General features: G+C 59.0%; 105 protein-coding genes (1 of these 105 cut by a window edge). 59 read left to right on the forward strand and 46 right to left on the reverse strand.

Annotation, left to right across the window (positions count from 1 at the left end; genetic code table 11):
- Positions 1-186: 186 nt before the first annotated feature.
- Entirely contained in the window at positions 187-396 is a 210-nt protein-coding gene (locus tag CJU81_RS09070; protein WP_095036317.1) for a hypothetical protein, read from the forward strand.
- Positions 397-911: 515 nt separating this feature from the next.
- On the opposite strand, the gene CJU81_RS09075 is transcribed toward CJU81_RS09070, so the two are convergent.
- The 4 genes from CJU81_RS09075 to CJU81_RS09090 all read right to left on the reverse strand — a co-directional run bounded on the left by CJU81_RS09075 (position 912) and on the right by CJU81_RS09090 (position 5,244).
- Positions 912-2,486 carry a sensor domain-containing diguanylate cyclase gene (locus CJU81_RS09075; protein ID WP_095036318.1) on the reverse strand — a complete coding sequence of 525 codons (1,575 nt, stop codon included), beginning with the start codon at positions 2,484-2,486 and terminating at the stop codon, positions 912-914.
- A gap of 171 nt (positions 2,487-2,657) precedes the next feature.
- Positions 2,658-3,332 carry an NAD-dependent epimerase/dehydratase family protein gene (locus CJU81_RS09080; protein ID WP_095036319.1) on the reverse strand — a complete coding sequence of 225 codons (675 nt, stop codon included), beginning with the start codon at positions 3,330-3,332 and terminating at the stop codon, positions 2,658-2,660.
- 21 nt (positions 3,333-3,353) lie between these two features.
- Positions 3,354-4,391, reverse strand: a complete 1,038-nt coding sequence (locus tag CJU81_RS09085; protein ID WP_095036320.1) for an AraC family transcriptional regulator — start codon at positions 4,389-4,391, stop codon at positions 3,354-3,356.
- Positions 4,392-4,422: 31 nt separating this feature from the next.
- Entirely contained in the window at positions 4,423-5,244 is an 822-nt protein-coding gene (locus CJU81_RS09090) for an SDR family NAD(P)-dependent oxidoreductase (protein ID WP_095036321.1), read from the reverse strand.
- 240 nt (positions 5,245-5,484) lie between these two features.
- Here CJU81_RS09090 and CJU81_RS09095 point away from each other — a divergent pair, with 240 nt between their 5' ends.
- Together CJU81_RS09095 and ycaC are read left to right on the forward strand one after the other, a co-directional pair.
- The gene (locus CJU81_RS09095; protein ID WP_095036322.1) at positions 5,485-7,323 is read left to right on the forward strand and encodes an amidohydrolase; all 1,839 of its coding nucleotides are present in this window, start codon (positions 5,485-5,487) and stop codon (positions 7,321-7,323) included.
- Between the two features lie 32 nt (positions 7,324-7,355).
- On the forward strand, positions 7,356-7,982 hold the full coding sequence (gene ycaC / locus CJU81_RS09100; RefSeq protein ID WP_095036323.1) for an isochorismate family cysteine hydrolase YcaC: 627 nt from the start codon (positions 7,356-7,358) through the stop codon (positions 7,980-7,982).
- Positions 7,983-8,119: 137 nt separating this feature from the next.
- On the opposite strand, the gene CJU81_RS09105 is transcribed toward ycaC, so the two are convergent.
- Entirely contained in the window at positions 8,120-9,547 is a 1,428-nt protein-coding gene (locus tag CJU81_RS09105; protein ID WP_095036324.1) for a mechanosensitive ion channel family protein, read from the reverse strand.
- A gap of 228 nt (positions 9,548-9,775) precedes the next feature.
- Between CJU81_RS09105 and CJU81_RS09110 the strand changes: the two genes are divergently transcribed.
- Genes CJU81_RS09110 through CJU81_RS09120 form a run of 3 tightly spaced genes read left to right on the forward strand, consistent with a single transcriptional unit; the run spans position 9,776 to position 12,092 of the window.
- Positions 9,776-10,825 carry an alpha/beta hydrolase gene (locus tag CJU81_RS09110; RefSeq protein WP_095028472.1) on the forward strand — a complete coding sequence of 350 codons (1,050 nt, stop codon included), beginning with the start codon at positions 9,776-9,778 and terminating at the stop codon, positions 10,823-10,825.
- Positions 10,826-10,840: 15 nt separating this feature from the next.
- Positions 10,841-11,332: a (R)-mandelonitrile lyase gene (locus CJU81_RS09115; RefSeq protein ID WP_095036325.1), complete on the forward strand. Its 492-nt coding sequence runs from the start codon at positions 10,841-10,843 to the stop codon at positions 11,330-11,332.
- Positions 11,310-12,092 carry a carboxymuconolactone decarboxylase family protein gene (locus CJU81_RS09120; protein WP_254924831.1) on the forward strand — a complete coding sequence of 261 codons (783 nt, stop codon included), beginning with the start codon at positions 11,310-11,312 and terminating at the stop codon, positions 12,090-12,092. The genes CJU81_RS09115 and CJU81_RS09120 overlap by 23 nt, the downstream gene beginning before the upstream one ends.
- On the opposite strand, the gene CJU81_RS09125 is transcribed toward CJU81_RS09120, so the two are convergent.
- From CJU81_RS09125 to poxB, 4 genes are all read right to left on the reverse strand, one after another.
- Positions 12,080-12,973, reverse strand: coding sequence for a LysR family transcriptional regulator (locus tag CJU81_RS09125; RefSeq protein WP_095036326.1), 894 nt, complete (start codon positions 12,971-12,973; stop codon positions 12,080-12,082). The two genes, CJU81_RS09120 and CJU81_RS09125, sit on opposite strands and share 13 nt — an antisense overlap.
- A 24-nt stretch (positions 12,974-12,997) precedes the next feature.
- Positions 12,998-13,789 (reverse strand): type I methionyl aminopeptidase, encoded by a 792-nt coding sequence (gene map, locus CJU81_RS09130; RefSeq protein WP_095036327.1) that lies wholly within the window; start codon positions 13,787-13,789, stop codon positions 12,998-13,000.
- Positions 13,786-14,028 carry a ParD-like family protein gene (locus CJU81_RS09135; RefSeq protein WP_095036328.1) on the reverse strand — a complete coding sequence of 81 codons (243 nt, stop codon included), beginning with the start codon at positions 14,026-14,028 and terminating at the stop codon, positions 13,786-13,788. The genes map and CJU81_RS09135 overlap by 4 nt, the downstream gene beginning before the upstream one ends.
- Before the next feature lie 226 nt (positions 14,029-14,254).
- Complete coding sequence (gene poxB, locus CJU81_RS09140) at positions 14,255-15,976, reverse strand: ubiquinone-dependent pyruvate dehydrogenase (RefSeq protein WP_095036329.1); 1,722 nt, start codon at positions 15,974-15,976, stop codon at positions 14,255-14,257.
- A 351-nt stretch (positions 15,977-16,327) separates the two neighbouring features.
- Here poxB and CJU81_RS09145 point away from each other — a divergent pair, with 351 nt between their 5' ends.
- A complete protein-coding gene (locus CJU81_RS09145; RefSeq protein WP_095036330.1) occupies positions 16,328-17,707 on the forward strand; it encodes a glutamine synthetase family protein in 1,380 nt (459 codons plus the stop codon).
- 227 nt (positions 17,708-17,934) lie between these two features.
- On the forward strand, positions 17,935-18,585 hold the full coding sequence (locus tag CJU81_RS09150) for a class I SAM-dependent methyltransferase (RefSeq protein ID WP_095036331.1): 651 nt from the start codon (positions 17,935-17,937) through the stop codon (positions 18,583-18,585).
- Here CJU81_RS09150 and ampC read toward each other — a convergent pair.
- Positions 18,582-19,736, reverse strand: coding sequence for a class C beta-lactamase (gene ampC / locus CJU81_RS09155; RefSeq protein ID WP_095036332.1), 1,155 nt, complete (start codon positions 19,734-19,736; stop codon positions 18,582-18,584). The two genes, CJU81_RS09150 and ampC, sit on opposite strands and share 4 nt — an antisense overlap.
- A gap of 254 nt (positions 19,737-19,990) precedes the next feature.
- On the opposite strand from ampC, the gene rnd reads away from it, so the two are divergent.
- The 3 genes from rnd to CJU81_RS09170 all read left to right on the forward strand — a co-directional run bounded on the left by rnd (position 19,991) and on the right by CJU81_RS09170 (position 22,473).
- Entirely contained in the window at positions 19,991-21,124 is a 1,134-nt protein-coding gene (rnd, locus tag CJU81_RS09160; protein WP_095036333.1) for a ribonuclease D, read from the forward strand.
- Positions 21,121-21,414 carry a YcgL domain-containing protein gene (locus CJU81_RS09165; protein ID WP_016780093.1) on the forward strand — a complete coding sequence of 98 codons (294 nt, stop codon included), beginning with the start codon at positions 21,121-21,123 and terminating at the stop codon, positions 21,412-21,414. Before rnd ends, CJU81_RS09165 begins: the two co-directional genes overlap by 4 nt.
- A gap of 126 nt (positions 21,415-21,540) precedes the next feature.
- Positions 21,541-22,473 carry a D-2-hydroxyacid dehydrogenase gene (locus CJU81_RS09170; RefSeq protein WP_095036334.1) on the forward strand — a complete coding sequence of 311 codons (933 nt, stop codon included), beginning with the start codon at positions 21,541-21,543 and terminating at the stop codon, positions 22,471-22,473.
- A gap of 92 nt (positions 22,474-22,565) precedes the next feature.
- On the opposite strand, the gene CJU81_RS09175 is transcribed toward CJU81_RS09170, so the two are convergent.
- Positions 22,566-23,159, reverse strand: a complete 594-nt coding sequence (locus CJU81_RS09175) for a nitroreductase family protein (protein ID WP_095036335.1) — start codon at positions 23,157-23,159, stop codon at positions 22,566-22,568.
- A gap of 155 nt (positions 23,160-23,314) precedes the next feature.
- Here CJU81_RS09175 and CJU81_RS09180 point away from each other — a divergent pair, with 155 nt between their 5' ends.
- The 8 genes from CJU81_RS09180 (at position 23,315) to CJU81_RS09215 (ending at position 33,290) form a co-directional block, all read left to right on the forward strand.
- Positions 23,315-23,764: a YcgN family cysteine cluster protein gene (locus tag CJU81_RS09180; RefSeq protein ID WP_095028460.1), complete on the forward strand. Its 450-nt coding sequence runs from the start codon at positions 23,315-23,317 to the stop codon at positions 23,762-23,764.
- A 28-nt stretch (positions 23,765-23,792) separates the two neighbouring features.
- A complete protein-coding gene (locus tag CJU81_RS09185) occupies positions 23,793-25,025 on the forward strand; it encodes a hypothetical protein (RefSeq protein WP_095036336.1) in 1,233 nt (410 codons plus the stop codon).
- A 292-nt stretch (positions 25,026-25,317) separates the two neighbouring features.
- Positions 25,318-25,407, forward strand: a complete 90-nt coding sequence (kdpF, locus tag CJU81_RS09190; RefSeq protein WP_016780098.1) for a K(+)-transporting ATPase subunit F — start codon at positions 25,318-25,320, stop codon at positions 25,405-25,407.
- Between the two features lie 8 nt (positions 25,408-25,415).
- Positions 25,416-27,110 carry a potassium-transporting ATPase subunit KdpA gene (kdpA, locus tag CJU81_RS09195; RefSeq protein ID WP_095036337.1) on the forward strand — a complete coding sequence of 565 codons (1,695 nt, stop codon included), beginning with the start codon at positions 25,416-25,418 and terminating at the stop codon, positions 27,108-27,110.
- Between the two features lie 10 nt (positions 27,111-27,120).
- Positions 27,121-29,193: a potassium-transporting ATPase subunit KdpB gene (gene kdpB / locus CJU81_RS09200; RefSeq protein WP_095036338.1), complete on the forward strand. Its 2,073-nt coding sequence runs from the start codon at positions 27,121-27,123 to the stop codon at positions 29,191-29,193.
- A gap of 18 nt (positions 29,194-29,211) precedes the next feature.
- The gene (kdpC, locus tag CJU81_RS09205; RefSeq protein WP_095036339.1) at positions 29,212-29,763 is read left to right on the forward strand and encodes a potassium-transporting ATPase subunit KdpC; all 552 of its coding nucleotides are present in this window, start codon (positions 29,212-29,214) and stop codon (positions 29,761-29,763) included.
- Positions 29,764-29,885: 122 nt separating this feature from the next.
- A complete protein-coding gene (locus CJU81_RS09210) occupies positions 29,886-32,552 on the forward strand; it encodes a sensor histidine kinase (protein ID WP_095036340.1) in 2,667 nt (888 codons plus the stop codon).
- A 36-nt stretch (positions 32,553-32,588) separates the two neighbouring features.
- On the forward strand, positions 32,589-33,290 hold the full coding sequence (locus tag CJU81_RS09215; protein ID WP_095036341.1) for a response regulator: 702 nt from the start codon (positions 32,589-32,591) through the stop codon (positions 33,288-33,290).
- On the opposite strand, the gene CJU81_RS09220 is transcribed toward CJU81_RS09215, so the two are convergent.
- Positions 33,257-34,306, reverse strand: a complete 1,050-nt coding sequence (locus CJU81_RS09220) for a patatin-like phospholipase family protein (RefSeq protein WP_095036342.1) — start codon at positions 34,304-34,306, stop codon at positions 33,257-33,259. The two genes, CJU81_RS09215 and CJU81_RS09220, sit on opposite strands and share 34 nt — an antisense overlap.
- Positions 34,307-34,502: 196 nt before the next feature.
- On the opposite strand from CJU81_RS09220, the gene CJU81_RS09225 reads away from it, so the two are divergent.
- The 3 genes from CJU81_RS09225 to CJU81_RS09235 all read left to right on the forward strand — a co-directional run bounded on the left by CJU81_RS09225 (position 34,503) and on the right by CJU81_RS09235 (position 36,452).
- Positions 34,503-34,781 carry a hypothetical protein gene (locus tag CJU81_RS09225; RefSeq protein ID WP_095028452.1) on the forward strand — a complete coding sequence of 93 codons (279 nt, stop codon included), beginning with the start codon at positions 34,503-34,505 and terminating at the stop codon, positions 34,779-34,781.
- 28 nt (positions 34,782-34,809) lie between these two features.
- On the forward strand, positions 34,810-35,577 hold the full coding sequence (locus tag CJU81_RS09230; protein ID WP_095036343.1) for a CHAD domain-containing protein: 768 nt from the start codon (positions 34,810-34,812) through the stop codon (positions 35,575-35,577).
- Positions 35,578-35,654: 77 nt separating this feature from the next.
- On the forward strand, positions 35,655-36,452 hold the full coding sequence (locus CJU81_RS09235) for an acyl-CoA thioesterase (RefSeq protein ID WP_095036344.1): 798 nt from the start codon (positions 35,655-35,657) through the stop codon (positions 36,450-36,452).
- Here CJU81_RS09235 and CJU81_RS09240 read toward each other — a convergent pair whose 3' ends face one another.
- From CJU81_RS09240 to CJU81_RS09250, 3 genes are all read right to left on the reverse strand, one after another.
- Positions 36,453-36,710: a terminase gene (locus CJU81_RS09240; RefSeq protein ID WP_095036345.1), complete on the reverse strand. Its 258-nt coding sequence runs from the start codon at positions 36,708-36,710 to the stop codon at positions 36,453-36,455.
- 99 nt (positions 36,711-36,809) lie between these two features.
- The gene (locus CJU81_RS09245; protein ID WP_095036346.1) at positions 36,810-38,291 is read right to left on the reverse strand and encodes a methyl-accepting chemotaxis protein; all 1,482 of its coding nucleotides are present in this window, start codon (positions 38,289-38,291) and stop codon (positions 36,810-36,812) included.
- Positions 38,292-38,547: 256 nt separating this feature from the next.
- Positions 38,548-39,354 (reverse strand): TatD family hydrolase, encoded by an 807-nt coding sequence (locus tag CJU81_RS09250; RefSeq protein WP_095036347.1) that lies wholly within the window; start codon positions 39,352-39,354, stop codon positions 38,548-38,550.
- 237 nt (positions 39,355-39,591) lie between these two features.
- On the opposite strand from CJU81_RS09250, the gene CJU81_RS09255 reads away from it, so the two are divergent.
- The 3 genes from CJU81_RS09255 to CJU81_RS09265 all read left to right on the forward strand — a co-directional run bounded on the left by CJU81_RS09255 (position 39,592) and on the right by CJU81_RS09265 (position 42,099).
- Positions 39,592-41,010 carry a transglycosylase SLT domain-containing protein gene (locus tag CJU81_RS09255; protein ID WP_095028446.1) on the forward strand — a complete coding sequence of 473 codons (1,419 nt, stop codon included), beginning with the start codon at positions 39,592-39,594 and terminating at the stop codon, positions 41,008-41,010.
- 103 nt (positions 41,011-41,113) lie between these two features.
- Positions 41,114-41,548 carry a DoxX family protein gene (locus CJU81_RS09260; RefSeq protein ID WP_095036348.1) on the forward strand — a complete coding sequence of 145 codons (435 nt, stop codon included), beginning with the start codon at positions 41,114-41,116 and terminating at the stop codon, positions 41,546-41,548.
- A gap of 242 nt (positions 41,549-41,790) precedes the next feature.
- Positions 41,791-42,099: a hypothetical protein gene (locus tag CJU81_RS09265; RefSeq protein ID WP_095036349.1), complete on the forward strand. Its 309-nt coding sequence runs from the start codon at positions 41,791-41,793 to the stop codon at positions 42,097-42,099.
- A 99-nt stretch (positions 42,100-42,198) separates the two neighbouring features.
- Here CJU81_RS09265 and CJU81_RS09270 read toward each other — a convergent pair whose 3' ends face one another.
- The 5 genes from CJU81_RS09270 to CJU81_RS09290 all read right to left on the reverse strand — a co-directional run bounded on the left by CJU81_RS09270 (position 42,199) and on the right by CJU81_RS09290 (position 48,753).
- Positions 42,199-43,464, reverse strand: a complete 1,266-nt coding sequence (locus CJU81_RS09270; protein ID WP_095036350.1) for an NAD(P)/FAD-dependent oxidoreductase — start codon at positions 43,462-43,464, stop codon at positions 42,199-42,201.
- The gene (locus CJU81_RS09275; RefSeq protein ID WP_095036351.1) at positions 43,457-45,046 is read right to left on the reverse strand and encodes an aldehyde dehydrogenase (NADP(+)); all 1,590 of its coding nucleotides are present in this window, start codon (positions 45,044-45,046) and stop codon (positions 43,457-43,459) included. The genes CJU81_RS09270 and CJU81_RS09275 overlap by 8 nt, the downstream gene beginning before the upstream one ends.
- Positions 45,047-45,131: 85 nt before the next feature.
- Positions 45,132-46,079, reverse strand: coding sequence for a dihydrodipicolinate synthase family protein (locus tag CJU81_RS09280; RefSeq protein WP_095028441.1), 948 nt, complete (start codon positions 46,077-46,079; stop codon positions 45,132-45,134).
- 49 nt (positions 46,080-46,128) lie between these two features.
- Positions 46,129-47,055, reverse strand: coding sequence for a 4-hydroxyproline epimerase (locus tag CJU81_RS09285; RefSeq protein ID WP_095036352.1), 927 nt, complete (start codon positions 47,053-47,055; stop codon positions 46,129-46,131).
- 54 nt (positions 47,056-47,109) lie between these two features.
- Complete coding sequence (locus CJU81_RS09290) at positions 47,110-48,753, reverse strand: APC family permease (protein ID WP_095036353.1); 1,644 nt, start codon at positions 48,751-48,753, stop codon at positions 47,110-47,112.
- Positions 48,754-48,955: 202 nt separating this feature from the next.
- Between CJU81_RS09290 and CJU81_RS09295 the strand changes: the two genes are divergently transcribed.
- Together CJU81_RS09295 and greB are read left to right on the forward strand one after the other, a co-directional pair.
- Positions 48,956-49,729, forward strand: a complete 774-nt coding sequence (locus CJU81_RS09295) for an AraC family transcriptional regulator (RefSeq protein ID WP_095036354.1) — start codon at positions 48,956-48,958, stop codon at positions 49,727-49,729.
- 108 nt (positions 49,730-49,837) lie between these two features.
- Complete coding sequence (gene greB / locus CJU81_RS09300) at positions 49,838-50,314, forward strand: transcription elongation factor GreB (RefSeq protein ID WP_095004182.1); 477 nt, start codon at positions 49,838-49,840, stop codon at positions 50,312-50,314.
- Between the two features lie 697 nt (positions 50,315-51,011).
- On the opposite strand, the gene CJU81_RS09310 is transcribed toward greB, so the two are convergent.
- The gene (locus CJU81_RS09310; protein ID WP_095036355.1) at positions 51,012-53,516 is read right to left on the reverse strand and encodes an ABC transporter permease; all 2,505 of its coding nucleotides are present in this window, start codon (positions 53,514-53,516) and stop codon (positions 51,012-51,014) included.
- The gene (locus CJU81_RS09315) at positions 53,516-54,199 is read right to left on the reverse strand and encodes an ABC transporter ATP-binding protein (protein WP_095028436.1); all 684 of its coding nucleotides are present in this window, start codon (positions 54,197-54,199) and stop codon (positions 53,516-53,518) included. Before CJU81_RS09315 ends, CJU81_RS09310 begins: the two co-directional genes overlap by 1 nt.
- Before the next feature lie 10 nt (positions 54,200-54,209).
- On the opposite strand from CJU81_RS09315, the gene CJU81_RS09320 reads away from it, so the two are divergent.
- From CJU81_RS09320 to CJU81_RS09330, 3 genes are all read left to right on the forward strand, one after another.
- The gene (locus tag CJU81_RS09320) at positions 54,210-54,815 is read left to right on the forward strand and encodes an arylesterase (protein ID WP_095036356.1); all 606 of its coding nucleotides are present in this window, start codon (positions 54,210-54,212) and stop codon (positions 54,813-54,815) included.
- 58 nt (positions 54,816-54,873) lie between these two features.
- Complete coding sequence (locus tag CJU81_RS09325) at positions 54,874-55,167, forward strand: hypothetical protein (RefSeq protein WP_003446817.1); 294 nt, start codon at positions 54,874-54,876, stop codon at positions 55,165-55,167.
- A 97-nt stretch (positions 55,168-55,264) separates the two neighbouring features.
- Positions 55,265-56,293 carry a L,D-transpeptidase family protein gene (locus CJU81_RS09330; protein WP_095036357.1) on the forward strand — a complete coding sequence of 343 codons (1,029 nt, stop codon included), beginning with the start codon at positions 55,265-55,267 and terminating at the stop codon, positions 56,291-56,293.
- A gap of 137 nt (positions 56,294-56,430) precedes the next feature.
- Here CJU81_RS09330 and oprI read toward each other — a convergent pair whose 3' ends face one another.
- Positions 56,431-56,682 carry an outer membrane lipoprotei OprI gene (gene oprI / locus CJU81_RS09335; RefSeq protein WP_003172710.1) on the reverse strand — a complete coding sequence of 84 codons (252 nt, stop codon included), beginning with the start codon at positions 56,680-56,682 and terminating at the stop codon, positions 56,431-56,433.
- 497 nt (positions 56,683-57,179) lie between these two features.
- On the opposite strand from oprI, the gene CJU81_RS09340 reads away from it, so the two are divergent.
- Positions 57,180-57,461: a GNAT family N-acetyltransferase gene (locus CJU81_RS09340; protein ID WP_019827604.1), complete on the forward strand. Its 282-nt coding sequence runs from the start codon at positions 57,180-57,182 to the stop codon at positions 57,459-57,461.
- 108 nt (positions 57,462-57,569) lie between these two features.
- Here CJU81_RS09340 and CJU81_RS09345 read toward each other — a convergent pair whose 3' ends face one another.
- Both CJU81_RS09345 and CJU81_RS09350 read right to left on the reverse strand, forming a co-directional pair.
- Positions 57,570-58,646 carry a 3-deoxy-7-phosphoheptulonate synthase gene (locus tag CJU81_RS09345; RefSeq protein WP_095036431.1) on the reverse strand — a complete coding sequence of 359 codons (1,077 nt, stop codon included), beginning with the start codon at positions 58,644-58,646 and terminating at the stop codon, positions 57,570-57,572.
- A 131-nt stretch (positions 58,647-58,777) separates the two neighbouring features.
- Positions 58,778-59,224 carry a PilZ domain-containing protein gene (locus CJU81_RS09350; protein WP_095036359.1) on the reverse strand — a complete coding sequence of 149 codons (447 nt, stop codon included), beginning with the start codon at positions 59,222-59,224 and terminating at the stop codon, positions 58,778-58,780.
- Between the two features lie 57 nt (positions 59,225-59,281).
- Between CJU81_RS09350 and CJU81_RS09355 the strand changes: the two genes are divergently transcribed.
- The 4 genes from CJU81_RS09355 (at position 59,282) to cysB (ending at position 62,247) form a co-directional block, all read left to right on the forward strand.
- The gene (locus CJU81_RS09355) at positions 59,282-59,608 is read left to right on the forward strand and encodes a thioredoxin family protein (protein ID WP_095036360.1); all 327 of its coding nucleotides are present in this window, start codon (positions 59,282-59,284) and stop codon (positions 59,606-59,608) included.
- 38 nt (positions 59,609-59,646) lie between these two features.
- Positions 59,647-60,564, forward strand: a complete 918-nt coding sequence (locus CJU81_RS09360; RefSeq protein ID WP_095036361.1) for a 5'-nucleotidase — start codon at positions 59,647-59,649, stop codon at positions 60,562-60,564.
- A 94-nt stretch (positions 60,565-60,658) separates the two neighbouring features.
- Positions 60,659-61,159 (forward strand): universal stress protein, encoded by a 501-nt coding sequence (locus CJU81_RS09365; protein ID WP_095036362.1) that lies wholly within the window; start codon positions 60,659-60,661, stop codon positions 61,157-61,159.
- Positions 61,160-61,272: 113 nt separating this feature from the next.
- A complete protein-coding gene (gene cysB / locus CJU81_RS09370; protein WP_016780131.1) occupies positions 61,273-62,247 on the forward strand; it encodes an HTH-type transcriptional regulator CysB in 975 nt (324 codons plus the stop codon).
- Positions 62,248-62,370: 123 nt separating this feature from the next.
- Here the strand turns inward: cysB and CJU81_RS09375 are convergent, their stop codons facing one another.
- On the reverse strand, positions 62,371-63,507 hold the full coding sequence (locus tag CJU81_RS09375) for a catalase family protein (protein ID WP_095036363.1): 1,137 nt from the start codon (positions 63,505-63,507) through the stop codon (positions 62,371-62,373).
- 43 nt (positions 63,508-63,550) lie between these two features.
- Positions 63,551-65,365 (reverse strand): di-heme-cytochrome C peroxidase, encoded by a 1,815-nt coding sequence (locus tag CJU81_RS09380; RefSeq protein WP_095036364.1) that lies wholly within the window; start codon positions 65,363-65,365, stop codon positions 63,551-63,553.
- A 246-nt stretch (positions 65,366-65,611) separates the two neighbouring features.
- Here CJU81_RS09380 and CJU81_RS09385 point away from each other — a divergent pair, with 246 nt between their 5' ends.
- The 4 genes from CJU81_RS09385 (at position 65,612) to CJU81_RS09400 (ending at position 67,897) form a co-directional block, all read left to right on the forward strand.
- Positions 65,612-66,331: an FKBP-type peptidyl-prolyl cis-trans isomerase gene (locus CJU81_RS09385; protein ID WP_016780136.1), complete on the forward strand. Its 720-nt coding sequence runs from the start codon at positions 65,612-65,614 to the stop codon at positions 66,329-66,331.
- 415 nt (positions 66,332-66,746) lie between these two features.
- Complete coding sequence (locus tag CJU81_RS09390; RefSeq protein ID WP_095036365.1) at positions 66,747-67,088, forward strand: helix-turn-helix domain-containing protein; 342 nt, start codon at positions 66,747-66,749, stop codon at positions 67,086-67,088.
- A complete protein-coding gene (locus tag CJU81_RS09395) occupies positions 67,085-67,453 on the forward strand; it encodes a hypothetical protein (protein ID WP_095028424.1) in 369 nt (122 codons plus the stop codon). Before CJU81_RS09390 ends, CJU81_RS09395 begins: the two co-directional genes overlap by 4 nt.
- Positions 67,454-67,897, forward strand: a complete 444-nt coding sequence (locus CJU81_RS09400) for a tetratricopeptide repeat protein (protein WP_095036366.1) — start codon at positions 67,454-67,456, stop codon at positions 67,895-67,897. It abuts the gene before it with no gap.
- A 56-nt stretch (positions 67,898-67,953) separates the two neighbouring features.
- On the opposite strand, the gene CJU81_RS09405 is transcribed toward CJU81_RS09400, so the two are convergent.
- Positions 67,954-70,035 carry a carboxy terminal-processing peptidase gene (locus tag CJU81_RS09405; protein ID WP_176464817.1) on the reverse strand — a complete coding sequence of 694 codons (2,082 nt, stop codon included), beginning with the start codon at positions 70,033-70,035 and terminating at the stop codon, positions 67,954-67,956.
- Positions 70,036-70,174: 139 nt separating this feature from the next.
- Here CJU81_RS09405 and CJU81_RS09410 point away from each other — a divergent pair, with 139 nt between their 5' ends.
- Positions 70,175-71,137: an NAD(P)H-quinone oxidoreductase gene (locus CJU81_RS09410; RefSeq protein ID WP_095036368.1), complete on the forward strand. Its 963-nt coding sequence runs from the start codon at positions 70,175-70,177 to the stop codon at positions 71,135-71,137.
- A 129-nt stretch (positions 71,138-71,266) separates the two neighbouring features.
- On the opposite strand, the gene CJU81_RS09415 is transcribed toward CJU81_RS09410, so the two are convergent.
- From CJU81_RS09415 to CJU81_RS09440, 6 genes are all read right to left on the reverse strand, one after another.
- Entirely contained in the window at positions 71,267-71,920 is a 654-nt protein-coding gene (locus tag CJU81_RS09415; RefSeq protein ID WP_095036369.1) for an HAD family hydrolase, read from the reverse strand.
- 34 nt (positions 71,921-71,954) lie between these two features.
- A complete protein-coding gene (locus CJU81_RS09420) occupies positions 71,955-72,944 on the reverse strand; it encodes an ABC transporter ATP-binding protein (protein ID WP_095036370.1) in 990 nt (329 codons plus the stop codon).
- Positions 72,941-73,741: an ABC transporter permease gene (locus CJU81_RS09425; protein ID WP_095028418.1), complete on the reverse strand. Its 801-nt coding sequence runs from the start codon at positions 73,739-73,741 to the stop codon at positions 72,941-72,943. Before CJU81_RS09425 ends, CJU81_RS09420 begins: the two co-directional genes overlap by 4 nt.
- Positions 73,728-74,564, reverse strand: a complete 837-nt coding sequence (locus CJU81_RS09430) for an ABC transporter permease (RefSeq protein ID WP_095036371.1) — start codon at positions 74,562-74,564, stop codon at positions 73,728-73,730. The genes CJU81_RS09425 and CJU81_RS09430 overlap by 14 nt, the downstream gene beginning before the upstream one ends.
- Positions 74,561-75,376: an alkaline phosphatase family protein gene (locus CJU81_RS09435; RefSeq protein WP_095036432.1), complete on the reverse strand. Its 816-nt coding sequence runs from the start codon at positions 75,374-75,376 to the stop codon at positions 74,561-74,563. The genes CJU81_RS09430 and CJU81_RS09435 overlap by 4 nt, the downstream gene beginning before the upstream one ends.
- A 135-nt stretch (positions 75,377-75,511) precedes the next feature.
- Positions 75,512-76,579 carry an ABC transporter substrate-binding protein gene (locus CJU81_RS09440; RefSeq protein ID WP_095036372.1) on the reverse strand — a complete coding sequence of 356 codons (1,068 nt, stop codon included), beginning with the start codon at positions 76,577-76,579 and terminating at the stop codon, positions 75,512-75,514.
- A 346-nt stretch (positions 76,580-76,925) separates the two neighbouring features.
- On the opposite strand from CJU81_RS09440, the gene CJU81_RS09445 reads away from it, so the two are divergent.
- Positions 76,926-77,645, forward strand: coding sequence for a UTRA domain-containing protein (locus CJU81_RS09445; protein WP_095036373.1), 720 nt, complete (start codon positions 76,926-76,928; stop codon positions 77,643-77,645).
- Between the two features lie 51 nt (positions 77,646-77,696).
- Here CJU81_RS09445 and CJU81_RS09450 read toward each other — a convergent pair whose 3' ends face one another.
- From CJU81_RS09450 to minC, 7 genes are all read right to left on the reverse strand, one after another.
- Positions 77,697-79,856 (reverse strand): mechanosensitive ion channel family protein, encoded by a 2,160-nt coding sequence (locus CJU81_RS09450; RefSeq protein ID WP_095028414.1) that lies wholly within the window; start codon positions 79,854-79,856, stop codon positions 77,697-77,699.
- Between the two features lie 115 nt (positions 79,857-79,971).
- The gene (locus CJU81_RS09455; protein ID WP_095002128.1) at positions 79,972-80,154 is read right to left on the reverse strand and encodes a hypothetical protein; all 183 of its coding nucleotides are present in this window, start codon (positions 80,152-80,154) and stop codon (positions 79,972-79,974) included.
- 212 nt (positions 80,155-80,366) lie between these two features.
- On the reverse strand, positions 80,367-81,656 hold the full coding sequence (locus CJU81_RS09460; RefSeq protein WP_095036374.1) for a M18 family aminopeptidase: 1,290 nt from the start codon (positions 81,654-81,656) through the stop codon (positions 80,367-80,369).
- 175 nt (positions 81,657-81,831) lie between these two features.
- Complete coding sequence (locus tag CJU81_RS09465; protein WP_016780153.1) at positions 81,832-82,467, reverse strand: RluA family pseudouridine synthase; 636 nt, start codon at positions 82,465-82,467, stop codon at positions 81,832-81,834.
- Between the two features lie 90 nt (positions 82,468-82,557).
- Positions 82,558-82,812, reverse strand: coding sequence for a cell division topological specificity factor MinE (minE, locus tag CJU81_RS09470; RefSeq protein ID WP_016780154.1), 255 nt, complete (start codon positions 82,810-82,812; stop codon positions 82,558-82,560).
- Positions 82,813-82,815: 3 nt separating this feature from the next.
- Positions 82,816-83,628, reverse strand: coding sequence for a septum site-determining protein MinD (gene minD, locus CJU81_RS09475; protein ID WP_029611321.1), 813 nt, complete (start codon positions 83,626-83,628; stop codon positions 82,816-82,818).
- A gap of 199 nt (positions 83,629-83,827) precedes the next feature.
- Entirely contained in the window at positions 83,828-84,565 is a 738-nt protein-coding gene (gene minC, locus CJU81_RS09480) for a septum site-determining protein MinC (RefSeq protein WP_095036375.1), read from the reverse strand.
- A gap of 119 nt (positions 84,566-84,684) precedes the next feature.
- Here minC and CJU81_RS09485 point away from each other — a divergent pair, with 119 nt between their 5' ends.
- Both CJU81_RS09485 and CJU81_RS09490 read left to right on the forward strand, forming a co-directional pair.
- Complete coding sequence (locus CJU81_RS09485; protein ID WP_095036376.1) at positions 84,685-85,617, forward strand: lipid A biosynthesis lauroyl acyltransferase; 933 nt, start codon at positions 84,685-84,687, stop codon at positions 85,615-85,617.
- Between the two features lie 15 nt (positions 85,618-85,632).
- A complete protein-coding gene (locus CJU81_RS09490; RefSeq protein ID WP_095036377.1) occupies positions 85,633-86,778 on the forward strand; it encodes a patatin-like phospholipase family protein in 1,146 nt (381 codons plus the stop codon).
- A gap of 133 nt (positions 86,779-86,911) precedes the next feature.
- Here CJU81_RS09490 and CJU81_RS09495 read toward each other — a convergent pair whose 3' ends face one another.
- Together CJU81_RS09495 and CJU81_RS09500 are read right to left on the reverse strand one after the other, a co-directional pair.
- Positions 86,912-87,700, reverse strand: coding sequence for an MlaA family lipoprotein (locus CJU81_RS09495; protein WP_095036378.1), 789 nt, complete (start codon positions 87,698-87,700; stop codon positions 86,912-86,914).
- Positions 87,693-88,991 (reverse strand): serine/threonine protein kinase, encoded by a 1,299-nt coding sequence (locus CJU81_RS09500; protein ID WP_095036379.1) that lies wholly within the window; start codon positions 88,989-88,991, stop codon positions 87,693-87,695. Before CJU81_RS09500 ends, CJU81_RS09495 begins: the two co-directional genes overlap by 8 nt.
- A gap of 230 nt (positions 88,992-89,221) precedes the next feature.
- On the opposite strand from CJU81_RS09500, the gene CJU81_RS09505 reads away from it, so the two are divergent.
- Positions 89,222-89,584 carry a hypothetical protein gene (locus CJU81_RS09505; protein WP_095036380.1) on the forward strand — a complete coding sequence of 121 codons (363 nt, stop codon included), beginning with the start codon at positions 89,222-89,224 and terminating at the stop codon, positions 89,582-89,584.
- Between the two features lie 98 nt (positions 89,585-89,682).
- Here CJU81_RS09505 and CJU81_RS09510 read toward each other — a convergent pair whose 3' ends face one another.
- On the reverse strand, positions 89,683-91,233 hold the full coding sequence (locus CJU81_RS09510) for a glycoside hydrolase family 17 protein (RefSeq protein WP_095036381.1): 1,551 nt from the start codon (positions 91,231-91,233) through the stop codon (positions 89,683-89,685).
- A 291-nt stretch (positions 91,234-91,524) separates the two neighbouring features.
- Between CJU81_RS09510 and CJU81_RS09515 the strand changes: the two genes are divergently transcribed.
- From CJU81_RS09515 to CJU81_RS09525, 3 genes are all read left to right on the forward strand, one after another.
- A complete protein-coding gene (locus CJU81_RS09515; RefSeq protein ID WP_095036382.1) occupies positions 91,525-92,382 on the forward strand; it encodes a glycine betaine ABC transporter substrate-binding protein in 858 nt (285 codons plus the stop codon).
- A gap of 222 nt (positions 92,383-92,604) precedes the next feature.
- Positions 92,605-92,916, forward strand: coding sequence for a DUF485 domain-containing protein (locus CJU81_RS09520; RefSeq protein ID WP_095036433.1), 312 nt, complete (start codon positions 92,605-92,607; stop codon positions 92,914-92,916).
- Positions 92,913-94,571, forward strand: coding sequence for a cation acetate symporter (locus tag CJU81_RS09525; protein WP_095036383.1), 1,659 nt, complete (start codon positions 92,913-92,915; stop codon positions 94,569-94,571). The genes CJU81_RS09520 and CJU81_RS09525 overlap by 4 nt, the downstream gene beginning before the upstream one ends.
- 216 nt (positions 94,572-94,787) lie before the next feature.
- Here the strand turns inward: CJU81_RS09525 and gltA are convergent, their stop codons facing one another.
- Positions 94,788-96,077, reverse strand: a complete 1,290-nt coding sequence (gene gltA / locus CJU81_RS09530) for a citrate synthase (RefSeq protein ID WP_016780166.1) — start codon at positions 96,075-96,077, stop codon at positions 94,788-94,790.
- Between the two features lie 351 nt (positions 96,078-96,428).
- On the opposite strand from gltA, the gene sdhC reads away from it, so the two are divergent.
- From sdhC to brnQ, 11 genes are all read left to right on the forward strand, one after another.
- A complete protein-coding gene (sdhC, locus tag CJU81_RS09535) occupies positions 96,429-96,815 on the forward strand; it encodes a succinate dehydrogenase, cytochrome b556 subunit (protein WP_019828563.1) in 387 nt (128 codons plus the stop codon).
- On the forward strand, positions 96,809-97,177 hold the full coding sequence (sdhD, locus tag CJU81_RS09540) for a succinate dehydrogenase, hydrophobic membrane anchor protein (RefSeq protein WP_003446906.1): 369 nt from the start codon (positions 96,809-96,811) through the stop codon (positions 97,175-97,177). Before sdhC ends, sdhD begins: the two co-directional genes overlap by 7 nt.
- A 3-nt stretch (positions 97,178-97,180) precedes the next feature.
- Positions 97,181-98,956: a succinate dehydrogenase flavoprotein subunit gene (gene sdhA / locus CJU81_RS09545; RefSeq protein ID WP_095036384.1), complete on the forward strand. Its 1,776-nt coding sequence runs from the start codon at positions 97,181-97,183 to the stop codon at positions 98,954-98,956.
- Positions 98,957-98,967: 11 nt separating this feature from the next.
- Positions 98,968-99,672 carry a succinate dehydrogenase iron-sulfur subunit gene (locus CJU81_RS09550; RefSeq protein WP_095036385.1) on the forward strand — a complete coding sequence of 235 codons (705 nt, stop codon included), beginning with the start codon at positions 98,968-98,970 and terminating at the stop codon, positions 99,670-99,672.
- A 259-nt stretch (positions 99,673-99,931) separates the two neighbouring features.
- A complete protein-coding gene (locus CJU81_RS09555; protein ID WP_095036386.1) occupies positions 99,932-102,763 on the forward strand; it encodes a 2-oxoglutarate dehydrogenase E1 component in 2,832 nt (943 codons plus the stop codon).
- A gap of 41 nt (positions 102,764-102,804) precedes the next feature.
- Positions 102,805-104,025, forward strand: a complete 1,221-nt coding sequence (gene odhB / locus CJU81_RS09560; protein WP_095036387.1) for a 2-oxoglutarate dehydrogenase complex dihydrolipoyllysine-residue succinyltransferase — start codon at positions 102,805-102,807, stop codon at positions 104,023-104,025.
- A gap of 105 nt (positions 104,026-104,130) precedes the next feature.
- Positions 104,131-105,567: a dihydrolipoyl dehydrogenase gene (lpdA, locus tag CJU81_RS09565; protein WP_016780172.1), complete on the forward strand. Its 1,437-nt coding sequence runs from the start codon at positions 104,131-104,133 to the stop codon at positions 105,565-105,567.
- Between the two features lie 226 nt (positions 105,568-105,793).
- On the forward strand, positions 105,794-106,960 hold the full coding sequence (gene sucC / locus CJU81_RS09570; RefSeq protein WP_019828555.1) for an ADP-forming succinate--CoA ligase subunit beta: 1,167 nt from the start codon (positions 105,794-105,796) through the stop codon (positions 106,958-106,960).
- A complete protein-coding gene (gene sucD / locus CJU81_RS09575; RefSeq protein ID WP_019408932.1) occupies positions 106,960-107,841 on the forward strand; it encodes a succinate--CoA ligase subunit alpha in 882 nt (293 codons plus the stop codon). The genes sucC and sucD overlap by 1 nt, the downstream gene beginning before the upstream one ends.
- A 283-nt stretch (positions 107,842-108,124) precedes the next feature.
- Positions 108,125-109,027 (forward strand): zeta toxin family protein, encoded by a 903-nt coding sequence (locus tag CJU81_RS09580; RefSeq protein ID WP_095036388.1) that lies wholly within the window; start codon positions 108,125-108,127, stop codon positions 109,025-109,027.
- A 471-nt stretch (positions 109,028-109,498) separates the two neighbouring features.
- Positions 109,499-110,812, forward strand: coding sequence for a branched-chain amino acid transport system II carrier protein (gene brnQ / locus CJU81_RS09585; protein ID WP_095036389.1), 1,314 nt, complete (start codon positions 109,499-109,501; stop codon positions 110,810-110,812).
- Positions 110,813-110,982: 170 nt separating this feature from the next.
- Here brnQ and CJU81_RS09590 read toward each other — a convergent pair whose 3' ends face one another.
- Positions 110,983-111,243, reverse strand: a complete 261-nt coding sequence (locus CJU81_RS09590; RefSeq protein ID WP_095036390.1) for a hypothetical protein — start codon at positions 111,241-111,243, stop codon at positions 110,983-110,985.
- A gap of 232 nt (positions 111,244-111,475) precedes the next feature.
- On the opposite strand from CJU81_RS09590, the gene htpG reads away from it, so the two are divergent.
- Positions 111,476-113,353, forward strand: partial view of a molecular chaperone HtpG gene (gene htpG / locus CJU81_RS09595; protein ID WP_016780177.1) — the 5' portion only. Its footprint extends 27 nt past the window's final position; only the first 1,878 of its 1,905 coding nucleotides appear in the window; the start codon lies at positions 111,476-111,478; its stop codon lies off the right edge, out of view.

The raw sequence follows: 113,353 nt of genomic DNA on the forward strand, positions 1-113,353 counted from the left end.
TCGGTACTCAAGTGTTTGTATTGGGTAGACATGGCAACACCTTACATCAGGTGTTGCACTTGTTCCTTGAGACCGCCCCCCCTTTGAAGCCAAATGAACAATTCATTTCAGGCGCTTTATCCAAGAGCTTATTGCTAACGGGGTGAATGTTTTCACTGCTGCTAATGTCTTGGGTATTGAAGGGCAATGAATGCATCATTAATTGGTTTGAATGGGTTGGACAGTGAGCAGTTGAAAGCTCAGCTGACGATGCAGGCTGCAATTCAGAAAAACTTACTGAAAGATCGTGCGAGTCGGGGGGCGCAAGAATCAGTAGTTATTACAGCGCAGGAGCGTACTGAGATAGCTTACGCGAGCGCAACCTGGGCTCATAACACTGCTACGGTAGAATTTTGAAAGGGAGCAAATAAATTGGCTAGATCAGGGGTGTGCGCAATGGTATGCGCTGCAGTTGCGATGATGGGGTTATTTCTGCAAGGATGTAATGGAGGCGCTGAAGCTTCATGTCCCAAGGAAGATCGTGCTTTTTTTGAACATTCCATTCGAAGCCATTTAGAGCGTAATTCAGGGGTAAATGGAATTGCGGACTTTCACTCGGACGGTAGCGCGACATATGACAGCCATAATAATTGGTGGGCTGTACCTTTTGTCTCGAACGGAAGAAAAATGCTTGCTATCTTAAGTTGTGATGGGCGTGTTGAACTTTCTGAGCGTCTCTAATATTAGTACTCGTAATTGTATGTTTTACACCAAATATAAATATCAAAAAACTAAACGGGTAGCTGGATTATAGAGAAGGGTAGGTGTGCCGCAGGAGAGTGCAGCACGGATGGTTATTTAGAATAGTTGCTTTACCTTGAGTCCCGTATGGCTCCTAAGTGGGCGTCGATAAATTCGCCGCCAACCTACCCTCAGGCCGACACCACCCGGTTGCGCCCGTCTTTCTTGGCGCGGTAAAGGCGTTCGTCGGCCAGTTTAAGTACCTGTTGTGAGGTCATTGGCTCGTTCGCCTTCCTGGCCACCCCTATGGAAATAGTCAGGTTGCCGACTTGCGGTATTCGCGCGTCGGCGATGCTTTGGCGTATGCGTTCGGCAATGGCTCCGGCTGTTTCTTGTGTCGTGTCCGGTAGCAGCAGCGAAAATTCCTCGCCACCGCTGCGACATGCCAGGTCGTTTGCCCGGGAGTTCTGCTTGAGGATTTCGGCAACCTGCTTGAGTGCCACGTCGCCAGCGTCGTGCCCGAAGGTGTCATTGATCTTTTTGAAGTGATCGATATCCAGTGCCAATACGGAGTACGGTCGCTCAGTCTGCTCCAGTACATTGAGCAACTCATCCATGGCCCGGCGATTGGCCAGGCCGGTCAGAGGGTCGCTTTGTGCCTCGTGGCTGAGCCGGCCAAGCTTCTGCTGCAGCAGTTGTACGCTCGCCAGCATGGCCTGGCGGATAGCCGATGCATCGTGGTACCAGGCGTTGATGCGTTGCAGTTGCTGCGGGGTTTGCGTTGCCGATAATTGTTGAGCGGCTGCGGACAGCTGGCGCAGCGGTCGGGCGATCAGGGTGGTGCCGGCAAACACCAGGCCCAGGCCCAAAATACCGGCCGGCACCATGCCCATAAGCATGTCATGCATCAGTTGCCTTAAGGTCGCCAGGCTCAGCGCCCTGGGCCGTTGCACTACCACCGCCCAGTTCGAGTCCGGCACTTGGGCGTAACCGGCCAGCATGTCGACGTTCCGCGAGTTGGCCACTTCCATTGAGCCGCGTTCGCCGCGCAATGCGGCATCGATCGCCGGGCTCCAGCTCAGTACTTCGCTAATACGCGTGGGATCGGGGTGGTAGAGCAGCCGGCGATTGCTGTCGGCAACAAAGGCAAAAGTGCCTTCGTGATGAAAGTGGCTGCTGATGACGGTGTGCAAGGCGCTTTGATCAAGCAGGTAAACAGAGCCCACCACCACGCCGAGGAATTCATCGCCTTTGCCGAATACCGGTTGTGAAACGAACACGACCAGATTGCCCTGCCTGGATATATGGGTCGAGCTGACCAGCGGGCGACGTTCCTTGAGGGCCTGCTGGATGCCGTCTGCGCTGAAACCGGAGTCGCCAACTTGCGAGGCCGGCGGGTTCGATGCAAGGACGTTGCCGTTGGCATCGATGATTTCAATGGCATTGAAGTACAGGTCCTGTGCCTTCAGGCGCAAGGCCTCTTCATGCAGTACCTGCGGATCGTCCCAGTGCGTACCGAGAATTTTGGCGCTGTAGTTCAGGTTGCTGTGCGCCGCCCGCAAAAACTCACCGATACTGGAGGCAACCTTTGCGGCATAGGCTGCATTGGACTCCAGGGTTGAATGGATCAGGGCGTCGCGCTGCACGCGATAGGCCACCACCAGGCTGTTGCACAGCGTCGCCAGGACTGACATCAGAACAATGCAAAGGATCAGGCCGCGCAGGTTTACGGGCAATGGTCGTGATGGTTTAAAGCTGTCGGTCATGGGCAGGTTCGATAAGCGCAATAAGCTGCAATGGAGGATCGGATTCCGGAACCTGGCGGGGCGCAGGTCATTTGCAGAATAGGTACGGGCGAGCGCTCTGTCACACCCGTGAACCAGATTAATTGCTCACCTGCTGTTCCCCAGAGGTCATGCGCAAGGGTGTGTGCCCGCTCAAGGGCGGTGCTTGCCCGGGGTCAACAACTTGCGGATATCGCCTGTTTCGAGCACCGCCTTGGGTGCTCCGTGACGAACCACCTCAAGCATTGCCACGCCAAGCTCCTCGGTGCTCAGCACATGTCTTGGCAGCAGTCGGCGCGCCAGCGACAGCAAGGGCCCGGTGAGCGTGTAAAAAATGTTGTATGCGGGTGTTTTTGAGCGCACGCCGTGCAACGGCTGAATCACCCCCGGGCGGAACATGTACGCCGCCTTGAAGGGCAGAGCCAGCAGGTCCTGCTCGGTACGTCGCTTGACCCGCGCCCACATCGCCGACTGGCTGCCGGTGCCCGCACCCGAGACGTAGGTGAAGGTCAGTTGCGGGTTGAGTGACGACAGGGCGTGTGCCGCAGCCAGCGGGATGTCGTGATTGATCCGCGTGTAGCCGGCTTCGTCCAGCCCCATGGCGGACGCACCCAGGCAGAAAAAGCAGGCATCGAAGCCCCTCAGCGAGTCTTGCACCGGGCTGTAGTCGAGCAAGTTGCTCAGTACCAGCACGTCAAGTTTTGGATGGTTGATGGCCAGCGGTGTGCGGCCAACGGCCAGCACCTGGCTGACGTCATCAGCATTGAGCGCCTCGCGCAGTACGCCCTGGCCGACCATGCCGGTGGCACCAAAAATGATGACTTTCATGTAAATACTCCCTGGACCCGTTCAATGGGCAGGCAAGGGCGCCTGCAATGCCCGCCAGCGCGCCGGTGTAGTGCCTTCCCAGGAGCGGAAGGCGCGATAAAACGAATTGGTGTCTTCGTAGCCGAGCAGGCAGGCAATTTCGTCAATTTCGATCGACGGTTCCGCCAGCAAATGGCGCACGATCTCCTGGCGTGTTTCCAGCATCAGTTGGCGAAAACTGGTGCCTTCTTCGGTAATGCGCCGTTGCAAGGTGCGCTCGCTCATGCCGAGTTCTCGTGCCACGTCGAGCATGTCCGGGCGGCCGCTGGCGAGGATGCGCTTGAGGGCACTCTTTACTTGCCGGGCCATGCTGGCAGGTGCCGTGGCCTCGGCCAGCGCTGCAACAAGTGCCGGGTTAAGCATTTCCAGCAGTTGCGGGTTATGGCCCGGGAAGGGTCGATCCAGGTCGGCAGTGTCGAGCACCAGGGCATTGCGCCCGGCAGCAAAATGGACCGGGCAACCGAAAAAGTCGGTCAGTGCGCTGCTGCCATCATCAGGTCGGGCCAGCTCCACCCGCTGTGCAACGATGTGTACCCGCGAGCCCCGGCGACCCAATTCGATAAATGTGGCAAACGCCGCATCGACCAACAGCGCGGGCGGTTGTTGCGCGGTGTGCAGCCAGTCGAGGGAGATCGTGCAGTGGCGTTCCGCTTCGCTGACGCGCAGGCGTTCGGGGGTACACAGTTGCTTGAACCTGGCGAGGCGGTGCAGCCCGTCGCGGTAATCGCGGGCAATAAATGCGGCAAAACTGGACGGCGGCAATATGGCGATATCCAGCCGCGTTACCAGCAGGATGCCGGCGGCCGGATCAGGGTTGAGCACGTGCACGGCCTCCCACAAACGGAAGAATTCCTGTGTGCTGACCTGGCGCCGATCACGCAGCTCACGAATGCCCAGGGTAACGGGCAGCCGTGCCTGACGCAGGACCGTTGCCGGCTCCAGGCCGATCAGGGTCAGGCCATGCCAGAACGCATCGGGTACATTGAAACGCGAAGCGATGGGGCGGTTGGCGTCAGACATGGGGCTCCTTTGCCTGCTGTTTTGAGTGGGTTCAGTCCGATGCGGACACGCTGAGGTCGTGCCATTGTTGATCCGCCGCGGCAAGTTCGGCTGCCGCCCGGGCTGCGTATTGCACCGCGTCGCTACCGATCAGCAAGCGTAGTGGAGCATCCTCGGTCATTGCCAGTTCAAGCACGATTTGCGCCACTCGGTCCGGCCGGGTGGGCAGGATGCCGGGTGAGCCGAGCAACTCGATCAGTGCACCGACTGTTTGCCGGTAGGGCTCACTGACCGGCGGGATGGTCATGGAAGCCCCGGCCCAGTCAGTCTGCATACCGCCTGGCTCCAGCACGGTGACCTTGATCCCCAGTGGCGCCACTTCTTGTGCAAGCACCGTGGAAAACCCGCCCACCGCCCATTTTGCGCTTTGGTAAGCCGCCAGGCCCGGCATGCCGATTCGACCACCCAGCGACGAGACCTGGAAGATATGTCCGCTGCCCTGGGCACGTAAAAACGGCAACACCGCCTTGCTCACATACACCACGCCATAGAAGTTGGTATCGATCTGGGCCTTGAAGTCCTCAAGGGTGACATCCTCGACGGCGGCTATATCGCCATAACCCGCGTTGTTGACCACCACGTCCAGACGGCCGAAATGCTCCACTGCTGCCGCGACCGCGCTGACCACCCGGGCGTTGTCGGTGACGTCCAGCGCCAGCGGGTAGACCGCATCGCCGTACGCGGCCACCAGGTCATCGAGCTGGCGCGGGTTGCGTGCCGTGGCAACCACGCGCTCGCCGGCGCGCAGGGCGGCCAGCGCAATGGCGCGGCCGAGGCCACGGGAACTGCCGGTGATAAACCATACTCTGGACATTCGAACACCTCGTTATGTGAGACCGCACAAACAATCTGTGAACCCATGATGGTCCAGACCACGAGGCTGATCACTAGCAGCAGCACGCCAGACGACTTGCAAACAACGCCATTTGCTGTGCGAGCAAGCCAGCACCGGCACAGAAGCTCCCGCCCGATGGCGGCATCGGATTTGCTTAAAGGATCTACGCTGAAACTCGATCCCGCAGCTCCCCAGCCCTTTGTGCGCCAAGGAAACGTGATGAATGCCGATCTGATCCTGTTCAATGGTCAATTCAATACCGTCGACCGCGACAATCCCCAAGCCAGTGCCGTGGCCATCCGCGAAGGCCGTTTTGTCACGGTCGGCACCGATGCCCAGGCAATGGCCCTGCGCGGTACGGGCACGCAAGTCATCGATCTCAAGGGCCGCTGCGTCATCCCCGGGCTTAATGACTCGCACCTGCATCTGATCCGCGGTGGCCTGAACTACAACCTCGAACTGCGCTGGGAAGGCGTGCCGTCGCTGGCCGATGCGTTGCGCATGCTCAAGGCGCAGGCCGCGCGCACGCCCACGCCGCAGTGGGTGCGCGTGGTGGGTGGCTGGAACGAATTCCAGTTCGCCGAGAAGCGCATGCCGACCCTGGACGAACTCAATCAGGCGGCCCCAGACACCCCGGTGTTTGTGCTGCATTTGTATGACCGCGCCTTGCTCAACCGGGCCGCGCTGCGAGTGGCCGGCTATACCCGTGACACGCCGAATCCGCCAGGTGGCGAGATCGTGCGTGATGCCAACGGCAACCCCACCGGCATGCTGGTGGCGCGACCCAATGCGATGATCCTCTATTCGACCCTGGCCAAGGGGCCAGCGCTGCCACTGGAGTATCAGGTCAATTCGACCCGCCAGTTCATGCGCGAACTTAATCGCCTCGGGCTCACCAGCGCGATTGATGCCGGTGGTGGCTTCCAGAACTACCCCGACGACTACCGGGTCATCGAGCAACTGGCCAAAGACCGGCAACTGACCATTCGCATCGCTTACAACCTGTTCACGCAAAAACCCAAAGAAGAACTCAGCGATTTCAAAAACTGGACGGGCAGCGTCAAGCTGCATCAGGGCGATGATTTTTTGCGCCATAACGGTGCCGGGGAAATGCTGGTGTTCTCGGCGGCGGACTTCGAAGACTTCCTCGAACCGCGCCCCGATCTGGCGCAGACCATGGAGGACGAGCTGGAACCGGTGGTGCGCCATCTGGTGGAGCAGCGTTGGCCGTTCCGTCTGCATGCTACCTATAACGAATCCATCAGCCGCATGCTCGACGTGTTCGAGAAGGTCAATCGGGATATTCCGTTCAATGGCCTGCCATGGTTTTTCGATCATGCCGAAACCATTACCCCTCAGAACATCGAACGGGTCAGGGCGCTGGGCGGCGGTATCGCGATTCAGGATCGCATGGCGTTCCAGGGCGAGTATTTCGTCGAACGTTACGGCGCCAAAGCCGCCGAAGCCACGCCACCGATCAAACGCATGCTGGCCGAAGGCGTACCGGTGGGCGCGGGTACCGATGCCACCCGGGTGTCCAGTTACAACCCGTGGACATCGCTGTACTGGATGGTCAGCGGCCGCACCGTGGGCGGGCTTGAGCTGCATGCCGAAGGCCTGCCGCGGCTGACCGCGCTGGAACTGTTTACCCACGGCAGTGCCTGGTTCTCCAGCGAGCAGGGGAAAAAGGGCCAGATCAAGGTGGGACAACTGGCAGATGTTGCCGTCTTGAGCGAGGATTTTTTCAGCGTCGACGAAGAAGCCATCAAGTGGATCGAATCGGTGCTGACGGTGGTCGGCGGCACAGTGGTGTATGCCGCTGATGATTTCGAACCGCTCGGGCCGCCCGGCGTGCCGGTCTTGCCCGACTGGTCACCCGTGGTGCAGGTCCCCGGTCACTGGCGCCCGGGTGCGCCGTTGCAGGCACAGGCTCACCGCTGCAGCGGGCCGTGTGCGGTGCATGCCCATGGCCATGAAAAAGCCCGTTTGTCGAATGCGCCGGTCAGCGACTTTGCCGGTTTTTGGGGCGCCTTCGGCTGCTCGTGTTTTGCGTTTTGATCCCGTTACACCCCTCTATCAAGGAGTTCCATATGAGCCACGTTCCATACAAACGCCTGAACAAAGATAATGCTGTGGTGCTGCTGGTTGATCACCAGACCGGTTTGATTTCGCTGGTGCAGGATTTCTCGCCGAACGAATTCAAGAACAACGTGCTGGCGCTCGCTGATGTGGCCAAGTTCTTCAAGCTGCCGACCATCCTCACCACCAGTTTTGAAACAGGCCCCAACGGCCCGCTGGTGCCCGAACTCAAGGAGCTGTTCCCTGATGCGCCCTACATCCCGCGCCCTGGCCAGATCAATGCCTGGGACAACGAAGATTTCGTCAGGGCGGTCAAGGCCACCGGGCGCAAGCAACTGATCATCGCGGGCGTGGTGACGGATGTGTGCGTAACCTTTCCGACGCTGTCGGCGCTGGCTGAGGGTTTCGAGGTGTTTGTCGTCACCGATGCTTCGGGCACCTTCAACGAAACCGTGCAACAGGCGGCCTGGGCGCGAATGACAGCAGCGGGTGCGCAGTTGGTGAACTGGTTTTCGGTGGCGTGCGAGCTGCAGGTTGACTGGCGCAACGACATGGAAGGCCTGGCCAACTTGCTGTCACCTCGCATCCCCAACTACCGCAACCTGATGAACAGCTACTCGGCCTTTACCTCGAAGTAAGCATTGCTCGTGTAGTCGCTGCCGAGGAACGAAGGCTGCGATAAGGGCCGAAGGACCTTCGTTTTCGCCCGGAATCGAGGGTCGCTTCGCAACCCATCGCAGCCTGCGGCAGCGACTACAGATGTCACGCTCACTGATTAGCGCCGGTGCAACCAACTCAAAAACCCGCCTTTGCTGACCGGCGCCGGTGCTGTCATCAGCGCCATGCGGCTGCTTTGCTGGCGCACTGCCTGCAATTTGCTCAAGGCCTGCCCAACCTCGACCCGCTGCACCATACAGTCGCGGGTCAGGGCCTTGTCGATCTGATAGATGATGCTTGAGGTCAGGGTGGTAAAGGTCGCCCCGGACGGCGCGTCGGTGAGGATGCTCTCTTCGCCCATGATCTCCCCCGGCCCCATGCGCCCGGCTTCTACCGGACCTTTGGTATCTGGCAGGGTGACGCTGACTACGCCGGTGGCGATCACCATCAGGCTGTCCGGCACCTGGTTTTGCGCCAGTACCACTTCACCGGCAGCATATTGCCGGGCCGTCATGGCGCGGGCGATCTGGTCGCGTTCTTCTGCACTCAGTGAACGGAAGACTTTTACCTCGTCGAGCAGTGCCCGCGCCCGGCTTGCCGGTTCAATCACAGCGTCAGGCTGGCGCGAAATACCTGCCGCCTCCAGATGCCGGTGGGCCAGGTCGAACAGTTGGTTGCGCACCTCAGATTTTTTCCCCAGGTCGGCAATAAAACCGCTGGCCACGTATTCGGACATGCTCTCGCCGGTTTCCTTGAGCAGCACTTTGGGGGCCGGATTCAACAGCAGGCTGCTGCTGCCCTGCAATGTGCGCTCCAGTGCATCGAGGACACGGCGCGGGCGAATGTGGTTGGGCAACTGAATGCTGATCGACACCCCATGCAGGTTGGTGGGCCGGCTCAGGTTGACGATCCTGGCCTTGGCCGCCACCGAGTTGGGCACCACCGCCGTACTGCCCGCGCTGGTCAGCAGATGGGTGGCGCGCCAGTCAATGTCCAGCACCTTGCCCTCGATGCCGTCGATCACCACCCAGTCATCCACCTGATAGGGCTTGGTGGTGTTGAGCACGATGCCCGAGAACACGTCACTCAGGGTGCTCTGCAGTGCCAGACCCACCACAATCGCCACCACCCCGGATGTTGCCAGCAACCCCTTGACCGGCAGTTCCAGTACATAGCCGGCGGCAGCAACGATGGCGGCCAAAAATACCAGTGCGCCGATCACGTCCTGCAGCAGGCGGCCGCTGTGGCCGATTCGGCGCATCAGCGCCAGGCCGAGCATTTCGGTGAACACCCGCGCTGCGTACAGCCACCACACAATTCCCAGCGCGGTGGCCCCGAGCTGGGTGACCCGCTCATCGGTAAACAGCGGTGCCTGCAACGGGCTGACCCCGGCATTGAAAATGATCACGCTGAACAGCACAAACAGCGCCAGGCGCACCGCGACCCGGGTAATGCGCTGCCTGTAGGGCGCCAGATGCCACAACGCAGCGTCGATCACCAACAGCAGGGCACTCCAGGACAACGGATGATCGAGAAAAATGGGCATGGGCAAATTCCGGTGAGCAAACAGGCGGGAATGAACACAGATTAGCCGGATGTTGGCAGGGGGTTACACGGATGCAGGGGGTATATTTATGCGTACAAGGTATAAGTGCTATCCGGTAAGCGCCATTTATTAATGAGTCCCCAGTCGCTAAGTTACTTCTATATTGAATACGCGCTCGCCACCGCTGGCCGTTTCCTGCAGAAGTTCAACTTTGAGAAGGAGATTTTCATGACGTTTACAGTGCTTAAAGCCACGCTTATGGCTGCAATGGTCGGTATGTCAGCCGCCGAGGCGGGGGACTACAAAGCGAATCCGTTTACCCTGACCTACGCTGGCGCGATTACCCGCAACGAGCCGGGCAAGGTCAATATCCACCCGGTTGCCTACAAGCTCAATGGCCTGGACATTGCGGCCAATGTGTACACCCCGGCGAACTATGACGCTGGCAAAAAATACCCCGCCATAGTGGTTGCGCACCCCAACGGCGGTGTCAAAGAGCAGGTGGCGGGGCTGTATGCCCAGCGTCTGGCGGAAAAGGGCTACATCACCATTACCGCCGATGCGGCCTATCAGGGCGCCAGTGGCGGCCAGCCGCGCAATGTCGACAAACCTGCCAACCGTGTTGAAGACATCCACGGTATGGCCGATTTTATTGCCAGCTACCCCGGTGTTGACCCCCAACGTCTGGGCTTGCTGGGTATCTGCGGCGGCGGTGGTTATGCCTTGAAAGCCGGGCAAAGCGACAAGCGTTTCCAGTCGATTGCCACCGTGAGCATGTTCAACTCCGGCCTGGTGCGCCGTAATGGCTTTATGGATTCGCAGCTCGACACCATTCAGGAGCGCCTGCAGCAGGCATCCGCTGCCCGTGCCCAGGAAGCGGCAGGTGGCGAAGTGGTGTACACCGGTGATGTCAAACTCACCGACGAACAAATCGCCAAACTGCCTTTTGACCTGTATCGCGAAGGTTTCGAGTACTACGGCAAGACCCACGCCCACCCCAACTCGACCTTCAAGTACACCCTGAGCAGCCTGATGGACCTGATGAGCTTCGATGCCACCAACCAGCTCGAACTGCTCAACAAGCCGCTGTTGATGATTGCCGGCAGCAAGGCCGACACCCTGTACATGACCGAGCAGGCGTTCGCCAAGGCTACGGGGACCGAAGACAAGACCCTGTTCAAGATCGATGGTGCGACCCATATCCAGACTTACTGGGTGCCTGAGTACGTCGACGCAGCCATCAGCCAGCTGGCCGCTTTTTACGCCAGAACACTCTGACCGCGGGAGGCCGAAATGCACAGGACACTGTGGACCCTTGCAATGTGTGTAGCGGCGCCCCTGGCGGGCGCCGCCGGATCGACAGCCGCTGATGACAAGGCCCGTGCGCAGCAGATTACCCGCAGCGCCGACCAGGTCTCGACTGTCGGTCCCGAGGATTACTTTACCGGGCAGGTGCGAGTCGACCCGTTGTTTGCCGCCAGCGATGAAATCAAGGCGTCGGCGGCCTATGTCACCTTCGAACCGGGCGCACGCTCGGCCTGGCACACCCACCCGGCCGGGCAGCGGCTGGTGGTGGTGTCCGGGGTGGGCCTGACGCAGGAGTGGGGCAAACCGGTGCAGCAAATCCACCCCGGCGACGTGGTGGTCTGCCCGCCGGGCGTCAAGCACTGGCATGGTGCCGCACCCGGCGGTGTGATGACCCATCTGGCCGTCACCGGCACCGTGGACGGTAAAAACGTGACCTGGATGGAGAAAGTGACGGATGAGCAATATCAGGCCCGTTAAATTCCAGAGCCCGGCCATGCTGGCAGCGGCCTTCGCCCTGAGCCTGGGGCTGACCGTCGACTCGGTGCAGGCTGCGCCGCCCGCTGATGGCCCGCAGGCCGTCAGCGGGGTGGTGGGGCAGGGCCTGACACCACGTCAGCGGGCAATCCCGCTGATCGCCGCCGCCATGGCCAGCAGCAATATGCCGGCGCTGGATCGCGCCTTGAACCAGGGCCTCGATGCCGGGCTGATGGTCAGCGAGGCCAAGGAAATCCTGGTGCAGTTGTATGCCTACACGGGCTTTCCGCGCAGCCTCAACGCCCTCGGCGAGTTGATGAAGGTGCTCGATGCTCGCCGGCAACGGGGCATTGAAGACGCGCCGGGGCGTGAGCCCGAGGCGCCTGTCCCTACCGGCGAAGAACTGCTGGCGCTGGGCAAGGCCAATCAGACGCGGATTTCCGGGGCGCCGGTGCAGGGCCCACTGTTTGATTTTGCGCCGGTGATCAACCAGTACCTGCAGGCGCATTTGTTCGGCGATATTTTTGCCCGGGACAATCTGGACTGGCAAAGCCGCGAGCTGGCCACCGTCGGTGCCTTGGCTGCCACCCCCGGGGTTGAGCCGCAACTGCGTTCACATATGGGCGCCAGCCTGCGTGTTGGCCTCAGCGAGGCGCAACTGCGTGAGGTGATCCAGGTGCTCGATGAGAGCGGTGATGGAGATGCCGCCCGCCGCGCGGCCGAGGCACTGGACGCCCAGCTGGCAGCTCGTCAGTCGCGGTAGCGCAAGGCCTCTCGTAACAGGGTGAAGGCCGGGGAGGACTGGCGTCGGCTCGGGTAGTAGAGGTGGTAGCCGGAGTACGGTTCGCACCAGTCCTCCAGTACACGGATCAGGCGGCCCTGCTCGACATCGGCTTGCACCACGTTTTCCGGCATATACGCCAGGCCCAGCCCCTGGCGCGCGGACTCCAGACGCATGGCGATGGTGTTGAACACCAGTTGGCCTTCGATCCGCACTTTCAGGGCCTGGCCGTTCTTCTCGAACTCCCACATAAACAGACCGCCGTGGGTTGGCATGCGCAGGGTGATGCAATTGTGAGCCACCAGATCGCTGGGGTTGACGGGCTTGGGGTGGCGACTGAAATACGCCGGCGAACCGACCACCGCCATGCGCATGTCGGGGCCGATGCGCATGGCAATCATGTCCTTGGCCACCTGTTCGCCCAGGCGCACGCCAGCATCGAAGCCCTCGGCGACGATATCGGTCAGGCCGTAGTCGACGATAATCTCGATGCTCAAGTCCGGATGGTCGGGCAGCAGCTGCGCCAGGACCGGTTGCAGGACCGCGATCGCCGCATGTTCCCCTGCGGTGATGCGCAATTTACCTGCCGGTCGGTCGCGAAACTTGCTGAGCAGCGCCAGCTCGCTGTTGATCTCGTCGAAGCGAGGTGCGATCACCTGCAGCAGGTGCTCACCCGCTTGCGTGGGGGCCACGCTGCGGGTAGTGCGCGCCAGCAACCTGACCCCCAGGCGCTCCTCGAGCTGGCGCATGGCCCGGCTCAGGGCCGGTTGCGACATGCCCAGGCGGGCGGCGGCGCGGGTAAAGCTGCGCTCCTGGGCAACCACTGCGAAGATCGCCAGTTGGTCGTAGCTTTCAACCGTCATATCGCCGTCCCTGTGCAGTGCCCGTCAAACAATGGCGGGGTAGTCGACCATGGTGTCCGGCCACGGGCTCAGCACCTCGAAGCCGTTGTCAGTCACGGCCACCATATGCTCCCACTGGGCTGATAGCGAGCCGTCTTTGGTGACCACAGTCCAGTGATCGGGCAGGGTTTTGACATGGCGCTTGCCGGCATTGAGCATCGGTTCGATGGTGAAAATCATGCCGGTCTTGAGCTTCATGCCCTGGCCCGGATAGCCGTAGTGCAGCACCTGCGGTTCGTCATGGTAGACCTTGCCGATGCCGTGGCCGCAGTACTCGCGCACCACGCTGAAACCTTCCTTTTCAGCCAGGGTCTGGATGGCGTGGCCGATGTCGCCCAAGGTTGCGCCCGGGCGCACCATGCGGATCCCGGCGCACATGGCGTCATAGGTGGTTTTCACCAGATGCCGCGCCGCGGGGCTTGGTTCGCCGACGAAGTACATGCGGCTGGTATCGCCGAACCAGCCATCCTTGACCACCGCGATATCGATATTGACGATGTCGCCGTCCTGCAGCACCCGGTTTGACGGAATACCATGGCACACCACTTCATTGACCGAAGCACACACGGTTTTCGGAAAGCCGTGGTAGCCCACGTTGCCGGGGATGGCCTTTTGCACGTTGACAATATAGTCGTGGCAGAATTGGTCGAGCTGGTCAGTGGTGACCCCGGCCTTGACGTGCTCGGCGATCATGGCCAGCACCTCGGCGGCCAGTTTGCCCGCGACCTTGGACTGGGCGATCTGTGCCGGGGTGTTGATAACGACGCTGGCCTTCATGAATGTGCTCCGGTTGCGAGGGGGATGTCTTGCAGTGCCACATTCAGGTCGAGGCCGCCAACCTGCTCGGCCCGCACCAGCAGGCGGCAGATCTGGTTGTGATCAAGGTTGGGGTGCAGTTCGGACAGCATGCCAATACGCATCCAGTGTTCGGCTTGCGCATTGATCGAGCGGCTCAGCGCGTTGCTGGCGACCCGCAGGTTTTCGTGCATTTGCTCGGATATCTTGACGATGCCCATTAGCGTTCCAATATGAAATGTATATGGAACGTATATTAGGCGAGAGCTGGCTGGGATCGCAAGCCAAAGCGTTTTTCAATTTTGTAGAGACTCTGTTGTCGATCAAGTCCTTCCTGTGGGAGCGGGCTTGCTCGCGATGCATGCGGCGCGGTCTGTCAGGTAAACCGCGTCGATTTCATCGCGAGCAAGCCCGCTCCCACAAAGTACTGCGGCTACGGGGAGTTGCTTAACGCCACAAATTGACTTTGGCCAGGTCGATCAGCTCCCGTGCGCGGCCGTCCATCACGGTCTTGAGCATAAACAGGCTGAAACCCTTGGCCTGTTCGAAGGTCTTGGTCGGCGGCATGACCAGCTCCTGACGGGCGCTGACCACATCCACCAGCACCGGGCCATCATGGCTGAAAGCTTCGCGCAGTGCGCCTTCAAGCTCGGCCGGGTGTTCGACCCGAATACCTTTCACGCCCATGGCCTGGGCCATTGCCGCAAAGTTCGGGTTTTTCAGGTCGCAGCCCACATCCGGGAACCCCGCCGCCTTCATTTCCATTTCGACAAAACCCAGGGTGCCGTTGTTGAGCACGATGACCTTGATCGGCAAACCCACCTGGTTGAGGGTCAGGAAGTCGCCCATCATCATGGTGAAACCGCCATCACCCGACATGGAAATAACCTGGCGCTCAGGGAATGTTGCCTGGGCGCCAATGGCCTGGAGCATGGCATTGGCCATTGAGCCGTGGTTGAACGAGCCGATCAGGCGCCGCTTGCCGTTCATCTTCAAGTAACGTGCAGCCCACGCGGTGGGCGTGCCGACATCGCAGGTGAAAATCGCATCCTCTGCCGCCAGCTCGCTGACCAGGCGATTGAGGTACTGCGGGTGGATGATCGAACTGTCGGGGCCGCTTTCGGCCAGGGCGTCGAGGTCTTCGCGGGCTTTTTTGTAGTCGTCGCGGGCAGCATCGAGGTGTTCGCGGTTGGGGTTTTGCAGCACTTTGGGCAACACTGCCTGCAGCGTCAGCTTCACATCACCGAGCAGCCCCAGTTGCAGCGGGCAGCGATTGCCCAGCGCTTCAGGGCGCAAGTCGATTTGCGCAATATAGCTGTGCTGCGGATAAAACTGGCGATACGGGAAATTGGTGCCAAGCATCAGCAAGGTGTCGCAGTTCATCATCGCCTTGTAACCCGAGGCGAAGCCGATCAGGCCGGTCATGCCGACGTCATAGGGGTTGTCGTATTCGACATGCTCCTTGCCGCGCAGGGCATGCACGATGGGCGCGTTCAGCCGCTCGGCCAGCGCCAGGATTTCGCTATGGGCACCGGCGCAGCCTGCGCCACATAGCAGCGTGACTTTCTTGCCATCATTGAGAAACGACGCCAGCCGGTCAATCTCGGCCGGGGCCGGGCAAATTAGCGGTTGGGCCGGCTTGAGCCATGGCGCCACCTTGGCCTCGGTGGCTTGCAGAGCTACATCGCCGGGAATCACCACCACCGCCACCCCACGTCTGGCGATGGCTGTGCGCATGGCTCGATGCAAAATCTGCGGCAACTGCCCGGCATCGGACACCAGTTCGACGTAGTGGCTGCACTCCTTGAACAGGCTTTCGGGGTGAGTGGCCTGGAAATAATCAATACCGATTTCGCTGCCGGGGATATGCGCAGCCAGTGCCAGCACCGGTACTCCACTGCGATGGGCGTCGAACAGGCCATTGATCAAATGCAGGTTACCCGGCCCGCAACTGCCGGCGCATACAGCCAGTTCGCCGGTCAGATGGGCTTCGGCTCCGGCGGCAAACGCGGCGGACTCTTCGTTGCGCATATGGATCCACTCGATCTGTTCCTGGCGGCGCAGGGCATCGGTAAACCCGTTAAGGGAATCGCCCACGACGCCGAATACGCGCTTTACGCCGGCTTGCTGCAGGGTTTCGGTGATGAAATCGGCAACGGTTCTGGTCATGGTGCGGGCTCCTCGAAGCAGTAGGGTGGATCAAGCAGGATAGACACTGCATGCGACCCTGGCGGTTTTGAAAACGTTCACGGCTTGTTGTGGGAGCGGGGGATCGTATGTTTAGCGCCGATGTAACTAAAGGTATAAAACCCTGCATTTAAACAACCCGGCCGGGCGTGTGAGGCTGGGTTCCCTTTTTGGCAACGGTTGCAGGTATGAGCAGCATTCAGTGCCACTGGCAGGCCTTCTGGGCCCTGTTTCACTGCCGTCATGCCCGCCCGCCGGATCTTCATCGTGCCGTCAAATCCTGAATGTGTGCGCCCTCCGGCGCCTGTCTGATACGAACCGATGAGTATTGCCATGAGTGCTGCAACCGCCTTTGCCCCGCTGCAACAAGCCCTGGATTTTCTGGAATTACATCCGCACATCGAGATGTTCGAACTGTTCATCATCGACAATAACGGCGTGCCTCGCGGCAAGCTGCTGCACCGCGACGAGTTGCTGGCGGTCTATGAGAGCGGCCGGCCGCTGCCAAGCACGATTCTGGGCTTGAGCATCAATGGCGACGATGTGGAAAACACGGGCCTGGTCTGGGATGTGGGCGATATCGACTGCCGCGCTTACCCCGTCAGCGGTAGTTTACAACCCATGCCGTGGCGCCTGATCCCCACGGCGGCAGTGCAGGTCAGCATGCATCCGCAGCAGGGCATGCCCGCCACGGTGGCCGACCCCAGGCACCTGCTGGCCAAGGTCATCGACGGCCTCAAGGCCGACGGCTATTACCCGGTGATGGCGGCGGAGCTGGAGTTTTACCTGCTCGACCAGCAGCGCGACAGCAACGGTCGCCCGCAACCGGCCCGCGATGCCGACGGGCAGCGTCCACGGGCGACCCAGGTTTATGGCTTGCGTGAACTGGAACAAATCGAGCCGTTTCTGGCCGATCTGTACAGCGCCTGCAAGCTCCAGGGGATACCTGCGCGCACGGCGATTTCCGAATATGCGCCGGGGCAGGTGGAAATTACCCTGGAACATCGCAGTGACGCGCTGCAGGCAATGGATGAAGCGGTGCGCTACAAACGTCTGGTCAAAGGCGTGGCGCACAAGCACGGGATGGTCGCGTGCTTTATGGCCAAGCCTTTCGATGACCTGGCCGGCACCGGCATGCACATGCACGTGAGCCTGGCCGACAAGGACGGCAATAATCTGTTCGCCAGCGAAGCGCCGGACGGTACGCCGTTGCTCAGGCAGGCGGTGGGCGGCATGCTCAGCACCTTGCTCGATTCGCTGTTGATGTTTTGCCCCAATGCCAACTCTTATCGCCGTTTCCAGAGCAACAGTTATGCGCCGCTGGCGGCGACCTGGGGCGTGGACAATCGTACGGTGAGCCTGCGAGTGCCAGGTGGTCCGGCGTTTTCACGGCACATTGAGCACCGCATTTGCGGCGCCGATGCCAACCCCTATCTGGCCGCAGCAGCCATTCTGGCCGGGATCCACCGTGGTATCCGTGAGCAACTCGACCCGGGTGCGCCGGTCGAAGGCAATGGCTATGCCCAGGCCAGCGAGCGGTTGCCGACCGACTGGCTGACCACCTTGCGTGCGCTGCAGGCTTCGCCGTGGGCAATAGAAGCGTTCGGTGCGGAGTTTCTCAAGGTCTACCTGGCAGTCAAAAACGCCGAATACCGCCAGTTTATGGGGGAAGTGGGTGAGCAGGACTGGCGTTGGTATTTGCAGCAGGCGTAATGCGTAGCAGTTGCCGAGGCCTGAAGAACACTTCAACTGTGGGAGCGAGCCTGCTCGCGAACGACCTTCGCGAGCAGGCTCGCTCCCACAGAGAGGGTTGACCGGCAACAGAGTATCTACAGGGATTGGCGTGATCCCTTGGTTTTCATACTTTTCTGACATTTTTTTCACTGGCGCCCCGTTAATCTCTGAGTCGATCATCATCAAACACAAGAGTTCGCGGGCCCATGTCATCGCAGCCACCTTCCACCCCTATAGAGCATGAGCTCGCCGAGCGGTATGACCGCGAGCATGCGAAGGTTTGCCTGCAAGTACAGCCGCAAGGTCTGGTACGCAGGTTGGCGTTGTGGCGCGAGCGGCGCCTGGTGCGCCGGGCGCTCAAGGTCGCGGGCGAGCCGGGCCTGATCCTCGATCTGGCTTGTGGCGCCGGGCGTTTTTGGCCGATTTTGGCCGAGCACGGCAATCGGGTGATCCTTGCCTGCGATTCGTCGCAGGCCATGCTCGATCACGCACAAACCCACCACCCGGTCAGCCTGCTGGCACGCATCAAGCTGTTTCAAAGCTCGGTGTTTTCCATCGATATTTCCGAGAACGCCGTGGACTGCATTTTTTGCATGCAGTTGTTCCACCATGTGCGCGACAGTGAGCATCGGCTGGCCATTTTACGCGAGCTGCACCGGGTCAGCCGTGATGGCCTGATCCTCTCGGTACCCCTAGGCCGTATTGCGCAGCAGGGCTGTGACCCGCTGCGTATCGTGGTGGACAAGGGCGAAATCGAAGACCAGTTCGAGCGGGCGGGCTTCAGCATCCTCAAACAGTACGAAGTGCTGCCCGGCTGTGGCATGGGCAGCATCTACATTCTGCGCAAGGACACTTAGTCCAGAGCCTTGAGCACCTCGTATGCCAACTTGACCCGTGCGTCGTTGGGGTAGTTCTTGTTGGCCAGAATGACGATTGCCTTTTGCTCGGCTGGTACAAATACCGTATAGGCGCCAAAACCGCCGGTTGAGCCGGTCTTGTTGACCCATACCGCCTGTTGCGGTGCCAGAGGCGGGTTCAGGGCAATAACGTCGTTGTTCTCATAAGCCATCTTGTTCGAGTTGCCTGCCAGCAGCGACTTGAGTTCGACAGGGTAAGGGTACTGCTCCCAGATCAGGTCCTGCGTCATCGGGCCCACGCGAAAATAACCGGTGTGGGTATCCGTCAGGGCCTTGCGCATCAGCGGGCTGGTTTCACCCAGGCCCAGGTTGAGCTCGGTAAAGTGAAGCAGGTCGCGGGCGCTGGTTTTCACCCCATACGCTTCATTGCCGAGCGCCCCGGAGTTGAGCCTGACCGCAGCATCCTGCTTGTCGTAGCCCTGGGCGTACAGCTCCATTTTGCTGGCGGGCACAGTCAGATAGGTGCTTTGCAGACCCAATGCCGGGAACAGTTGCTGCTCCATTGCCTGGGTAAACGGCATGTTCAGGCTTTTGGCCGTGAGCATGCCGAGCAAGCCGATGCTGGGGTTGGCGTAGCTGCGTTGGGTGCCCATCGGGTACAAGGGCTTCCAGCTCTTGAAGTAGTCCATCAACTGGCGCTGGTCCTGCACGTTGTCCGGGACCTGCAATGGAAAGCCGCCAGCCGTGTGGGTGGCCAGATGGGTCAATGTAACCTTGCCCAGAGGTGTGCCTTGCAACTGGGGTTCGTACTGGCCGACGGTGTCGTTGAGCGAAAGCTTGCCCTGGGCCTGGGCATAAGTGGCCAGGGTGGCAGTAAAAAGTTTGCTGACCGAGCCAACCTCGAACAGTGTGTCGGGGGTCACGGGCTGTTTGCTGGCTTTGGATGCCACGCCGAAGTTGTAGAAGTGTTGCTTGCCGTTGACGCTTATAGCGATGACCAGGCCGGGCACGGCGTACTCGCTCATGACGTGTTTGGCGCCGTTTTGCACCACCGTATCCAGGGCCGTGCCTTGAGCCAGTGCGTTACTGGAAAAAGCGTAAAGGCCTACCAGAGAAAGCGTTAATGCTGACAGTGTGCTGGTCATTTTCATGGAGGGTATCCTTGGTTTTTATAGTGCGCAAATCTACTCGTGCCCTTATGCGTTGGCCCGATTGGCTTGTCACATAATGTGTTGCAAAAAACTTGAGTAGCGCAGGATCAGGCAATTTATAGAGGAAATCACTCTAGGGATGCGGGTTTTAGATGGAAGTTTCGTAGGTTTTTTCGCGCACAACATGATGAGTCAATGTCCGGTAATCCCTGACGGCGATATATACTGCGCGCCATTCTTCAAGGGAGAGCCGTGTGGCCATCGATATTCACTGGATTCGCGACAACGATAGCCTCGGCCAACATTGCGCTGAATGGCAACAATTGCCGTTCGTAGCCCTCGACACCGAATTTATGCGGGTCGATACCTTTTACCCGATTGCCGGCCTGATCCAGATCGGCGACGGCACGCGGGCATACCTGATCGACCCGTTGACCATCGATAACTGGCAGCCTCTGGCCGATCTGCTGGAAAACCAGGCAGTGGTCAAAGTGCTGCATGCCTGCAGTGAAGACCTTGAGGTTTTACTGCGCCTGACCGGCAGCTTGCCGGTGCCGCTGTTTGACACCCAACTGGCAGCCGCCTACCTGAACCTGGGCTTCTCCATGGGCTACTCGCGCCTGGTCAAGGAAGTGCTGGACATCGACCTGCCCAAGGGCGAGACCCGTTCTGACTGGTTGCAACGCCCGCTGTCGGAAACCCAGATCAGCTACGCCGCCGAAGATGCCGTGCACCTGGCAGAAGTCTACAAGTTACTGCACCCGCGCCTGTCGGCCGACAAGTACAACTGGGTGCTGGAAGATGGCGCCGAGCTGGTTGCCAACCTGCGCCGCGAAACGGACCCCTACGAGGTGTACCGCGAAGCCAAGCTCGCCTGGAAACTGTCCCGGGCGCAACTGGCGGTACTGCGTGAAATCTGCGCCTGGCGCGAGCACCAGGCCCGTGCCCGTGATCTACCGCGTAACCGCGTAATCCGCGAACATGCGTTGTGGCCTCTGGCCAAAACCCAGCCTGACAACCTGGTAGCACTGGCACGCATTGAAGACATGCACCCGCGTACCGTGCGTCAGGATGGTGAGTTCTTGCTTGATCTGATCAAGCGTGCTGGCAGTCTACCGCCAGAACAATGGCCGCCTGCCGTGCCCGAGCCACTACCGGTCGAGGCTGCATTGCTGGTCAAGCGCCTGCGTGCCATCGGCCAGGCCGAGGCCGAGCGTTTGAACATTGCGCCGGAACTCATGCTGCGCAAGAAAACCCTGGAAGCCCTGCTCAAAAGCGGCTTCCCCAATGGCCCTTACCAATTGCCGGAATCACTGCGCGGCTGGCGCCGTGAGCTGATGGGCCAGGCCTTGCTCGATTGCCTGGCCACCGCTGGAGAACCGTCTTGAAACGTATTTGTTCGATCTACCGCAGCACTAAACGCAACGAAATGTACCTGTATGTACTCAAGGCCGATGCCCTGGAGCGCGTACCGGAAACCCTGATGCTGGCGTTCGGCAAGGCGATCCATGCCTTTGACCTGGTGTTGACGCCGGAGCGCAAGCTGTCGCGTGAAGACATCACCAAGGTGCTGGAAAACCTGGAGACCCAAGGCTATCACCTGCAAATGCCGCCGGCCGAAGACGAGTACATCGAGCACTTGCCCGAAGAGCTGCTGCGTCGCAACGACCCGATGTAAGTGCGGTGCCAGGTGCCCGGTTCCGGGCGCCTGTCTGAAACGGACTCATTTTGATTGGCGCTGGCCGAACGCGACGGGGCAAACCTCGGCGACGGGCGCTGGCAGTGTTTTGGAAAGGTTAGAAACATGCGCGTCCTGATTGCCGAGCACGATTACCCGCTGTACACCCAATTGCTGCAACGTATGGCCCCGGATCTTGAGGTGCAGTCCAGCGGTGATTCCGAGGAATTGTCGCGCATGGCGGGCGAGTGCCCGGTATGGCTGGGCCAGCCGGACCTGCTGGCGACCCTGATGCGCCAGGGCCACAAGCCTGCGTGGTTGCAGTCGACCTGGGCAGGCATCACGCCGTTGTTGGCCGAGGGGCTCAATCGTGACTATCGGCTGACCCGCGCGGTGGGTATTTTTGGCCAGGTAATGGCCGAATACGTTTTGACCTACATGCTCGGCCACGAACGTGAAGTCATGGCCAGGCTGGTCAGCCAGGTCGAGCGCAAATGGGACAACCGCATGGGCCAGAGCCTGGTTGGGCGCAAGGTACTGATCGTCGGGGCCGGGGATATTGGTCAGACCGTGGCGCAGTTTCTGCTGCCTTTTGGCGTTGAGTTGTATGCCATCGCCACAACCGCTCGCGAGTTGGCACCGTTCAAGGAAGTGGGTGTGCTGAGCGACTTGCCGCGCATGGTGGGGCAGGTGGATTACGTGATCAATCTGTTGCCCAATACTGCGGACACCCACGATGTGTACGATGCAGAGCTGTTTGCACAGTTCAACCCCAATGGGCTGTTTATCAACGCCGGGCGCGGTGTGGCCGTGGTTGATGCCGATCTGGTCGAGGCTTTGCGCGTGGGGCATCTGGCGGGGGCGGTGATTGACGTCTGCCGTCAGGAACCACTGCCGTCCAAGCATCCGTTCTGGACGGCCTGGGGCTTGCTGCTGACCGGTCACAGCTCGGCGCCGACCTCGCCACCGATGATGGCGCAGCTGTTTGTCGATAACCTGCGGGCCTATCAGGCGGGTGAGCCATTGCGTGGCGAAGTGGATTTCGACCGCGGTTACTGAACCGGTAGTCGCTGCCGCAGGCTGCGAGCTGTTGATGTTGAAAAGCTCGCAGCCTGCGGCAGCGACTACAGGGTTTGCACCAAGAGATGCATTTACAGGCTGAAATCGCCTTCAGCCACCAACTTGCTCAGCGGTTCGCGCTGGCTTGGCACTTCCTTGGCTTGCAGGTAATCCACCAGGCTCGACTTGTCACCGATCTTGCCGATCGCAACCATCGCCTGAACCTGGTAGCCCTCAGGGATTTTCAGCTCCTGGCGCGCGCGCTCAAAATCCAGCCCGCTCATGCCGTGGGTATGCCAGCCGCTCAAGTGCGCTTGCAGGGCCAGGTGGCCCCAGGCTGCGCCGGTATCAAAGGCATGGGTCGGTGCCGGTTTTTCTTCGGTGGTGCCCGGCGCTGCGAATGTGCTCTTGGACACAATCACCACCAGCGCAGCTGCATGCTTGGCCCAACCCTGGTTGAACTCCACCAGCAAGCTCAGGTAACGGTCAAAATCCTTGGTGCCACGCAGGGCGAACAGAAAACGCCAGGGTTGCGCGTTATAGGCCGACGGCGCCCAGCGTGCCGCTTCAAAAAAACTCAGCAGGGTGGCTTTATCGATGGTTGCGTCAGTAAAGGCGCGGGGCGACCAGCGCTGGGTAAATTGCTCGTGAATGCTGTGATCGGCTTTACGGCTGCTAGCGGGCATGGCGGTTTCCTGAGGTAAATGTAACGGCTCAATTCAGCGGTTAAAACTACTGGGATGCCGTCAAGCTGACAAGTCTGACGACAAGCCCTTGGCCCGCGGGGCCTTGGGCACTAGACTGGCGGCCTTTTCCACTCCCTGATGTTGATGTTTGAGCCATGGCCGCAATAGTTGAACCGTTCTGGATCCGCAAAACCCTCGATCAACTTGATCAAGAGGAATGGGAGTCGCTGTGCGACGGCTGCGGGTTGTGCTGCTTGCAAAAGCTCGAAGATGAAGACGACAACAGCGTCTACTACACGCGCATCGCCTGCAAACTGCTCGACCTGAAAACCTGCCAGTGCACTGACTACCCTAACCGTCGTGATTCAGTCCCGGACTGTATTCAACTGTCGCCGGGTAAGGCCGAAGAGTTCAAGTGGCTGCCGCCGACCTGCGGTTACCGGCTGGTGAGCGAGCGCAAGGATCTGCCGCTCTGGCACCATCTGGTGTGCGGCGACCCGGATGCTGTGCACCATGAACGCATTTCACAGTCAGGGCGCATGCTTGCTGAAGGCAGCGTGCCAGAAGAAGACTGGGAAGATCATCTGATTTTCCGCGCCGGCTAAGTGCCGGAGCGGTTAGCAAGGAGCGTATATGCCGCTGCGTTACACATTGCCCCTGGGTTTGCTGCTGATGCTGGCGGCGGGCCCGCTGTGGGCGGCGCAAAAAGTTGCGCTCGACTACCACGTACATCTGCTGCCCAAAAGCGATCAGGCCGAGGTGCGGATCACCCTTGCCGAAGGTTCTGCCGTGCGCAGCCTGGATTTCGACCTGGGCGCGCCGGGCAGTTACAGCGATTTCAAGGCCGACGGGCAATGGCAACTGAGCGCTGACCCGGCGCATAGCCGTGGCCTTTGGCGTCCGGCACCGGGCAGTGCCAGCCTGAGTTACCGGGTACGCCTGAGCCAGCCGCGCAAGAACGGCGCGTTCGACACTCGCATCACTACGGATTGGGCATTGTTTCGCGGAGAACAACTGATCCCGCCCGCCAACCTTGATCAACAGGATGGTGTCGAGCTGGTGTCGCGGCTTGAATTCGAACTGCCTTCAGGCTGGAAAAGCGTGGAAACCGCCTGGCCGCGCATCGGCAAAAACCGCTTCCGTATCGACGATGTCTCGCGACTGTTCGACCGGCCCACCGGCTGGATGCTCGCGGGTAACCTGGGCAGCCGCCGTACCACTCTGGGCGAAACCGAAGTCACGGTGAGCGCGCCGAAGGGGCAGGGCATGCACCGTATGGATGTGCTGACCCTGCTGACGTTTGTCTGGCCGCAGGTGCAGGCGGTGTTCCCGCGCAACCCGGCCAAACTGCTGATCGTCGGTGCGGGCAGCCCGATGTGGAAAGGCAGCGTAGCGGGGCGCAACTCGATTTACCTCTACAGCGGTTTGCCGCTGGTCAGCGAGAGCGGTTCCAGCCCGTTGTTGCGAGAGGTGGTGCAGTTGTTCAGCGGCATCAACGACGAGCCAGGGCATGACTGGATCGGCGAGGGCCTGAGTGAGTATTACGCCATTGAGCTGATGCGTCGCGCCGGCGGCATGAGTGATGAGCGTTACCAGACCCTGCAACACAGGCTCAACGCTGCCGGTAAAAATGTCACCCGCTTGCGTGGCCAGCAGGCCAACGCGGCAATGGTTGCGCGGGCAGTCACGCTGTTGCAGGCGCTGGACCGTGAAATCCGTTTGCAGACCCACAGTAAGCGCTCGCTGGATGATGTCAGCCAGGCGCTGATGCGCATGGACAAGGTCAATACCGCGAGCTTTATCCAGCTCAGTGAAAGCGTGCTGGGCGGCGCCTCCGAAGTACTGGACAGCCCGCTGTTGCGCTGACCCCCTCCACCCCCCATCCGTAGCAGCAGCTGCCGAAGGAACGAGGCTGCGTTCGGCGGCGAAGCCGTCGTAAACCATTCAGCCCGGTGTATCAGATGCGCCGTGACTACCGGGTTTACGACCGCTTCGCGCTCGGACGCAGCCTCGTTCCTTCGGCAGCTGCTGCTACGGATATGTTCGTGTTTTTTTACGCCTTCTTTACGCCCCCGCATCCCTCTCGATCTCGATCCTTTACGACCTGTTTGCTCACACTCATGCCATACGCGGCAGGTGCCGCCTGGGGAGAGTTGTCATGGGTATTCTGGATGGGGTGTCGCTGCTGCTGGCAGTGGCGCTGTTCGTTTATCTGCTGGTTGCGCTGTTGCGCGCAGATCGGAACTAGGAGCGGGTATGCACAGTTATGACTATGGGCTGATCCTCGCTTTTTTTGCCCTGGTGCTGTTGCCCGCACCCTGGCTGGGGCGTTTTTACTACAAGGTGATGGAGGGCCAGCGCACTTGGCTGAGCCCGGTTCTGGGGCCCGTCGAAAAGGTCTGCTATCGCATCGCCGGGGTCGACCCGGCCACCGAGCAAAGCTGGCAGAAGTACACCCTGGCCCTGCTGGTCTTCAATCTGGTGGGCTTTGTGCTGTTGTTCGCCATTTTGCTGTTGCAGCAGTACCTGCCACTCAACCCCCAGCAGTTGCCGGGGCAGGAGTGGACGCAGGCCTTCAATACCGCGGTGAGTTTTGTCACCAACACCAACTGGCAGAGCTACAGCGGTGAAGCCAGCCTGAGCTACTTCAGCCAGATGGCCGGGCTGACCGTGCAGAATTTTGTCAGCGCCGCCACCGGCCTGGCTGTGCTGGTCGCCTTATGCCGTGGCATCAGCCGCCGCTCGGCGCACACGCTGGGCAACTTCTGGGTCGACATGACCCGGGCCACGCTCTACGGCTTGCTGCCGCTGTGCCTGGTGCTGGCGTTGTTCCTGGTCTGGCAGGGCGTGCCGCAAACCTTCGCCCATTACGTCAATGCCGTCACCCTGCAGGGAGCAGATCAAGTGATCCCGCTGGGCCCGGCTGCCAGCCAGATTGCGATCAAGCAACTGGGCACCAACGGCGGCGGCTTTTTCGGCGTGAACTCGGCGCACCCGTTTGAGAACCCGAGTGCCTGGAGCAACCTGTTCGAGCTGGCCTCGATCATCCTGATCCCGGTGGCGCTGGTATTCACATTCGGCCATTACGTCAAAGACCTGCGTCAGAGCCGCGCAATCATCGCCTGCATGCTGGCCTTGTTCCTGATCGGCGGCGGCACGGCGCTGTATGCCGAGTACCAGCCGAACCCGGCACTCAACAGCCCGCTGGTCGAACAGAGCGCACCGCTGGAAGGCAAGGAAGCACGCTTCGGCACCACCGGCAGTGTGCTGTGGACCGAAACCACGACCTCGGCCTCCAACGGCTCGGTCAACGCTATGCACGATAGCCTCAACCCGCTGACCGGGATGGTGGCGCTGGTCAACATGATGGTCGGCGAAGTGATCTTCGGCGGTGTCGGTGCCGGGCTCTACGGCATGTTGCTCAACGTGTTGATCGCGGTATTTCTCGCCGGCCTGATGATCGGTCGCACCCCTGAATACCTCGGTAAAAAATTGCAGGCCAGGGAAGTCCAGTTGCTGGTGGTGACCTTGCTGGTGATGCCGGTGGGCGTGCTGGTACTGGGTTCAATTGCTGCCGTACTGCCTAGTGCCGTGGCCTCGGTCAGCAACCCCGGGCCCCACGGTTTCAGTCAGGTGCTGTACGCCTTTACATCGGCCAGTGCCAACAACGGGTCGGCATTTGCCGGGCTGAATGCCAACACACCGTTTTACAACCTGATGCTGGGACTGGGCATGTTGATCGGGCGCTTCGGTTACATCCTGCCGGTGCTGGCACTGGCTGGCAGCCTCGCGCTGAAGAAGTCCGCACCCATTGGCCAGAACAGTTTTCCAACCCACGGCCCGCTCTTTGTTGCACTGCTGACCGTGACCATTTTGCTGGTGGGTGGCTTGACCTTCCTGCCGACATTGGCCCTTGGCCCAATCGCTGAACACCTGACCCTGGGCTTCTAAGGAGACGATGATGACTATGCCTGCTCCTGTTTCAAAGTTGACGCCAACACCTGAAACCAAGGCCCCCGAGTCGCCGAAAACGTCCTTCGCCGATATCTGGCGCCAGGCGCTGTTGCAAGCGTTCGTCAAACTCGACCCGCGTCAGTTGAAACGCTCGCCGGTGATGCTGGTGGTCGAGCTGACGGCGATCTTCACCACGGTGCTGTGCTTTATCCCCGAGCCTGCGGTGCCCACCGGGGTGGCGGTGCAAATCGCCCTGTGGTTGTGGTTTACCGTGCTGTTCGCCAACTTTGCCGAAGCCCTGGCCGAAGGTCGCGGCAAGGCCCGCGCCGATAGCCTCAAAGCTGGCAGCGTGGGCTTGAGTGCGCGTCGGCGCACGGCCACAGGCGGCTTTGAAATCGTCCCGGCGACCCGCTTGCGCAAAGGTGATGTGGTGCGCGTCGAAGCGGGGGAGATGATCCCCGGCGACGGCGAGGTGATTGAAGGGATTGCCGCGGTCAACGAAGCGGCGATTACCGGCGAATCGGCGCCGGTGATCCGTGAATCTGGCGGTGATCGCTCGGCGGTGACCGGCAATACGCGGCTGGTCAGTGACTGGTTGCTGGTGCAAATCAGCGCCAACCCTGGCGAGTCCACCCTGGATCGGATGATCGCGCTGGTCGAAGGCGCCAAACGGCAGAAAACCCCTAACGAGATCGCTCTGGATATTCTGCTGATCGGCCTGACCCTGATCTTCCTGATCGTGGTCGTGACCTTGCAACCGTTCGCTTACTTTGCCGGTGGCAGCTTGCCCCTGGTGTTTCTGGTGGCCCTGCTGGTGACGCTGATTCCGACCACCATCGGCGGCTTGCTGTCGGCCATCGGCATTGCCGGCATGGACCGCCTGGTGCGTCTCAACGTGATTGCCAAGTCGGGGCGGGCGGTTGAAGCCGCGGGTGACGTGCATGTGCTGATGCTCGACAAGACCGGCACCATCACCTTCGGTAACCGCCGCTGCACGGCACTGTATGCCGCCCCCGGCGTGACGGCCAAAGAGCTGGCAGAGGGTGCATTACGCGCCTCGCTGGCGGACGAGACGGCAGAGGGCAAGTCCATCGTGGAGTTTATTCGGGGCCAGCACAGCCTGCCCGAGTTGCCAGTGTCAGACTTCACGGCCGTGCCGTTTACCGCTGAAACCCGCCTGTCGGGTATCGACTACAACGGCCGGGTGTACCGCAAAGGGGCCGTGGATTCTGTGCTGGCCTTTATCGGCCTCAAACGCGGCGAACTGTTGCCGGCCCTGTCCCGGGAAATCGACAAGATCGCCCAGAGCGGCGGCACTCCTTTGCTGGTGTGTGCCCAGGGCAAGCTGCTGGGCGCCATCCACCTCAAGGACGTGGTCAAGCCGGGTATTCGCGAGCGTTTTGCCGAGCTGCGCAAGCTCGGCATCCGCACCGTGATGGTGACGGGCGATAACCCGTTGACCGCCGCCGCGATTGCCGCTGAAGCCGGGGTGGACGACGTGCTGGCCGAGGCCACGCCGGAGAAAAAACTGGCGCGCATACGCCATGAGCAAAATGACGGGCGTTTGGTGGCCATGTGCGGTGACGGCGCCAACGACGCCCCGGCACTGGCCCAGGCCGATGTGGGCATGGCCATGAACGATGGCACCCAGGCTGCTCGTGAGGCAGCGAACATGGTCGATCTGGACAGCGACCCCACCAAATTGCTGGATGTGGTGCAGATCGGCAAGGAGTTGCTGGTGACCCGTGGCGCATTGACCACGTTCTCGATCGCCAACGACGTGGCCAAGTACTTCGCGATCCTGCCGGCGCTGTTTGCCTCGATCTACCCGCAGCTGGGCGTGCTCAACGTGATGGGCCTGCAGAGCCCGCAAAGTGCCATTTTGTCAGCCATTGTGTTCAACGCACTGATCATCGTGGTGCTGATCCCGCTGGCGCTGCGTGGCGTAAGGGTGCAGGCGGCCAGTGCGGCACACCTGTTGCGCCGCAATCTGCTGATTTACGGCGTAGGCGGGCTGGTGGTGCCGTTTGTGGGCATCAAGCTGATCGACATGCTGCTGACGGCGTTGCATCTGGTTTAAGCATTGGAGGGTTACACCATGACTACTTTTTTACGTCCGGCCCTGAGCCTGATGCTGTTGATGACCGCAATCACCGGCGTGATCTACCCGCTGACCGTTACCGGCATTGCCCAACTGGCCTTCCCGGAACAGGCCAATGGCAGCCTGGTGCGTGACAATACCGGCAAGGTGCTGGGGTCGGCATTGATTGCGCAGGATTTCAGCGGTGACGGCTGGTTCCATCCGCGGCCATCGGCGGGTGCGTTTGCCACCGTGGCCAGTTCGGCCAGCAACCTGGCACCGAGCAACCCGGCGCTGGCGACACGGGTCAAGGACAGTGCCGCCCAACTTGCCGTGCCGGGCCAGGGGCCAGTCCCCCTGGCGCTGCTGACCACTTCGGGCAGCGGGCTCGACCCGCACTTGCCACCAGAGGCAATACGCTATCAACTAGCCCGTGTCGCTGCCGCTCGCAGCTTGCCGGTACAGGCTGTTGAGCAACTGGTGGCGGAGCATATCGAACAGCCGTTGGTGGGGCCGCCGGTGGTTAACGTGTTGCTGTTGAACCGGGCGTTGGCGCAGCTCAATAACTGACACCACCATGTGTGGGAGCAGGCTTGCTCGCGATGGCAGCACTGCGGTTTATCTGACGGACCGCATCGCTTGCATCGCGAGCAAGCCCGCTCCCACAGGTCGTACTGACACAGGGACACCCCATGACTCATTCCGCCCGCGCCGATGCGCTGCTAGCCGATCTACCTCGCGCAGGCCGTGGACGGCTCAAAGTGTTTCTCGGTGCGGCACCCGGCGTGGGCAAAACCTACGCGATGCTGCAGGCTGCCCACACTCAACTGCGCCAGGGTGTCGAAGTACTGGCCGGGGTGGTCGAAACCCACGGCAGGGCCGAAACTGAAGCCTTGCTCAACGGCTTGCTTCAGCAACCGATGCTGCGCTCGGAATATCGCGGTGTGCAGCTTGAGGAAATGGACCTCGATGGCCTGCTCGCCGCCAGGCCCAAGCTGGTGCTGGTCGATGAACTGGCCCACAGTAACGCCCCCGGCAGCCGTCATGCCAAGCGCTGGCAGGATGTGCAGGAGCTGCTTGCGGCCGGGATCGATGTCTACACCACGGTCAACGTCCAGCATCTGGAAAGTCTGAACGACCAGGTGCGTGGCATCACCGGCGTGCAAGTGCGCGAAACCGTGCCCGACTGGGTGGTGCAGGAAGCCTACGAACTGCTGTTGATCGACCTGCCGCCCCGTGAATTGCTGGAGCGTCTGCGCGAGGGCAAGGTGTATGTGCCGGAGCAGGCGCGGGCGGCGATCGATGCGTTTTTCAGCCAGACCAACCTCAATGCCCTGCGCGAACTGGCGATGCAGACGGCTGCGGTGTATGTCGACGATGAACTGGACAAGGGTTACCGCCAGCAGGGGCAATCGGCCCCGGCGCTGCGTGGGCGTTTGCTGGTGGGGATCGACGGCGATACCCATGCCGAGCGCCTGGTGCGTCATGCCAGCCGGGTTGCGGAGCGTCGGCATCTGCCCTGGAGCCTGGTGCATGTGGACAACGGTCGGGTGCGCGACGAGCAATCACGCCTGCGCCTGCAAAGCGCCCAGCAACTGGCCGAGCGCCTTGGCGGCGAGGTGGTGTTGCTGCGTGCCGCGGAAGTGGCCAAAACCCTGATCCAGCACGCCAGCGAACGCCGGGCCAGCTTGCTGCTGGTCGGCCAGTCGCGGTTGACCTGGCGCCGTCGCCTGTTTGGCGGCGGGCTGGCGGCGCGATTGCTGCGCGACGCTCATGGCCTGGAAATCAACGTGCTCGACAATGAGCAATCGCCGATGCCCACCGTCAGCCGCAGTGAACATTCGCTGGTGTGGTTCGACTACGGCCTGGCGCTGATTGCCACGGTACTGGCCAGTGCGCTGGCGTGGGGGGTGTCCAGCGTGCTGGCGCTGCCGAACATTTCCCTGGTGTTCCTCGCCGCCGTGTTGCTGGTGGCCGTGCGCAGCAGTCTGGGACCGTCGCTGGCGTGTGCGGCGCTGTCATTTCTGGCCTATGACTTTTTGTTTATCCCGCCCAATTTCTCCTTCAGCATCCAGCGCGAAGAAGATGTCCTGACCCTGGTGTTCTTTTTGCTCATGGCGGCATTGACCGGCAACCTCGCGGCCCGCCAGCGCCGACAGTTGCAGGCCTTGCGCGACACCCAGCACGAAACCACCGAACTGCTCGACCTGTCGCGCAAGCTGACCGCCGCCACCGACCGCAAGGCCGTGGTCAATGCTGCCGGGCAGCATTTGAGCGGCTGGAAAGAACTGGAGGTGTGCCTGCTCAATCGCGATGGCAATGGTGGCTGGGACGTTGAAACCGGCGGGCCATTACAGCTCTCCGAGGCCGAGCGCGCCGCTGCGGACTGGGCCTGGGCCCACGACCAGCCTGCGGGCAAGGGCACCGGTACCTTGCCGATGGGGCGTTGGTGGTGGTGGCCGATCAGCGCCGAGGAGGGGCCATTGGCCTTGCTCGGTGTGTGCCCCAAACAGGGACATTTGTTGGGGGGGCAGCGCCGCAGATTGCTGATGGCCCTCAGCCAACCCCTGGCCCAGGCGCTGGCCCGTGCGCGCTTGGCCCAGGACCTGGAAGCGGCCCGCCTGCATGGCGAAACCGAGCAATTGCGCAGCGCGCTGCTGGCGTCGGTGTCCCATGACCTGCGTACGCCGCTGACCAGCATGCGCGGCAGTATCGACACCCTGCTGGCCTTGGGCGAGGCGATCCCGTTGAGCGACCGGCGCGAGTTGCTTGAAGGCACCCGCGATGAGGCCGAGCGGCTGGACCGCTATATCCAGAACCTGCTGGACATGACTCGCCTGGGCCACGGCGCGCTCAAGCTGGCACGCGACTGGGTTTCGCCTGCCGACATTGCCGGCAGTGCTTTGAACCGCTTGCGTGCGGTGCTGGCGCCCTTGCAGGTGCAGGTGGATGTACCGGCGCAATTGCCGCTGTTGCACGTGCATGGCGCACTGATCGAGCAGGCGCTGGTCAATGTGCTGGAAAACGCGGCGCGCTTTTCACCGCCCCATGGCCTGCTGCAATTGAGTGCAGGCGCGGACGGCAGCGAATTGTGGTTCGCCGTGAGTGACCAGGGCCCGGGGATTCCCGAGGAGGACCGGGCGAAGATTTTCGATATGTTCTACACCGCGGCGCGGGGCGATCGCGGCGGCCAGGGCACGGGGCTGGGGCTCGCCATCTGCCAGGGCATGGTGGGGGCCCACGGCGGGCGGATCAGCGTCGGCGAGGGCATTGGCGGCCAGGGTACGTGCATTACCCTGTATTTGCCGTTGAGCCTTCAACCGGGCCCCGAGAATGAAGGACCGGAAGGTGAAGACTGATACTCTTTGGCCATCCCTCTACTGCGATAACCAGCCATGAGCCAGAGCGCGACCATTTTGGTCATCGACGACGAACCGCAGATCCGCAAATTCCTGCGTATCAGCCTGGTGTCCCAGGGTTACACCGTGCTGGAGGCGCCGACCGGTGCCGACGGCCTGAGCCAGGCAGCGCTCGGGCGACCCGATGTGCTGGTGCTCGACCTGGGCTTGCCGGACATGGACGGCCAACAGGTACTGCGCGAGTTTCGCGAATGGTCCAACGCGCCGGTACTGGTGCTTTCAGTGCGCGCCAGTGAAGCGCAAAAAGTCCAGGCACTGGACGGTGGGGCCAACGATTACGTGACCAAACCCTTTGGTATTCAGGAGTTTTTGGCGCGAATCAGGGCCTTGCTGCGTCAGGCACCTGCGCAAGGAGGGCAAGAATCAGCGCTTGAGCTAGGCCCCTTGACCATCGACCTGGGGTTTCGCCGGGTGCTGCTCGAGGGTGTCGAAGTGGCGCTGACCCGTAAGGAATATGCCGTGCTGGCGCTCTTGGCGCGTCATCCGGGGCGGGTCATTACCCAGCAGCAATTGCTCAAGGATATCTGGGGCCCGAGCCATGTCGAAAACAGCCATTACCTGCGTATTGTTGTCGGCCACTTGCGCCAGAAGCTGTCGGATGACCCGACCCGGCCGCGGTTTATCGCGACCGAGGCCGGGGTCGGCTACCGGTTGTTGGACGCTTCATCCTTTTCGTAACGGTCCAGGGTGTCCTTGGCAATCATGCGGCCCAGGGCGATCAGTTCCTGGGCTTTGTAGAACTCGAAAAACCGGCAGACCCGCTTGGGCACGTTGATCAGAATATCTGGCGGGTAACCGGCAATCTTGTATTGCGCCAGCGAAGTCTGCATCACCTCGAAACTCTGGTTGATCAAGTCCAGCAGCGAGGCCGGGCCGACGTTGTCGATGATCACCGAGCCAGTGGCCGATTTGGGCGAGCCTTCCTGCGCCGCCGGGCGGGCAGTGTGCGCGGGATCAAGCCAGGGATTGGCGGGGGGCTCCGTCAGCGGTTCGGTCAGGGGCTTGAGCATTTCCTGTTCCAGATTGAGTAACTGCTCGGCGTGCCGGGTGCGAAACGGCATGCGCGAGCCCAGTGAACTCATCAGGTTGTCAAAGCGCCCCTTGAAGGCCGCCGGACGCTGGATCACCGGCAACTGGTAGTGACTTTGATGGGTCGAGTTGAGGTTGACGGCAATGATCAGGTCGCAATGGCTGGACACCACTGGCACGATGGGCAGCGGGTTGAGCAGGCTGCCGTCCACCAGCATGCGGTTACCCTGCATCACCGGGGTAAACAGGCTGGGAATCGCTGCCGAAGCGCGCATGGCTTGATGCAGACAGCCTTCCTGGAACCAGATTTCCTGCTGGTGGGTCAGGTCGGTGGCGACTGCCGTGTAGGGGATGCGCAGGTCTTCGATGTTGATTTCGCCGACGATATTGCGGATCTGGCCAAAGACTTTTTCGCCGCGAATTGCCCCCAACCGAAAGCTCACATCCACCAGGCGCAGCACATCGAGGTAGTCCAGGCTTTGAATCCAGTCACGGTACACGTCCAGCTTGCCGGCGGCGTAAATCCCGCCCACCACCGCGCCCATCGAGCAACCGGCGATACAGGCAATGTCATAGCCACGGCTTTCCAGCTCTTCAATCACGCCAATGTGGGCATAGCCCCGGGCGCCACCGGAGCCCAATACCAATGCAATACGTTTTTTCATGAGCCCCACCTTCGCCTGACAGTCACTCACAATGCCTTTTTGTGACCCTGAGTAACAGCTTTTGGCATGAATGCGCATCTACCAGCTAGGCTAGTGCTTGTTGGCACCCGCATGTTTTTGATTTTTGCGTTGTGGCACTTTTAGGCCGGTTGCCCGTCTGAGCATGCACTGAACTTTTTTTTCTGAGGGAAACACCATGAAAGCGTGGATTTGTGTGCCATTGATTGCGCTGACTTTGGCGGGTTGTGCAGGAACCAAGGCGTATCGGGATTCCTGTGCGACGAACCTGGATGCTGCCTGGCATGAGCTGGACCTGGCCAAGGCCGAAGGCTTTGCCGGGACTGTCAGCTACTCCAAGGCCTTGTCCTTGCTGACCGCGGCCAAAACCCAGCAGCAATTCGAAGCTTTTGAGGGTTGCACCAAAAAATCCGAGAAGGCGCGTTTCTATATTCGTGAATCCCGCGCCGGGCGTTGAATCGCAGCGGTAAGGGGGGAGGGTGAGGATGTCTGAGCTGGTTGACCGGATAGTGGCAAATATCGTGCGTCTGGAGGTCAGGTTGCTGGCCTGCCAGGCGCGTCTGGAAGCCGAAACCGACCCCGAGGCCCTGCACGATCTGCGTACTACGGTGCGTCGCTTGCGCAGCCTGTTGCGGCCATTGCGCGGCTTGCCGGGTGTGGTGCAACTGGAAATGTCTGCAGCCCAGGTAGGTGTGCTGACCACACCTCTGCGTGATCTTGAGGTGCTGGCTGCACATCTGCAGGCGCACGGCTTCACGGAACAGGCGCAACGTCGCACCCGGCAACTGGCTGGCAGTTATGCCCGGGTGGCCGACAGCGAGCAGTTGGCGCAACTGTTGATGATCCTCGAAGTGTTCCCGAGGTTTTTGCGTGCTGCCGAGCGTGAAGGCTTGCTGCGCGGTTTGCGCCAGCGGATCGAAAAGGTCCTGGAAAAACAGTGGCAAACCCTGGAGAAGGCCCTTAATGACCCGGGCCATGACCGCCATCGCGTCAGGCTGCTGATCAAGCGCGTACGCTACGCGGCCGAGGCCTACCCGCAGTTGAACCAGTTGCCGCCTTTGGTGCTGGCGCGCCTCAAGGGTGCGCAGCAGGCACTGGGCGAGTGGCACGATGCCTGGCAATGGCTGCAGCAGGCCGGGCAACAGGCTGACTTGCAACCCTGTGTGGCGCAATGGCAGGCCACCCTTGAACACGGCGAAAAACGTGCTGACAAGGCGCTGGTCAAACTGAGCGCGGCTTGCTTTCACTCCTGATATTTGGCCGATATAGCACTGTGCAGAGCCTGATGGATGGGTAGTATCCCGGCATATTTATCTGTTTTGAGGTGCTCATGCAGTTTCGCGAATTGGTGGCGGCAGTACGCAACACGCCTTTGGACGTGACCATCCCGGCCGATTGGGGGCAGGGTCGTGCCAGTTTCGGTGGCCTGGTGGTGGCTTTGCAGTACGAAGCCATGCGTGCCCGCATAGCCCCCGAGCGGGCGTTGCGTTCCCTGGCGGTGAGTTTTGTCGGCCCAGTGGCAGCGGATGTGCCAATCCGTTTTGAGGTCGAAGTGCTCCGCGAGGGCAAGGCGGTCAGCCAAGTAGTGGGGCGGGTGGTGCAGGACGGTCAGGTCATGACCCTGGTGCAGGCCAGCTTTGGCGCATCACGGCAGTCGGCGGCGAATGTGGAAGGCATGCCGGCCCCTGACATGAAGGCCGTCGAGGAGTGCCCGTTATTACCCTACATCAAGGGTGTTACTCCTGAGTTCATGCGGCACATGTCCATGGCCTGGGCCGTGGGTGCGCTGCCGTTTACCGGTCGAGGCACGCGGGAAATGGGCGGTTGGGTACGTTTTGCCGGCGATGTGCAGGACGAGCCCCTGACCGAGACCCATTTGCTGGCGCTGGTCGATACCTGGCCACCTGCGCTGCTGCCGCTGTTGAACAAACCGACAGCAGGCAGCACGCTGACCTGGACCATCGAGTTCGTGCAGCCACTGCCTCAGGTCAGCACGCTGCAGTGGTGCAAGTACCTGGCAGTCATCGAGCATGCGCGGGACGGCTACGGCCATGTGGCGGCCAACCTGTGGGGCCCTGGCGGCGAGTTGATTGCGCTCAGCCGCCAGACCGTAGCCGTGTTCGGTTAATCAGAAGGTCTGGCTGTTGTCGATCTTGCTGCTGTGTGTGTGGCCCTGGCGTTGCAGGATCAGGGCCGCAAACAGGGCAACCAGGCCGATCACCGCGCTGGTGGCGTTTTCACTGAAGACGCCCGACACCAGCAGCAGAAATGCCACCACCATCATTGGAACGGCAATCAGGTTGATTGCCTGATGCGCAGTGTTTTGCTGGCTGTGCGGGTTGGAGCGCCATTGCCAGGCAGGTAAGTTTGGATGACGTTTGCCCATGATTGCTCTCCTTGTTCAAGGGTTCAGCCTGGGCTGAACCGGATAAACAAATCATAGATTCAGGGCCGCTGTGCGGCGAATCAACAATGGCTATCGGCCTTATAGCTTTAGTTGACCGATAGCCCGGTTCAGCTCACCCGCGAGGGTCGCCAGTTCATTACTGGTCGTGGCCGACTCGACCGTTTGTTGCACGGTGTTCTCAGTGACATCGCGGATGCTCACAACCGCCCGGTTCATCTCTTCCGCGACCTGGCTTTGCTGCTCGGCGGCCACGGCGATCTGGGTGTTGCTTTCGCGCATTTGCGCCACGGCATGAGTGATCTCGGCCAGTGCCGCGCCCGCTTCCTGGGCCTGCTGCACGCAGTCGTCGGCCTTGAACGAACTTTCCTGCATAAAGTCCACGGCGTCACGGGTGCCCGCCTGCAAGGCCGAGACCATGGCGGTAATTTCATCGGTGGAGGTCTGGACGCGTTTGGCCAGGTGCCGCACTTCATCGGCAACCACGGCAAAGCCGCGGCCCATCTCACCTGCGCGGGCGGCTTCGATGGCCGCGTTCAAGGCCAGCAAGTTGGTCTGCTCGGCAATGCTGTGGATCACACTGACCACACCGTTGATCTTCTGGCTGTCCTGGGCCAGCTGTTGAATCATCTCGGCGGTGGTTTGCACCCCGGTGGACAGGCTGGCGATTGACTGTTGCACGCGACTGACCACCTGCTGGCCACTGCCGGCCAGGTTGTCTGCGGTTTGCGACAGGTCGCGGGTAGCGCCAGCGTGTTGCGCGATATGGTAAACCGTGGCTGACATTTCATTGATCGCGGTGGCAGCCTGGTCGGTTTCGCTTTGCTGACCGAGCATGCCGTGGCGTACCTCGTCCATGCTGCTGGCCAGGCGGGCGGCACCGGCGTCCAGTTGCGCGGCCGTTTGGGCCACGGTGTTGACTACCCGCTGGTAACCGGCCTGCATGGCATTGAAGGCGCTGGCCATCTGCCCGACTTCATCGGTACAGGCCAGCGGCACACGGGCAGCCAGGTCACCGGTTTTCTCCACATGCAGCATGACGTCCTTGAGGGTATTGAGCTGGCTGAGCAAAAAGCGGATCAGCAACTGCGAGGCACAAAGCATGGCCAGCATCAGGATCAGTACAGCGGCGGCATAGTTGGGCAGGCGCTCGACAAACACCTGGGCCAGGCTTGGCGTATGAGCCAGCACGGCGATTTTTTGCCCGTCATCGCGCATCAGTACATCGGCGCCCAGCAACAGGTCACGACCGAATAACGGCATGGGATTGATCGAAATCCAGCCGTTGGCGTTGCTCAGTTGCGGTAGGGGCTGATCGTTGACACTGGCGATCTGGTCGGGTGCAAGGGGCAGCAGTTGGCTGGCCTGGGGCAAGGGCTGCCCGGCAGGCCAGGCACTGAGCAATTGCGCCTGGGCCTGGGCGTTGGCCTGGGCGGCGTCGCTGCGTGATTGCTGTTCCAGCTGCACGGCGTAGAGCACCAGCAGCAGTGTGGTGACAAAAGCCACCGCGTTGACAGCCCAGAATTTGTATTTGAGCGAGATGTTGCTAAGCCAGGTGCCCATGGGAGGTCTTCTCTGAGTTGGCGCAAACAATATTGGCAAGGTGCCATCATTGTGCCGCTATTCAGTGACGATCTTGTTGATGTGGGTCAACCCCGCGGGTGAGCCAAACCTCGTAGTCGCTGACGAGGAACGAAGGCTGCGAGCTTTTTGGTGAAGTATCCCGGATACATTCCCAAACGCAGTCCTTGTAGTTTTGCAACGACTGCGGAGCAGGCTAAAGCTCGCAGCCTTCGTTCCTCGTCAGCGACTACACAGATCAGGCTACCACCGGCAACCCGTAAAACGCCCGCGCACACGCGGTGGTGTGTTCGGCCAGGTCCTGCTCGCTTTCGCCACGGTGCATGGCCACTTCACGCAGTACGTCGGTCAGGTAGGCCGGTTCGTTGCGACCGTTTTTTGGTTTTGGTCGCAGGGTTCGCGGCAACAGGTACGGCGCATCGCTTTCGAGCATAAGGCGCCCACGCGGGATATCGCGTACCAGCGGGTGCAGGTGGGTACCGCGGCGTTCGTCGCAAATCCAGCCGGTAATACCGATATGCAGGTCCAGGTCCAGGTAGCTGAACAGCGCCTTTTTCTCCCCGGTAAAGCAATGCACAACAGCCGCCGGCAAGCGGTCGCGGAAGTCGCGCAGGATTTCCAGCAAGCGCTGGTTGGCATCACGCTCATGCAGGAACACCGGCAATTGCAGGTCAACAGCCAGCGCCAGATGTTCTTCCAGCACTTTTTCCTGCTGGGCGCGGGGCGAAAAGTCGCGGTTGAAGTCCAATCCGCATTCACCCACTGCGCATACGCCTGGCTCCTTGAGCAGGGCCAGCAATTGGCGGGCGCTGTCGCCGTTCCAGTCACTGGCCGAGTGCGGGTGAATGCCGGCCGTAGAGAACAGTCGCTGGTCGCTATCGTCCAGCTCGCGGCACAGTTGCAAGGCTTGTTCGCTGCCTTCGACGCTGGTGCCGGTCAGTACCAATTGGCACACCCCTGCTGCGTAAGCGCGATCCAGCACGGCCTGGTGTTTGCCGTCGAAGCTTGGGTTGGTCAGGTTGACGCCGATATCAATGAGTTGCATGGTTTTACCTCAGGCCACAGGCCATGAAGCATATCAGAGCTGTAGATTTACAAGAAAAACCAAGAACTACAGACAGTTATGGTTGTCTTTGAATGCCGCAACAACGCAATGCCCGGTTTACCAAAGGACGCATTGACTGTTTTGCGCGCTGTTTCCAGCGCTTGAAAGCCTCAATTGGGGCAACCGGTTGTCGGGAAAACCGACAGGGTGCTGGGCTGTATTCTTTCCGGAGAACGGATGACAAGACCGACGCTATTGATTGCGCTGTGCCTGCTGCTGTTGCCGCTACCGGCACTGGCACGCCTGACCGGACCTTTACAGGTCGGGCAGCCGAGTCAGGTCCGCGATCTGGCGCAAATCCGCAGCAGCCAGGTGTTGCGGGTGCTGGTCAATCAAAGCCGCAACAGTTCGGGCGAGGTCCAGGGGCAGGCGGTTGGGGTTGAATATCATCGTCTGCGCGCGTTCGAACACTACCTCAACAGCCATGCCCGTGATGGCCAGGAAATAACCCTCAAGATCATTCCCAAAGCCAAGGACCAACTGCTTGGCGCCTTGTCCCGCGGTGAAGGCGATGTGGTTGCCCCGGGGGAACTGATCGATTTCAAACCCGGCCGCGCCATCAGTGCCAGTGACCCGATCGTCGACGATGTGCCCTTGCTGTTGGTGGGGGTCAAGGGTGAGCGACGCTTTACCCGTATGGAGCAGCTATCTGGCCGTACAGTGGCGCTGACCACCGGCAGTGCAGCGGGGGCATCGGTCAATCTGATCAATCAAAAACTGGCCCTGCGCAAATTGCCACCGGTGAAGATCGAATGGGTAGATCCGACCCTGGCAGTCGAAGACGTGCTGGAGATGGTGCAGGCGGGTATTTTTCATCTGACCATCGTTGAGCGCCCGATTGCCGAGCGTTGGGCCACGCTGATGCCAAAATTGCGTTTTGACCGCAAGGTGCTGGTCAGCGAGCCTGAAGCGATGCGCTGGTATGTGCGCCGCGATGCTTCGATGCTGCTTGCCAGTATCGACCGTTTTCTCGACGGCTATAAGGTGCCGGCCGATCAGGATGTAGCGTTTGAACGAGTGTATCGGCGTTTGTACCGGGTGCATTATCCCTTGGCTCGGGCTGACCGCCAGCAGCTTGAGAAATTGCGCCCGGTCTTGCAGAAACATGCACAGCAGCAAGGCATGGACTGGCTGAACCTGGCGGCGCTGGCGTTCAAGGAGTCAACCCTCAATCCCGATGCCAAGGGTGTTGGCGGCGCGACCGGGTTGCTGCAAATCACGCCCTCTGCCGCGCAGCGGGTGGGGGTCAACAATATTCAGAACGTCGATAACAATGTACAAGCCGGGGCCAAATACCTGGCGATGATCCGTCGCAAATTCTTTGCCAGCCCCAAACTCAATGAGCGCGAGCGTATGGCCTTCGTGCTGGCGGCGTACAACATGGGGCCGGAGCGGGTGCAAGGCATGCGCGCCGAAGCCCGTCGACGTGGCCTGAACCCCAACCAGTGGTTCTTTCAGGTGGAACGTATCGCCATGGAGCAGGTGGGAATGGGTGCGGTCAGCTATGTTAATAGCGTGAACAAATACTATTTGGCCTTTGATCGCGAGCGGGATTCGCTGGAGCCCGCCAAGGCTGAATGGGTATCACGTAAGTGATCGAAAAAACTGATTGTTATATTGGGTTTATTCGACTTTTAACATTATAAAAACTGATTAGTATGGCGAGCATTCCCCAACTGATTACCTAAAGGATTCCACCATGAGCAAATTGATCCATACCGTACTGGGCAGCCGCGCAGGTTATGGCTTGACGGTTTTGCGTGTCTTCGTCGGCATCATTTTCGCCGCTCACGGCTCGCAGAAACTGTTTGGCTGGTTTGGTGGCGGTGGTTTGGCGGGGACGGCGCAATGGATGGAAAGCATCGGCCTGGCACCGGGTACGCTGATGGCCGCTCTGGCCGGTGGTACCGAGTTTTTCGGTGGTCTGGCACTGATTGTCGGCCTGCTGGCCCGCCCGGCGGCATTGGGTCTGTCGTTTACCCTGCTGGTGGCGATTTTCTCGGTGCATATCAGCAACGGCCTGTTTATGGCCAACAACGGCTATGAGTTTGCCCTGGCCCTGCTGGGTGGTACCGTCGCGGTATTGATCGAAGGTGCGGGCAAATTGTCGATCGATCGTGCAATCGCTGACTGAAATCCGCTGTCAGTGAAAAGGCCCGCCCAGAGCGGGCCTTTTTCGTTTCAGATGAGTATTGACAGCTGCAAGCAGGTTTATCTAGGATGTTTTCTTGCGCCGATTTAAACAGCTACTTGCGGGGCGCCAGAGGGTCACAGACCGTCTAAGAGGCTTGTAACAGGCCTTGAAATACCGCTAAAGCGCTGGTTCGGTGTTGCCTCTCACCTGCCACGCAGAATCTTGAGGCGGAGAACCGATTCATGAGTCACCCACGTCCCCTTGTACGTCTTGCGCCGATCTCGGCCAGCCCAACCTTGCGCAACCCAAAAATCCTTCTGGGCGGTAAGCATCAGCCGACGCTGCTGCGTTATCTGGATGGCTGGCCACGCCGCAAAGGCCGGCCTACGGCGTTTCTGATCCAGTTTGTGGAAGAGGGTGATCAGCTGGCGCGATTTGCCGCTGACAGTTTTGACCTGGCGGTGATTCAGTCCCCCTGCGCTGAAAATGCCGAGCAGGTGATTCACAACCTGACCCGCGTCAGCCGGCAGGGGTTGATAACCCTGCGGTGAACCTAGACCTGTAGTCGCTGTCGAGGAACGAAGGCTGCGAGCTCTTGGCTGCGGGCGAATCGCAGCCTTCGTTCCTCGACAGCGACTACGTGCTCTGCTTCAGAAACGGTCCAGCCGGTAGGGGTGCAGCTCAGGCAGCGCATGGGCACTGGTTGCTCCCGCCAACTGCGCAATCAGTTCCGCAGTCACCGCCGCCTGGGTCAGTCCCAAATGCTGATGGCCGAAGGCTAGCAGCACCTTGCCATCGCCTACCCGATCGATGACCGGCAGCGAGTCAGGCAACGATGGCCGAAAACCCATCCACGGCGTAGCCCCCTCAGCGTTCAAATCCTCGCGCAGCAACCCCTTGCTCAGGCGATGCAACTGCCAGGCGCGCTCCATGCTCGGCGGCGCTTCCAGGCCGGCAAATTCAACCGTACCTGCCAGCCTCAAGCCATCGCTCATCGGGGTCATGATGAATTTGCGTTCCAGCGAGGTGACGGCAAACGGCAGCCGATCATGCTCGTGGGGCAACATCAGGTGGTAACCGCGTTCGGTATCCAGCGGCACGTTCTTGCCGGTCAGGGCTGCGGTCAGTTTGGCCGAGTGCGCGCCGCAGGCAATCACCACACGGCGGGCGTTTATGTTGCCCCGGCGGGTGTGCAGGCAAACCCCGGCTTCACTCAGTTGCCCGCCTGTTACCTGTCGTTTGAGAAACTGCACGCCGCACTGTTTGGCGGCTTCGACCAGTTCGCAGACCACGCGGTAGGGGTCGATAAAGTGCCCTGTGGCCGGGAAAAACAACCCGCCCTGAATCTGTTCGTTCAGTTGTGGCGCAGTCTCGCGCACAGCCTTCGCTTCCCAAAGCTCCACCGGTACCTGCTGTTGGCGCATGCGTGCCTGCAGTGCCAGCAGTGCTTGCCGGGACTCGGAGCGCTCGTAGACCAGCAACGAACCGTCTTCGCGCATCAGGCCCGGGCAATCAATGCCTTTGAGTAGCCGGTGCCAGGCACCCACGCTGCTTTCGTTAAGGGCACGAATGCCTGCCACGCTGCGCTGGAACGGCGCCGGGCGCAGGTTCAGCAGCAGGCGGGTGAACCACGGCAGGGCTCGGGGCAGGTACTTCCAGTCCAGGCGCAAAGGTCCCATGGGATCCATCAGCATGGCCGGCAGGCGCTTGAGAATGGACAGGTCAGCAATGGGGAATACCTGTTCGGTGGCCAGATGCCCGGCGTTGCCGAACGAGGCGCCGTGGCCGGGCTCCTGCATGTCGATGACCACCACCCGCTGGCCCTGACGCGCCAGTTGCAGGGCACAGGCGACGCCGATAACCCCGGCGCCGACCACGGCAATGTCTGCTGTATTCGAGTCGAAGTGATCAGGCATTTTCCAGTACTTCTCTGTGGCCATCGACCAGGCGGCGCAGGTGCAGAGGGTTGGCGTGCTTGAGTGCAGTCGGCAACAGGCTGTCAGGGAAGTCCTGATAGCAGACCGGACGCAGGAAGCGCAGGATTGCAGCCGTGCCGACCGACGTCGTGCGGGTGTCCGAAGTCGCCGGGAAAGGCCCGCCGTGTACCATCGCGTCGCACACCTCAACCCCTGTTGGCCAGCCATTGACCAGCAGGCGCCCGGCCTTGCGTTCCAGGGTAGGCAGTACGGCCCTGGCACTGTCGAGGTCGGCATCATCCAGTTGCAGGGTGATGGTCAATTGGCCTTCCAGGTGCTCAAGTACCTGGCGGATCTCCTGGTCGTCGGCGCATTGCACCACCAACGCCGTTGCACCGAATATTTCGGCCTGTAGTGCCGGGTCGTTGAGGAAGTCCCTGGCCCGGGTCACGAACAGGTGGGCCTGGCACTGGTTGGGTGTCTCGCCCTGCAAACCGGCTGCCGCCTGTTTTGCGCTGTCGAGTTCTTGCAGCGCTCCAACGCCGGCCTCATAGGCCTGAAAGATCCCCGGAGTGAGCATGGTCTGGGCCGGGCTCTGCTGGATCAGCCGCGCAGCCGTACTGATAAAGCTTTCCAGCGCCGGGCCCTGGTGGCCGATAACCAGCCCCGGGTTGGTGCAAAATTGCCCTGCACCCTGGGTCAGAGAAGCAACGAAGCCCTGCGCCAGTGATTCGCCGCGAGCCTGCAGCGCAGCGGGGAAGAGCAGTACCGGGTTGATCGAGCTCATCTCCGCATACACCGGGATGGGTTCGGGGCGTGCTGCCGCCACTTTGCACAAAGCCATGCCGCCACTGCGCGAGCCGGTGAAGCCGACCGCCTTGATGCGTGGATCGCTGACCAGAGCAACCCCGACTTCACGGCCGGAACCAAACAGCAGGGAGAACACCCCTTCAGGCAGGCCCGATTTTTTCACGGCACGGGCAACCGCATGGCCAACCAGTTCGCTGGTGCCAGGGTGGGCGCTGTGGGCCTTGACCACCACCGGGCAGCCGGCAGCCAGCGCCGAAGCGGTATCGCCGCCCGCCACGGAGAAGGCCAGCGGGAAGTTGCTGGCGCCGAATACCGCCACCGGCCCCAGCGGTACATGACGTTGGCGCAGGTCGGCGCGCGGCAGCGGCTGGCGCTCGGGCAGGGCGTAGTCGACCCGCACATCCAGCCATTCACCGGCGCGTACGGTGCGGGCAAAAGTCCGCAACTGCTGGCAGGTGCGTCCGCGCTCACCGAGGATGCGCGGGCGTGGCAGGCCGGACTCGCTGACGGCGCGGTCAATCAATGCATCGCCAATGGCTTCGATCTCATCGGCGATGGTTTCAAGGAATGTGGCGCGAGTGTGCAGTGACACCTCGCGAAAACTGTCAAAAGCCTCCCGGGCCAGGGCGCACGCCTGCTCGACATGTTCGCCGCCGCCGCCGAGGTAGGCCGGTTCGAGCACAGTGCCGGTGGCGGGATTGATCGCCCGGATCGCTTCGCGGTTACCGGGGATGGCTTGCTGACCGATCAGCATGTTGCCTGTCAGAGTCATGGCGTGTTCCTGAAAAGAGGGGCTGGGGCTGGAACAAGGCGGCGCACATGCTGTGCGCCGCTGTTCAGGGATGCGGCAATGCGGGTCAGGCGACGTTCTGTTCGGCGGACCAGTTTTTGTACCACTGGCGGAACAGGCTGTACTGGTTCTCGGCGTAGTGGCGCTGGGCATCGCTCAGCACATCAGTGTCGTTGAAGTGCAGGCTGTATTCGGTGTCGCCATTGAGCACCATCAGGTGCTTGTAGTAGAGCACCAGGTCAGTCCCTTCATCGAACGACGACAGTACCGCCAGCGCGGCTTCCAGCTCACGGGCCAGACGGCGGGCCTTGGGGTCGCCCTTGGCCGCTTGCTTGCTCAGGGCAACCAGTTGCAGCACTTCGCGCGGCAGGGCGTTGCCGATACCGGTAATGGCACCGGTGGCGTTGCAGTTGACGAAACCGTGCACAACCTGGGTATCGACACCGACCATCAGGGTCACATCATCGTCCTTGGAAGTGATGTGTTCGGCGGCGTAACGCATATCGACAGCACCGCCGAACTCTTTGAAACCGATCAGGTTCGGGTACTGGCTGCGCAGTTCGAAGAACAGGTCGGCGCGGGTGGCAAAGCCGTAGTACGGGCTGTTGTAGATCACGGCCGGCAGTTGTGGAGCGGCTTGCAGGATGGCAGCGAAGTGGGCTTTTTGCGCCGCAGGCGAGGCCGCACGGGACAGCAGGCGTGGAATCACCATCAGGCCCTGGGCGCCGACCTTGGCTGCGTGTGCTGCGTGGGATACGGCTTCGCGGCTGTTTACTGCACCTGTGCCGACGATTGTAGGAATACCGGCAGCCACCAGGCGTGCGACACCTTCCTGACGTTCGGCTTCGGTCAGCAATGGCCAGTCACCCATGGAGCCGCAGTACACCACGGCACTCATGCCGATTTCGATCAGTTCACGGCCCTTGGCCACCAGCGCGTCGAAGTCCGGTTTGCGCTCGGCGGTGCACGGGGTCATCAGGGCAGGCATGCAACCGGTGAAAATGTTATCGCTCATTGTTCTAACTCCTCGAGTCGTTTATTCGGATGTGTTTACGGCGAAGGGCTTAAATGCCCCACGCGAAAGGATCTTTTTCGTCGATCAGCAGCATGCTGTCGGCAGTCATAAAGGCCTGGCCGGTAATGAACGGGCGAATGCGCTCGCCTTCCCATTGAAAGCTGCCGACAAACTGGCTGGCGGTGATGCTGGCTTGTACCCAGGGCTGGCCGGCAGCGAGTTTGCCGTCGGCCGCCAGGCACGCCAGTTTGGCGCTGGTGCCAGTGCCGCAGGGTGAGCGGTCATAGGCCTTGCCCGGGCACATGACGAAGTTGCGGCTATCAGCCTGGTCGTCGTCGGCGAACAGTTCGATATGGTCGATCAGGGCACCGTCTTCACCGTGGATGCCCTGCGCCTCAAGGGCCTTGAGCATGGCCCAGGTGTATTCGGTCAGGGCTTCGACATTGTCCAGTTGCAGCGCCTTGCCATGGTCGCTGACCAGGAAGAACCAGTTGCCGCCCCAGGCAATATCCCCATGCACACGGCCATGCCCCGGCACCTCAACGGCGACCTGCTGGCGGTAGCGGTAAGAGGGCACGTTGCCCACGGTGACTTTTCCGTCAGGATGCAGGGTGGCAGTGACCGGGCCCACGGGGGTGTCGATCTTGTGCTCGCCGGTCTCGATCAGGCCCAGGTGATGCAGGGAGGCGATCAAGCCGATGGTGCCGTGCCCGCACATGCCCAGGTAACCGGCATTGTTGAAGAAGATCACGCCGCAGGTGGCATCTGCCGACACGGGCTCGCAGTACAGCGCGCCGACCAGTACATCGTTGCCACGGGGCTCCAGCAGGCAGGCCCGGCGCCATTGGTCATGCTGGTCGCGCAGGGCATCGCGTTGTTCGGCAATGCTGTGCCCGGCCAGTTGCGGAAAGCCTTTGAGCACCAGGCGTGTGGGTTCGCCGCCGGTATGTGAATCAATGATATGGACTTGCTTCATGAACTTATCCCTTGGTAGAGAGCAACGGCTGGGAGGACGGTGGCAAACGGTGGGTCAGGACGAAGTCGGTACAAATGTTCCGCTGGCATGGCGCGGTGACGTCTGGCTGGCCTGTTGCGGGGCGTCTTCGCTGTCCTCGTCGTCTTCCAGGCGGACCAGGTGCGCCGGCACGCCGGTGGCTGCTCCCCAGTAATAGATAGCCGTGGCGCAGGCGGCGACGACCAGGGTGTCGAAAGGGTGAGCCAGCACGCCCAGACCACCAAAGGTGCCGAGCTTGGACAACACGATGGTTACGGCGTAGAAGCCGATCAGCCACAAAGACGAACGTACTTGCTGACCCAGACTCAGGTGATTGGTCGGTACAAAGCGCGAGCACAGCAGGTACACCACGAACATCACGATTTGCAGGCCGAGCAGCCAGGACACGGTGTTCCAGCCCGACCAGTAAACAATCAGCGCCGCCACAATGAACGACAGCGGGCCCAGCACAGCCATCCACTTGACGCGGAACGGGCGTGGCATGTCGGGTGCGTTGCGGCGCAGGGCGGCCACGGACACCGGGGCCACGGCGTAGCTCAATACCAGCGCGGCGGAAACCACGTTGATCAGCGCTTCCCAGGACGGGAACGGCAGGGTCCAGAACACCGACAGGCCAAAGGTCAGCCACAGCGCCGGGCGCGGAATGCCGGATTTTGCATCGATGCGGGTGAACACTTTGAAGAAGGTGCCGGTTTGTGCCCAGCCATAGATCACCCGTGGCGTGGCGTTCATGTAGATGTTGCCGCAGCCGCTTGGCGAGATCACGGCATCGGCCACCACCAGATAAGCCAGCCAGCCCACACCCAGGGCCAGGGCGATATCGCGATAGGGCAGGGCCAGCTCCTTGGTCACGCCGGCCCAGCCGTTGGCCAGCATCTCGGTTGGCACACCGCCGAGGAAGGCGACTTGCAACAGCACATAAATAACGGTCGACAGCAGCACCGACAGGATCAGGGCAATCGGGATGGTGCGTTGCGGGTTCTTGACTTCACTGGCCACCGAAATGATCGGGGTCAGGCCCAGGTAGGCGAAAATGATGCCGCCTGCAGAGACGGCCATTTGCACGCCCGACAGGCCAAAGGGAGCGAAGCCCTGAGAGTAGAGGTTCTCCGGCTTGAAGAAAGTGAACAGCACGCCGATGACCAGCAGCGGCACGATGAACTTGAACACGCTGACCAGGTTGTTGGCCATGGCGAACGTCTTCACGCTGCGATAGTTGAGCATGAAGAACAGGCACAACAGGCCGAACTGCAGGAGCCAGCCCAGGATCGAAGGGTCACTGGAGCCGGCCTTGGTCAGCTCGGGGAACCATGCCGCGGCGTATTGGCGAGCGGCGACCACTTCAATCGCCACCAGGCTGGAGAACGCGATCAGGGTGATAAAGCCCATCAAATACCCGAGCAACGGGCCGTGGGAGTAAACCGGGTAACGAATGACGCCACCGGCGCGCGGCAGGGCAGCACCCAGCTCGCAGTAAACGATGCCCAGCAACAGCACGGAAAAACCGCCCAGCAGCCAGGAAAAAATCCCTGCCGGGCCTGCGATTGCCGACACATGACTGGCTGCAAACAACCAGCCGGAACCGAAGATGGCACCCAGACCGATAAAAGTCAGGTCCATCAGTGAGAGCTGTTTCTTGAATTTGCCTTTACCTGACATGGCGTCGCCTTTTTGTGAGTTATTGGTTAGGCAGGTGTGATGTCATTTGCCATTGCGCCGACAGGGTTGGCGGGTGTGCAATGGCGCTAGATTGAACGTCGGGGAAAGTTTGCGATTGATCATTTCCATTGATGCCGATGACGAAATCAGCACAATGGACCCAGGCGGCCGATGCCTGGTCTGTGGTGGGAGAGTGAGTGTGATGACGCAGAATGCTTTTGCAATGCTGGGCCAGGGCGGCGAGCTGAGCCGCCCCGAGAGCCTTGAGCAGTTGCTCTCGGGGGTAGCGCTGTTGCTGCCGATGCTTGATGCCATCCCCAATGCCGCGATCTTTATCAAGGACATTGCTGCGCGCTATGTGCTGGCCAACCGCACCTTGGTACAACGCTGCGGCCTCAAGCAGTTGCAACCCCTGCTGGGCAAAACCAGCGCCGAGGTATTCCCCGCGCAGTTGGGGCCGGGCTATACCGAGCAGGATCGGCAGGTGCTGGAACAGGGGCTGGTGCTTGAAGACCAGCTGGAGCTGCACCTGTACGGGACTCGGGAGCCTGGCTGGTGCCTGACCCACAAGCGCCCGCTGTACAATCGCCAGGGCGAGATCATCGGCCTGGCCGGGATCTCCGTGGACCTGCAATCAGCCAGCGATACCCACCCGGCGTACCAGCGGTTGGCGGCGGTGGACGAGCACATTCGTACGCATTTCAACCGCCGCGTAACCTTGGCTGAATTGACCCGTATCGCCGGGATTTCCGTGGCGCAACTGGAGCGCTACTGCAAGCGGGTGTTTCACCTCACACCACGGCAGATGATCCAGAAAGTACGACTGGAACACGCCCATCGCCTGTTGCTGAGTGATATCCCTATTACTGAAGTTGCCCTGCAATGTGGTTACACCGACCACAGTGCGTTCACCCGCCAGTTCAAGGCACTGACCGGTTTTACCCCGCGCCAGTATCGTCAGGCCACGGCACAGTGAGAGTGTCGCCGCGCTTGTGATTTTTTATCGGCGCTCATATGTATTTCGTCGCGCCGGGGTGTTAAGAGTCTGCCCTGGCCAATGCAACCTGCTGGAGAACGACCGCGAGTGAGTACCAACATCATCACCAGGCAAGGCCATGAAGCCCTGAAGCAGGAGCTTGACTACCTGTGGCGGGAAAAGCGCCCGGATACCACACGCAAGGTGACCTGGGCAGCATCACTGGGTGATCGCAGCGAAAACGCTGACTACCAGTACAACAAGAAGTTGCTGCGCGAGATCGACCGGCGGGTGCGCTACCTGCGCAAGCGCCTGGAAGATGTGCGGGTAGTTGATTATTCGCCCGAACAGGAAGGACGGGTGTTTTTTGGTGCCTGGGTCGAAATCGAAAACGAGGCCGGGGACGTCAAGAAATTCCGCATTGTGGGTTACGACGAAATCTACGGCCGCAACGATTACATCTCCATCGACTCACCGATGGCCCGTGCGCTGTTGAAAAAACAGGTGGGGGATGAGGCCGTGGTGCAGACCCCGAGCGGGGAAGTGCTGTGGTGGATCAACGAGATTTATTACGAAAAAAGCTAGCGTAAACCTGTACAAAACTTGTAGCCGCTGCAGGGTTTAACTGGTGTACCGCGTACATATCCGGCATCTGCGTTTAACTGGAATATTGGTTTCGCCCTTACGGCGAGGCACTTGTGCGCCGTGTACGGACCGGACACATGGTTGACGGGTGTGCGGGGACATGGTGGACACTTTTAGGGACTGTTATGGGTATTCCGGTTGCCAGGACACTCCCGTGCCGACAGCAAAAACCAACATAGAACCTTGCACCAAACCGAACGCAGCCTTCGTTCCTCGGCAGCGACTACAGAGATTGCGCAGCACACACTTACGCCAACAGGCCGGCCGGTCGGCCGCCTAGTGGCGCACTGCTTTTGATCTGCCAGCCCTCCCGGGAGGCCGAGAGGAGGTTCTGTGGAGTGGGTCGACCGACATGGATGCCGGGAGAGCCGCGATGGGCCATGGATGGCCCGTGGCGGCGTGCCCACGGAGCAGAGCCGGAGCGAGGGAACCTGAGCGCAGCGAAGGCCGTACGATGGGGCGAAAGCGTTTTGGTTACTTTGCCGCTTTTGCAAAGTGACTCGCTGTAAGAGCGAAACCAATATTCCAGTTAAACGCAGATGCCGGATATGTACGCGGCGTAACAGTTGAATCCCAAAACGACGATCGCAGCCTCGCTGCGCTCCTCAGCGGCTACAAAAGCTCGGGCGAGGGCATCTCAACCCTCGCGCAGCACCGTCAACGGGCTGGCATTCAGCGCCCGGCGTGTACCGAATACCCCCGCACCGCCAACCATCACCGCGCCCAGCACGGGCAACAACAGTAACCACGGATGCGGATGCCACGGCAAGTCAAAGGCAAAACGGTACAGCACCAGGCTGACCAGTTCGGCCCCCAGCGCCGCCAGCAGGCCGCTGGTGGCGCCCAGCAGGCCGAACTCGATGCGCCGTGCCTTCACCAGCAGTTGCCGCTCGGCCCCCAGCGCGCGTAGCAAGGCGCCCTGACGAATGCGTTCGTCCAGCGTGGATTGCAGGCCGGAAAACAGCACCGCCATGCCCGCCGCAAGGACGAACAACAGCACGTATTCCACGGCGATGGTCACCTGCGCCAGGATGCTGCGTAACTGCTCAAGCAGGGCATCGATGGGCAGGATGGTCACAGCCGGGAAGCGCCGCGACAGCTCGATGATTTCCTTGTCGTGACCCGGTGCCAGGTAAAAGCTGGTGAGCCAGGTGGCTGGCAGGTCCTGCAAGGTTCCAGGCTGGAAAATCATGAAGAAGTTGGGCTGGAAGTTATCCCAGTTGATGCTGCGCAAGCTGGTGACCCGAGCTTCGCGATTGACCCCGGCAATGGTGAAGGTCATCAGGTCACCCAGCTTCAGCTTGAGGCTTTCGGCGACCTTGGCTTCAACCGAAACCCCTGGCACGTCTGCGGCAGGTTGCTGGCTCCACCAACTGCCTGCGGTGATTTGATTTTCAGCGGGCAGGTCAGCGGCCCAGGTCAGGCTCAGGTCGCGCTGGATGGCCCGGTCGCCACTGGAGTCCTTGCTGACGATATCTTGCACCGGCTGGCCGTTGATGCTGATCAGGCGCCCCGGAATCACCGGGTACAGCGGCGCGGCCCGGGCCTGAAGGGTCATCAGGTGGGCACCAAAAGCTTCTTTGTCGGCCGGCAGGATATTAAGCGCAAAGTAGTTGGGTGCGTCCTTGGGCAGCTGGTTTTGCCAGGTGTCGAGCAACTCGCCGCGCAGCAGGGCGATCAGGGCCATCGACAGCAGGATCAGGCCAAAGGCCAGGGCCTGGCCCGCCGCGGCCAGGGGATGGCGCAGCAACTGGCCCAGCCCCAGGCGCCAGGGCAGTGAGGCGCGGGCCAGCAGGCGGCGCAGACTTTGCAGGCCCAGCAGCAGGATACCGCCAAGCACCACGGCGGCAATCACGCCACCGCCGAGCAGGGCGAAGGTCAGCACCAGGTCCAGGCTCATGCGCCACATGATCAGGCCCAGTGCCAGCAGGGCTGCGCCGTAGACGGTCCAGGTACTGGCCGGAATCGGCAGCATGTCGCGGCGTAACACCCGCAATGGCGGTACGCGGCCCAGTGCTGCGAGTGGCGGCAAGGCGAAACCTGCCAGCGCCACCAGCCCGGTGCCCATCCCGGCGATCGCCGGCATCAGCCCGCCGGGCGGTACGTCAGCGGGCAGCAGGTCATGCAGCAGGGCGAACAGGCCAAGCTGCGCGAGCCAGCCCAACAGGGCGCCGGCAAGGCTGGCCAGCAGCCCAAGTACTGCCAGTTGCAGGGTGAACAGTAACAGGGCTTCACGCCGTGACAGGCCCAGACAGCGGAGCAGGGCACTGGCATCGAAGCGGCGACTGGCAAAGCGGGTAGCAGACAGGGCCACGGCCACGCCCGCTAGCAGCACTGCCACCAGGCTGGCCATGTTCAGGTAGCGCTCGGCCTTGCCCAGCGCACCGCCGATTTGCTGATTGCCGTCACGGCCGTCGAGGAGGCGCTGGTTGGCGTCCAGGCCGGGCTTGACCACCTGGCGATAGGATTCAAGCGCCGGGGCGTTTCCACGCCACAGCTCGCGGTAGGTGACCCTGCTCCCCGGTTGTACGATGCCGGTGGCAGCCAGGTCGTCCAGATTGATCAGCACCCGCGGGGTCAGGCTGTAAAGGTTGCCGGCACGATCGGGTTCATAAGTCAGCACGCGGGTGATGCGCACGGTTTTTGAGCCGACATCGATTTCATCGCCGACCTTGAGGTCCAGCGCGGTCAGCAGGCGGGCTTCGGCCCAGGCCTCACCGGGTTTGGGGCCGCCCCCAGGTTGTTCCTCGGCATAGGGCTGCGGGGCGCTTTTCAGTTCGCCGCGCAACGGGTAGGCATCGTCTGCCGCCTTGATGCTGGAGAGCTGGATGCCATTGTCGGTGGCAATCACGCTGGCGAACTCGACCACGCGGGCGTGTTCGAGGCCCAGGTCATTGCCGACCTTGATTTGTTCTTCCCGCGCCGGGGCGCTGCCATCGAGCACCAGGTCGGCACCGAGGAACTCAGTGGCGCGCAACAACATCGCGCCATTAAGACGGGCACCGAAGTAACCGATGGCAGTGCTGGCGGCCACGGCGACCAGCAGGGCGAAGAACAGCACGCGCAGCTCGCCGGCGCGGGCATCGCGCAGCAATTGGCGTACGGCCAGACTTAGCATGCGCAACAGCGGCAGACGTGCCATCAGGGCTCCAGAGGGCCGACCAGATGGCCAGCTTCAAGACGGATCAGGCGCCGGCAACGATGGGCCAGGCGTTCGTCATGGGTCACCAGCACCAGGGTGGTGCCGTTTTCCTTGTTCAGTTCAAAAAGCAGATCGGTGATGCGCTCGCCGGTGTGGCTGTCCAGGTTGCCGGTGGGTTCATCGGCGAACAGCACGTCGGGATTGGCGGCAAAAGCCCGGGCAATGGCGACGCGCTGCTGCTCGCCGCCGGACAGCTGGCGCGGTGAGTGGCTCAGGCGCTGGCCCAGACCAACGCGTTCAAGCAGGTGGCGGGCATGCTCGCGGGCATCCTTGCGGCCATCCAGCTCCAACGGCAGCATGACGTTTTCCAGGGCATTAAGGCTGTCGAGCAACTGGAACGACTGAAACACGAAGCCTACATGCTCAGCCCGCACCCGGGCGCGCTGGTCTTCATCGAGGGTGCTCAGGGCCCGGCCAGCCAAAATCACTTCGCCCTGGCTGGGCAGGTCGAGGCCGGCCAGCAGGCCCAGCAATGTCGATTTGCCTGAACCGGAGGCACCGACAATCGCCAGGCTGTCGCCCTTGCTCAGTTCGAGGCTCAGGGGGTGCAGGATGGTTAACTCGCCTTCCGCGCTGGGAACCACTTTGCTAAGGTTCTGCGCGGTGAGAATACTTTCGCCCATGGAGAATCCAATGCGTGTGTGGTTATTAAGTGCTGCTCTGGCCCTGATGTGCATGGCACAGACGGCAACGGCGGGAACAATCTTGATCGTCGGCGATAGTATCAGCGCGGCTTTCGGCCTGGATACCCGTCTGGGATGGGTGTCTTTGCTCGAACAGCGGCTCAGGGAGCAAGGCTACGACGACAAGGTGGTCAATGCTTCGATCAGTGGCGACACCAGCGCCGGAGGGCTGGCGCGGTTGCCTGCGCTGCTTGCAGAGCATAAACCGGATGTAGTGATTGTCGAGTTGGGCGGCAACGATGGCCTGCGTGGACAGTTGCCAGCGCAATTGAAACAAAATCTTGCAGGGATGATTGATGCCTCGCAGCAGGCGGGTGCCAAGGTGCTACTGCTTGGGATGCAATTGCCGCCCAATTATGGTGCGCGTTACACCCAGGCATTTGCTGCGGTGTACAGCGAACTGGGCAAGGAAAAAGACGTTGCCCTGGTGCCGTTTTTGCTTGAAGGCGTGGGTGGCAAACCCGAGCTGATGCAGGCCGATCGCATCCACCCGGCGGTCGGGGCGCAGGGGCTTTTGCTGGATAATGTGTGGCCGGCGCTAAAACCCCTGCTTTGATGCTTTTCTACGGCCAGTGTTTCGGCTAAGGTGGCGCCCCCCCGATTTGGAGCCCCCGATGTCGCGTCCTGCCTGGTCTTTATATGCCTATCAACTGATCGAGCCCGATGAGCAGCTCGATCTGTTCGCCTGCCAGGAGGTACGGGTGCATCTGGTGACGCGTCAACTGGAGCTGGGCGGCACCATTGACCGCACGTTGTGTGGCTCTTTGCTGCCCGCGCAACCGCGTTGGTCGGATGTCACCCGCAAGGTGTTTCAGGACCACCGGTTATGCCCGCTTTGCCGGGCAATCATCGAGTCGCAGCGCCGGGGCACAGAGCCAATCTGGCCAGAGCTGCGCTTTGAACTATGATCTTGGTTGTTTGATGCCCTGACCGCCTCACGTTCCCCGTGGGCGCGGTGTACACTCCCTTTTTTGTCCCCCGTTGATTATGCGAAGGATGTTCCGGATGTTGTCGCGCCTACCTGCAGTTACCCGCTACCTGTCCGTTGCCGCACTTTGTGTAGCGGGTCCCGCTGTTGCGCTTGAATTTCCGCTGCCACCGCCTGGCGAAGATGTCGTCGGTGAAGTGCAGGTGATCAAGGGCAAGTACGAAGACTCCTTTGCTGACCTGGGCAACAAGTACGAGCTGGGCTATTCGGAAATGATCGCTGCCAACCCCGGGGTTGACGCCTGGTTGCCGGTCAAAAAGAACCCGGACGGCACCCTCGTCGATACCGATATCGTGTTGCCGACCCAGTTCATCCTGCCACCGGGCAAGCGCGAGGGGATAGTGATCAACCTCGCCGAATACCGCTTGTATTATTACCCCAAGGATCAGAACAAGGTTTACACCTTCCCGCTGGGGATTGGTCGCGAAGGTTGGGGCTCACCCTTGGGGCAGACGAAAATCACCGCCAAGACGCCGAACCCGACCTGGACACCGCCAGCTTCGATCAAGGCCGAGCACGCCAAAAATGGCGACCCGCTGCCTAATGTCGTGCCCGCAGGCCCCGATAACCCGTTGGGCCCGTTCAAGTTCACCCTGGGCATGCCGGGCTACCTGATTCACGGCTCCAACGCCAAGTTCGGCATTGGCACGGGCACCAGCCACGGCTGCTTCCGCATGCTTAACCAGAACGTGCTGCAAATGGCGCAGATGGTGCCGGTGGGTACGCCGGTGCGGATCATCAACGAGCCGTACAAAATTGGCGTCAGTGGCGGCAAGGTGTTCCTTGAAGTACACGAGCCGTTGAACGTGAAGGATGGCTCGTTGCTGGCAGTCAGCGACAAGTCGCACTTGACCCCTGAAGACTTGCAGAACAAGTACGCAGGTTTCATCAACTTCCTGCTCAAGCACAAAGACCTGGAAAACAGCATCCAGATAGACAAGGATCTGGCCTTCCCGGTAGTGGGCGCCGAAACCGGCATCCCTGCAGAAATCGGCATATCCAACTCTGGCGTAACGGCAGGCCAGTCGCTGGATTACGTGCAGTAAGGCGTACTAAAACGCGCAATAAAAAGCCGCCGCGGTTAATACCCGCAGCGGCTTTTTTATTGCTTGCTTAGTGGCCGGCAGGCAATAAAAAAGCCGACCTAAAAATAGGTCGGCTTGGTAACAATCCCGAAGGACTATTACTTGCGGCTTGCTTTTTCAAGCATGCGCAGAGCGCGCTCGTTAGCTTCGTCAGCAGTCTGTTGTGCTTTTTGAGCAGCAGCCAGAGCTTCATCAGCTTTACGGTAGGCTTCGTCAGCACGAGCCTGGGAGCGAGCTGCTGCATCTTCAGTTGCAGTCAGACGGGCTTCAGTTTCTTTAGATACGCTGCTGCAACCGGTAGCCAGAACTGCGGCCAATGCCAGAGCAGAGAATTTCAGAACGTTGTTCATCGTGTTCCCCTTCAAGGACTTTCTAATTAAAGCTGTTCCTTCAAAGTGAGGAAACAGCCGGCGTACATAGTACCCATTACTTGTAGTAAGTAAAATGACCTAGCGCAAGAACCAAAAAAAATAATTGGCTGGCAATCTCGGTAGGCTAGCTTTAACGGATTGTGTTTGTAAAACAGTCAGTTTGGAGTGCATGAAGTGGCATCCGCGTGATAGCGCAGCGTGACTTAAAATGCGGTTGTACGTCATAGCCTCAACTATCCGGAAAATGTTCAGGACTGCGTCAAGGATGTCGGGCAGGCGAAACGTTCGAGCAGGTCTGATCTGCTGACAACAGGCTGCCTCCTGGAAGTGAACATTTGCATTAGAGTGGCTACTCTGTAATCAGGCCTGCTGGCACATTCTGTGCTGGCAGCGCGTGCGTGAAGGCGTAGTAGTTCCCTCGGCGGAAAAACATCAGTAAGGTAGGGGTCACACTACAAGACCCGCGAGGAGTAATGATGAGCGAGGCGTTGTCTATCCACCATGACCAGGCAGGTCACCAGTTTGAGACCACTGTCGACGGTCATCGTGCCTACCTGACCTACATGGATCTGGGCAAGCAGACGCTGGATATCTATCGCACGTTTGTGCCCAATGCCTTGCGTGGACGAGGTATTGCAGCAGCCTTGACGGAGCAGGCGCTCGATTACGCCGACAAGATGGGCTACGAGGTAATTCCTTCGTGTTCCTACGTTGAGCGCTATATGGAGCGCCACAAGCGCCCTCAGGCCAATACCTGAAGAGCACGCACACAAAAACGCCGGGCATGCCCCGGCGTTTTTGTGTGTGGCAATCGGGCTTTGAATGATCTGTAGCCGCTTCGCTCGTCAGCGGCTACAAGTTTTGACTCAGCCGCGCTCACGCTTTGGCAGTACATCCTTGAGCTTGGCGCGCATGCTGCGCAACGTGCTCTCGGTAGCGGCCCAGTCGATGCAGGCATCGGTAATCGAAACACCGTACTGCAGGTCTTCGAGGTTTTTCGGAATTGCCTGGCAGCCCCAGTTCAAGTGGCTTTCGACCATCAGGCCGATAATTGACTGGTTGCCTTCGACGATCTGGTTGGCCACGTTCTCCATGACCAGCGGTTGCAAGGCCGGGTCTTTGTTGGAGTTGGCGTGGCTGCAGTCGACCATGATGTTCGGACGGATTTTAGCCTTGTTCAGTGCCTGTTCACACAGGGCGACGCTGACCGAATCATAGTTGGGCTTGCCATTGCCGCCGCGCAATACCACGTGACCATAGGCGTTGCCCTTGGTGGTGACAATCGACACGCCGCCTTCCTGGTTGATCCCCAGGAAACGATGCGGGCTGGAAACCGATTGCAAGGCATTGATCGCAACCGTCAGGCCGCCATCGGTGCCGTTCTTGAAGCCTACCGACGAAGACAGGCCGGAGGCCATTTCGCGGTGGGTCTGCGATTCGGTGGTGCGCGCACCAATGGCCGACCAGCTGATCAGGTCCTGCAGGTACTGCGGGGAAATCGGATCAAGGGCTTCGGTGGCCGTTGGCAGGCCCATTTCAGCCAGGTCCAGCAGCAGTTTGCGGCCGATATGCAGGCCGTCTTCGATCTTGAACGAGTCGTCCAGGTACGGATCGTTGATCAGACCTTTCCAGCCCACGGTTGTGCGAGGTTTCTCGAAATAGACGCGCATCACCAGATACAGCGTGTCGCTGACTTCTTCGGCCAGCACTTTCAGACGCTCGGCATACTCGTGGGCAGCCTTGATATCGTGGATCGAGCAAGGCCCGATGACAACGAACAGTCGATGGTCCGTGCCATCCAGGATGTTGCGAATCACCTCGCGCCCTTTGGTCACGGTCTGCAGAGCCGTTTCACGCAAAGGCATTTCGCGTTTGAGCTGTTCAGGGGTGATCAGGGTTTCGTTGGAGGCAACGTTTAGGTCGTCGATCGGTAAATCAGCCATCGTGTTACTCGTCAGGTCACGGGTGCCGGCCGCCAGCGATCCCCGTGCGGCGGAGCACAGCTTGATTGAGCGCATCGGGGAGCCGAACCTTAACGCGTTAACCGGTTGGTCGACAATGGGCAGGTACAGCTTTAATCCAGTACGGCCTGCGCCATTGCGTGATCCAGGGTGGCTTGTGAGAACTCCACAGCGTGGTGAGTGACCCATTCCAGGGCCAGGGCTTGCAAGTCCTGCGGATAGGGGCTTTGTTGCTGCTGCAGACGGGAAAAGTGCTCGATCTGACAAACCTGTTCACCCATTCGTGCGCCAAACAGGGTTTGTTCGTCGATCAGGGCTACGCCGATACGGTAGCCCTGTTGATGCTTTTCGCACCAGGCTATATAGCCCGGATAACGTGCGTTTTCCCCCAGGGTAGGCATGGACAGGTCAACGGCGGTGCCGCATCGCCAGCTTCGGTCGCTGTTGCATGCCACGCCGCCGAGGCTGATAGAGTGCAGCTTCTGGCGCGGCAGTGAAGGTTGGTTGCGTAGCGTTATCTCAACGGGAATATCATCTGGGTGAGGTAAAAAGCGACCCATGAAAGCTGACTCCAATTGCCATCAAATTAGTATTGTCTTATGAGTATAGTGAGTGAAATGGAGCTGACCGATTTTGATGCCGATCAGCAACTGCTGGCGCTACCCGGCACTACGCTGGTTATCTTTACCAGCGCCGGCTGTTCGGCGTGCCGGGTAGCGCGGCGCATGCTGCCGGATATGCAGTTGCCCATCGAACGGCTGTGCTGGATTGATGCTGGCAATAACGGTGGCCTGGTCGAGCGTTACGAAATTTTCCATCTTCCTACCCTGTTTGTCGTACGCGACGGGGCCTTTTACGGTGAGTTGAAATCGCGCCTGAGTGAAGGCGAACTGGCCCACCATATTCGACTGGCCTTGATGCTTGAGCCTGACGAACTACCGTGAACCAATGGCTTAACCCGCTTTAATTCCGTGGAGGCGACATGAGCAAAGGCTTAAAGGGCAAGCTGGTGCTGGCCATTTCTTCTCGGGCCCTGTTCGATTTGAGCGACAGCCATCAGGTATATCTGGCCCAGGGAATCGAGGCGTACCGTCAATACCAGATCGAGCATGAAGATGAAGTACTGACGCCGGGGGATGCCTTTGCGCTGGTCGAAAAGCTCCTGAGCTTTAATGCCAGCCTTGGCCGTGAGCGGGTGGAGGTGGTGCTGGTATCGCGCAACAGTGCCGACACCGGGCTGCGGGTGTTCAATTCGATCCAGCATTACGGTCTGAATATTTCCCGGGCAGCGTTCTCGGGCGGGCGCAATCCCCACCCCTATCTCAATGCGTTTGGTTGTGATCTGTTTTTGTCGACCCATGCCGAGGATGTGCGCAGTGCCCTGGATGCGGGTTTTGCGGCAGCAACCATTCTTTCGGGCGGCTCGCTGCGCGCCGAAAGCAATGAACTGCGGATTGCCTTCGACGGTGATGCAGTGCTGTTTTCCGATGAGTCGGAGCGGGTTTTCCAGGCTGGTGGCCTGGAGGCATTTCAGTCGCTTGAGCGCGAATCCGCGCGCAATCCGCTGCGGGGCGGGCCGTTCAAGGGCTTTCTGGAAGCTTTGAACCTGTTGCAACGCGAATTCCCTGACGATGCTTGCCCGATTCGTACCGCGCTGGTCACTGCCCGTTCGGCCCCTGCCCATGAACGGGTGATCCGCACGTTGCGCGACTGGGACATTCGTCTGGATGAATCGCTGTTTCTGGGCGGGCTGGATAAATCGGCCTTTCTCGAAGCCTTTGCTGCGGATGTGTTTTTTGATGATCAGGCCGGCCATTGCGAAAGGGCGCGCCAGGTGGTGGCGACCGGCCATGTGCCCCATGGCATCAGCAATGAATTAAGGGATTTCGCCCCCGAATAAGCACTGCGGGCAAGTTGCCAAGCGGAGCATCGTACTTGTCCCGGCGCTGCTAAGCTCTCCTTACCTCGTCTATTGAAGCTGTCGGGATGGTCGCATGATCCGCTCAATTTTGTACGCCACTGACCTTGGCATTTACGCGCCCGTTGTTATGCAGCATGCGCTGGGGATGGCCCGCAGTTTCAATGCAGACCTGTTTGTGGTGCATGTGGTCGAGCCCATGGGGCTGTTTGCCGAGTCGGTGTTGCAGAGCTACCTTGATGAGCAGGCGTTGAGCGAGCTGCACCTGCAAGGCATGAGCACAATGCTTTCAAATATTGAGTTGCGGGTATTGGAGAGTCTTCGCGAAGAGTTGGCGGGCTGGGAACAGGAACTTGCCTTGATTCGGTCGGTCAAGGTTATTCAGGGGGAGCCTTCACACGTCATTCTGGAGCAGTCGCAAAAGCTTTCAGTAGACCTGCTGATACTAGGCAGCCATGCCCAGCCCACGGGGGGCGAATCGCATTTGGGACGCACAGCCGCCCGAGTTATCGAACTGGCAAAAATACCGGTATATCTGGTGCCCCTGATGCAGCGCCGGCGCAGTGCTGATGTGTAAGGCGGATGAATCAATAGAAATGATAAAAAAGTTCTAGATTTCTTATTCCAACCTTCCATATAGTTATATATCGCCGCCGATACCTTGGCGCCTATCAGCTTTGAGGGATGCATATGAAGCTTCAACAATTGCGCTACATCTGGGAAGTGGCGCACCACGACCTCAACGTTTCGGCCACCGCGCAGAGTCTTTACACCTCACAGCCGGGTATCAGCAAACAGATCCGCCTGCTTGAAGACGAATTGGGCGTCGAGGTCTTTGCCCGCAGCGGCAAGCACCTGACCCGCGTCACTCCAGCGGGCGAGCGCATTATCACCACCGCTGGCGAGATCCTGCGCAAGGTCGAAAGCATCAAGCAGATCGCCCAGGAATTCTCCAACGAGAAAAAGGGCACGCTGTCGATTGCCACCACCCACACCCAGGCGCGTTATGCATTGCCGCCGGTGATCAGCAACTTTATCAAACAGTATCCGGACGTGGCCCTGCATATGCACCAGGGTTCGCCCATGCAGATCGCCGAGATGGCCGCCGATGGCACCGTCGATTTTGCCATTGCCACTGAAGCCCTGGAGCTGTTCGGCGACTTGGTGATGATGCCTTGCTATCGCTGGAATCGCTGCGTGGTTGTGCCTCAGGGTCACCCACTGACCAAACTGCCAAAGCTGACCCTCGAGGCGCTGGCCGAATACCCGATCGTGACCTACGTGTTCGGCTTTACCGGTCGCTCCAAGCTCGACGAAGCCTTCAGCCATCGCGGCCTGACCCCTAAGGTAGTGTTTACCGCGGCCGACGCCGACGTGATCAAGACGTATGTACGTTTGGGGCTGGGTGTTGGCATCGTCGCCAAAATGGCCGTCGATACCAATCTGGATAAAGATCTGGTGGTGCTTGATGCCAGCGAACTGTTCGAATCCAGCATCACCAAGATCGGTTTCCGTCGCGGCACCTTTCTGCGCGGTTTCATGTGCGACTTTATCGAGAAATTTGCCCCGCACCTCACCCGTGAGGTGATGGCCAAGGCGATTGCCTGCCACAACAAGCAGGAGCTTGAAGAGCTGTTTGAGGGTGTTGAACTGCCGGTTCACTGATTCACGCTCAGCACACCCACTCTGTAGAAGCGGGCTTGCCCACGATGGCCGCGACGCGATCTGAACCAAGGACCGTGCCGTTTGCATCGCGAGCAAGCCCGCTTCTACATTTACCCGGGCGTGTTACTGCTCGGCGTTGCGCGCATGCCGGTACTCGCTCACCGCGTCATACACCGCCTTGCGCAGGCGGTTGATCCCGCCAATCGGCCGATGTTCCTCAATACCATGCCAGGGGCTGAACGACAGGTTGTCACAGGCCAGGCTCTGGCCGGGTGTGTCAAAGTCCTGGGCTGGCACCTTGACCCGTGCAACTGTCTCAAAGGGGGCGTCCGACTCTTTCCACTCAATGCTGGTGTCTTCGATCGGCATAAAGCGATTGGCATCCTGACGCTGGATCTGCAGCACAAAACAGGCCGGTACCCGGTCTGTTGACAGTTGCTGGTTCAACGCATTGCGCAGGAAGTTGGGCAGCGCCTCGTTTTGCTTTGGCAAGCTGTAGGCCGGGCAACTGTCGGGGTCGGGGGCCACACGGTATTTGGCATTGGCTGTGCCGAACTTGTAGGGCGATACCGAAAAGTAGGTGGTTTGTGTCGGGCTGTCCGGGGCGGGTGCCAGAGTTGCCAGGGCGATAAACAAATGGCGGACCTGCCAACTGCGTGGGTCCCAGGAAGGGAAAAACGCCAGGACCTTTTTGCCATCGGCTTGCGCGCCGATGTTCTGACGGTATTCAGCTACATCGCTGACAAAGAAATTGGGATGGTTGAACATCACAAAATCCTGTTCGGTTCGGCCCTGTTGGCTCGGCATCAATTGCGTGCCAGGCACGTCCTGCAATTTGATGGCCATGCCGCGAGCATCGCGGATGCTGTCGAACTGCGGGTAGGCGTTGCCATTGGACAGGCGCATCACCGCTTGCCAGGTTTTGCCCGGTGTGGCGAAAACGCCCTGGCGCAAGGCCGGGTCGAGGTCATCGAGCACCACGACTTCGGCCTTGACGCAGCCGTGGGCCTTGGCGTGGGCATCGCGCAGGTAGCGAGTGTTTTCGCGGTGCTGATCGACGATGCGGATGGCGGTCTGAATGGTATCCCGGGTCATGGCGGCTTCACCGGTCGGGATTTGTTCCTGGGCCGAAACCGGCCCGCGGTGCTGCCAGGCGTACCAGCCGCTGGCAAGCGCCCAGCCCAGCAACCCCAGGGCGATCAGTGCCAGCAGTAATGTGCCCAGGCATTTGCCCAGGCGAAGCCAAAACGTGGTCAACATGCAAACATCCTTTTAACGAAATCTTCAGTGCTGTGAAGGCACTTCATGGGGTGGGCAACTGTTGTTCAAGGGGGCCGCCGAGCATTTTCAGATACTCCAGCAAGGCCCAGCGCTCTTCGGGTTGCAGCAGGCGCCCGATGACGCCGTTGCCGCGAGGGCCGGCGCGGAATTCGTGACCGCTGTTGTGGTTGCCGCTGATTCGCGTGTCGAGTACAAAGCCGCCGTCGAAAGCCTCGGTGCGATAGCCCAGGTGACGCGGGTCGTATTCAAAGCTGCCGCGATAGAAGGTCTGGTCGCGCTCGGCCTGAGGCGACAGCAACTGGTACACCGTGGGTACCGAGCCGTTGTGCAGGAAAGGTGCCGTGGCCCAGATCCCGTCCAGCGGGCGCGCCTTGTAGGCTCGCAATTCCATGACTCCGATCGGCAGGCCGAAACCGTTGAGGCGCGCCTGCTCCTCAGGGCTGATGTTGGCGTCATGGTAGGCACGCTTCTCGACGAAAGCGGTGACGTAAGCCAGCCCCTTGGCCACTGACAAGGCGCTCATGTCCAGGGGCGCATCGGTCTTGGGGTACAGGTCCACGTTCATGCCGGCCAGCTCGGCAGGGTCCCATTGCAGTGCAGTGAGGTTGTAGCGGTTGTCAGCGATATTGTTCGCGGTATTGGGGTCGGTCCCTATCACTTCCACAGGCAGCATTTTCAGTTGCTTGACCCAGCGGCCGTTTTCTTCGACCAGGGGGGGTACATGGCACCCGGCGCAGTTTTCGCCGAACAATGCACGACCCTTGGCGGCCAGCGGGCGATCAATCTTGCCGAACAGCTCTTCGGGCCAGACCGGGGGCTTGAGTTTTTGCAGGGTTTCTTCGATCAGGTGCAGGTCGTTGACGCGCACGCTGGACGGGTAGCGGGCATCGCCTTGCAGGGGCTGACCATGGTTGTCGAAGAAATTAAGGGTGGCGCCCACGCCCAGGGCTTCGCCGATATTGCGTGCCATGGGTTGCTTGGCCGAGCCGTTCCACTGTACCCAGTCGAAGGTCCACATGTCCCACAGGTGCGGGTAGTCCACCGGGGCATTGGCCACGCGATAGTTATCGGGGGAAATCGCATCGCCGAAGCTGGCGTTGGCGATCCGGCCGAAAGCATCGGTACGGCCCGGGCCTTCCAGGGTTGGATACAGGCCGCGGTGGGTGTCGTTCCAGGCCACGCCCAGGAAGGTGTCCAGGGATGCCTTGAAGTCCTTGCGCAGTTGCTTGTGCTGCGCATCATATTGATCGCCCAGGACAGTGCGGGCGAAGCGCTCGAATTTCCACGGGTTGTAATAAGTGGCTGCGAGGGTGGCGACAAGTGCCTGGCCGAAGCTGCCGCCGCGCAGGGTCGGCACGCTCGATGGCAGTACATGTTGCGCCGGAGCACCGTCAACGCGTACAGCCTGGCCTTTGAAACGTAATTCGCCGGTGTGGCAGGCTGCGCAGGTGATATCCAGATACTCCACGTTGCTGCCGGAGTTCTGATGGCGGGTAAAGCCTACTGGCAAGTTGCCCGGGTTGGCAGCACTGGCCTGCTGCTCGGGATCCACCAGAAAGCCGAAGCGCGCCAGATACTCGGGGGCCGCGAAAGGTTGCCTGGAAAACGGCAGTTCCAGAGCGCTGAACCAGTCGTAATGCAGACCTTTAACCTGGGTGCCCTGGGGGGTGTAGTAGTAGGTCTGGCGCTCAGCGGGACTCCACTGGTCCAGGTAGTGCAATTGCTGCGGGGGCTGGTAGGCGGGTAGTTTTGGATTGGCGATAAAATAGATCACCAGACCAAGGCCCAGCACCACAGCCACCAGCAACCCCAGCAGAACACGGTAAAACAGACGCACAGTAACGCTCCTTGTAAAATATTTACCGCCTTATGCCTTAGCTGGAGTCAGGCATCAAGTGAGGAGGGGTGTGCATTGCCGGGTTTACAGATGTGTTAACAAAAGTTGCGGCTAAAATGAATTGTTATTAATGCATGAACTTATCCACTAATTGTCTATCTTATCCCGGTAGCCATTGGTCGCGGCCGCCTGATAAGCTCGCGGCTTTATTCGATTGCCCATTTGGCGCATGAACAAGGAAATAGCATGAAACAGCATCGGTTGGCGGCAGCTGTGGCCCTGGTAAGCCTGGTACTGGCGGGTTGTGATTCGCAGACCAGCGTAGAGCTGAAAACTCCGGCGCAAAAAGCTTCGTACGGCATTGGCCTGAACATGGGCAAGAGCCTGGCTCAAGAAGGCATGGATGATCTGGATTCCAAGGCCGTAGCCCAGGGCATCGAAGATGCCGTCGGCAAGAAAGAGCAAAAACTCAAGGACGACGAGTTGATCGAAGCGTTCGCAGCCCTGCAAAAACGTGCTGAAGAACGCCTGACCAAAATGAGTGAAGAAGCCTCTGCTGCAGGCAAAAAATTCCTCGAAGAAAATGGCAAGAAAGCCGGTGTTGTCACTACCGCTTCTGGCTTGCAATACGAAGTTATCAAGAAAGCCGATGGCCCTCAGCCAAAAGCTACCGACGTGGTCACTGTTCACTACGAAGGCAAACTGATCGACGGCAAGGTGTTCGACAGCTCGGTAGAGCGCGGCAGCCCGATTGATCTGCCGGTGAGCGGCGTGATCCCGGGTTGGGTTGAAGGCCTGCAATTGATGCACGTTGGCGAGAAGTACAAACTGTATATCCCTAGCGAACTGGCTTATGGCGCGCAAAGCCCGAGCCCGGCAATTCCGGCCAATTCGGTGCTGGTATTCGATCTGGAGCTGCTGGGCATCAAGGACCCTGCAAAACCAGAGCAAGACGCTGCTCAGTAAGCAGCCTTTTGCACGCGTAACGCCCCGTCTCGACGGGGCGTTGTCGTTTCTGTAGTCCGCATTCTGTATTTGTAGGCGTTGCCCTACAGAGCTTCAAAGGCCCACAAGTTCCCTTGGCTAGTAGTTGCTGACTGCCAAGTCAATGAATTTATGGGTTTTTTTATGTGTGTAAAAAATGCCCGATCTGAGTACAGCCCTTATGGGGCGGGCCTTTCAGGGGCGAAAAGTAGGTCTGTTCACAAGGTTATCCACAATTTGTGTGGATAACATTTACAGGAAATGGCGGCGTTTTCGGCTTTTTTCACAAAATATTCACTTTTGTGTGAAAACCCCAGAGACCTTGGCAGCTGATAGGATTAAGCTCGAAGGGAAAGTTCTGACTCGATTTATGAAAAAAGTCTGACGGGGTTTAGTAATGGATCTTCAAATCATCAAGCGTAATGGTGAGCCTGAATACGCCGTTCTTTCATGGGAGAGTTATCAGGCGCTGCTCAAGGCTGCCGGAGTCCGCGAACCGCTTGCTGAGCCTGCCAAGGATCTGCAGCCATCGGCACCCGCGCAGGAGCACCCCGGACTCGATCAGTTGCGCAGCTTGCGTGAGAACAAGGGGCTGGCCCTTGAGACGCTGGCACGCACGGTAGGCATTAGTCCGTCATATCTGGGAATGATCGAAACCGGCGAGCGTCTGCCAGACCTCGCTATCCGTCGCAGCTTGGCCTGGGAGCTTGGTATCGCAGGCTGGAGGGAAGCATCATGAGCGTTCGCATCAGTCGTCAACACTGGGATGGGTTGTTGGCTGAACTCGATCAGGCGCGCCGACAGCGCCACTTGCTGACTTACCGTGCATTACTGGAACGGTTGCAATTACCGAGTCCTGCCATGTTGACCCTCACCGCCGCGCTTGAACACCTGGCGGCGATGGATGCCAAGGCCGATCAGCCACTGCGCAGTTCGCTGGTGATCAGTCAGGGGGCAAGCCGTCTGCCACGCACCGGTTTTTTTGAATGCGTGGAGCGCCTTGGGCGTTTCCCCGGCCCGCCGGATGGTATTGCCGCTGCATCCTGGCATGCTTCTGAAGTGGTTCGGGTGTTCGAGTATGTGTACGAGCACGAGGAGGCTTGAGTGCTCTGGCGGTTCAAGGCGCGCCTGAGTTACTGGCTGGCGCGTAAGTTGTTTCGCTGGTCGTGGTGTGTCCGGCAACCGCGCATCTGGTTCTGGATGGAAGGCCAGTTCGCACGCATGGCCAACCTCGGCAGTACCGGTGCGCAAAGCTTCTACGGCCATATCCTGGCTTTTCGTGGTCAAGGGTTGGGCGCCAGGGAGGAGGGCGTGCGCTTGTTGCGTCTGGCGGCATTGAGTGGCGACGCCAAGGCTGCCTACCAGGTCGGCGTTTTCAGCCTGGCAGGAACGCTGAACAAGACGCCTGACGCTGCCGAGGCTGCACGCTGGTGGACGCTGGCGGTAAAAGCCGGGCACCCGCTGGCAGCGCACAAGCTGGCGGTGTTGTATCAACAGGGTGGCCCTGGGTTAATGGCTGATCCGCAAATGGCCAAGCTGTACCGGTAGCCAATAAAAAAGGGCGGCTCGCATGATGCGAGCCGCCCTTTCTTTATCAGCCTGAATTACTTCTTGGCCACCTGTGAGGTGAGCTTGAGGTAGTCCAGCAGAATCCGCCCGGTTTCACTCAGATAGGCGTCATCTTCCGGCTTGGTCTTTTCAGGCTCGACCGGCAGTGCATCTTCGTCTTCTTTCTTCATTTCCTTGAGCGGCGCTTCGCCCTTGGCCTGGCGACGGGCGTTTTCCATCACCAACTGCTTGGCATCAATGTCGGCATGCTGAGCACGGCGCTCGGCTTCGTTGAGGCTGACGGTCTTCTCGGCCATCAGCTTCTCGGCCAGGGCCAGTTTGTCGCGGATAAAGATGAACTCGGCATCCTTGGCCACCCGTGCTTCATGCTCGGCCTTGAGCTTGTCGATGTAAGGCTTGAACGGGTCGACAGCGGGCTTGATCGCAGGGCGGATAGTGTCCCACGGCATGGCTTCAGGCAGTGCGCTCTCGCCGATTTCCTTGGTGTCGATAATCGACGGGAAGGCGACGTCAGGCAGAACGCCCTGATGCTGGGTGCTCTGGCCGGAAACCCGATAGAACTTGGCCAGGGTCAGTTTCAGCTCGCCGTGGTTCAGCGGCTGGATGGTTTGCACCGTGCCTTTACCGAACGTCTGGCCACCGATAATTAGCGCACGGTGGTAGTCCTGCATGGCACCGGCAAAAATCTCCGAAGCCGAGGCCGACAGGCGGTTGACCAGCAACGCCATCGGGCCTTTGTAGAACGCCCCCGGGTTTTCGTCTTCAAGCACGTCGACCTTGCCGTCTGCATTACGCACCAGCACGGTCGGGCCCTTGTCGATAAACAGGCTGGTCAGTTCGGTGGCTTCCTGCAAGGAGCCGCCACCGTTGTTGCGCAGGTCGATAATAACGCCATCGACTTTTTCTTTCTGCAACTCGGTCAGCAGTTTTTTGACGTCGCGGGTGGTGCTCTTGTAATTCGGGTCGCCAGCACGGAACGCTTTGAAATCCAGGTAGAAGGCCGGAATTTCAATGACGCCCAGCTTGTAGTTCTTGCCGTCCTGCTTGAGGTTGAGGATCGACTTTTTCGCCGCCTGCTCTTCCAGCTTCACCGCTTCGCGGGTGATGGACACGATCTTGCTGGTCTGGTCGTTAGGCGCGTTGCTCGCCGGGATCACTTCCAGGCGCACCACGGAGCCTTTGGGGCCACGGATCAGCTTGACCACTTCGTCCAGGCGCCAGCCGATCACGTCGACCATCTCTTTGTCGCCCTGGGCAACGCCGATGATCTTGTCGGCCGGTGCGACCTGCTTGGTTTTGTCGGCCGGACCTGCCGGCACCAGGCGGACAATTTTTACCTGGTCGTTATCGCTCTGCAACACGGCGCCGATGCCTTCCAGCGACAGGCTCATGTTGATGTCGAAGTTTTCCGCGTTATCTGGTGACAGATAGTTGGTGTGCGGATCGTAAGACATGGCGAAGGTGTTGATATACGCCTGGAAAATGTCTTCGCTGCGGGTCTGATCAAGGCGCGACAACTGATTCTTGTAACGTTTGGTCAGCAGTTCCTGAATTTTCGCAGGCTCTTTGCCAGCGATTTTCAGGCGCAGGACTTCATCCTTGATGCGTTTGCGCCACAGGTCGTTGAGTTCGGCTTCAGTCTTGAGCCACGGAGCGTCCTTGCGGTCGATCTCCAGGGTTTCCTTGGCATTGAAGTCCAGCGAGTCAACGCCCTTGTTCAACTCGGCAAGGGCGAAGTCCAGACGCGATTTGACCCGGTCCAGGTAGCGCTTGTAGATAATGAAACCGGGGTTCAGGTCACCGCTCTTGAGGAAGTCGTCAAACTGGAATTTCCATTTGTCGAATTCGGCAATGTCGCTGGCCAGGAAGTAACTGCGCGAAGGGTCGAGCAGCTTGAGGTAGCTGTCATAGATGATCGCCGAACGGGCATCGTCCAGGGGTGGCTTGCTGTAATGATGGCGCTTGAGCAGCTCAACGACGTTAAGACTGGCAATCACCTCATCACGATCGGGCTGAAGGTTATCCCAACTGTTAGCGGCGAACGTATTGGCCGAAAACGGCAAAACGCCTAGGCCAATGAATAGGGCAAGTGCGGTGCTAGGGAATAAATGCTTCATGCTGATTCGACGCGGGGGCAATTGATAACGCATATTAGGCCGTCTGTGAAGTCGCCGGTTCCATCAAGGACCGGTCGCATAATGCAAAAAGCCCGGCGCAACAGCTCCGGGCTCAGTCCAGACTCACTATGGAGGCACTGTGAAAGCATTGCAAGGCGTTGAAGGTCAAGTGAAGTGGGTTGAAGAGCCAAGCCCCACCTGTGATGTAGGACAAATCCGTATTCGTGTGGCAGCTGCCGGGCTCAATCGGGCAGACCTGTTGCAAAGCGCCGGCCTGTATCCGCCACCGCCGGGAGCCAGTCAGGTATTGGGTCTGGAATGCTCCGGTGTGGTCAGTGAAGTGGGCCCGGGTTCGTCGTGGCAGGTTGGCGACAGGGTGTGCGCGCTGTTGGCGGGTGGTGGCATGGCACAAGAGGTGGTGGTGGATGCCCGTCACGCCCTGCCGGTGCCTGAAGGTTTGTCGCTGGTTGAGGCCGCAGCCCTGCCCGAGGTGTACAGCACGGCGTGGCTGAATCTGTTTCAACTGGCGGCGCTGCAGCCGGGTGAAAAAGTACTGCTGCATGCTGGTGCAAGTGGTGTTGGTTCAGCGGCCATTCAGCTGTGCAAAGCCTTTGGCAGCCCGTGCTGGGTGAGTGTGGGGTCGGCTGACCGTCTGGCTTATTGCCAGTCACTGGGCGCCCAGGGTGGCGTGGTCCGCACCGAGGGGCTGGACAGTCTCAAGGCGCTGGGACCCTTCGATGTGGTGCTGGACCCTGTGGGGGCCAACTACGCTGAATCCAACCTCAAACTGCTGGCTCAGGACGGGCGCTGGGTGTTGATTGGTCTGATGGGCGGTCGCAAGGCCGAGCTGGATCTGGCATTGGTGCTGGGCAAGCGTATCCAGTTGCTGGGTTCGACCCTGCGCAGCCGCAGCGATCAGTTCAAGGCAGATTTGCTCAGCGATTTGGGGCAGCAGGTATGGCCATTGTTTACCGAAGGCCGCTTGAGCCCGCAATTGGCCAAAACCTTTCCGATTGAAGAAGCGCAGGCGGCATTTGCCGAACTGGCCAGCAACCAGGTGTCGGGCAAGCTGGTGCTGGTGATCGACGCAGGTCTGGTTTAAGGAATTGCCCTCAGCCTAACCCTCTCCCGGAGGGAGAGGGGACTAAAAGCAAAAGCAGATTATCGCAACACCTCAGATCAGCTCCCTCTCCCTCCGGGAGAGGGTTGGGGTGAGGGGCTGTTTGGGCGCTTACTTCCAGTGATGAATCGGCCAGCCGGCCTTTTCAGCCTGTTCACGCAATACCGGGTCCGGGTTTACCACATGCGGGTGATCGACCTTGAGCAGCAGCGGCAAGTCGTTGCGCGAATCGGAGTAAAAACTCGCGCCTTCAAGGTTTTCTTCCTGCTCATCCAGCCATTCCAGCAGTCGTGTGATCTTGCCTTCGCGGTAAGTCAAAGTGCCTACGGTGTTGCCGGTGTAAAACCCATGGGCCACTTCCAGCTCAATACCCAGCACTTCATCGATACCCAGGCGCTCGGCTATGGGTTTGACCAGGTGGGTGCCCGAGGCAGAGATCACCAGAATGCGGTCGCCGGCCTTGCGGTGCGCCGCTATGGTTTTGGTCGCATCACTGAAGATGATCGGCTCGATGTAGTCTTCGACCCACGGCTCGACCAGGTGTGCGACCTCTTCAGGGGTGCGGCCAATCAACGGCTCCAGGCTAAAGGCCATGTAGTCTTCCATCGCCAGCTTGCCCTGACTGTAGGCGTGCATAAGCTCGTTGTTGCGCTGCATGAACGACTTGGGATCGACCCAGCCCAAGCGACCCATCTGTTCGCTCCACAGGGTGGCACAGTCGCCATGAATCAGGGTTTCGTCCAGGTCAAAAATTGCCAGGGCCATCAGCGCAACTCTCTCTTCAGTGAATTCAGGAACATCAGGCTACCTCACAAAGGGTGCTTGAATCGATGGACAGCGCCACGCGCTGGCCGTCCGGGTACAAATCACCGGGTGCGCGGTTGAGTACGTCGACGATCAGTTGTACGCCGCGCACCTCAACGCGATAGCGGATCACGTTGCCCAGCAGGCTGTGACTCAGAATGACCCCGTCAGGTTCACCCTGCACGCTCAGGCCCAGGGTTTCCGGGCGAATGGCGATGCGGCTGCTGACCGGGCGCTGCAACAGGCGGCTGGCGGTTTGCGCGTCCAGCAGGTTGTAGTTGCCGATAAAACCTGCGGCGAAGGCATCTGCCGGGGCCGCATAAAGCGTCTGTGCATTGCCGCTCTGAACGATATGACCCTTGTTCATCAGGAAAATCCGGTCGCTCATCACCAGGGCTTCTTCCTGATCGTGGGTCACGAAGATAGTGGTCAGGCCCAGCTCGCGCTGGATGGTGCGAATCTGCTCGCGCAAGTGCTTGCGAATCCGCGCATCGAGCGCCGACAGCGGCTCATCCAGCAGCAGCAGACGCGGACGCGTCACCAATGAGCGGGCCAGGGCTACACGCTGGCACTGGCCACCGGACAACTGGTGCGGGTAGCGTTTGGCAAAGTCATTCAGCTCCACCAGTTGCAAGGCTTCGGCCACGCGTTTGTGGCTGTCATCGGCCTTGACCTTCTGCATGCGCAGGCCGAAGGCCACGTTCTGCTCGACGGTCATGTTGGGGAACAGTGCATAACTTTGAAACACCATGCCGATGCCACGCTTTTGCGGGCTTACTGGCACGATGTCCTGGCCATCGAGCAGGATCTTGCCGGCATCTACCGGTGTCAGCCCGGCGATGCAGCGCAGCAGTGTGGACTTGCCGCAACCGGACGGGCCGAGCAGGGTGACGAATTCACCTTTGGCGATGTTGCAGTTGATATCGCTGAAAACCGGGGTGCCGGAATAGGATTTTTGCAGGTGTTCAACGCTGACGAAGCTCATTGGCTTTTGTCCTTGTTCAGGAAGGTGGCAACCCAGGTCAGCACCAGTACAAAGAGGAAATAGGAAATGACCAGCGCACTGGTGAAGTGGCCGCTGCTGTTGCGCATATTGTTCAAGAACACCTGCAAGGTCTCGTAGCGGGTGCCGACCAGGATATTGGCGAACACAAACTCGCCAAACAGGAACGAGAACGACAGCAGCAAGGCTACCATCAGGCCTTTACGCAAATTGGGCAGCACCACCAGAAATGCCGCCTGCCAGGTGCTGGCGCCCAGCAGTTGGGCCGCATCCATCAAGTCGCGCAGGTTGATCGCCTGCAAGTTGTTGGTGATCGCGCGGTACATGAACGGCAGTGCCACGGTGAAATAACAGCCGATCAGGATCCACGGTGTACCGACCATTTGCAGCGGACCGGAACCATACAGTTGCAGCAAGCCGACCGATGACACCACCGGCGGCACGGCGAAGGGCAGCAGGATCAGGATGTTCATCAGCGCATCAAGTTTGGGGAAGTGGTAGTGCACCACAAACAGCAGCGGCAGGATCAGCACTACGGACAGCACCAGCGCCGCGACGCAGACCAGCAGCGACTGGCCGAAGGCCTTGAGGAAGCGCGGATCGCTCCACAGCTGGTCATACCACTTGAAGGTAAAACCGCTGGGCAACACCGTGGCTGACCAACTGCTGGCGATGGAGTAGATAAACGTGCCCAACAGCGGCAGCAATAAAATCAGAAACAGCAGCCAGACCACGCTGCGGTGGTAAAGGCTGGCGGACGTGGATTCAGCGCGCGACATGGTAGCTCCTCTTTAACAGCCACTGATGTACCAGGGTCACCAGGGTCATCAGCCCCACCAGAATCACCGCCAGAGCGCTGGCCATGTTCGGGTCCAGGCTGATATCGCCCGAGACCATCGCGGCAATACGGATGGGGAGCACGTTGAAGTTGCCGGTGGTCAACGCATACACCGTGGCATAGGCGCCCAGGGCATTGGCCAGCAGGATCACGAAGGTGCCGAGCAGGGCCGGGGTCAGTACCGGCAGGCCGATAAACCGCCAGAACTGCCAGCTGTTGGCGCCCAGCAGGGAGGCCGATTCGCGCCAGTCTTCGCGCAGTGCATCGAAGGCGGGGTAAAGCAGCAGCACGCCGAGGGGGATCTGGAAGTAGGTGTACAGAATGATCAGGCCGGTTTTCGAGTAGAGGTTGAAGTCCTCGATGATCCCCGCCTGTTTGAGCATGATCGTGATGCTGCCGTTAAAGCCCAGCAAAATGATGAAGGCGAAGGCCAGCGGTACACCGGAGAAGTTGCTGGTCATGTTGGCGAAAGCGTTGACGAAATTGCGCAGCCGCGAATCCACCTTGCGCAGCGAATAGCTGCCCAGTATGGCAATCACGATGCCGAACAGGCTGGACCAGAAACTGATCTCCAGGCTGTGCTGGATGGCTTGCAAATAGAATTTGGAGTTGAAGATCTTGATGAAGTTGGCCAGCCCCCAGCCGGTTTCTTCCGATTGCACGCTGTGGATCAGCACCCAAACCAGCGGGGCGATTTGAAATACGATAAATAATACCGCGAAGGGTACCAGGCACAAAAGTGCAAGCCATTTGCCCCGACTCATGCCGTTGGCCTCAAGAGGTCGCGGCACAGCGGCTTGTCGTGGGGTACGCCAAGCAACTCGCAGATGGTGCCGCACAGCTCGAGCTGTTTGGGCATGACATCCGGGTTGAGGCTGAATGCATCGCCCAGCACAAACAGGGGCACTTCACGCTCTTCGGGCAGCAGGCCGTTGTGGGAGCGATCGTTGTTCATGCCATGGTCGGCAGTGACCAGCACCTGGTAGCCGGCCTGCAGCCAGCCTTGCAGATAGTCGGCCAGGATAATGTCGGCCGAGCGCGCGCTGTTGCGGTATTGCGCAGTGTCGAGGCCGTGCTTGTGCCCGGCATCATCGATATTCATGGGATGGACCAGTAAAAAATTCGGCTTGTTTGCCACGCGCAGGCTTTCTGCGTCGGCAAACAAGTGGGAGTCTGGGTAGTGATCGCTCCAGTAGAAATGCCCGTGCTGAATCGGCAAGTCACTAGCCACGGTATGGCGGTCCCGGGCAATCACGAAGGGTGAGCGGTTATACAGTTCGCTGATCCAGTGGTAGGCCGCTGCCGCAGTGCTCAGGCCAGCATCGCGGGCGTAATGGAACACACTGCGCTGGTTGGACAGACGCGACACATTGTTGTGCACGATGCCGCTTTCAATCGGCGGTACACCGGTAAGGATGCATTCGTAGAGCGGACGCGACAGGGCGGGCAACTCGCAGGTCAGCTTGTACAGCGCGGCGCGTTCTGCACTGACATAGGCCTGCAGATGGCCCATGGCAAGGCGTGCCACGTCGTAGTTGAGCCCGTCGAGAACGACCAGAATGACGTTGTGTTTCATGTGCGAAAACTCCGCAAACAGAAGTTGCATGCCAACCTGTAGTCGCTGCCGAGGAACGAGAGCTGCGAGCTTTTAGCAATCAAAAGCTCGCAGCCTTCGTTCCTCGGCAGCGACTACAGGTATTGGTTCAGCGGGTTACTGCATATTGATAATGACTTCTTCCTGCCACAGTTGTGGCAAGGCCTTGGAGGTTTTTTCCCAGGCATCGGCGTCTTTGATCGGGGTTACATTTTTGTACTGGTCATTGGAGAGCAGCTTGGCCTGAACGTCTTCCGGCAGCTTCAGGTGCTCGGCACGGATTGGTCGTGCATTGCCCCGCGCCAGGTTGGTTTGCCCGGCATCGCTGAAGATGAATTCACGGGTCAGCTTGGCAGCGTTGGGGTGCTTGGCGTATTTGTTGATGATGGTGGTGTAGCCCGAGATTACCGAGCCGTCAGACGGGATCAGCACCACGTAGTCATCCGGGTTGGCCATTTTGGCCTTGTAGCTCAGGCCGTTGAAATCCCAGACCACGCCGACTTCCACTTCACCCTTTTCCATGGTGGCGATGGTCGGGTTGGCCAGTGACAAGCGGCCTTGCTTGGCGATATCGGCAAACATCAGCAGGGCAGGCTGGATGTTCTTTTCACTGCCGCCATTGGCAATCGCTGCTGCCAGCACGCCATTGGTGGCCTGTGCCGCCGTGCTCACGTCGCCGATGGAAACCTTGTACTTGCCGGACTTGAGGTCAGCCCATTTGCTCGGCACTTCAGAGCCGTGCAGCAGCTTTTTGTTGACGATAAAGGCAATGGTGCCGGTATAGGCCAGGGCCCAGTTGCCATCCTTGTCCTTGGCCCAGTCCGGGATCTGCTCCCAGGTGGTCGGTTTGTACGGCTGGGTTACGCCCTTGGCCACGGCGATCGGGCCGAAGGCGGCGCCCACGTCACCGATGTCGGCACTGGCGTTGTCTTTTTCCGCAGCAAATTTGGCCACTTCCTGCGCCGAACTCATGTCGGTATCGATGTGCTTGAGGCCATAGAGCTTGTTGAGGTCAGCCCAAGTGCCTTTCCAGTTGGCCCAGTCATCGGGCATGCCGACGCTGTTGACCGTACCTTCAGCCTTGGCAGCGGCTTCGAGGGCTTTCAAATCGACATCGGCGGCCATGGCCGATGTGCACAGGGCAATGCTTGAACCTAACAGTGATGCCAGGAAAAACTGTTTCATCCGAAGCTCCTTGGGCGTTTTCAACGCTGGGTTTTATTGCTCTTTTGCGGTGGGTTGGTCTAGGTCAGCAATACCTGAGCCAATTTAAGCCCGGTAGATGACACTTTAATGTCGGCATTACTTATGCAGGGGATATCGCGGGCCAGCGTGAGGATTTCAGATAAGCGTAGACCATCGCGCAGGCCCCGCGCGGTAAGGCCTTTGGCTGTTTTTGAGCGGCATGCGGCGCGGTCGCTGTCATCGAACAGTCATATGTTCTGCCTAGGCTGGCAGGCTCAAGGAGTGACTGTTTAGCGGTCATGCCTGCCCATTTTTGGTGCTGGACTAGTCCAGCCAGGTAACGTTGATGCGAGTAGGTGCACCCAAGGCGGTAACAGCGATCAGTCGCACACTGCAAGAGCAGATTGAGCACGGTCTGCTGGCGTGCGGCAGTCAGTTGCCGGCCGAGCGCAAGCTCAGCGAATTGTTCGCCACCACTCGCGTCACCGTGCGCGAAGCGTTGTTGCAGCTTGAATCCCTGGGGCTGGTGTATCGAGAGGAGCGGCGCGGCTGGTTTATTTCGCCGCCGCGTCTGGCGTACAACCTGATGCAGCGCAGCCACTTCCATGCAATGGTCACGGCACAAGGACGGGTGCCCACCACCGAGGTGATATCGGCACGCATGCTGCCAGCCACGGCGGCGGTGTGTGAGCGCTTGCAGTTGCCGGCGTTGTCCAGTGTGATCCAGATCTGCCGGGGGCGGCGGATTGACGGGCGGCTGGTGTTGTATGTGGAGCACTACCTGAACCCGCAGTATTTCCCGCAGATCCTTGAGCTGGACCTGACGCAGTCGATCACCGAACTGTATGCCCGGCATTACGATTTGCATTATGGCCGGGTGCGTTTTGAGATTGTGCCTACGGCGCTGCCGGTAGAGGCTGCGGCGACCCTGAAGGTATCAACCGGCAGCCCGGGGTTGCGCATTGCCCGGGTCAATTACGATCAGCATGAACGGCTGATCGATTGCGACCTGGAGTATTGGCGACATGATGCGATTCATGTCGGCGTGGATGTGCAGGAGCGTTGAACAAACCTGCTTTTGTGGGAGCGAGCCTGCTCGCTCCCACAAGTTTTTGGCTCAATCCTTTTGCAATATCCCGCTGCCCGCCGTCACCACTTGCACGCTCAAACGCGGGGTTGCGAGGTCCAGTCCGGCCTCATCGAGGTGGCGCTTGAGCGACAGGTTGAACGCTCGCGACACTTCCCATTGCTTGATTGGTGCCGTCTTGAAACGGGCACGCAAAATGGCGCTGCCGGACTCAAAACTCTCGACGCCCTGAATCTCCAGCGGCGACCAGATGTTGCGTCGTTGCAGCGGATCGGTGCGCATTTTTTGCCCCACTTCACGCATCAGTTTGATGGCGTCGTCGATTTCCATGTTGTAGGGGATCGCAACCCGGAAGATGGCGTAGCCAAATTCGCGGGAGTAGTTCTTGATGCTTTTGATTTCACTGAACGGGATGGTATGCACAATGCCGTCGATATCGCGCAGGCGCACGGTGCGAATGGTCAGCCCTTCAACCGTGCCCAGGTGGCCGCCGACATCAACGTAGTCGTCAATGGCCAGGGAGTCTTCGATGATGATGAAGAGGCCGGTGATCAGGTCGGCAACCAGGGACTGGGCACCAAAACCGATGGCCAGACCGATCACACCGGCACCCGCGAGCAGGGGGGTGACGTTCATGCCCATATTGGCCAGGGCAACAATCAGCGCAATGATGAAGATCGCAGCAAACAGAATGTTGCGAATCAGCGGCATCATGGTTTGCGCACGGGCATTGGCCAGGCCTTTGCGCGAGCGGGTGAGGGCATGGTGGATGGCGGTGTCGGAGAGAATCCAGATCAGCCAGGCAAACAGCAGCGTACCGCCAAGGCCGAACAGCTTGACGCTGATCTCGTGGCCTTCACCTTCGGTGAAACCGATCAGCGACATGCCCCACACCCGCAGCCCCAGCTCGATAAACACCAGCCACACAATCAGGTGGGCCAGGGTGTAGACGAAGCTTTTCAGGCGTTCGGAATACAGCGCATGGCGTTTGTGGCCCCGTTGCGGCTTTTGTGCATGGCGTCGCACCAGCCCGTTGATCACCATGCACAACACCACCAGCACGGTACAGATCAGCGACTGGCGCAGTGCGGTGCTGGTATCCCCTGCCGAAACAAAGGTCGCTACGAGCGAAATGCCCACCAGGATCAGCGCCGCGATGTACCAGTAAGTACCGAGGATCTCGATGCTGTCGCTCAGGGCGCGCCGGGTCAGCCGCCGCGACAGAGGCTGATTGCGGATCAGGTGGGCGATGGGGCGGCGGAAACGGATGATGAACAGTCCGGTGGACAGCGCAGCCATTACATTGGCGAAGGTAGCTGCGGTATGGGCCAGGTGCACGCCGAGGGTGGCTACCAGGCGCGGGTCGCTCAATGCCTCGCCAAAGGCTGCGAAGCTGCCGATCCACCACAGCGGCCGAAAGGCCTGGTGCCGCAGGATATGCAGGGCGCGGTGACGGTGCGGGCCATCGAGCAGCGAGAACAAAATGACGCAAATAGCCGAGAAGCAAGTACCGATGACCAGTGCGTAAGCCAGCACCATCGCCAGGTCCTTGCCCAGCGAGGATGGCAGGGCGTAACTCATGTACACCGTGATCATCAGTGCGACCATCCACGGGCCCAGCTTGCGCAGGGCAAAGCGCAGCATGTCGACGGCTTTTGGGTGTTGCGGCAATTCTTCGCTCAGGCCAAAACGCACGCGCACACGGTGGCTGACCCATATCAGCAATGCCGCCGACAGGCTCCAGATCATGATGATCAAGGCAAAGCCAAAGATGATCGGCAGCCATTCACTGGCCGGCAGCATCAGTGCGGAAAGCTCCTCGTTGGCCTGGGATATTTCCTTGGACCAACGAGAGCTGGGGCTGTCAGCACCGGAGAACTGTTTTTCGAGATCGGCCAGGGTGCTGCCGATCAGCCCCAGAACACCTATCTCGGCTTCTGGCTGGGCTTTTTTGGTGGCATCGCGAAGTTTTTTCAGGTCGGCCAGCAGCTTGCTGCGCTGCTGATCGTTTTCGAGATTCTTGATCACCTCGTCCAGCGACTGGCCCAGCGGCTCGGTGGGTTGCGCCTGGGTTTTATCCGAACTGCCAAGCATGCCCGGCAAGCCGACGGCCTGCGCCGAAGTCATGGGCAAGAGTGTCAGCAGGCAAACCAGCAGGTAACAGGGCAAGGCGAAAAGACGGGAAAACACTGGGCGACCAACCTCGAGGGGGGTGAATTGGCCGAGTGTACGCTAGGGCCAGAGATCATTCATTTCTTGTCACATAAATAAATGATCGCGGCCCCGGGGCGAGGCAGCGTCGGGTCTATTCGTTCAGCTTGGCGAGGATCTTGAAGATGATTGTGCCGAAAATCAGCAGCATGCCAGCCCAGATCATCAGCACGCCGATACCACTACTGCGTTCGCGAAAGTTGAAGCCAATGGTCAGCAGCAGCATGCCGCAGATAATTGGAATCATCATGGAGTGGAACGCAGTCGTTTCGAACATGGCAAGGGGACCTGTGCAAATGAATGCCCCAAGTCTAGGCCGGATTACGCAGATGTGTGGTGATGTGTATCAAAAATGAATCAGGCGGTTGCATATGCCTGTAGTCGCTGCCGCAGGCTGCGAAGGGCGTTGCGGGGGATTTGCGACGGATTCAATAAAACGGGGGGCCTCGCCCCCCTTCGCAGCCTTCGGCAGCGACTACATCTCACCCATCAAGGCAACTGATTGCTGGCGTAGAACGCACTCAGTACTTTGACCAGGTGCGCCAGGTCATGGCTGCCGGCCAGTTCGCGGATCGAGTGCATGGCGAACGTCGGCAGGCCGATATCCACGGTGCGCACGCCCAGGTGGCTGGCGGTGATTGGGCCAATGGTCGAGCCACAGCCCATGTCGCTGCGTACCACGAAGCTTTGCACCGGCACTTCCACAGCCATGCACAGGTGGCGGAAGAACCCGGCGGTTTCGCTGTTGGTGGCGTAGCGCTGATTGCTGTTGACCTTGATCACCGGCCCGGCATTGAGCTTGGGTCCGTGATTGGCATCGTGCTTGTCAGCGTAGTTGGGGTGAACGCCGTGGGCGTTGTCTGCCGACACCAGCAGGGATTTCTGGATCGTGCGTACGTATTCGTCGCCTTCAGGCAGCAGGCGTTGCAGGATCTGCTCCAGCATCGGGCCATCGGCACCGCAGGCCGAACACGAGCCGACTTCTTCGTGGTCGTTGGCCACGAACAGGCAGGTTTCGTCGGTTTCGGTGGTGAGCAGGGCTTGCAGGCCGGCGTAGCACGACAGCAGGTTGTCCAGGCGCGCACCGGCGATAAAGTCGCCGTTCAGGCCGATGACCGCAGCACTTTGGGTGTCGTAGAAGCTCAACTCGTAATCCAGCACCACGTCGGCATTGAGGCCGTGTTCGCGGGCCAGCTGGTCGGTGAGCAGGGCGCGGAAATCGACGCGTTCATCACCCGCTACCTGGGCCAGGATCGGCGGCAGCTCGGTCTGCGGGTTAATTGCCCAGCCTTCGTTGGCAGTGCGATTGAGGTGGATCGCCAGGTTGGGGATGGTCGCAATCGGCGCCTTGAAATCGATCAGCTGGCTTTCAACCTGGCCATCGCGGCGGAAGGTGACACGCCCGGCCAGGGACAGGTCACGGTCGAACCAGGGCGCGAGCAAGGCGCCGCCGTAGACTTCGACGCCCAATTGCCAAAAGCCCTGGCGTTGCAGTTCAGGTTGAGGCTTGACTCGCAGGCAGGGGCTGTCTGTGTGGGCGCCGACCATGCGGATGCCGCCGTGCAGAGGAGACTGGCGACCCAGCTTGAAGGCAACAATGGACGAGTCATTACGGGTGACGTAATAGCGGCCATTGGCTTCGGTGAACCAGGTTTCGCGTTCGTCGAGGCGCTGGTAACCGGCGGCCTCAAGGCGCTGAACAAGACTGGCAGTGGCATGAAAGGGGGTAGGGGAGGCCTTGAGAAAGTCGATCAGGCCTTGGTTCAACTCTTCGCGCATAAGTTACTCCAGACAGCAAGGCCGCGAGTTTAGCGCATTGATCGCAAGATTTGAGCCCAATCGAACATCATTCACGTAGTCGCTGCCGAGGAACGAAGGCTGCGAGCTCTGGATGGTTAAAAGCTCGCAGCCTTCGTTCCTCGCCAGCGACTACGTCAGGTGGTCATGCTTTCAGTCAAAACGGTGCCGGGCACTCAAAGCGCAGGCGTTCACCGGTTTGCGGGTGGGTGAAGCTCAGCATGCTCGCGTGCAGGCACAAGCGCGGCCAGGCGGCCAGGGCTTGCGGGTGCGCATACAGGCCATCACCCAGCAGCGGGTGGCCGATGGACAGCATGTGTACGCGCAACTGGTGCGAGCGGCCGGTAATCGGCGTCAGTTCTACACGGCAGTAATCGCCACAACGCTCCAGTACCTTCCAGAAGGTCAGCGCATTTTTACCGAACTCATGGTCCACCACGTGCCGTGGCTTGGTCGGCGGGTCGTAGCGCAGGGGCAGGTCGATGCTGCCGCTGTCCAGTTCAGGCTGGCCCCAGGCCAGTGCGGTGTAGGCTTTTTCGGTTTCGCGGTCGTGAAACTGACGGGACAGCTCGCGGTGAGTGTCAGCATCCCGCGCCAGCAAAATAATCCCGGATGTTTCCCAGTCCAGACGGTGGACGATACGCGCCTCGGGGTAGCCGTTTTCTTGCAGGCGGGTAATCAAACAGTCCTTGTTGTCGTCGGCCCGGCCCGGAACCGAAAGCAGCAAGGTCGGCTTGTTGACCACCAGAACGCCAGCGTCCTCATGGATGATGTGAATATTGGACAACGGCATTAAAACAGCCTCTTGAAAAACGCCAACGGCGACAAGGGTGCCTCCCCCGCAAGGAAGGCGCCAAGGTCGCCGTGGTGTCCGCCGGGTCGATTAACGATCAGGCAGTGTGATGTTGAGTTCCAGAATCGAGCAGCTACCTTCGTTTTCAAGGGCGATCTGTACCGAATCATCGCCGATGTTGACGTATTTGCGGATCACCTCAACCAGCTCTTTTTGCAGGGCAGGCAGGTAGTCCGGGGTACTGCGTTGGCCACGCTCGTGCGCCACGATGATCTGTAGACGCTCTTTCGCAACCGACGCGGTTGTTGGCGTTTTGCGGGTACGAAAGAAGTCAAAAATGTTCATTGTTTAGTTGCCTCCAAACAGGCGCTCGAAGAATCCCTTCTTCTGTACATCAAGGAACCGGTGCTCCACGGTTTTGCCCAGCAGGCGATCAACGGCATCGCTGTAGGCCTGACCGGCGTCGCTCTGATCGTCAAGGATCACCGGCACGCCCTGGTTGGATGCTTTCAGAACAGCCTGGGATTCCGGGATCACACCCAGCAGGGCCACGGCCAGAATCTCTTTGACGTCTTCAACACCGAGCATTTCACCCTTGGAAACGCGGTCGGGGTTGTAGCGGGTCAGCAGCAGGTGTTCCTTGATCGGGTCCTGGCCCAGTTCGGCGCGGCGCGATTTGCTGGCCAGCAGGCCCAGCATGCGGTCCGAGTCACGTACCGAGGACACTTCCGGGTTGGTTACCACGACCGCTTCGTCAGCGAAGTACATGGCCAGGTGGGCACCGGTTTCGATACCGGCCGGGGAGTCGCAGACCACGTATTCGAAGGTTTCTTTAAGTTCCATCAGAACTTTTTCGACGCCTTCCTTGGTCAGCGCATCCTTGTCACGGGTCTGGCTGGCGGCCAGCACGTAGAGGTTTTCCAGGCGCTTGTCTTTGATCAGTGCCTGCTGCAGGTTGGCTTCGCCGTTGACCACGTTGACGAAGTCATACACAACGCGGCGCTCGCAACCCATGATCAGGTCGAGGTTACGCAAGCCGACGTCGAAGTCGACGATCACTGTTTTGTGGCCGCGCAGAGCGAGGCCGGTACCGATAGCGGCGCTGGTGGTGGTCTTACCCACACCACCCTTGCCGGATGTAACCACTAGAATCTTGGCCAAGGTGTTTCACCCCTAAGGAAAAAGGACTTTTTAGCCCCTGAATAACATCTCTATGAACGACTGCAGGTGAACAGCCTTGGCGGGTCATTGGTCAGGTTGCGTTTACGCGGTGTAAAGGCTGCCTGTTTGCTTGTCCCTACAAGGAATAATCTGTTTTCGCTACGATTTTGAGATGGTTGGAAAATGGCGAGAGTATCCGTTAAAGACGGGTGATGTTCAACATGTCACTTGACAGACTGATCTGAACGCCTGATCCCCACAGAGGATCCCTGCGCAGGTCTTCAGAGACCTTGTACTTGCCCGCAATTGACACTAGCTCGGCACTCAACTGCTGGCAAAAAATCCGGGCCTTGGTATTGCCCTTGTGCCCGGCCAGTGCCCGACCGCGCATTGGCCCGTAAACATGGATGTTGCCATCGGCCATAAGTTCCGCACCGGGGCTCACCGATGCGATCACCACCAGGTCACAGCCTTCGGCATACACCGTCTGGCCGCCGCGTACCGGGCTGGTGATGATTTTGGTCGGCTTGATGGTGGGTTCGGGCGGTTTTTCCGGTTTTTTCGGCTCGACCACTTCAACAGGGTCAATCGGCCGCTCACGAGCGCCAGACGGTGGCAGTACCGGCAAGTCGATGGCGATGGCGGCGGCGATGTCTTCAATGCGGTTGGCGCGGATGGCCAGTGTGCGCAGGCCATGTTGGCGGCAGACACGCATCAGCCCGGGCAAATCGATGGCGCCCTCACTGGCGGGCAGTTTGTCCAGCGCCAGAACCAGCGGGGTATTGCTGAAAAAATTCGGTGCCTGAGCCACTTTGGCGGCCAGTTGGCGGTCCAGGGCTTCAAGGTTGTTGTGCGCAAGTTCCAGCACCGTAATGGCGAGCATACTGCCCTTAAGCTGGAACACGGGGGCTTGGTCTAGCGATTCGGTTTGGCTCATGGTTGCTTAACGCGACTTGTCACTTAAAGTGCTGAGACTTATAACGAGAACGCCCGCGAGCCGCAAGCCGGGTCTAACGATGTAGAATGCACGACCCTTGTGTCTGTCCGGAATCATTAATGGATCGCCCGCGTTTTCGTGCTGCTTTTTTTCATCCGCGTTTTTGGCTGCTATGGCTTGGCCTGGGCGTGCTGTGGTTGGTCGTGCAACTGCCTTATAAAGTACAACTGTGTATCGGCCGGGTGCTCGGCGCCCTGATGTATCGGGTAGCCGGTGATCGTCGGCGTATCGCCTCGCGCAACCTTGAGCTGTGTTTTCCGGAGAAAACTGGCGCTGAACGCAAGCGCTTGCTCAAGGAAAACTTCGCCTCGACCGGTATCGCGTTTTTTGAGATGGCCATGAGCTGGTGGTGGTCAAAGCCACGCCTGGCCAGACTGGCCCATGTCGAAGGGCTGGAACACCTCAAGCAGGCCCAGCTGGAAGGCAAGGGCGTGATTCTGATGGCGTTTCACTTCACCACCCTGGAAATCGGTGCTGCCCTGCTGGGTCAGCAACACACCATCGACGGCATGTACCGCGAGCATAAAAACCCGTTGTTCGACTTTATCCAGCGTCGTGGCCGTGAGCGGCACAATGTCGATTCGCTGGCCGTCGAGCGCGATGACGTGCGCGGCATGCTCAAACTGCTGCGTTCAGGGCGGGCGATCTGGTATGCACCGGACCAAGACTATGGCGCCAAGCAAAGTATCTTCGTGCCGCTGTTTGGCATCCCGGCAGCCACTGTCACCGCCACCAGCAAGTTTGCCAAGCTGGGCAAAGCTCAGGTTGTACCCTTTACTCAACAACGACTGGCCGACGGCAGTGGTTACAAGTTGGTCATTCATCCGCCACTGAGGGATTTCCCCGGAGAAAGCGATGAGGCTGATTGCCTGCGAATCAATCAATGGGTCGAGCGGGCGGTGCGTGAGTGCCCCGAGCAGTATCTGTGGGCCCATCGCCGCTTCAAGACCCGTCCGCCCGGCGAGCCCAAGCTGTACGATAAACGCGGCTGAGGCGGCCGCCCGGACGTGACTGCGGTTGGGCCGGTGACGGGCCTGATACTGTCGGGCGGTGGTGCGCGGGCGGCCTATCAGGTCGGCGTGCTGGCGGCGATTGCCGAGTTGCTGCCCGTCGGTGCCGCGAATCCGTTTCCGGTCATTGTCGGTACCTCTGCGGGCGCGATCAACGCGGTCAGCCTGGCCAGCGGCGCGATGGATTTCACCCGCGCGGTCGAGCACCTGACCGCATTCTGGCAGGGCTTTGAAAGCAGGCGCGTGCTACGCAGCGACTGGCCAGGAGTTTTGCACCAGGCAACGCGCTTTGTCGGCCACAGCCTGCTCGGGCTTGGCTCGCATGTACCGGTGGCGCTGCTCGACAGTTCGCCCTTGCGCAACCTGCTCCAGGACAGGATCAACTTCTCCGGTCTTGAGCAGGCGATTTCCGGGCAACACCTGCAGGCCGTCGCGGTTACGGCATTTGGTTATTCCTCCAGTCAGGCGGTGACCTTTTATCAAGGCAAGGGCACCATCAATGGCTGGTTGCGCCATCGGCGCATTGGCATGCCCACCATTTTGACGGTTGAACATCTGCTGGCCAGTTCGGCCATTCCGTTGCTGTTTGCCCCGGTCAAAATCGGCGAAGAGTATTTCGGCGATGGTGCCGTGCGGCAGTCGGCGCCTATCAGTCCGGCGCTGCATCTGGGTGCCAACCGGGTGTTGGTGGTGGGGGTGAGCGGCAACCCGCGCGGGCCGGACCTGCAGGCCGGCCAGCCGCGCTACTACAGCGTCCAGCAGCCGACGCTGGCGCAAATTGGCGGGCATATGCTCAACAGTACGTTTATCGATAGCCTGGAAAGCGATATCGAACTGCTTGAGCGGCTCAATCACTTCAGCCGCCTGTTGCCCAGGCAAACCGACAATCTGGGGCTGTCACCCGTCGAGGTGCTGGTCATTGCGCCGAGCCAGCCGATTGACGAGATTGCCGCCCGCCACCGGCATGAGTTGCCGGCTGCCCTGCGGATGTTCCTGCGTGGCCCCGGTGCAACCAAAACCAGTGGTGCAGGGGTGCTCAGCTACCTGCTGTTCGAGGCGGGCTATTGTCGTGAGTTGATTGAGTTGGGGCGACGCGATGCGATGGCCAAGCGCGAAGCGCTGTGCCAGTTTTTGCGGGTTTGAAGGATTGGGTTTAGTAGTCGCTGCCGAAGGCTGCGATAAAGCCCGCAAGGGCCTTTAACGCAACATTCAGGAGAGCGGGTTGCTACGCAACCCTTCGCAGCCTGCGGCAGCGACTACGGGGTTTGCATAAACGCTACTCCGCAATCTGCAACTTGCGCGCTTCGGTGTAGATATAACGCAGCTTGTCGTACTCAAACGGCGAGTCGAACTGGCCATAGCGGAAGCTGGTGTTGTAGCGCTTGTCGACAGCGCCAAGTACCCAGATCTCGGGATGGCGGGTGCTCTCGTGCGGCACGTTAAGGAAGTTGATCTCCTGGTTGACGCCAAAGTCGACCACCAGGCCCGTGGTGTCGCGCAGGTTCGACGGTCCAAGGATCGGCAACATCAGGTAGGCCCCGCCGGGTACGCCATAAAAGCCCAGGGTCTGGCCGAAGTCTTCGCTTTGACGGGGCAGGCCCATTGCCGTGGCGGGGTCCCACAGCCCACCGATGCCTATTGTCGTGTTTAGCAACAAGCGCCCTGTGGTTTCCAGAGAGCGATGGCCCTTGAGCTGCAGCAGGCTGTTGAACAGGTTGGGCACATCCCCCAAGTTGTTGAAGAAGTTGCTTACACCCGTACGCAGAAAGCTGGGCGTGACATAGCGATAGCCATTGACCACTGGCAGGAACACCCACTGATCGAAGCGGTAGTTGAAATGGTAGATCCTGCGGTTGAGCGGCTCCAGCGGGTCATAGATGCTCAATGCGTTCATGGTGGCGCGCTCGAACTCACGCTGATCCAGGCCCGGATTGAATTTCAACAGTTTCAGCGGCTGGGTAAAGCCGTCGACATCCGGTGTCAGTTCCGTGTGAGCCTTGCTGTTGTCGGCTTGGGCGAAGCCTGCGCCGAGCAGGGTGGCGAGAAGCAATAATTGTTTAACCACGGAAGAACTCCAGCATATCGTCAGCGTTGACTCGGTAATTGATGTTGCCGCAATGGCCGCCATACGGATAAACCGTCAGGCGATTACCGAAGGTTTTACGCAGGAATCCGAGATCGCCAGGGCCCAGTATGATGTCGTCGGCGTTATGCATGACGGCAATCTTCGGGCTGTTTTTCAGGTAGTCCTGCAGGGCGTACAGGCTGACCTGGTCGATCAGTTGCAGCAGGCTGCCGCCATCGGTCTTGGCGCGCCACATCGGGATCACCTGTTCGGTCAGGTAGCAGTCAAAATCACACTGCAACGAACGCTTGAGAAAGGGGGTCAGGCTGGTGCCTTCGGTGATCGGGTAGTTCGGCGGGGTAATCAGGCCGCGGCGGTTGATCAAGTCCGAGGTGAACACGATATCGGCCGACGAGAAGCGAAACACCGTGCCGATCAGCATGGCCATTTGCTCGTTGGTCAGGCGTTCCTTGGAGTTTTGCAGGTCATAGACCAGGGCCGCATTGAGGTCGACCCGGCCTTTATCCTGGAAGTAGCGGGTCAGCTTGCCCAGCACAAGTTCGTAGAACGTGGTGGAGTTGTTGATGCCTTTGACCTCGGTTTGCACCAGCTTGTCGAGGTTGCTGATGGAGGTAAAGAGGTTGACCGGCGGGTTGAGCATCAACACTTTTTTGAAGTTGAAACTTTTGCGGGTTTCATCCAGGTGGCTGACAAAGGCGGCATCCAGCGCGCCCAGGCTATAACCCGCCAGGTAGTAGTCGGTAACGGGCAGCTTGGCCTGTTGGGCGCGCACGGCTTGCATCACATGATACAAATCTTCGGCGTCGTACTGGCTGATGCCCGGTGTGGCCAGGCGCGAGGCCGAGCTCATGAAGTCATAGCTGGTGGGCGAAGACAGCTGAACGACGTGATAGCCTTCCTGGTAGAAGAGCTTTTTCAGGTACTCGTTGAGGCTGCTGTCGTAGGCTGCGCCGGTACCGGCAATCAGGAACATCAAGGGTGCCGGGTGATCCTGTTTGGCCAGGCGGTAAGTGAGCTTTTTCACCGCCCAGAAATTGGCCGGCAGTATGTGCTCGCGTTCAGGGCGCAGGTTGAGGGTGTAGTCCGACTGATTGATATCATCTTCGTCGGGCAGCAGCGGGCGCATTTGCGGCGGAGTGGTCGCAATCGTGGCTTCAAACGGATTGGTTATCGGGTAGCCATACGTTGCGGGATCGACATCGACCGCCTGCGCGGACGCACTCAAGATAAGGCCGCCCAGTAAGGCAGCGAAGGGCAGAGAACGGAGCATGAAGACTATCCCTAATAAGGTGCGCAAAAGATTCGCAGGCTATGACCACAGGGCTAGTACTGAAGTGCCATTTGGTGGCACCAAATAATTCCCCAAAGAGTCCCGAGCAGGCAAAAAGCAACTCAAGATACACGCTGAATGACTTTAGTTAACAGATATCTGATTGCAAGGCTTGTATAGCTGTCGATGGAGATTAAGCTGGGCGCCGTTTTTGCCTATCGGAGTTTGTTATGCGACCTCGTTTGCCGTGGATCTTGCTGCTTATCGCCCTGCCTGTTTGGTTGCTCGCCAGTTATGGGTTGCGATACGGCTTGATGGAGGACTCGCAGTGGGTGGGGACCTGTGTTGCCGAGGCCGCGCGTTGGGAATGCCAGTTACGGGCGAACCTGGGATTGTTGATTCATTTCCGGGTGCTGGGCTGGGTTGCGTTGGTGCTGTCGATTATTGCTTTTTGTGTACGTGGTCGTGTCGGCTGCGCACTGGCGGTGCTGGCCATGCTGTTCGGCCTGCCCGCGCTGGCGTTGTATAACGCCAGCCTGGCAGTGTTTGCCGTGGTCATCGCCGGGTTGCGCCTGGTGCGCGCGGCGAAGTAAGAGTTTGAAACATTTGTGGGAGCGAGCCTGCTCGCGAAAGGTCTTTGAGGCCTTCGCGAGCAGGCTCGCTCCCACAGGGGGATTGCACTAGAAAGGTGTCATGCGCGCTTGCGCACACTGCGCCACAGCGCCATCACCATCAGTACGCTTACCAGTGCCCACATCCAGGCCTGTTGGTTATGCAGCCCTTCGCGGTACAGCTGCACTGGTATGCCTGCCCCAATGATCAAGGCCAGCAGGCCGAATTCACGGCGCGGGCCGCCTACCGGGCGCAACAGGTAAACCAGCGCAGGCAGCAGCAGGGCAGCGCTGGGGAAGCTGCGATAGCGTGGCTCGAATACCAGCCCCAGCATCATCACTGCACCGGCAAACCCGGCGGCAGCCAGCCACCAGCCAGCACGACGCTCCAGCAAGTTGAACAGGCGTTCTCGCCAGCCGTCTTTCTGGCCCAGGGCCAATGCGCCATGGGTCAGCACGATCAGGTTCAGGCCAACCAGCAAGCCAGCCCATAGCCACTCGCCCGCAAAGCGGCTGGTCACGGATGCCAGTTCGGCCCAGGCCACGATGCTGCATCCTGCCAACGCACCCAGTGCAGGCAGTAACACAGCTGCACGTTTTGTGCGGATCCGGCCGCCAATCAGCAGTGTGCCCAGCAACAGGGCGGCGCCAAAGCCCAGCCAGACCGGCCAGTGCGGCAGGTTGGATACCGGGCCGGCGAGGATGCCCTTGTCCTGGCGATCTGCATCGAACAAGCCCCAATAACCGCCTACCGCGCCTTCGCTGCCGCGCTTCCAGGGTTGGTCGAAGGCTTCGATCAGGTTGTATTTCCAGCCGTTTTGCTCGGCCAGGGTGACAAAGCTGCGAATGAATTTTGCTTCGTTAACCCGGCTTGGCTGGGCGGTTTCGCGCTGGCGGCCCTCACTGGGCCAACCTGTTTCACCGATCAGGATGTCCTTGGGGGCAAACTTGTTACCGAAGACCTGACGTACCTGCGCGACATGGTTGACTGCCTGCTCAATGCCGGCAGGGTCATCTTCCCAGTAAGGCAGCAGGTGAATGGTCAGGAAGTCTACTGCCGGGGCGATTTCCGGATGTTGCAACCAGAACTCCCAGACATCTGCATACGTCACCGGTTGCTTGACCTGGCTTTTGACCTTGTTGATCAGCCTGACCAGCTGCGGGGCCGTGACTTCCTTGCGCAGCAAGGCTTCGTTACCGACGATCACTGCACTGACCACGTCCGGGTTGGCATTGGCCGAGGCGATCAGGGCATCGACTTCCTGCTCCGTGGCCACGGGGTCGCTGCTGACCCAGGCGCCGGCCATCAACTTCAGGTCGTGCTTGCGTGCCAGCTCTGGCAGTCTTTCAAGTCCGGCCTGGGAATAGGTGCGGATGCATTGAAAGCGGGTTGCCAGCAACGCCAGGTCAGCGTCCATGCGCTCAACCCGGGGTACGAAGGGCTGGTCGAAGGGTGACTGGTCCTTGTCGAACGGCGTATAGGACGCACATTGCAGTTTATGGGTCGGTGTTGCTGCATCGGGCAATATCACCGGTTGGCCCAGGCCATACCAGAAACCGGCAATAGCAAATGCGCCCAGCAGGCAGGCAAGGAGATAAGGCAGCACGGGGAAGCGGGCAGTCGCGGACATGGTCAGGCCGTATGGGAGCAAAGCCGCGCATCTTACCTGCAATTGGGCGGGCGCAGCGGCTACGTATAATTTTGACATCTAATGTTTGTGGGCCTGGCCGTACAAAGTCCGTGCGTTCTGTTTTTGGAGTGGGCGTCATGTCGTTGCTGGTTGTATGGGGGTCGTCGTCAGAGCAGGACGGTAAACAGGCGCGGTTGATTATCCGGGGCAAGTGATACGGGGTCTGCAAACCCTGTAGGAATCTTGATGTGGCCCGGCACTCGTCGGGCCCGGCACTGTGGGGAATCAAAGATGAAGATGCGACGAATTTTGAGCGCGGGAGCAGCCTTGGTGCTGGCGATGAGTGCAGGTCTGGCAAGCGCTCAGAGCAAGCCGACCCTGAACATTGGTTATGTAGATGGTTGGTCCGACAGCGTGGCGACAACCCACGTGGCTGCTGAAGTGATCAAGCAAAAGCTGGGTTATGACGTGAAGCTGATGCCCGTGGCGACCGGGATCATGTGGCAGGGCGTGGCCACGGGCAAGCTGGACGCCATGCTGTCTGCCTGGCTGCCGGTGACCCACGGCGAGTATTGGGCCAAGAACAAAGACAAGGTGGTCGACTACGGACCTAACTTCAAGGATGCGAAAATTGGCCTGATCGTTCCCGAGTATGTAAAGGCCCAGTCCATTGCCGACTTGAAGGGCAGCGACGAGTTTAAAAACAAGATAGTCGGTATCGATGCCGGTTCGGGGGTGATGCTCAAGACTGACGAGGCAATCAAGGATTACGACCTCAAGGGTTACAAGTTGCAGGCAAGTTCCGGAGCGGCAATGACCTCGGAACTGGGGCGCGCCTATGCCAAAAACGAGCCGATTGCCGTGACTGGCTGGGTGCCGCACTGGATGTTTGCCAAGTGGAAACTGCGTTTTCTTGAAGATCCCAAAGGTGTTTATGGTGCTGCAGAAACCGTTAACAGCATCGGCAGCAAAGAGCTGAATAAAAAAGCCCCGGAAGTTGCGGCGTTTCTGGAGAAATTTTCCTGGAATTCAAAAGATGAAATTGGTGAAGTGATGCTGGCCATTCAAGAGGGTGCAAAACCTGAGGCAGCGGCCAAAGAGTGGGTCGCCAAACACCCGGAGCGGGTAGCGCAATGGACCGCTAAATAATCGCGAAGTGTCTAGTTCGCAGTACACAGAGCCGCCGGGTGTTTTCGCCAGGCGGCTTTTTCATTTCTGGGCTTCGTGCTGGTTGTCAACGTCCTTGCAGCCTAGATAAACCGGGGGCTGCAGCAAATCAGAGGCTCTACTACTAAAGTCGTCTGGAATTGAATGTGCGGCGCCCTAATAGTGAAAACGTTCCATCTCATCTGTGCTGCGAGGACAAAAATAATGAACGACAGCATTTACCTCTCGATTCAAAACAGCCCGCGTTTCAAGGAGCTGGTTAAAAAAAGAGAGCGGTTCGCCTGGATTCTCTCGGCAATCATGCTCGGACTATATGCCGCCTTTATTCTGTTGATTGCTTATGGGTCGCACATCATGGGGACCAAGTTGAGTCCCGATTCGTCTATTACCTGGGGTATTCCGATTGGTGTGGGGTTGATTGTTTCGGCCTTTGTCCTGACCGGTATCTATGTTCGCAGGGCCAATGGCGAGTTTGATGAGCTGAACAATGCAATTCTCAAGGAGGCAGGGCAATGATCGGGCGCCTGATGGCAACACTGGGCGTTGCAGCCCTTGCACCAGCGGTCTGGGCGGGAGAGGCCCTGACTGGTGAAGTGCAAAAACAACCGCTTAATATCGCGGCGATCATCATGTTCGTCGTTTTTGTTGGTGCGACTCTGTGCATTACGTATTGGGCGTCAAAGCGTAACAAGTCTGCTGCCGACTACTATGCGGCGGGCGGCAAAATTACCGGTTTCCAGAACGGCCTGGCGATTGCGGGTGACTATATGTCCGCCGCCTCCTTTCTGGGTATTTCCGCGCTGGTTTACACCTCTGGCTACGATGGCCTGATCTATTCAATCGGCTTTCTGGTGGGTTGGCCCATCATCTTGTTCCTGATCGCAGAGCGTCTGCGTAACCTGGGCAAGTACACCTTTGCTGACGTTGCCTCGTACCGTTTGGGTCAAACTCAGATCCGCTCGCTGTCGGCTTGCGGTTCACTGGTGGTAGTTGCGTTCTACCTGATCGCGCAGATGGTCGGTGCCGGCAAGCTGATTCAACTGCTGTTCGGCCTGGACTACCACGTTGCGGTGATCCTGGTGGGCATTCTGATGTGCATGTATGTGTTGTTCGGCGGCATGCTGGCAACCACTTGGGTGCAAATCATCAAAGCGGTGATGTTGTTGTCGGGTGCGACGTTCATGGCCGTGATGGTAATGAAACACGTCAACTTTGATTTCAACGCATTGTTTGCCGAAGCCGTGAAAATTCACCCTAAAGGTGAGGCGATCATGAGCCCGGGCGGCCTGGTGAAAGACCCGATCTCGGCCTTTTCCCTCGGTCTGGCCCTGATGTTCGGTACTGCCGGCCTGCCACATATCCTGATGCGCTTCTTCACCGTGAGCGATGCCAAGGAAGCCCGCAAGAGCGTGTTTTACGCAACTGGCTTCATCGGTTACTTCTACATCCTGACCTTTATTATCGGCTTTGGCGCGATCATCCTGGTCAGCACCAATCCTGCATTCAAAGACGCTGCTGGCGCCTTGCTGGGCGGTAACAATATGGCGGCCGTGCATCTTGCTGATGCGGTTGGCGGCAGCATGTTCCTGGGCTTTATCTCGGCCGTAGCCTTCGCCACTATCCTTGCGGTAGTTGCGGGTCTGACCCTGGCCGGTGCCTCGGCGGTGTCTCACGACCTTTATGCAAGCGTAATCAAGAAGGGTAAGGCCAACGACAAGGATGAAATTCGCGTTTCCAAGATCACTACCATCGCCTTGGCGGTGCTGGCGATCGGCTTGGGCATCCTGTTTGAAAGTCAGAACATCGCATTCATGGTGGGCCTGGCGTTCTCCATTGCTGCGAGCTGCAACTTCCCTGTGTTGCTGCTTTCCATGTACTGGAAGAACCTGACCACTCGTGGCGCCATGATTGGCGGCTGGATGGGGCTGGTGAGCGCGGTTGGCCTGATGATCCTGGGTCCGACCATCTGGGTGCAGATCCTGCATCATGAAAAAGCCATCTTCCCTTACGAGTACCCGGCGCTGTTCTCCATGATCATTGCCTTCGTGGGTATCTGGTTCTTCTCCATTACGGACAAGTCCAAGGCTGCTGAGAAAGAGCGCGCGCTGTTCTTCCCGCAGTTTGTGCGTTCGCAGACAGGCTTGGGGGCGAGCGGGGCGGTGGATCATTAATCCGCAATAGACAGTATGTTTAATCAAATCCCCCTGCTGCGAGGCAGGGGGATTTTTTTGTGCCTATTCTCGCTGTACAAGCTCGAAGTACCGTAGCTGCCGAAGGAACGAGGCTGCGTTCGGCAGCTGCTACAAATCATGGGCACAAAAAAATACGGCCTCTATATAAATAGAGGCCGTATTGTCTGCAACCAGGGCGCTATCGTGGGATATGCCCTACTTGCGGTCTTCCAGCTTGGTGATGTCACGCTGCTCGTAGCCGGTGTACAGCTGGCGCGGACGACCAATCTTGTACGGGCTGGAGAGCATTTCTTTCCAGTGCGAGATCCAGCCGACTGTACGCGACAGGGCGAAGATCACGGTGAACATGCTGGTCGGAATGCCGATCGCCTTGAGGATGATCCCCGAGTAGAAGTCGACGTTCGGGTACAGCGAGCGTTCGATGAAGTACGGGTCGGTCAGGGCGATCTCTTCCAGGCGCATGGCCAGTTCGAGTTGCGGATCGTTCTGAATGCCCAGCTCTTTCAGCACTTCGTCGCAGGTCTTTTTCATCACTGTGGCGCGTGGGTCGCGGTTTTTGTAAACCCGGTGACCGAAGCCCATCAGCTTGAACGGATCGTTCTTGTCCTTGGCCTTGGCGATGAACTTGTCGATGTTGGACACATCGCCAATTTCGTCGAGCATGGTCAGCACGGCTTCGTTGGCGCCGCCGTGGGCAGGGCCCCACAGTGCAGCGATACCGGCAGCAATACAGGCGAACGGGTTGGCACCCGAAGAGCCCGCCAGACGCACGGTAGAGGTCGAAGCATTCTGTTCGTGGTCAGCGTGCAGGATAAAGATCTTATCCATTGCCTTGGCCAGTACCGGGCTGATCGGTTTGATCTCGCACGGTGTGTTGAACATCATGTGCAGGAAGTTTTCGGCGTAGGTCAGGTCGTTACGCGGGTACATCATGGGTTGACCCATGGAGTACTTGTAAACCATCGCTGCCAGGGTTGGCATCTTGGCAACCAGGCGGATCGCGGAAATTTCGCGATGCTGCGGGTTATTGATGTCCAGGGAGTCGTGGTAGAAGGCCGAGAGAGCGCCGACTACACCGCACATGACCGCCATCGGGTGGGCGTCACGACGGAAGCCGTTGAAGAAGGTCTTCAACTGCTCGTGAACCATGGTGTGGTTCTTCACGGTGCTGACAAATTGAGCCTTCTGCTCTGCAGTCGGCAGTTCGCCGTTCAGCAGCAGGTAAGCGGTCTCAAGGTAATCAGAATGTTCGGCCAGCTGTTCGATCGGGTAGCCGCGGTGCAGCAGGATACCGTTGTCACCATCAATATAGGTGATCTTCGACTCGCAAGATGCGGTCGACATGAAGCCCGGGTCAAATGTGAATCGGCCCGTGGCCGTCAGGCCTCGCACATCGATTACATCGGGACCCACGGTGCCAGTTAAAATGGGCAGCTCGACGGGGGCTGCGCCCTCGATGATCAACTGCGCTTTTTTGTCAGCCATGTGGCCTCCTATTTATGCTTGAAATCATCAGACAGACCCCCCACGCAGGGCCCGCACCACTATAGTGAGATAAATTTGAATGTCAATTTGCCTAAAGTCTTGCTGTACAAGGCTTTGAGGAGCGTTTTTTCGCGAATATCCCGGCCGTTTACGCCTTTTATGCTGCGAGCGCAATGCGCTATTAGGGGGTGGGTGTTTGCGTTGTCATTAGTAACCTAACTGTCTATACTCGGCAGCCGACCGCCAGAGGCTTTTGGGCCTGTTTAGATGGGGGTCGTCACTCCCGGGTGGTGGGTACCTGACCAGTGCGCATCCCAACAAACTTGCCCTGATTGTTAGGGGCTCTTCAGTGTGAAAAAAGCCGTGAATAGCCAACGACCTGTAAACCTAGACCTAAGGACCATCAAACTCCCCATCACCGGCGTTACGTCATTTCTGCACCGTGTATCGGGCATTATTCTTTTTCTCGGCCTGGGCATCATGCTTTATGCATTGAGCAAATCCCTGGGTTCGGAAGAAGGCTATGCCGAGGTGAAGGCATGCTTGACCAGTCCGCTGGCCAAATTCGTTGCGTGGGGCCTGCTCTCTGCCTTGCTGTATCACCTGGTTGCCGGTGTGCGTCACTTGATCATGGACATGGGCATCGGTGAGACGCTTGAAGGCGGCCGACTGGGCTCGAAAATCGTAATCGTCATTTCCGTGGTGATGATTGTTCTGGCGGGAGTTTGGATATGGTAACCAGCGTTACGAACCTGTCGCGTTCGGGCCTCTATGACTGGATGGCACAGCGTGTGTCTGCGGTTGTTCTAGCGGCTTATTTCATTTTCCTGATCGGGTACCTCGTTGCGAACCCTGGCATTGGCTACGCCCAATGGCATGAGCTGTTCGCAAGCAACTGGATGCGTATCTTCAGCCTGCTGGCCCTTGTTGCTCTGGGCGCACACGCCTGGGTCGGCATGTGGACCATCGCGACCGACTACCTGACGCCAATGGCGCTGGGCAAGTCCGCGACAGCAGTACGTTTCCTCTTCCAGGCAGTCTGCGGCGTTGCAATGTTCGCTTACTTCGTCTGGGGTGTGCAGATTCTTTGGGGTATCTGATTCATGGCTAACACAGTTAATACACTTTCGTTCGACGCCATCATCATTGGCGGCGGCGGTGCCGGCATGCGCGCTGCTCTGCAGCTGGCTCAAGGCGGTCACAAGACTGCCGTAATCACCAAGGTTTTCCCGACTCGTTCGCACACCGTATCGGCCCAGGGTGGCATTACCTGCGCGATCGCGTCTGCAGATCCAAACGATGACTGGCGCTGGCACATGTACGATACCGTCAAGGGTTCCGACTATATCGGTGACCAGGACGCTATCGAATACATGTGTTCCGTAGGCCCGGAAGCCGTGTTCGAACTCGAGCACATGGGTCTGCCGTTCTCCCGTACCGAACAGGGTCGTATCTACCAGCGTCCTTTCGGCGGCCAGTCCAAGGACTTCGGCAAAGGCGGCCAGGCTGCCCGTACTTGCGCTGCAGCCGACCGTACCGGTCACGCGCTGTTGCACACCCTGTACCAGGCCAACCTCAAGGCCGGCACTGTATTCCTGAACGAATACTATGGTGTCGACCTGGTTAAAAACGAGGCTGGCGATTTCGTCGGCATGATCGTTATCTGCATCGAAACCGGTGAAACCTCCTACGTTCGCGCTAACGCGACCGTACTGGCGACTGGCGGTGCAGGCCGTATCTACTCGTCCACCACCAACGCACTGATCAACACTGGCGACGGTATTGGCATGGCGCTGCGTGCTGGCGTGCCGGTACAGGACATCGAAATGTGGCAGTTCCACCCGACCGGTATTGCCGGCGCCGGTGTACTGGTTACAGAAGGTTGCCGTGGTGAAGGTGGATACCTGATCAACAAGCACGGCGAGCGTTTCATGGAGCGTTATGCTCCGAACGCCAAAGACCTTGCAGGTCGTGACGTAGTAGCTCGCTCGATGGTTAAAGAAATCATCGCGGGCAACGGTTGCGGTCCGGATGGCGACCACGTGATGCTGAAACTCGATCACCTCGGTGAAGAGGTTCTGCACAGCCGTCTGCCAGGTATCTGCGAACTGTCGAAAACGTTCGCGCACGTTGACCCGGTTCTGGCTCCAGTTCCAGTGGTTCCTACCTGCCACTATATGATGGGCGGCGTTGCCACCAACATTCATGGCCAGGCAATCACTCAGGACGCTGATGGCGTTGACCAGATCATCCCTGGCCTGTTTGCAGTGGGTGAAGTGGCTTGCGTATCGGTACACGGTGCCAACCGTCTGGGCGGCAACTCGCTGCTCGACCTGGTGGTGTTCGGTCGTGCTGCCGGCCTGTTCCTTGAGCAGACCCTTAAAGAAGGCGTTGATTACGCTCGTCCGCGCCAATCCGATATCGACGCTGCCCTGGCACGTCTGGACGGCCTGAACTCGCGTACCGACGGCGAAGACGTGGCAACCCTGCGTAAAGAGCTGCAAAGCTGCATGCAGAACTACTTCGGTGTATTCCGTACTGGCGAATACATGCAGAAGGGTATTGCCCAGCTGGCAGATCTGCGCACGCGCATTGCCAACGTGAAAATCAACGATAAGAGCCAGGCGTTCAACACTGCTCGTATCGAAGCCCTTGAGCTGCAAAACCTGCTCGAAGTGGCTGAAGCGACTGCAATCGCTGCTGAAGTTCGTAAGGAATCGCGCGGTGCTCACGCCCGTGAAGACTTCGAAGATCGTGACGACGTTAACTGGCTGTGCCACACCCTGTACTTCCCGGGTGACAAGCGCGTAGCCAAGCGTGCGGTGAACTTCTCGCCGAAAACCGTTCCGACCTTCGAACCTATGGTTCGTACTTACTAAGGGTGGCCGATATGTTGAAAGTCAGTGTTTATCGTTACAACCCTGATCAGGACGCCGCTCCGTTCATGCAGGAATTCGAGGTCAATACCCACGGTAAAGACCTGATGGTGCTGGACGTACTTGCCCTGATCAAAGAGCAGGACGAGGGTTTCTCCTATCGTCGCTCTTGCCGTGAGGGCGTTTGCGGCTCCGACGGCATGAACATCAACGGCAAGAACGGCCTGGCGTGTGTAACGCCGCTGTCCGCTGTGGTTAAAGGCAACAAGCTGATCGTTCGTCCACTGCCAGGTTTACCGGTTATCCGTGACCTGGTCGTCGATATGAGCATCTTCTACAAGCAATACGAAAAAGTTAAGCCGTTCCTGCAGAACGACACGCCGGCTCCGGCCATCGAGCGTCTGCAATCGCCAGAAGAGCGTGAAAAGCTCGACGGTCTGTACGAGTGCATCCTGTGCGCTTGCTGCTCGACTTCGTGCCCGTCCTTCTGGTGGAACCCGGACAAGTTCCTGGGCCCTGCTGCACTGCTGCAAGCCTATCGTTTCCTGGCTGACAGCCGTGACACCAAGACCAGTGAGCGTCTGGCTTCGCTGGATGACCCGTTCAGCGTATTCCGCTGCCGCGGGATCATGAACTGCGTAAACGTGTGTCCGAAGGGCCTGAACCCGACTAAGGCCATCGGTCACGTGCGTAGCATGCTGCTGCAAAGCGGCGTGTGATCCAAGGCTGTACCGCAGCACCGCTGTAACCGTAAATGCTGCGGCGCAGGCTTCAACCGGCGCCGTAGTTTTAACCTGAGCAACAGCTCAAAAGCTGCGGCTCTTATTTTGAAGAAATGAGACCAGCAGGGGCATCCGGGCTGGTACCCGGACTATCAGCGTGATCCTAAGTGGCTTGTTTTAGTCGCTGTATTCGGACTTTCTCAAGCATGCTCTGGTGTTCTCGTCGATGGTGTCCCCTAACCGAGGGTGACCAAGCATGCAAGAAAGCGTGATGCAGCGCATGTGGAACAGCGGCTATCTTTCAGGTGGTAACGCTGCCTATGTGGAAGAGCTCTATGAGCTCTACCTGCACGACCCTAACGCTGTGCCAGAAGAATGGCGCACCAAATTTCAGACGTTGCCTGTTGAAGGCAACTCTGCCAACGATGTTTCGCACTCCACAATCCGCGACCATTTCGTGCTGCTGGCAAAGAACCAGCGCCGCGCTCAACCGGTTTCCGCCGGGAGCGTGAGCAGTGAGCACGAGAAGAAGCAGGTTGAAGTGCTGCGATTGATCCAGGCCTATCGGATGCGCGGCCACCAGGCAGCCCAGCTTGATCCGCTGGGGCTGTGGCAGCGTCCTGCACCTGCAGACCTGTCGATCAATCATTACGGCTTGACCAATGCCGATCTTGATACGACCTTCCGTGCCGGCGACCTGTATATCGGCAAAGAGGAAGCGAGCCTACGCGAAATTCTCGAAGCGTTGCAGCAGACATATTGCCGCACCATTGGCGCAGAGTTCACGCACATCGTCGATTCCGAGCAGCGCCACTGGTTTGAACAGCGCCTCGAAAGCGTACGCGGCCGCCCGTCGTATTCGGCTGAAGTCAAAAGCCATCTGCTTGAGCGCGTCACTGCTGCTGAAGGTCTGGAAAAGTACCTGGGTACCAAATACCCGGGCACCAAGCGTTTCGGCCTGGAAGGCGGCGAGAGCCTGATTCCTTTGCTGGACGAGCTGATCCAGCGTTCGGGCAACTACGGCACCAAGGAAATCGTTATCGGCATGGCCCACCGTGGTCGCCTGAACGTATTGGTGAACACCTTCGGTAAAAACCCGCGCGAGTTGTTTGACGAGTTCGAAGGCAAGAAAAAAATCGAGCTGGGTTCCGGTGACGTTAAATACCACCAGGGCTTCTCCTCCAACGTCATGACTGCCGGTGGTGAAGTTCACCTGGCAATGGCGTTTAACCCGTCCCACCTGGAAATCGTTTCTCCAGTGGTTGAAGGGTCTGTACGTGCTCGCCAGGATCGTCGTAACGACAGCACCGGCGAAAAGGTACTGCCAATTTCCATCCACGGTGATGCTGCATTCGCAGGTCAGGGCGTGGTCATGGAAACCTTCCAGATGTCGCAGACCCGCGGCTTCAAGACTGGCGGTACGGTTCACCTGGTGATCAACAACCAGGTCGGCTTCACCATCAGCAATCCGGAAGACTCCCGTTCTACCGAGTACTGCACTGACGTTGCGAAAATGATCCAGGCGCCGATCCTCCATGTAAATGGTGATGATCCGGAAGCCGTATTGTTCGTGACCCAGCTGGCTATCGACTATCGCATGCAGTTCAAGCGTGACGTCGTGATCGACCTGTTCTGCTACCGCCGTCGCGGTCACAACGAGGCCGATGAGCCAAACGGCACTCAGCCGCTGATGTATCAGCAAATCGCCAAGCAGCGCACCACCCGTGAGCTGTATGCCGAGCGCCTGACACAAGAGAAAGTGGTAGACGCAGAACGCGTTCAGGCCAAGATCGACGAATACCGCAACGCGCTGGACAACGGTCTGCATGTTGTGAAAAGTCTGGTCAAAGAGCCGAACAAAGAGCTGTTCGTAGACTGGCGTCCGTATCTGGGCCACGCCTGGACTGCGCGTCACGACACCCGTTTTGATCTGAAAACCCTGCAAGAACTGTCCGCCAAGCTGCTGGAAATTCCGGAAGGCTTCGTGGTTCAGCGCCAGGTTGCGAAGATCTACGAAGATCGTCAAAAAATGCAAGCCGGCGGCCTGCCGATCAACTGGGGTTATGCCGAAACCATGGCATACGCAACCCTGCAGTTCGAAGGTCACCCGATTCGCATGACCGGTCAGGATATCGGCCGCGGTACGTTCTCGCACCGTCACGCCGTGTTGCACAACCAGAAAGATGCTGGCACCTATATTCCTCTCAAGCACCTGTTCGAGGGTCAGCCACGCTTTGACCTGTACGACTCGTTGCTGTCTGAAGAGGCGGTATTGGCGTTCGAATACGGCTACTCGACCACCACGCCTAACGCGCTGGTGATCTGGGAAGCCCAGTTCGGCGACTTCGCCAACGGCGCCCAGGTTGTAATCGACCAGTTCATCACCAGCGGTGAGCACAAGTGGGGCCGTCTGTGCGGTCTGACCATGCTGCTGCCACACGGTTATGAAGGTCAGGGCCCGGAGCACTCCTCTGCACGTCTTGAGCGTTACCTGCAATTGTGTGCCGAGCACAACATTCAGGTGTGCGTACCGACCACTCCGGCACAGATCTACCATCTGCTGCGCCGTCAGGTTATCCGTCCGCTGCGCAAGCCGCTGATCGTCCTGACACCGAAGTCGTTGCTGCGTCACAAATTGGCAATCTCGACCCTGGAAGATCTGGCCGAAGGTTCGTTCCAGACCGTTATTCCAGAAATCGATGCACAAGATCCGGCCAAGGTCGGTCGCATCGTTCTGTGTAGCGGCAAGGTCTACTACGACCTGTTGGAAAAACGCCGTGCCGAAGGTCGTGATGACATCGCCATCGTGCGTCTTGAGCAGCTGTACCCATTCCCTGAGGACGACTTGATTGAAGTCCTGGCTCCGTACAAAAACGCCAAACATATTGTCTGGTGTCAGGAAGAGCCGATGAACCAGGGTGCCTGGTACTGCAGCCAGCATCACATGCGCCGCATCATCAGCGGTCACGACAAGTCTCTCGTACTTGAGTACGCAGGCCGTGACGCTTCTGCTGCACCTGCTTGTGGTTACGCATCGATGCACGCTGAGCAACAGGCAAAACTGTTGCAAGACGCGTTCACTGTTTAACGCCTTCGCGCACTGAAACCGAATTTAAGGAACCAAAGAACATGGCTATCGAGATCAAAGCCCCAACATTTCCGGAATCGGTTGCCGATGGCACCGTTGCCACCTGGCACAAACAACCGGGCGACGCTGTAAAGCGTGATGACCTGATTGTTGACATCGAAACCGACAAGGTAGTGCTGGAAGTACTGGCCACTGCTGACGGCGTGCTGGGCGCTATCGTCAAGAACGAAGGCGACACCGTTCTGTCCGACGAAGTGCTGGGCTCCATCGTTGCAGGCGGCGCTGCTGCCGCTCCGGCCGCTGCCGCACCTGCTGCCCAGGCTGCTGCTGCTGCTCCGGCTGCCGATGGCGAAGACGATCCTGTTGCTGCTCCGGCTGCACGCAAGATCGCTGAAGAAAACGGTATCAACATCGCTTCCGTTGCCGGTACTGGCAAAGGCGGTCGTGTGACCAAGGAAGACGTAGTTGCTGCTGTAGCTGCCAAAAAGGCCGCTCCTGCTGCTGCGCCGGCCAAGGCCGCTGCACCTGCCGCTGCTGCTCCGGTATTCGCTGCTGGCGACCGCGTAGAAAAACGCGTTCCGATGACCCGCGTTCGTGCCACCGTGGCCAAGCGTCTGGTTGAAGCTCAGTCGAACATGGCGATGCTGACCACTTTCAACGAAGTGGACATGACTGAAATCATGGCACTGCGTTCGAAGTACAAGGATCAGTTCGAGAAAGCCCACAATGGCGTACGCCTGGGCTTCATGTCGTTCTTCGTCAAGGCAGCTACCGAGTCGCTGAAACGCTTCCCGGCAGTCAACGCTTCGATCGACGGTTCCGACATCGTTTACCACGGCTTCGCCGACATCGGTGTGGCTGTATCCAGCGACCGTGGTCTGGTGGTTCCGGTTCTGCGTAACGCCGAACTGATGAGCCTGGCTGAAATCGAAGGCGGCATCGCTGCTTACGGTAAAAAAGCCCGTGACGGCAAACTGTCGATCGACGAAATGACCGGTGGTACTTTCACTATCACCAACGGTGGTACTTTCGGTTCGATGATGTCGACCCCGATTGTTAACCCGCCGCAAGCCGCGATCCTGGGCATGCACAACATCCTTCAGCGTCCAATGGCAGTCAACGGTCAGGTAGTTATCCGTCCGATGATGTATTTGGCTCTGTCTTACGATCACCGCTTGATCGATGGCAAAGAAGCTGTAAGTTTCCTGGTAGCAATCAAAAACCTGCTGGAAGACCCAGCTCGTCTGCTGCTGGATATCTAATAGAAGCGGCTGCAAGCAACTGGTGCCAGGCTGCGAGATAAAGCAGTCTGGCTTTGGCTTGCAGTTTGCTGCTGACAGCTTGTAGCTAATAGAGGATCTATTTTCATGTCTCAGAAATTTGACGTTGTAGTGATTGGTGCGGGCCCTGGCGGCTACGTTGCAGCCATCAAGGCCGCGCAACTGGGCCTTTCGACTGCTTGCATCGAAAAATACACCGACAAGGAAGGCAAACTGGCGCTGGGCGGTACTTGCCTGAACGTTGGCTGCATTCCATCCAAGGCGCTGCTGGACAGCTCCTGGAAGTATCACGAAGCCAAGGATGCGTTCGCCATCCACGGCATCACCACCGGTGAAGTGAAGATGGACGTTGCTGCGATGGTTGGCCGTAAAGCCAACATCGTTAAAGGTCTGACTTCCGGCGTTGCGACCCTGTTCAAGGCCAACGGCGTTACTTCCCTGCAAGGCCACGGCAAACTGCTGGCCGGCAAGCGTGTTGAACTGACCAAGCCCGACGGCAGCGTTGAAATCATCGAAGCCGAGAACGTGATTCTGGCTTCGGGCTCGCGTCCGATCGACATTCCGCCTGCTCCTGTCGACAACAACGTGATCGTTGATTCGACCGGCGCACTGGAATTCCAGTCCGTACCAAAACGTCTGGGCGTTATCGGCGCTGGCGTGATCGGTCTGGAACTGGGTTCGGTATGGTCCCGTCTGGGCGCTGAAGTCACTGTCCTGGAAGCCCTGGACACCTTCTTGATGGCTGCTGACGCTGCCGTTTCGAAAGAAGCCTACAAAACCCTGACCAAACAAGGTCTGGACATCAAGCTGGGCGCTCGCGTTACCGGTTCCAAGGTTAACGGCGAAGAAGTCGTTGTGACCTACACCGACGCCAACGGCGAACAGACCATCACCTTCGACAAGCTGATCGTAGCTGTGGGTCGCCGTCCGGTGACTACCGAGTTGCTGGCAGCTGACAGCGGCGTGACCATCGACGAGCGCGGTTTCGTGTTTGTTGACGATCATTGCGCAACCAGCGTACCGGGCGTATTCGCCATTGGTGACGTGGTTCGCGGCATGATGCTGGCACACAAGGCTTCGGAAGAAGGCATCATGGTTGTCGAGCGCATCAAAGGTCACAAGACCGAGATGAACTACGACCTGATTCCATCGGTTATTTACACTCACCCGGAGATCGCGTGGGTCGGTAAAACCGAGCAGGCCTTGAAAGCTGAAGGCGTTGAGGTTAACGTCGGCACCTTCCCGTTCGCAGCCAGTGGCCGTGCCATGGCAGCAAACGACACCGGTGGCTTTGTCAAAGTCATTGCTGATGCCAAAACTGACCGCGTACTGGGCGTCCACGTGATTGGCCCGAGCGCTGCAGAGCTGGTACAGCAGGGCGCGATCGGTATGGAATTCGGCACCAGTGCCGAGGATCTGGGCATGATGGTTTTCTCCCATCCAACCCTGTCCGAAGCGTTGCACGAAGCAGCGCTGGCAGTGAATGGCGGCGCCATTCACATTGCCAACCGTAAGAAACGTTAAGACCAGACAATAAGAAACCACGGCGGTTTGCCCGTCGTGAGCCTTGCTAGCAAGCCTCACCGCGGAACTTCCGCCGGACGCAGTCTTGTTTTGTTTTAACCGGGCCCGGCTCCGCTCATGCGGGTGTCGGGTTTGTTGAAACAGTACAAGCAGCAGTCACAGGTGGTGCGGCACTAATAATAGTGCAGCGCCGAATGCGCAGTACCTAACGAAGACGGTAAAAAGCATGAATCTTCACGAGTATCAGGGTAAGCAGCTGTTCGCTGAATACGGCCTGCCAGTATCCAAGGGTTATGCAGTAGACACCCCGGAAGCAGCCGCAGAAGCTTGCGACAAAATCGGTGGGACCGAATGGGTTGTAAAAGCCCAGGTTCACGCAGGTGGTCGCGGTAAAGCGGGCGGCGTTAAGCTGGTTCGCAGCAAAGAAGACGCTAAAGCATTCGCACAACAGTGGTTGGGCAAGCGTCTGGTGACTTACCAGACTGACGCCAATGGTCAGCCGGTCACCAAGATCCTGGTTGAATCGTGCACTGATATCGCTAAAGAGCTGTACCTGGGCGCTGTCGTTGACCGTTCAAGCCGTCGTATCGTGTTCATGGCTTCCACCGAAGGTGGCGTGGACATCGAGAAGATCGCACACGACACTCCAGAAAAAATTCTGAAAGCAACTATCGATCCACTGGTTGGCGCTCAGCCATTCCAGGGTCGCGAGTTGGCTTTCCAGTTGGGTCTGGAAGGCAAGCAAGTTACTCAGTTCGCCAAGATCTTCGTAGGTCTGGCCAAACTGTTCAAGGATCACGATCTGGCCCTGCTGGAAGTGAACCCGCTGGTTATCAAGACTGACGGCGATCTGCACTGCCTCGATGCAAAAATCAACATCGACGCAAACGCCATGTACCGTCAGGCCAAGCTGAAAACTTTCCACGATCCGTCGCAAGACGATCCGCGCGAAGCGCACGCTGCCAAGTTCGAACTGAACTACGTAGCCCTGGAAGGCAACATCGGCTGCATGGTAAACGGCGCTGGTCTGGCGATGGGCACCATGGACATCGTTAACCTGCATGGCGGCAAGCCAGCCAACTTCCTCGACGTTGGCGGCGGTGCTACCAAAGAACGCGTTACCGAAGCGTTCAAGATCATCCTGTCCGACAGCAATGTCGCAGCAGTGCTGGTTAACATCTTCGGCGGCATCGTTCGTTGCGACATGATTGCCGAAGGCATCATCGGTGCAGTGAAAGAAGTCGGCGTGAAAATCCCGGTGGTTGTTCGCCTTGAAGGCAACAACGCTGAACTGGGCGCTAAAGTACTGGCAGAAAGCGGCTTGAACATCATCGCGGCTACCAGCTTGACCGACGCTGCTCAACAAGTTGTTAAAGCTGCGGAGGGCAAGTAATGAGCGTCCTGATCAATAAAGACACCAAAGTTATCTGCCAGGGCATCACAGGTTCCCAGGGCAGCTTCCACACCCAGCAAGCCATCGAATACGGCACCAAGATGGTCGGTGGCGTAACTCCGGGCAAAGGCGGCACCACTCACCTGGACCTGCCTGTTTTCAACACCGTGAAAGAAGCCGTAGCTGCCACTGGCGCAACCGCCAGCGTTATCTACGTACCGGCTCCTTTCTGCAAGGACTCCATCCTTGAAGCAGCGTTCGGCGGCATCAAGCTGATCGTTTGCATCACCGAAGGCATTCCTACCCTGGACATGCTGGACGCTAAAGTTAAGTGCGACGAACTGGGTGTTACCCTGATCGGCCCTAACTGCCCTGGCGTTATCACCCCGGGCGAATGCAAGATCGGCATCATGCCAGGTCACATTCACTTGCCAGGCAAAGTAGGTATCGTGTCGCGTTCCGGCACCCTGACTTACGAAGCCGTTAAGCAAACGACTGACGCCGGTTTCGGTCAGTCGACTTGCGTAGGCATCGGTGGTGACCCGATCCCTGGTTCCAACTTCATCGACATCCTGAAGTTGTTCCAGGAAGACCCGAAGACCGAAGCGATCGTAATGATCGGTGAGATCGGCGGTTCGGCTGAAGAAGAAGCGGCTGCCTACATCAAGGCACACGTGACCAAGCCGGTTGTTTCCTACATCGCTGGTGTGACTGCCCCTGCAGGCAAGCGCATGGGCCATGCTGGCGCAATCATCTCTGGCGGCAAGGGTACTGCAGACGAGAAGTTTGCTGCCCTGGAAGACGCAGGCGTTAAAACCGTGCGTTCGCTGGCAGACATCGGCAAGGCTCTGTCCGAGCTGACAGGTTGGGCAATCAAATAAGCCATTGGCTTAGCTGACTGTTACACCAGGCAAAGGCCACCTTCGGGTGGCCTTTGTGCGTTCAGGCTTTTGGAATTACATGATCAGGTTAAAGTGCCTGTAGTGCAGCGTGAAACCATTAACTGGATAGTGCAGCTTTGCCATGTGTGTCGGTGCAGGAAGTAAACATAATGCGAGAGGATGTTGCTGAAATATCCGAATGTACATTGATTATGTCAGTTGGTTGACGGGTTTTTTATGAGGGTTGAAAATCTGACTTTCATCAAGTGATGGAGGTTAAAGTATGAAAGATTTTTCTCCGATTTTAACCGGTTTGCCAAAGTCCGCCAGCTTTCATGAACTTCGGCAAGTTCAGGTTTCTTCAGATCCCAGAAAAGTAGAGCCGCTGGGTAATATGGAAAAAAGCAAATTGTTGGAGGCAGTTATAAAAGAACTGACCGCCAATGCAACCTCGCAAAAGAAGCCCCAGGCGCACATTGTCACCGGCCAGATGGGCGCAGGCAAATCAACGGCGATCAACAGCCTGGCAAGGCAGCACAAAGGCAATTGTGTGATTGTTGATTACGATGATCTCAAGCGCTTTGTGCCTGGCTACGCAGAGGCTGCACAAAAGGGGTACCCCGGCACTGTGCCCGGTAGCAAAGAGATAGCGCGCTATCTGGAAGGCGGTTTGCAAAAGCATGGGTTTGATAACAGATTTAACATGATCATCCAAAAATCCCTTAACAGTCAAAGTGATGAAGTGTTGGCGGCAGTCAAATCGTCCAAGGAGCAAAACTACCATGTGTCGCTGAATATTCTGGCGGTCGATAAATCCACCAGCACGATGGGTATATATTCAAGGTATGAGTCTGGTTTGAAAGAAATCAACGAAGAAAAAAATCCCCCGGATGGCGCCAGGAGAACGCCCATGGAATATCACGAAGATGCTTATAATAGTACGGTGAATCCAGAACGGTACGAAAGTTTGGCGCCAGAGCTGGATGAGGTTGTAGTGAGCGGCAGGTCGGGTGAGGTTTATTATCGAGCTACCTCGGATATATCACCTGATAAGATAGTCGCGGCTATTGAGCAGGGAAGAAAGACTGCAGCGTCCGAACGCGTTCCCTTGTTTGATAAGTTGTCGTCACTCGTTTCGTTTAATTTACAATTCGCAAATCCGGAACTGAGAGACAACAAGAACTGATGCGCCATTACCTGTCAGGCAGGCGACTCGTATGGCTGAGGGTTGTACAAGCAAAGACCATCTTCGGATGGTCTTTGTGCATTTAGGGGCACGACAAATTTACCCTGGGGCTTCAGCTGTGGGATCGAGCCTGCTCGCGAAGCCATCAAGAGTGGGGAGGCGTCGTTAACGACCTTCGCGAGCAGGCTCGGTCCCACATCCAGATGGCGACAGAACAGTTAAAACCACACCAACCCATTTTTCGATGTCATCCAGGCGACAACTGCGTTCGTTCATCGGACAGTCCGCCCTCTAACAGTGCGTTGTAGGAAAAAACTCGGTAATCTTGCCGACATTCTGCTTTTTTGCGTGTGCGTCCCAAAAGGAAGCCGCGCGCTAGACGGGTTGGTCTTATACGGATCGACAGCATTTCCCACATCCGCACGGGAAATTCCCCTCTAAATTCCGATTCAGTAGTGTGGTATTTCCGTAATGAAAGTATTGAAAGGCCAGGACATCCTGGCACTTGGGTTTATGACTTTTGCCCTGTTCGTCGGGGCTGGCAACATCATTTTCCCGCCAATCGTGGGCCTGCAAGCCGGACCTAACGTCTGGATGGCAGCATTGGGCTTCCTGATCACTGCGGTCGGTTTGCCGGTGGTCACTGTTATCGCGCTGGCCAAAGTGGGCGGCGGGATGGATGCACTGAGCAGCCCGATCGGCAAAATCGCTGGCGGCCTGCTGGCGGCGGTGGCCTATCTGGCTGTTGGCCCGTTGTTCGCGACCCCGCGTACCGCAACTGTGTCCTTTGAAGTCGGCCTGGCACCCTTGACTGGTGAAAGCCCGCTGGCGCTGTTCTTGTACAGCTCGGTGTACTTCCTGATCGTGTTTTTCGTTTCGCTGTATCCGGGTCGCTTGCTGGACACGGTAGGGCGTTTCCTTGCACCGTTGAAGATCATCGCGCTGGCCATCCTCGGCATTGCCGCAGTTGCCTTGCCTGCCGGTGATATCGGCGTTGCGACCCCTGAATACGTTGCCGCACCGTTCTCACAGGGCTTCATCAATGGTTACCTGACCATGGATACCCTGGGCGCTCTGGTGTTCGGCATCGTGATTGTGAACGCCATCCGCTCGCGCGGTGTTGAATCGCCCAAGTTGATTACCCGTTACGCGATCATTGCCGGTCTTATAGCCGGTGTCGGTCTGGCGCTGGTGTACATCAGCCTGTTCCGCCTGGGGGCGGGCAGCCATGAAGTGGCAGCAGGCGCAACCAATGGCGCGGCGGTACTGCACGCCTATGTTCAACATACCTTTGGTTCGTTGGGCAGCGGTTTCCTGGCGGTACTCATCGCGTTGGCCTGTCTGGTAACGGCCGTTGGCCTGACCTGTGCCTGTGCGGAATACTTCAGTACGGTTCTACCACTGTCTTACAAGACTCTGGTGATTATCCTTGCGGTGTTCTCCCTGGGCGTGTCCAACCTGGGCCTGACCCAGTTGATTGCGTTCTCCATCCCGCTGCTGACGGCCATCTACCCGCCATGCATCGTGCTGGTGGCCTTGAGCTTCTGCAAAGGCCTGTGGCATGCGCAGGCGCGGATTGTGGGCCCGGTGATGCTGGTGTCGTTCTTCTTCGGCACGATCGACGCACTCAAGGGCGCTGGTCTGGGTGACTGGATCCCGGGCCAACTGGCCAACATGCCATTTAGCAATCAGGGCCTGGCCTGGCTGGTGCCATGCCTGGTGACTCTGGTTGGCGCATTTATTTGCGATCGCCTGTTGGGCAAGCGGGCTGAAGCCCTCGCTTGATTATTCGGAGCGCCAAAAGCGTTACCGAATAAGTTAAAAAGCCCTGCATCTTATAGATGCAGGGCTTTTTTTATGGGCGTGTCTTTAAGCGTTCAATCAATTACTTGTAACACCCAGGTACAACAAAGCCCGCACTTGGCGGGCTTTGTTTTACATCGCAGAAAGTCGTGTTACTTGCTTTCTGGAGTTGCCACTGGCGCCGCAGGTGCTGCTTCTTTAGCCGCTGCAGCGTTAGATTCAGCCTGGGCTTTAGCCGCTTCAGCGTTCTCTTTTGCAGCGTCGTTCACTTTATCCTGCGCTTCGCTCATTTTCTCTTGAGCTTGCTCGGAGTGTTGAGCAGCGTCCTGGGCTTTGTCTTCGGATTTTTTATCGCAGGCAGCCAGGCCAAGCGAAGCAGCCAGCATCAAGGCAACAGCAAAAGTATTACGCATGGGGTGTTTCTCCTTATGAGTAGATCTACGGGGCGTTTGAGCATGGGCCGATGGCTTAAGTTCCATGCCCGAACACATATATAAGTAAAGCAGTGCGGACCGAAACTATTGGTAAAAAACTTGGGGAGTCCTTCACCCCTTGAAATTTGCAGCACTGGCCCCAACTTTCATCACATCCCGCCGCCAACCCACTAGGGCGTGGCTCATGCCATCCAATCGGAGTTTGATAACAATGAGCGTGGAAACTCAAAAAGAAACCCTGGGCTTCCAGACCGAGGTCAAGCAACTGCTACACCTCATGATCCATTCGCTGTACTCCAACAAGGAAATCTTCCTTCGCGAATTGATCTCGAACGCCTCTGATGCTGTCGACAAATTACGTTTTGAAGCACTGTCCAAGCCAGATCTGCTGGAGGGCGGTGCCGAGCTTAAAATCCGTGTGAGCTTCGACAAGGACGCCAACACCGTCACTCTCGAAGACAACGGTATCGGCATGAACCGTGACGACGTGATCACCCACCTGGGTACGATCGCCAAGTCCGGCACTGCCGACTTCATGAAAAACCTCACCGGCGACCAGAAAAAAGATTCGCACCTGATCGGTCAATTTGGTGTGGGCTTCTACTCGGCCTTTATCGTTGCCGACAAGGTTGACGTGTACAGCCGCCGTGCCGGTACTCCGGCAAGCGAAGGCGTACATTGGTCTTCTAAGGGCGAGGGCGAGTTTGAAGTGGCCACCGTCGAGAAGGCCGACCGCGGTACCAAGATCGTGCTGCACCTCAAGCCCGGCGAATCCGAATTCGCTGATGGCTGGCGCCTGCGCAACATCATCAAGAAGTACTCCGACCATATCGCCTTGCCGATCGAGCTGCCTAAAGAGCAGACCGTTGCCGAAGGCGAAGAGGCACCTGCACTGGAATGGGAAACCGTTAACCGTGCCAGTGCCCTGTGGACCCGTCCTCGCACTGAAGTAAAGGACGAGGAATACCAGGAGTTCTACAAGCACATTGCCCACGACTACGAGAACCCGCTGGCCTGGAGCCACAACAAGGTTGAAGGCAAGCTTGAATACAGCTCCCTGCTCTACGTGCCGGCCCGTGCACCGTTCGATCTGTACCAGCGTGAAGCGCCTAAAGGCCTGAAGCTGTATGTACAGCGCGTGTTCGTGATGGATCAGGCTGAGTCATTCCTGCCTCTGTACCTGCGATTCATCAAAGGCGTGATCGACTCCAACGACCTGTCGCTGAACGTGTCGCGGGAAATCCTGCAGAAAGACCCGATCATCGACTCGATGAAGACGGCGTTGACCAAGCGTGTACTCGACATGCTGGAAAAACTGGCGAAGAACGAGCCTGAGAAATACCAGGGCTTCTGGAAAAACTTCGGTCAGGTCATGAAAGAAGGTCCGGCTGAAGATTTCGCCAACAAGGAAAAAATCGCCGGTCTGCTGCGTTTTGCTTCGACCCACGGTGACGACGGTGAGCAAAACGTTTCGCTGACCGACTACCTGGCCCGCGCCAAAGAAGGCCAGGACAAGATTTACTACCTGACCGGCGAAACCTACGCTCAGGTTAAAAACAGCCCGCACCTCGAAGTCTTCCGCAAGAAAGGCATCGAAGTCCTGCTGCTGACCGACCGCATCGACGAGTGGCTGATGAGCTACCTCAGCGATTTCGACGGCAAGAGCTTTGTCGACGTGGCCCGTGGCGACCTCGATCTGGGCAACCTGGACTCGGAAGAGGACAAGAAAGCCGCAGAAGAAGTGGCCAAGGCCAAAGAAGGTCTGGTTGAGCGAATCAAGGCTGCCTTGGGCGAGAGCGTCAGCGAAGTTCGCGTATCGCATCGTCTGACTGACTCCCCGGCGATTCTGGCCATTGGTGAGCAGGATCTGGGCATGCAAATGCGTCAGATCCTCGAAGCCAGCGGTCAGAAAGTGCCTGAGTCCAAGCCTATCTTCGAGTTCAACCCGGCTCACCCGCTGATCGAGAAACTCGATGCGGAGCAGAGCGAAGAGCGTTTTGGCGACCTGTCGCACATCCTCTTCGACCAGGCAGCCCTGGCAGCCGGCGACAGCTTGAAAGACCCTGCGGCCTATGTCCGTCGGCTAAAC

Origin of the sequence: Pseudomonas fragi (assembly GCF_002269505.1) — a bacterium.
GTDB classification, from domain to species: domain Bacteria; phylum Pseudomonadota; class Gammaproteobacteria; order Pseudomonadales; family Pseudomonadaceae; genus Aquipseudomonas; species Aquipseudomonas fragi_D.

Excerpts from the sequence above, each read along its gene's own strand:
- CJU81_RS09265 (WP_095036349.1), top strand. The coding sequence starts at position 41,791 with ATGAGTCACCCACGTCCCCTTGTACGTCTTGCGCCGATCTCGGCCAGC.
- sdhD (WP_003446906.1), top strand. The coding sequence starts at position 96,809 with ATGGTAACCAGCGTTACGAACCTGTCGCGTTCGGGCCTCTATGACTGG.
- kdpA (WP_095036337.1), top strand. The coding sequence starts at position 25,416 with ATGCACAGTTATGACTATGGGCTGATCCTCGCTTTTTTTGCCCTGGTG.
- map (WP_095036327.1), bottom strand. The coding sequence starts at position 13,789 with ATGAAGGCCAGCGTCGTTATCAACACCCCGGCACAGATCGCCCAGTCC.
- CJU81_RS09260 (WP_095036348.1), top strand. The coding sequence starts at position 41,114 with ATGAGCAAATTGATCCATACCGTACTGGGCAGCCGCGCAGGTTATGGC.
- CJU81_RS09310 (WP_095036355.1), bottom strand. The coding sequence starts at position 53,516 with ATGGCACGTCTGCCGCTGTTGCGCATGCTAAGTCTGGCCGTACGCCAA.
- CJU81_RS09510 (WP_095036381.1), bottom strand. The coding sequence starts at position 91,233 with ATGTCCGCGACTGCCCGCTTCCCCGTGCTGCCTTATCTCCTTGCCTGC.
- CJU81_RS09315 (WP_095028436.1), bottom strand. The coding sequence starts at position 54,199 with ATGGGCGAAAGTATTCTCACCGCGCAGAACCTTAGCAAAGTGGTTCCC.
- sdhA (WP_095036384.1), top strand. The coding sequence starts at position 97,181 with ATGGCTAACACAGTTAATACACTTTCGTTCGACGCCATCATCATTGGC.
- CJU81_RS09255 (WP_095028446.1), top strand. The coding sequence starts at position 39,592 with ATGACAAGACCGACGCTATTGATTGCGCTGTGCCTGCTGCTGTTGCCG.
- minC (WP_095036375.1), bottom strand. The coding sequence starts at position 84,565 with ATGAGCCAAACCGAATCGCTAGACCAAGCCCCCGTGTTCCAGCTTAAG.
- CJU81_RS09070 (WP_095036317.1), top strand. The coding sequence starts at position 187 with ATGAATGCATCATTAATTGGTTTGAATGGGTTGGACAGTGAGCAGTTG.
- CJU81_RS09135 (WP_095036328.1), bottom strand. The coding sequence starts at position 14,028 with ATGGGCATCGTCAAGATATCCGAGCAAATGCACGAAAACCTGCGGGTC.
- CJU81_RS09505 (WP_095036380.1), top strand. The coding sequence starts at position 89,222 with ATGCGACCTCGTTTGCCGTGGATCTTGCTGCTTATCGCCCTGCCTGTT.
- CJU81_RS09075 (WP_095036318.1), bottom strand. The coding sequence starts at position 2,486 with ATGACCGACAGCTTTAAACCATCACGACCATTGCCCGTAAACCTGCGC.
- CJU81_RS09250 (WP_095036347.1), bottom strand. The coding sequence starts at position 39,354 with ATGCAACTCATTGATATCGGCGTCAACCTGACCAACCCAAGCTTCGAC.
- CJU81_RS09340 (WP_019827604.1), top strand. The coding sequence starts at position 57,180 with ATGAGCGAGGCGTTGTCTATCCACCATGACCAGGCAGGTCACCAGTTT.
- CJU81_RS09515 (WP_095036382.1), top strand. The coding sequence starts at position 91,525 with ATGAAGATGCGACGAATTTTGAGCGCGGGAGCAGCCTTGGTGCTGGCG.
- minE (WP_016780154.1), bottom strand. The coding sequence starts at position 82,812 with ATGAACATTTTTGACTTCTTTCGTACCCGCAAAACGCCAACAACCGCG.
- kdpF (WP_016780098.1), top strand. The coding sequence starts at position 25,318 with ATGGGTATTCTGGATGGGGTGTCGCTGCTGCTGGCAGTGGCGCTGTTC.
- CJU81_RS09430 (WP_095036371.1), bottom strand. The coding sequence starts at position 74,564 with ATGAGTCGGGGCAAATGGCTTGCACTTTTGTGCCTGGTACCCTTCGCG.
- CJU81_RS09390 (WP_095036365.1), top strand. The coding sequence starts at position 66,747 with ATGGATCTTCAAATCATCAAGCGTAATGGTGAGCCTGAATACGCCGTT.
- CJU81_RS09405 (WP_176464817.1), bottom strand. The coding sequence starts at position 70,035 with ATGAAGCATTTATTCCCTAGCACCGCACTTGCCCTATTCATTGGCCTA.
- CJU81_RS09355 (WP_095036360.1), top strand. The coding sequence starts at position 59,282 with ATGGAGCTGACCGATTTTGATGCCGATCAGCAACTGCTGGCGCTACCC.
- CJU81_RS09275 (WP_095036351.1), bottom strand. The coding sequence starts at position 45,046 with ATGACTCTGACAGGCAACATGCTGATCGGTCAGCAAGCCATCCCCGGT.
- CJU81_RS09115 (WP_095036325.1), top strand. The coding sequence starts at position 10,841 with ATGCACAGGACACTGTGGACCCTTGCAATGTGTGTAGCGGCGCCCCTG.
- CJU81_RS09345 (WP_095036431.1), bottom strand. The coding sequence starts at position 58,646 with ATGGCTGATTTACCGATCGACGACCTAAACGTTGCCTCCAACGAAACC.
- CJU81_RS09395 (WP_095028424.1), top strand. The coding sequence starts at position 67,085 with ATGAGCGTTCGCATCAGTCGTCAACACTGGGATGGGTTGTTGGCTGAA.
- CJU81_RS09325 (WP_003446817.1), top strand. The coding sequence starts at position 54,874 with ATGTCGCGTCCTGCCTGGTCTTTATATGCCTATCAACTGATCGAGCCC.
- CJU81_RS09095 (WP_095036322.1), top strand. The coding sequence starts at position 5,485 with ATGAATGCCGATCTGATCCTGTTCAATGGTCAATTCAATACCGTCGAC.
- CJU81_RS09180 (WP_095028460.1), top strand. The coding sequence starts at position 23,315 with ATGGCCGCAATAGTTGAACCGTTCTGGATCCGCAAAACCCTCGATCAA.
- CJU81_RS09170 (WP_095036334.1), top strand. The coding sequence starts at position 21,541 with ATGCGCGTCCTGATTGCCGAGCACGATTACCCGCTGTACACCCAATTG.
- CJU81_RS09500 (WP_095036379.1), bottom strand. The coding sequence starts at position 88,991 with ATGCTCCGTTCTCTGCCCTTCGCTGCCTTACTGGGCGGCCTTATCTTG.
- CJU81_RS09175 (WP_095036335.1), bottom strand. The coding sequence starts at position 23,159 with ATGCCCGCTAGCAGCCGTAAAGCCGATCACAGCATTCACGAGCAATTT.
- CJU81_RS09555 (WP_095036386.1), top strand. The coding sequence starts at position 99,932 with ATGCAAGAAAGCGTGATGCAGCGCATGTGGAACAGCGGCTATCTTTCA.
- CJU81_RS09330 (WP_095036357.1), top strand. The coding sequence starts at position 55,265 with ATGTTGTCGCGCCTACCTGCAGTTACCCGCTACCTGTCCGTTGCCGCA.
- CJU81_RS09455 (WP_095002128.1), bottom strand. The coding sequence starts at position 80,154 with ATGTTCGAAACGACTGCGTTCCACTCCATGATGATTCCAATTATCTGC.
- CJU81_RS09320 (WP_095036356.1), top strand. The coding sequence starts at position 54,210 with ATGCGTGTGTGGTTATTAAGTGCTGCTCTGGCCCTGATGTGCATGGCA.
- CJU81_RS09590 (WP_095036390.1), bottom strand. The coding sequence starts at position 111,243 with ATGCGTAATACTTTTGCTGTTGCCTTGATGCTGGCTGCTTCGCTTGGC.
- CJU81_RS09210 (WP_095036340.1), top strand. The coding sequence starts at position 29,886 with ATGACTCATTCCGCCCGCGCCGATGCGCTGCTAGCCGATCTACCTCGC.
- cysB (WP_016780131.1), top strand. The coding sequence starts at position 61,273 with ATGAAGCTTCAACAATTGCGCTACATCTGGGAAGTGGCGCACCACGAC.
- CJU81_RS09295 (WP_095036354.1), top strand. The coding sequence starts at position 48,956 with ATGACGCAGAATGCTTTTGCAATGCTGGGCCAGGGCGGCGAGCTGAGC.
- CJU81_RS09580 (WP_095036388.1), top strand. The coding sequence starts at position 108,125 with ATGAAAGATTTTTCTCCGATTTTAACCGGTTTGCCAAAGTCCGCCAGC.
- sucD (WP_019408932.1), top strand. The coding sequence starts at position 106,960 with ATGAGCGTCCTGATCAATAAAGACACCAAAGTTATCTGCCAGGGCATC.
- CJU81_RS09150 (WP_095036331.1), top strand. The coding sequence starts at position 17,935 with ATGTCATCGCAGCCACCTTCCACCCCTATAGAGCATGAGCTCGCCGAG.
- CJU81_RS09280 (WP_095028441.1), bottom strand. The coding sequence starts at position 46,079 with ATGAGCGATAACATTTTCACCGGTTGCATGCCTGCCCTGATGACCCCG.
- CJU81_RS09145 (WP_095036330.1), top strand. The coding sequence starts at position 16,328 with ATGAGTGCTGCAACCGCCTTTGCCCCGCTGCAACAAGCCCTGGATTTT.
- CJU81_RS09225 (WP_095028452.1), top strand. The coding sequence starts at position 34,503 with ATGAAAGCGTGGATTTGTGTGCCATTGATTGCGCTGACTTTGGCGGGT.
- lpdA (WP_016780172.1), top strand. The coding sequence starts at position 104,131 with ATGTCTCAGAAATTTGACGTTGTAGTGATTGGTGCGGGCCCTGGCGGC.
- kdpC (WP_095036339.1), top strand. The coding sequence starts at position 29,212 with ATGACTACTTTTTTACGTCCGGCCCTGAGCCTGATGCTGTTGATGACC.
- kdpB (WP_095036338.1), top strand. The coding sequence starts at position 27,121 with ATGACTATGCCTGCTCCTGTTTCAAAGTTGACGCCAACACCTGAAACC.
- CJU81_RS09520 (WP_095036433.1), top strand. The coding sequence starts at position 92,605 with ATGAACGACAGCATTTACCTCTCGATTCAAAACAGCCCGCGTTTCAAG.
- CJU81_RS09270 (WP_095036350.1), bottom strand. The coding sequence starts at position 43,464 with ATGCCTGATCACTTCGACTCGAATACAGCAGACATTGCCGTGGTCGGC.
- CJU81_RS09110 (WP_095028472.1), top strand. The coding sequence starts at position 9,776 with ATGACGTTTACAGTGCTTAAAGCCACGCTTATGGCTGCAATGGTCGGT.
- CJU81_RS09425 (WP_095028418.1), bottom strand. The coding sequence starts at position 73,741 with ATGTCGCGCGCTGAATCCACGTCCGCCAGCCTTTACCACCGCAGCGTG.
- CJU81_RS09365 (WP_095036362.1), top strand. The coding sequence starts at position 60,659 with ATGATCCGCTCAATTTTGTACGCCACTGACCTTGGCATTTACGCGCCC.
- gltA (WP_016780166.1), bottom strand. The coding sequence starts at position 96,077 with ATGGCTGACAAAAAAGCGCAGTTGATCATCGAGGGCGCAGCCCCCGTC.
- CJU81_RS09285 (WP_095036352.1), bottom strand. The coding sequence starts at position 47,055 with ATGAAGCAAGTCCATATCATTGATTCACATACCGGCGGCGAACCCACA.
- ampC (WP_095036332.1), bottom strand. The coding sequence starts at position 19,736 with ATGAAAATGACCAGCACACTGTCAGCATTAACGCTTTCTCTGGTAGGC.
- CJU81_RS09385 (WP_016780136.1), top strand. The coding sequence starts at position 65,612 with ATGAAACAGCATCGGTTGGCGGCAGCTGTGGCCCTGGTAAGCCTGGTA.
- CJU81_RS09460 (WP_095036374.1), bottom strand. The coding sequence starts at position 81,656 with ATGCGCGAAGAGTTGAACCAAGGCCTGATCGACTTTCTCAAGGCCTCC.
- ycaC (WP_095036323.1), top strand. The coding sequence starts at position 7,356 with ATGAGCCACGTTCCATACAAACGCCTGAACAAAGATAATGCTGTGGTG.
- brnQ (WP_095036389.1), top strand. The coding sequence starts at position 109,499 with ATGAAAGTATTGAAAGGCCAGGACATCCTGGCACTTGGGTTTATGACT.
- CJU81_RS09235 (WP_095036344.1), top strand. The coding sequence starts at position 35,655 with ATGCAGTTTCGCGAATTGGTGGCGGCAGTACGCAACACGCCTTTGGAC.
- CJU81_RS09550 (WP_095036385.1), top strand. The coding sequence starts at position 98,968 with ATGTTGAAAGTCAGTGTTTATCGTTACAACCCTGATCAGGACGCCGCT.
- CJU81_RS09090 (WP_095036321.1), bottom strand. The coding sequence starts at position 5,244 with ATGTCCAGAGTATGGTTTATCACCGGCAGTTCCCGTGGCCTCGGCCGC.
- CJU81_RS09230 (WP_095036343.1), top strand. The coding sequence starts at position 34,810 with ATGTCTGAGCTGGTTGACCGGATAGTGGCAAATATCGTGCGTCTGGAG.
- CJU81_RS09120 (WP_254924831.1), top strand. The coding sequence starts at position 11,310 with ATGAGCAATATCAGGCCCGTTAAATTCCAGAGCCCGGCCATGCTGGCA.
- CJU81_RS09240 (WP_095036345.1), bottom strand. The coding sequence starts at position 36,710 with ATGGGCAAACGTCATCCAAACTTACCTGCCTGGCAATGGCGCTCCAAC.
- CJU81_RS09290 (WP_095036353.1), bottom strand. The coding sequence starts at position 48,753 with ATGTCAGGTAAAGGCAAATTCAAGAAACAGCTCTCACTGATGGACCTG.
- CJU81_RS09375 (WP_095036363.1), bottom strand. The coding sequence starts at position 63,507 with ATGTTGACCACGTTTTGGCTTCGCCTGGGCAAATGCCTGGGCACATTA.
- CJU81_RS09220 (WP_095036342.1), bottom strand. The coding sequence starts at position 34,306 with ATGAAAAAACGTATTGCATTGGTATTGGGCTCCGGTGGCGCCCGGGGC.
- CJU81_RS09105 (WP_095036324.1), bottom strand. The coding sequence starts at position 9,547 with ATGCCCATTTTTCTCGATCATCCGTTGTCCTGGAGTGCCCTGCTGTTG.
- CJU81_RS09440 (WP_095036372.1), bottom strand. The coding sequence starts at position 76,579 with ATGAAACAGTTTTTCCTGGCATCACTGTTAGGTTCAAGCATTGCCCTG.
- oprI (WP_003172710.1), bottom strand. The coding sequence starts at position 56,682 with ATGAACAACGTTCTGAAATTCTCTGCTCTGGCATTGGCCGCAGTTCTG.
- CJU81_RS09420 (WP_095036370.1), bottom strand. The coding sequence starts at position 72,944 with ATGAGCTTCGTCAGCGTTGAACACCTGCAAAAATCCTATTCCGGCACC.
- CJU81_RS09085 (WP_095036320.1), bottom strand. The coding sequence starts at position 4,391 with ATGTCTGACGCCAACCGCCCCATCGCTTCGCGTTTCAATGTACCCGAT.
- CJU81_RS09215 (WP_095036341.1), top strand. The coding sequence starts at position 32,589 with ATGAGCCAGAGCGCGACCATTTTGGTCATCGACGACGAACCGCAGATC.
- CJU81_RS09415 (WP_095036369.1), bottom strand. The coding sequence starts at position 71,920 with ATGGCCCTGGCAATTTTTGACCTGGACGAAACCCTGATTCATGGCGAC.
- CJU81_RS09435 (WP_095036432.1), bottom strand. The coding sequence starts at position 75,376 with ATGAAACACAACGTCATTCTGGTCGTTCTCGACGGGCTCAACTACGAC.
- poxB (WP_095036329.1), bottom strand. The coding sequence starts at position 15,976 with ATGACCAGAACCGTTGCCGATTTCATCACCGAAACCCTGCAGCAAGCC.
- CJU81_RS09245 (WP_095036346.1), bottom strand. The coding sequence starts at position 38,291 with ATGGGCACCTGGCTTAGCAACATCTCGCTCAAATACAAATTCTGGGCT.
- sucC (WP_019828555.1), top strand. The coding sequence starts at position 105,794 with ATGAATCTTCACGAGTATCAGGGTAAGCAGCTGTTCGCTGAATACGGC.
- CJU81_RS09465 (WP_016780153.1), bottom strand. The coding sequence starts at position 82,467 with ATGCCGTTGTCCAATATTCACATCATCCATGAGGACGCTGGCGTTCTG.
- CJU81_RS09125 (WP_095036326.1), bottom strand. The coding sequence starts at position 12,973 with ATGACGGTTGAAAGCTACGACCAACTGGCGATCTTCGCAGTGGTTGCC.
- CJU81_RS09185 (WP_095036336.1), top strand. The coding sequence starts at position 23,793 with ATGCCGCTGCGTTACACATTGCCCCTGGGTTTGCTGCTGATGCTGGCG.
- CJU81_RS09445 (WP_095036373.1), top strand. The coding sequence starts at position 76,926 with ATGCGAGTAGGTGCACCCAAGGCGGTAACAGCGATCAGTCGCACACTG.
- odhB (WP_095036387.1), top strand. The coding sequence starts at position 102,805 with ATGGCTATCGAGATCAAAGCCCCAACATTTCCGGAATCGGTTGCCGAT.
- CJU81_RS09360 (WP_095036361.1), top strand. The coding sequence starts at position 59,647 with ATGAGCAAAGGCTTAAAGGGCAAGCTGGTGCTGGCCATTTCTTCTCGG.
- CJU81_RS09525 (WP_095036383.1), top strand. The coding sequence starts at position 92,913 with ATGATCGGGCGCCTGATGGCAACACTGGGCGTTGCAGCCCTTGCACCA.
- CJU81_RS09080 (WP_095036319.1), bottom strand. The coding sequence starts at position 3,332 with ATGAAAGTCATCATTTTTGGTGCCACCGGCATGGTCGGCCAGGGCGTA.
- CJU81_RS09485 (WP_095036376.1), top strand. The coding sequence starts at position 84,685 with ATGGATCGCCCGCGTTTTCGTGCTGCTTTTTTTCATCCGCGTTTTTGG.
- CJU81_RS09350 (WP_095036359.1), bottom strand. The coding sequence starts at position 59,224 with ATGGGTCGCTTTTTACCTCACCCAGATGATATTCCCGTTGAGATAACG.